We start from the raw sequence: 112,173 nt of genomic DNA on the forward strand, positions 1-112,173 counted from the left end.
GACGCCTTCGCCGACTCCTGCGCCGCCGTGCTGGGTGCCTCGGTGATCCGCGACGCGGGTGCGCTCACGGTCACGTACAAGGGTCGTACGACCCGGATCGGGGTCCACGGCCTCGGCGCCGACGCGGACTTCCTGCGGGAGCGGTCCCGGCAGCCCGATGTCGAGGAGCGGCTGGCCGACCTGCGCAACGCGGTCGGCGGGCCGGACGTGAAGGTCATCGTCCGCGTGGACCGGACCGAGCTGTCCAAGAACATCGTGCGGGGCCTGCTGGCGTACGGGCAGCTGCTGCGGGACCACCCGGAGTGGCACGGCCGCGTCGTCCACGTCGCCTTCGCCTACCCCTCGCGGCAGGACCTGTCCGTGTACGTCGAGTACACCGACGAGGTGCAACAGGTCGCCGAGGAGCTCAACGAGGAGTTCGGCACCCCCGGTTGGAAGCCGGTCCTCCTGCACGTCAAGGACGACTTCGCCCGCTCCCTCGCCGCCTACCGCCTGGCCGACGTCGCCCTGGTCAACCCCATCCGCGACGGCATGAACCTGGTCGCCAAGGAAGTCCCCGTCGTCTCCGACGAGGGCGTCGCGCTCGTCCTGTCGCGGGAGGCGGGCGCGTACGAGGAGCTGGGCGACGACTCCTTCGTCGTGAACCCGTACGACCTCCGCGCCACCGCCCGCGCCCTGTACGAGGCGCTGACCCTGCCCCTGCACGAGCGGGCGGAGCGCAGCAAGCGGCTGGCTGCGGCAGCGACCGCGCTCCCGCCGCAGCAGTGGTTCCTGGACCAGCTGGCGGCCCTGGGCTGACCTCACGGCCTGACGGCCTGCCGTCGGCTCACGCCGAGCCGGAGCCGGGCCGCCAACGTGGTGGCGGCGACGTACGCCTCGACCGCGTCCCGGTCCGCGCTCCGGGCGAGCGGCTCCAGGCCGACCAGGATCGCCACCGGGCCGCCCGCGTCCACGAACGCCGACCACCCCTCCCCCACGGCCAGTTCCATGACGTGCGACCCGCCGTCGAGCCGGACCCCGATCCTGCCCGGGGCCAGAACGGTGATCCGGCCCCCGATGTCCGGCAGCCGCGCCCCCGGATCCGCCAGACCCAGCGCCGCCGCCATCGCCTCGCCGTCCGGCGGCACGAGCAGCAGGAACGCCACCGGCCCGAACCCCGTCTCGTCCAGCCACGACCATGCCGCCGTGCCCACGATCAGCCGACTCACCGCAGCACCGCCCACACCTGCTTGCCGGTGGGCGTCAGATCGGTGCCCCAGCGCTCCGCCGTGGCGGCCAGCAGCAGGAGCCCCCGGCCCGACTCGGCCCACGGCTGGGGGGCAGCCGGCGCCGGAAGACCACTGCACTGGTCACTGACGGCGAGGCGTACGCCTTCCCCGGCCCCGGGAAGGCGGTCGAGGGTCAACTCGCATTCCGGGGAGCCCGCATGGCGGTGCACGTTCGCCAGCATCTCGGTCGCGCAGAGCGTCGCCGCGTCGTACAGGTCCTCGCGGCCCCATGCGCTGAGCTGGTCCCGTACGGCCCTGCGCACGGCGGCGAAACGGGCGGGCTCGGCGGTGAGCCGCATTGCCGCTGCCGTTGTCGGTGCCGTAGTCGCTGTTGTGGGTGGAGTTTCCGGCGTCATGACCTCAACGGTCCAGGGTCGTGGCTAGCCTGACCAGGTACGACCTGAATACGCGTCAGGTGGGCTATTCCACTCAGCTCCCGTGTACGCGCTGTGCAACGGGGAGGTGAGCCCGTGTCGGCCAAGGGCACCGGCGAAGGCTCGGCAAGCATGCGGGTGTTCGGCACGGTCGCGCGTGCCATGCGCGAGCATGCGGGCGTCACGACGGACGAACTGGCCGCACACGTCGGCTATTCCAGATCCCTCGTCATCAAGATCGAGCGCGGCGAACGCATGCCCCCGCCCGACTTCATCGAGAAGGCGGAGGCCGTACTCGGGACCGGCAAGGTGCTGAGCCGGGCGGCCCGGCATTTGGAGCGCGGCGACTTCCCGTCGTGGTTCGAGGAGTACGCGGAGCTGGAGGCGACGGCGGTCAGCCTGTACACGTACAGCACGCTCGTCCTCCACGGGCTCTTGCAGACCGAGGAGTACGCGGGCGTGGTGCTCAGCATCCGCTGCCCAGTGCTGGAAACGGAAGAGATCGAGCGCCGGGTACAGGCTCGCCTAGCCCGGCAGCCGGTGTTGACCAAGAGCCCGGCCACGCAGGCCGCGTTCGTCATCGAGGAGTGGGTGCTACGCCGCCCGGTCGGCGGGCCAGCAGTGCACAAGCGGCAGTTGGATCACCTGCTGGAAGTCGGTCGGCAGCGCAACATCACGATCCAAGTCATGCCGATGTCGTACGAGGCGCATGCCGGTTTTGACGGCCCCATGACCCTGATGGAGACACCGGAGCGGCGCCTGTTCGCCTACCTCGAAGTCCAGGGGCGGAACATGCTGATCGACGATCGCGACGAAGTCAGCGAACTGCACATGCGCTATAGCATGATCCGGTCGCAGGCCCTCACCCCGGGGGACTCCGCGAAGTTGATCGAGAAGATTGCAGGGGAGCTATGACCTCCGAACTCGCATGGTTCAAGAGCAGCTACAGCGGCAGCGCGGGCGGCGAGTGCCTCGAAGTCGCCCTGGAATGGCACAAGTCCACGCACAGCGGCAGCGAGGGCGGCGAGTGCGTCGAGGTCGCCTCCTGCCCCGGCACCGTCCACGTCCGCGACTCCAAGGACCCGCAGGGCCCGACCCTGGCCTTCGGCCCCGCCCCATGGTCCGCGTTCACCGCCTACGCGGCAAACCGGTAACCAGCCCGTTCAATATCGCCTGCTCCACCGGTGTCGGCGACCCTCCGGCCAGGTCGAGCAGGCCCGTCGGCTCCAGCGGTGGTTGAGCCATGAACCGGGGAACTCGCCCACGGTGCCGTTGGGCGGCGTGGATGAGGAACGGGTGGCACAGGTACACGTCGCCCGCCTCGCCGGTGGCGGCGATCTCGTGCCGGCCCGCGCCGACGGGGACGGCGTCTTGGCACAGCGCCAACCACTCGCGGCCTCCGTCCCCCGACTCGGCCAGCAGCGCTGGAACGTCCAGGTGCGAGCCGACTCGGACCCGGGTGGGGGCATCGTCCGGGCCGACGTCGGAGAACAGGAACAGCATCAGGAGCGCCCGGCCACGAGAACGCAGGTTCACGCGGTACTCCCCGCTGTCCCCGGTGAACCCGGCATCCAGGTGCCATCCGTCGTCTCCGGGAGCCTCGTCGCTGGGGAGACGCAGCGGAAAGGTCCCCAGGCCCAGCGGGGAGTTCCACCGCCCCGGCCCCACGAGCTGGTCGTACGCCTCGTGCAGTGCCTGGGTGTTGGCCGCTGCCCGGAACGGTGGAGTGGCGAAACCGCCCAGGCGGATGACGGGCTTCGTCCAGGTTGACGGGTCGTCCGGAGCGCAGCCGCTCTCTTCCCACAGTCCGGCCCGGCACTGGTCAACTGTCGCCCGAGGGACCGCGCCGCGGAGCCGGACGAAGCCCTGCTCGATGAACGTCTCAACTTCCGCGTCAGTCAGCACATCGGCAACCTCACCAGCTCGACAACCAGCGCGGCAACGCGATTTGGCGGGCGCCTCTGTGGCGGTAGAGTAATCACGCCATCACGCTTCGTGTGCATCCCCGCGCGCGAAGCGGCCCCCAGCGGTGCGACAACACCGGACTGAGGGCCTAACACCACGAGGCCTGCTAGGAGCCCCGCAAATGCTGCGTCATGTTACCGCGCCCACGCGCTTCTTCTCCCAGACGCCGAACGACATCATTCGCCACCCACGCCTGAACGGCACCGCCGTACGGCTGTTGCAGTGGGCGCTGTCCCTTCCGGACGGGGCACGGGAGACCATCCAGTCGCTCGGCCAGAAGATGCCGGAAGGCCGGGCCGCCCTGCGTACGGCACGTCAGCAGCTGGAAGCCGAAGGCTTTGTGCACACGCGGCGCAGCCAGGATCCGGTGACGGGGAAGTGGTCAACGCAAGTGCTGGTCTCCAACGTGTCGTTGACGACACCCGCCGAAGTTGACGCGGCCTTCGCGGCACCGGGGGGCGGGAATCCGACCGTCGGTCAACCGGCGGTACGGGCACTCGGCGCATCTCCCAAGGGAGATAACACCAAAGAGAACAACACCTCCCACCCGGGCACCTCCTCCGCCCTCCGACCTGAGGAGCCCGCAGAGCCCGCCAGGCCGGACTGGGCCGTCCGGGGCGCGTACGTGGTGGCCCGGATCCGGCGCAAGCCCCCGGAGCCGCTGCTGGCCCGCGCGGCGTCGCTCCTGCACAGCCTGGGCCGACGCGAGGCCAAGCTCGCCCTGGGCGTCGCCGAGGCCGCCCGGCTCGCCCCTCTGGCCGCGCAATGGTTCGCGAACGGCGCCAGCGAGCTCGAGTTGCGTACCGCCCTGGCCTCGGGTCTCCCGCCCGCCGTCCACTCGCCGGCGGGCTTCCTCACCCGCCGCCTCCGCGACAAGCTCCCCGCCCCACGCCCGGCCCGCGACCCCGCCGCCCCCGCCCTCCCCGAATGCACCGCCTGCGGCGACCCCCTGCCCCCCGACCAGGCCACGGGCCTCTGCACGCCGTGCACAGGCGCCGCCCCCGCCCCGCCCCCGCCGCCGGGCCTGCCCGGCCCGGCGCTGGCCCGCGCAGCTATCGTCCGCCGCCGACTCCCGCGGATCCCGTTGGGTCTGGCGGTGTAGCGGGGCCGTCTCGGCGAGGTATTTTCAGTTTCTGACGAAAGGCTGCCCCCGACCGTGCTCAATCTCCTGGAGGCGCAGATGGGCGCACAGCCCGCACATCACGACGGCCCGACCATTCCCCGGCCGGACCGCACGCCCGACGCGCTGAGGGAAGCCATCGCCCGCGTCGCGCCCCACCGCCTGTCGGAGATGGAGAAGGAAAAGAACGAGACGCTGGCCCTTGCGGTCCAGGAAAACTCCATCGGTCCCATCCACATGTTTCTGCTGCGGTGGGCTGTCGCCGTGGAGATCGAGCGTTTCCCGGAGACGTCCAAGCGCCTGCACAGGGCTGAACAAGTGGCAGCGGATTCCGCTGATGCGGATCTGGCCCGTCGGGCCGTTCGGGAGGCGGGGGAGATCATCCGCGCGGCGCACCGGGAACTCGGCGCGTGACCTGGGCCTGGGAGTACGAACCGGACGAGACGCACGTCGTCGGCGAGGCCGACCCAGGATTCATCGCGCAAGTCGAGAAGAAGGCCGACGAGTTGGTCCGCGCAGCCTCAGCGCTGTATCTCGACGGCACCTCCTACCAGGGGATCGGCCCCGGCGTGGCCACGGCTTACCTCCCGGGAGGCATGTTCGAGTACCTCACTGCGGTCCGACAAGAACGCCTCTACGTGCTCCAGGTCACGCAGTACTGAGCGCTGAGCGCCCCCGTCAGGATCTCTCGGCCTTCGTCATGTACGTCACGTACGTCGTGAAGTGAGCCACCCGAACGCCCCCAGCCCGGCCGGGTCCGTCAGTTCGGCGGCGTCCGAGGCGCCCGCCAGGGCGCGTACGTAGGCGGTGGGGTCGGTGGAGGCCAGGGCGAGTGGGGGGCGGCGGCCGGTGAGGCCGAGGGCGTGGAGGGCTTCGCGCTGGGTGGTGAGGGTGCCGCCGCCCGCCGCTGAGGCGCACGCATCGAGGGCGACGTGGGCGGTGATGTCGCAGGAGCCGTCCGGGACGGGCGGGACCTCGCGGCCGTCGCGGAAGCCGGTGAGGGTGCCGTAGGGCGGACGGGCTTCGCGTACGTGGGCGTAGTCGACGGCAACGGCGAGCCCGGATGTGAGGCAACTCACGGCGGCAGCCCACGCGGTGTCGCGGGGGCGGCCGATCTCGGCGCGGGTGCCGGGCGCGGAGCCGGCCAGGGGCCACCAGCGGGCGAGCCATTCCGCGTCGTCGCCGTCCACCGGATCGCCGAGGCGTTCGGCGCCGTCGCGGGGGCGTACGAGGACGTGGCGGGGGATGCCGTCGGGGTCGGCCTCGGCGAGGTCGAGGGGGACGTTGTCGAGCCATTCGTTGGCGAAGAGCAGTCCGCGTACGCCCTGGGGAGGCGCATCGGCCCAGGTGACGCGAGGGTCGAGCCCGTCGGGACGGGCCGCCTTCTCGACGGCGTACGGCCGCAGCCGCGCCGCCAGCTCCTCCGGCACCGCCGCGAGCACGCCGGAGGTCAGCTCACCGCGTCCGGCGCCGATGTCGACGAAGGCGAGCTCTGCCGGGTGCCCGAGATCGGCGTCGGTCCGGGCGAGAAGGGCGGCCACGGCCCGCGCGAAAAGGGGTGAGGCGTGCACGGAGGTCCGGAAATGCCCGGCGGGGCCCTCGGGCCGCCGGTAGAAGCCTTCAGGGCCGTAAAGGGCCTGCTCAGTGGCGTGCCGCCAGCCGGTCCACGCGTCGATGTCGGTCACGGCCCCACCGTAGGGGTACGGATTCCGGGTAGGCTGCTGGGGGCCGCAGTGGATTAATCGATCATGAACGTTGACCATCGGAGCGGCCGCTTCCCTATACGGGGAGCCCAGGCACTGATAGGTGCTGTACAGGCGCGCACGCGTCGCGAACGCCATATGCAGTGGAAGGTGAACAGCCGATGACGGCCGGCAACAACGGCACGCCCGAGCCCGGGACCGACGACCCCTTCGCGTACCTGTACCGCCAGGAGGGCGCCGAAGCGGGTCAGACGGCAGCCGCCCCCGCAGGGCAGCCGGGCGTGCCGCGCACCTCGTACAACCAGGTCCGCGCGGTCGGCGAGCGCCGCCCCGCGCCCCCGCAGCAACAGCAGCAGCCCGCGTACGGCTACCCGCCCCAGCAGCCCCCGCAGTACGGCACCCAGCCGCTCCCCGAGCAGCCCGGCCGCACCGGCGGGCACGGCGGGCACGGCAGCGGCCACAGCGGCGGTCCCGGCCGCGGCCCCAACAACAAGGGCCTCCTCATAGGCGCCGTCGCCGTCGTCGCGGCCGTCGCCATCGGCATCGGCGTCGCCATGGCCAACGGCTCCGACAACACCAACACCGGCGCCAACTCCTCCCCCTCCGCCAGCACGGGCACCACCAGCGGCACCAACGGCTCCTCCTCCCAGCCGTCCGACTCCGCGTCGGCCAGCGCCTCGACCGGCCTCGGCACCGTGGACGCGGCCGTCCAGAGCCTCACGGGCGGCGCCCAGAAGAGCACCGAGCACTCCGGCGCACGGGCGGCAGGCGGCGCGTACGTCGACCACATGACCACCGTCGGCGCCACCGTGACCTGGACCGTGGACATGACCAAGGCCGGCACGTACAGGCTGTACGCGCGCTACGCCAACGCCGAGAAGGACCCGGCGAGTGCCACGACCGTCGTCAACGGCACGCCCATGAGCTACAAGATGAGCCTCCAGAACTACGGCAAGGAAGGCGACTGGACCGCCTGGTACAAGTCCTACCAAACGGTGAACTTGAAGCAGGGCTCCAACACCATCGCCATGACCTGCGGCAACGGCGACGCCTGCCACTTCAACCTCGACCAGCTGGCCTTGACGGACGGGTCCGAGCCCGCCGGCTGGTAGACCTACAAGGACAACGGAAGAAGGTCGGCGCCCCTGACGGGGGCACCGGCCTTCTTGGCTTCGTCAGGCGACCAGTTCGGGCTGGTCCGCCGGCGGCGCCAGCGGCCGGCTCGGCCTTGGCGTCGCGCATGACCAGCGTGGCCAGAAGAGCCGCCGCGAGAATGCCGATCGCGCTGACGGTGAAGGTGGTCGACATCGAGGCGGTGAAGGCCTCCCGGGCGGCGTGACCGAGACCGGTGTCGCCCTGGGCGGCAGCCAGCGCGCCGGCGATGGAGTGCTTCGCCTGATCGGGCGTACCGGCGGGCATCCGGCGGGCGAAGCCGCTCCACAGGAGCGAGCCGAGGATCGCGATGCCGAGCGCGGTACCGGCCTGCTGGATGGTGTCGTTGAGGGCCGAGCCGACGCCCACGACGGAGGCGGCCTGGCTCACCACGGTTGCCCGTTCCGGTGAGACCGAGGCCGCCTTCATCGCCCGTCTCATGCCCGCCGCCCAGCGTGCCGCGGCCGACCACGACGATCTCGCCGACGCGTACGCCGCGGGCGCGGTCCCCGACCCCGCCTCGAAGTCGTCCTCGACGGCTTGGCGTTGAGGCTGCCGGGCTTAGAGGTCACACCCCCGGCGGCGTCACCAGCCAATGGCCCTTGCGCATCACGCCCACGAGGTCGTACGCCTCGTCCAGGACCACCAGGTCGGCGTCCTTGCCGGGCTCCAGGGAGCCGATGCGGTCGTAAGCGCCCAGCAGGCGGGCCGGGTTGGCGGAGAGGGCGCGTACGACATCGTCGACCGGGAGGCGGTCGATGGTGACGGCCCGCTTGAAGGCGGTGTCGAGGGTGAGGGTCGAGCCCGCGATGGAGCCGCCCTCCACCAGCCGGGCGACGCCGTCCGTGACGTCGACCTCCATCGGGCCGAGGAGATAGCGGCCGTCGCCGAAGCCGGCGGCGTCCATGGCATCGGTGATGAGGGCGACCCGGTCTGCGCCGGCGCTGCGGAAGGCCAACTCCAGGATGGCGGGGTGGAGATGGACACCGTCGTTGACCAGCTCCACGGTGACCCGCTCGTCCTCCAGCAGCGCGGCGATCGGGCCCGGCTCGCGATGCAGCAGGGCCGGCATGGCGTTGAAGAGGTGGGTCGCCACGGTGGCGCCCGCGTCGATGGCCTTGAGCGTCGCCTCGTACGCCGCGTCGGTGTGGCCGACGGCCGCGATGACCCCCTGCTCGGCCAGCAGCCGTACGGACTCGAGCCCGCCCGGGAGTTCGGGGGCCAGCGTCATCATGCGGGCGGCGCCGCGTGAGGCGTCGAGCAGCTTGCGCACGTCGGCCGGGTCCGGGTCGCGCAGCAGCGAGGGCTTGTGGGCGCCGCAGCGGTGCGGGGAGATGAACGGGCCCTCGAAGTGGATACCCGCCAGCTCGCCCTGCTCGACCAGCTCGGACAGCAGGGCCGCCTGCCGGGCGAGGTCGTCCAGGTCACCGGTGACGGTGGAGGCGAGCATGGTGGTCGTGCCGTGCCTGCGGTGCGTGTCGACGACCGTCAGGATCTCCTCCGTACGGTCGGAGGAGAAGGACGCGCCACCGCCGCCGTGGACGTGAATGTCGACAAAGCCGGGGACAATCCAGTGCCCGGTCAGATCGAGCGTCTCGAGGGTGGAGGCCTGCCCGGACTCACGGTTCGGGGCGATGGTGCCGCCCTCGACCGTGACCCGGCCGTCCTCGACGATGCCGTCCGGCAGAACAACCCTGGCGCCGGCCAGCACGCTTGCTTCCGCCATCAGGCGGTCACCTCCACGTCAGCAGAAAGAAGATCCCAGGCGAGCAGCCCTGCGCCCAGGCAACCGGCGGCATCCCCAAGGGTCGCCGGAACAATCAGGGGGAGCCTCTGAAAGGTCACCCGGCTCGCCACCGCTTCGCGCAGCGGCGTGAAAAGCGTGTCCCCGGCCTCGGCCAGCCCGCCGCCGATGATCAGCACGTCGGGGTCCAGAAGGGTGAGCCCGGTCAGCAGCCCGTCCGCGAGCGCGGCGAGCATGTCCTCCCAGACCGCGACGGCACGCGGGTCGCCCGCCTCGACGGCTTTCGCGCAGCCGGCGGCGTCGCCGCCCCATGCCCGGCCCACCGCCGCGGCGGAGGCCAGCACCTCGACGCAGCCGCGCTGGCCGCAACCGCACTCCGGGCCCTTGCGGCGGACCACGATGTGGCCCAGCTCGGTCGCCTCGACGCGGCCGCCGATGCCGATGGCGCCCGCGATACCGGTGCCCAGGGCGACGAACAGAAAGCGGTCAGCCTCCTTGCCCGCGCCGAGCCGGCCCTCGGCCAGGCCACCGGTCCGTACGTCGTGACCCAGGGCGACAGGCGCACCCTCCAGCCGCTCCGACAGCAGAGCCCGCAGCGGTACGTCCCGCCACCCGATGTTCGCGGAGTAGACCGCGACACCGTCCGCCTCCCGCACGACCCCCGGCACCGCGACCCCGGCCGCCGCCGCCGGCTCGCCGTACGCCCGGAGCCCGTACGCGCGTAGCTCCTCGGCGAAGCCGAGCACGGCCGCGATCACCGCCTCGGGGCCGCGCTCACGGTCCGTCGGGCGGCGCGCCTCGTGCAGAAGCGTGCCGTCCGCCCCGACCAGTGCGGCCTTCATCCCGGTGCCGCCCACATCGAGGGCGATGACATGTCTCACGGGGACAGTCTGGCGCCTTACCCCGCGAAAGGTCTAGTCCACTTGCGCCTCGCGGTTCCCCGCCTTGACCCGAATGGCTAGGGTGACCGCGTGACCGACCCGACCGAGCCCGAATCCGAGCCCGAGTCCGAGCCTGCGCCTGCGTCCGCGTCTGCGTCTCCGCTGAGCGACCAGGACCTCGCCGTCCTCGACGTCGCCCGCCGCCAATGGGCCGGCCCCGGCGCCCGCGAACGGGCCATAAGGGAACGCCTCGGCATGTCCCCCACCCGCTACTTCCAGCTCCTCAACGCCCTCCTCGACGACCCCCGCGCCCTCGCCCACGACCCCATCACCATCAACCGCCTCCGCCGCGCCCGCGACTCCCGCCGCAACCACCGCTGACGCCTCCAGGCCTGCGCGCGACAGCCCCACGGGTGCTGTCCCTGCGCCCCTGACCTCCGGGGTCGGGGCGAACGTTCCGCAAGGCGCCCGGGCGCTTCGCGCCGGGTGCCTCTCCCACCGGGTTGTGGGAGAACGTTCCGCAAGGCGGAACGGGCTGGCACAGCCCGGCCACACACCGGCAGGCGCCGACGCGACCCAAGCCACCCACAGGGCAGATGCGCAGGCGGCCCCCCGGCCCGGCGGACGCAGTCCGACGCAGCGACTCGAAGCCCGCGAAGCGGCGCGAGAGACGCAGAAAAAGAGGGGCGCCAGGCCACCCGCCGGCAGGCGCCGACGGGACCCAAGCCACCCACGGGGCAGACGCGCGGGCGGCACCCCGGCCCGGCGGACGGAGTCCGACGCAGCCGGGCGAAGCCCGAGAGGCCCCCTGGGGCCGAGCGGTGCGAGCACGGCGTGAAGGATCGGGCCCGACGCAGCGACTCGAAGCCCGCGAAGCGGCGCGAGAGACGCAGAAAAATGAGGGGCGCCCGGCCACCCGCCGGCAGGCGCCAACGCAACCCCAACCACCCACAGGGCAGATGCGCGGGCGGCGCCCCGAAGCTGCCGTACGCCCGGCAAGCCCCCTGCAAGGGCCGGTAGGGTCGGAGCCATGGGAAGCAACCCCGGCAAGCCGCGCGACCTCCCCACGCCCGCCACCACCGAGGGCAAGGAGGGGCTCGCCGCCCTGCTCGCGGAGCCCGGGCGGGCCGTGATCGCCCTCGACTTCGACGGCACGCTCGCGCCGATCGTCCCGGACCCGGACAGCGCCCGCGCCCACCCCGGCACCGTGCCCGCGCTGGCCCGGCTCGGACCCCGCGTGGGGTCGATCGCGGTGGTCACCGGCCGCCCGGCGGGCGTCGCCGTCCGGTACGGCGGCTTCGCCGGGGTGCCGGGCCTGGAGCGGCTCGTGGTCCTCGGGCATTACGGCGCCGAGCGCTGGGACGCCGCCAGCGGCGAAGTGCACGCCCCGGCACCACACGCCGGCGTCGACGCCGTACGGGCCGAACTCCCCGGCTTCCTCGACCGGATCGGGGCCTGGCGCGGCACGTGGATCGAGGACAAGGGGCGGGCGGTGGCCGTCCACACCCGCCGTACGGAGGACCCACAGGCCGCCTTCGAGGCGCTGCGCGAGCCGGTGGCCGAACTGGCCGCCCGGCACGGGCTGATCGTCGAGCCCGGGCGGGCCGTCCTGGAACTGCGCCCTCCCGGCATGGACAAGGGCGTGGCCCTCAACGACTACCTCCGCGAGGTCCACGCCGGGCCCGTCCTCTACGCCGGCGACGACCTCGGGGACCTGGCCGCCTTCGCCGCCGTCGAGAAGCGGCGGGCCGACGGCCTGCCGGGGCTGCTGGTGTGCAGCGGCAACGAGGAGGTCGCCGAGCTGGCCGCCCGAGCCGACCTGGTCGTCGACGGCCCGGCGGGCGTCGTGGCCCTGCTCGACGCACTGGCGGACGCGCTGCCGGACGGAGCGGCGGACGGAGCGGCGGACGGACCGGCGGACGGACCCGGGTAGGCCCGACCGGGGCGAGAGCGGCCAGTGGGAGACTGTTCCCATGACGGAGACCACGATCGGCATCGGCGGCGCGGCCGAGAGCACCGACATGGTGCTGAACATCGGCCCGCAGCATCCCTCCACGCACGGCGTGCTGCGCCTTCGCCTGCGACTGGACGGCGAGCGGATCAGCCATGCCGAGCCGATCATCGGCTATATGCACCGGGGCGCCGAGAAGCTGTTCGAGGCCCGCGACTACCGGCAGATCATCATGCTGGCCAACCGCCACGACTGGCTCTCCGCGTTCTCCAACGAACTCGGGGTCGTCCTCGCCGTCGAGCGGATGCTGGGCATGGAGGTCCCGGAGCGCGCCGTGTGGACCCGCACCCTCCTCGCCGAGCTGAACCGGGTGCTGAACCACCTGATGTTCCTCGGCTCGTACCCCCTCGAACTCGGCGCGATCACCCCGGTGTTCTACGCCTTCGACGAGCGCGAGAACCTCCAGCACGTCATGGAGGAGGTCTCCGGCGGCCGGATGCACTACATGTTCAACCGCGTCGGCGGCCTCAAGGAGGACGTGCCGAACGGCTGGTACGGCCGCGCCCGGCAGGCGGTCGCCGGCGTCCGGAAGCGCATGCAGACCTTCGACGACCTCGTCCTGGGCAACGAGATCTTCCGGGGCCGCACCCGCGGCGTGGGCGTCCTCTCGCAGGAGGCCGTGCACGCATACGGGGTGAGCGGCCCGGTCGCCCGCGCGTCCGGCGTGGACTTCGATCTGCGGCGCGACGAGCCGTATCTGGCGTACGGAGACCTCCAGGACACGCTGAAGGTGGTGACTCGGAGCGAGGGCGACTGTCTGGCGCGTTTCGAGGTGCTGCTGGAGCAGACGTACAACGCGCTGGCCCTGGCGGACGCCTGCCTGGACCGGCTGGCGGAGCTGCCGCCGGGCCCGATCAACCAGCGGCTGCCCAAGGTGCTGAAGGCCCCGGAGGGGCACACGTACGCGTGGACGGAGAATCCGCTCGGCCTGAACGGCTACTACCTGGTGTCGAAGGGCGAGAAGACGCCGTACCGGCTGAAGCTGCGCTCGGCTTCGTACAACAACATCCAGGCGCTGACGGTGCTGCTGCCGGGGACGCTGGTCGCCGACATGGTGGCGATTCTGGGCTCGATGTTCTTCGTCGTGGGCGACGTCGACAAGTAAGGCAATTACCTTACGAAGGCCGATAGTTAGGCAGCTGCCTTACGAAGTCGAAGTCACGAGGACTGGACGCGCAGCTCCCGCACATCCAGCTGCTCGGTCTCGTCGTGCACCGTGAGGTCGATGACCTCGAGCTGCCCGGCCTCGTGCTCGGCCACCGCCTCGTCCCCGACGACATCCGCCAGGTCCTCCTTGGCCGGCGCCGGGTCCGAAGCCGGGGCCGGGCCCTTCTCCGGCGCGGGCGCCGGGCCGAGCGCCTTCGGCGTCTGCGTACCGAAGAAGTCGAAGCCGCCCTGCGCGCGGCTGGCGGTGCGCTGCGGCTTCGCGTACGGCAGTACGGCGGCCGCGACCGCCGGCACCAGCTGGTGCTGGCGCACCGGAAGGGCCGGGGGCTGAGGGGCGGCGCTGCCGTGCTCCTCGGAACCGCCGGAACCCGCGGAGTCGGCCGCGTGCCGGCCCTGCGGCTCCTGCTCCTCGCGCGAGTGCTCGGCGTCGCGGCGGCGAGCCTCCTCGACGGTGCGCAGGGCCTGCTGGCGGGCGGCGTTGCGGCCGAGGTTGCGCAGGGCCTCGTCGGCCCGGGCGTACGCGGCCGAGTCAGCCGGAGCGCCGGCCACCGGGACGGCGGCGGGCGCGGCGGCGGTCTCGATGGCGAGCTGGCGCCGCCTCTCCAGGGCGCTGGCGCGCTCGGACTCGGCGGTGGCGTAGCGCCGCAGCAGGTCGGCGTGCTCGCTGCGGAGCCGGGCGAGTTCGGCGCGCTTGGTGCGGAGCTTGTTCTCCAGACGGCCGCGCAGCTCGCGGGAGTCGTCGAGGTCGACCTCCAGCTCGGCGATCCGCTCGTCCGTACGCCATTCGTCGCGCACCCGGGCCGCTTCGAGATCGGCGACACGCTTTCCGGCCGAGCGGTCCCAGCTGCGCAGCATCACCGCGCCCACGCACGCGGCGGCGGCAGCGGCAGCCGCGATCGCACGGAGTATCACCGGATCAGCCACGGCCCACGCGCCGGCGGCGAACAGAGCGGCAGACCCTGCAACCATCAGTGGCGGCAGGAGCCGGTGCAAGGGCTGGGAATGGCGGTGGCGTCCACGTGGCATGGCCTGAAACTTAGCGTGCCAAAGAGGCCTGTGGGGGCAGGCCATCCGATTTCTCACTCAACATACAACGACTAATACGGAGGGCATCCGTACGGATACGAAGCGTTGCCGCCGCTTCGAACGGACGCCCTCCATCAGGCATTCTTTGATCTTGCTACGAACCGTCAGCCTGAGGCGGCCGGCGACGTTGCCACGGAGGCGTGAAGAATCGCGTGTGACGTGGAACTTCGGCTTGCCTATCCGAATACTGGAACCCGAAGACCCGAAATCCCCTCCTAGAGGGCGCACCATATTCGTATCGATTGGTAGTGCAAGTGTCCGCTGATCGCGCTGACGCCGTCTCCGTACAGTCACGGGAGACGTGCCGGCCGCCGCGCCGACTGATCCGCCCCTCCGCCGTACCGAAGGTCATCGGCACCGCATGTGCCCTGGTGGGCCTGATCGATGTCGCGGCAGGTGTCTTCCCCGGTTTCCGGCACAGCCGTATGCACGTCATGGCGGGCGTCTTCCCGGGCGCCGTCACCTCGTTGGCGGCGGCCACGTCGGTGGTCACCGGCATCCTGATGCTGCTGCTGGCGCACGCCCTCAAGCGCGGCAAGCGGCGCGCCTGGCGGGCGACCGTCGTGCTGCTTCCGATCAGCGCGGGCGCGGCGATCGTGCACCGGCACTCCTTCGGCGGATCGGCCGTCGCCCTGGGCCTGTTGGCGCTGCTGATCGTCTACCGCGAGCAGTTCACCGCCAAGGCCGATCCCCGGACCCGGTGGCGGGGCCTCGCCGCCTTCCTCGGGCTCAGCGCGCTCAGCCTGACGCTGGGTCTGGTCGTCGTCAGCGCCCACCCCGAGTCCGTCATGGGCGACCCCGGCTGGGGCGCGCGCCTCCAGGAGGTGCTGTACGGCGTCTTCGGCTTCCAGGGCCCCGTCTCGTACGCCACCGACCAGGCGACGGACGTCGTCGGCTACACCCTGGCCGGCCTCGGTTTCCTGACCGCCTTCACCACCGCCTACCTGGCGTTGCGGCCCGCCAAGCCGGTCGCCGAGCTCACCCCGGACGACGAGGCCCGACTGCGGGCCCTCCTCGCCACGCACGGCGCCCGTGACTCCCTCGGGCACTTCGCGCTGCGCCGCGACAAGAGCGTCGTCTTCTCCGCCAGCGGCAAAGCGGCCGTCTGCTACCGCGTCGTCAGCGGCGTCATGCTCGCCAGCGGCGACCCCATCGGCGACGTCGAGGCCTGGCCCGGCGCCATCGAACGCTTCATGGCCGAGGCCCGCGCCCACGCCTGGATCCCCGCCGTCATGGGCTGCAGCGAGACCGGCGGCGAGGTCTGGACGCGCGAGACCGGCCTCGACGCGCTCGAGCTCGGCGACGAGGCGATCGTGGAGACCGCCGCCTTCACCCTCTCCGGCCGCGCCATGCGCAACGTACGGCAGATGGTCAAGCGCATCGAGCGCGCCGGCTACGAGTGCCGCGTGCGGCGGGTCGCCGAGCTCGGCGACGAGGAGCGCGCCCTCATCCGCCGCGCCTCCGACGCCTGGCGCGGCACCGAGACCGAGCGCGGCTTCTCCATGGCCCTCGGCCGCTTCGGCGACCGCGCCGACGACGACTGCGTCGTGGCCACCGCTCACGACGCGGACGGCGCGCTGCGCGCCATCCAGCACTACGTGCCCTGGGGCACGGACGGCATGTCCCTCGAACTCATGCGCCGCGACCGCGCCGCCGACCCCGGGCTCAACGAACTCCTCATCGTCGCCGCGCTCCAGTCCGGCCCCGACATGGGCATCAAGCGGGTCTCCCTCAACTTCGCCATGTTCCGCGCCGCCCTCGCCCGCGGCGAACGCCTCGGCGCCGGGCCGGTGCTGCGCGGCTGGCGCGGTGTCCTCGTCTTCCTGTCCCGCTGGTTCCAGATCGAGTCGCTCTACAAGTTCAACGCCAAGTTCCAGCCCGTCTGGGTCCCCCGCTTCGTCGTCTTCCGCAGCACCGGCGACCTCCCCCGCATCGGCTTCGCCGCCATGCAGGCCGAAGGCTTCGTCACCCTCGCCCTCCCCACCTGGCGCCCCCGCCGCCGCGGCTGAGCCCCCACCCCGCCCCTGCCCGAAACCACGGGGCCGGCCCCTGGACCCCCAAACGCCCTTCTGGGGGTGCCCCCTCTGGGGGAGTGTCCTCAAACGCCGGACGGGCTGAATCGCCGGCCCGGCGCCGGGCACAGGCCGGTCCGGGCGCAGGGGGCGGAGCCCCTACGCTGGACGCATGGGTACGTTGCGAGGTCGGGTGGACGGGCTGCCGGAGTGGGACCGGTGCGCGGTGATGGGCGTGGTGAATGTGACGCCGGACTCGTTCTCGGACGGCGGGCGGTGGTTCGACACCGGCGCAGCCGTGAAGCGCGGCCTGGACCTGGTGGCCGCGGGCGCGGACCTGGTGGACGTGGGGGGCGAGTCGACCCGGCCCGGGGCGCAGCGCGTCGACGAGGCGGAAGAGCTGCGCCGGGTGGTTCCGGTCGTACGGGAGCTGGCGGCGGCCGGCGCGGTGGTGAGCGTGGACACGATGCGCGCGCGGGTCGCCGAGCAGGCGGTGAGCGCGGGCGCGGTGCTGGTGAACGACGTGAGCGGCGGCGGGGCGGACCCGGCGATGATCGCGGTCGTGGCGGCCGCGGGGGCGCCGTTCGTCGTGATGCACTGGCGCGGCCAGAGCATCGACATGAACAACCGCGCCGTCTACACGGACGTGGTCCCGGAAGTGGTCACCGAGCTGCGCCAGAGCCTCGACCGCGCGGTCGCCGGCGGCATCGACCCGGCCCGGATCGTACTGGACCCAGGACTGGGCTTCGCCAAGAACGCGGAGCACGACCTCACCCTGATCGCCCACCTCGCGGAGCTCCGCGCGCTGAGCCGCCCGGTGCTCGTCGCGGCTTCCCGGAAGCGTTTCCTGGGCCGTGTGCTGGCCGGCGAGGGCGGCGATCCGCCGCCGGCCCGGGAGCGGGACGCGGCGACGGCGGCGGTGACGGCGATCGCGGCCCGCGAGGGCGCCTGGGCGGTGCGCGTGCACGAGGTCCACGACAGTGCGGACGCGGTCCGGGTGGCCCGCGCGATCGAGGGGGCCGTATGACGCCACGCACCGCGGAGGCAGCGCAGGTCGAGGAGGCCAATCAGGCGTTCTACGACGCCGTGGAGCGCTCGGACCTGGACGCCCTGGAGGAGCTGGTGCTGACCGGCCCACTCGCGGAGACCGTGTCCGTGGTGCACCCCGGGTGGCCGGTGCTGCGCGGGCGCCGCGAGGTGATGCGCTCGTACGCCCTGATCATGGCGAACACCGAGTACATCCAGTTCTTCCTCACCGACGTGGAGGTGGCGGTCGACGGCGACACCGCCCTGGTGACCTGCACCGAGAACATCCTCACCGGCGGTCCCGCCGACGAGGACGGCGAGAGTGGGATGGGATCGCTCGTGGGCGGTCTCGTCGTGGCCACGAATGTGTTTCGTCGCACACCGGCCGGCTGGCGGCTGTGGGTCCACCACGGCTCCCCGGTGATGGCCGAGGGGATCGACGAGGACGAGGACGAACTCGGAGAAGGGTCAGCCTGAAAGGCTTTTGACCACTCGTTCGAGCCAAGTTGTGGGTAAGCCAGGAGTAGCTCCGGGCGCCCTGGGGTAAGGGCGGGGCGGCTGCCTCCGGCCACCTCGACGGCAAGCGCTGTCGGCGGTCGCAGGTAGATTCGAGTAAGGGCGGTGCGGCCACGTGGGTGGTCGGTGCCCTTTTGTCCGACGACCTGACGACTGCTGGAGTGATTTCGTGGATCGTGTCGCGCTGCGTGGCCTCAAGGCGCGCGGGCACCACGGCGTGTTCCCCAAGGAGCGCGAGGAGGGCCAGACCTTCGTCGTGGACCTCGTGCTCGGCCTGGACACCGCTCCCGCCGCCGCCTCTGACGACCTCACCAAGACGGTGCACTACGGCGTCGTGGCCGAGGAGGTCGTCGACGTCGTGCGCGGCGAGCCGGTCGACCTCATCGAGACCCTCGCCCAGCGCATCGCCGACCAGGTCCTCAAGCACGACCTGGTCGAGGAGGTCGAGGTGACCGTGCACAAGCCGGACGCCCCGATCACCGTTCCTTTCGACGACGTGACCATCAGCATCACCCGGAGGCGCCCGTGAGCTACGACCCCACCGTGCAGCCGGTACCGGCCTCCGTCGTCGCACAGGTCGACGCCGCCGACACCACCCTGCAGAACCCCAAAGTCGCCGTGCTCTCGCTCGGCTCCAACCTCGGCAACCGCGCGGAGACCCTCCAGGGCGCCATCGACGCCCTGGAGGACACCCCGGGCGTCCGGGTCAAGAAGATCTCCCCGGTCTACGAGACCGAGCCGTGGGGCGTCGAGCCCGGCAGCCAGCCGAACTACTTCAACGCGGTGGTCGTGGTGAAGACCACCCTGCCGCCGTCCTCGCTCCTGGAGCGCGGCCGCGCCATCGAGGACGCGTACGCCCGTACGCGCACCGAGCGCTGGGGCGCCCGCACGATCGACGTCGACATCGTCGCGTACCAGGACGTGGTCTCCGACGACCCGGAGCTCACCCTCCCGCACCCCAGGGCCCATCAGCGCGCCTTCGTGCTCGCGCCCTGGCACGACGTCGATCCGGCCGCCGAACTGCCGGGGCTGGGAGCGGTCGGGCAGCTGCTCGCCACCGTCGGCCGCGACTCGGTTCAGGCCCGCGCGGACGTGGAACTCCGACTGCCTGAATAATCGTTACGACCATCGTCACGACCACGGGACAATCGGGGTCGGACCACACGGGAGGGCGAGTACTCGGTGAAGCAGCTGCGCATCAGGACACTGGTCGGGCTGTTCGCCGTGGCCGGGGTGCTCTCATGGGCCGGAGCCAAGCTCTGGAACTCCTTCGGCACCCTGCCCAGCGTGCCGGTGGCCGCACCCATCGTGCTGGGGCTGATCGCCGCCGTACTGGCCGCCACCGCCCTGTCCATCCGCTCCCGGCTGCGCGCCCAGCGCGAGCGCCGGCCCGGCGCCAAGGGCGTCGACCCGCTGCTCGCCGCAAGGGCGGTCGTCTTCGGCCAGGCCAGCGCGCTGGTCGCCGCGCTCGTCGCCGGGATGTACGGCGGCACGGGCGTCTTCCTGCTCATGTACGAGCTGGACAACCCGCCCCGCCGCGACCAGGCGATCTACTCCGGCGCAGCCGTCCTGGCGGGCATCGCCGTGGTCGCCGCCGCGATCCTGCTGGAACGCATCTGCAAGCTCCCCGAGGACAAGGACGAGGACCGCAGCGCGGCGGGCTCGACTCAGTAAATCAGCGGGCCATGATCAGGCTCATGGCCTCGGCCCGCGTCGCCGGGTCACGCAGCTGACCGCGCACCGCCGAGGTGATGGTCTTGGCACCCGCCTTGCGCACCCCGCGCATGGTCATGCACATGTGCTCGCACTCGACGACGACGATCACTCCGCGCGGCTCCAGGATCCGCATCAGCGAGTCGGCGATCTGCGTGGTGAGCCGCTCCTGGACCTGCGGGCGGCGGGCGTAGACGTCCACGAGGCGGGCGAGCTTCGACAGGCCGGTGATCTTGCCCTCGGCCGACGGGATGTACCCGACGTGCGCGGACCCGACGAACGGCACCAGGTGATGCTCGCAGGAGCTCATCACCTCGATGTCCTTGACCAGCACCATCTCGTCATGACCCAGGTCGAAGGTCGTCGTGAGGACGTCCTCCGGCTCCTGCCACAGCCCGGCGAATATCTCCCTGTACGCCCGTGCCACGCGCGCCGGGGTGTCCCTGAGCCCCTCACGGTCGGGGTCCTCGCCAACCGCGAAGAGAAGCTCGCGCACGGCGTCCTCGGCCCGCTTCTCGTCGAAGTCGCCGACGCGGCCGAAGCCGTCCACCGTCGTGATGGGGTCGGTCATGGGTGCCTCGTTCCTCGTACGTCACGGCGACAGCAGTAAGCCGCGCCCTCAAGGCTACAAAACCTTGGGGGCGCGGCTTACATTCCGCTATGACCTGACTATGACCTAGTGGTCGTCCTCAGGCAGCTCCACCGGGTCGGCGGCGGGCGGCTTGCTCAGCGACGTGGCCCCGTTCGCGGACTGGGCGCCGTTGGTGAGGGTGAGCTCCTTGGGAGAGAGCACCGGGGGGCGGGTGGAGGGCGTACGGCGCGAGGAGCCGGTCCAGGCCGGACGCGGCGGGCGCTTGACGATCGGCTTGAAGATCTCGGCGATCTGCTCCTTGTTCAGGGTCTCCTTCTCGAGGAGGGCCATGACAAGGCTGTCGAGGACGTCGCGGTTCTCGACCAGGATCTCCCACGCCTCGTTGTGCGCGGTCTCGATGAGCTTCTTGACCTCTTCGTCCACCAGCCCGGCGACCTCTTCCGAGTAGTCGCGCTGGTGAGCCATCTCACGTCCGAGGAACGGCTCGGAGTCGCTCGTCCCGAACTTGATCGCACCGAGCCGCTCGGTCATGCCGTACTGGGTGACCATGGCACGAGCGGTGGCGGTCGCCTTCTCGATGTCGTTCGCGGCGCCCGTGGTCGGGTCGTGGAAGACCAGTTCCTCGGCCGCGCGCCCGCCCAGCATGTACGCGAGCTGGTCGAGCATCTCGTTGCGCGTGGTCGAGTACTTGTCCTCGTCCGGCAGGACCATGGTGTAGCCCAGAGCCCGTCCACGGGACAGGATCGTGACCTTGTGCACCGGGTCGCTGTTCGGAGAAGCCGCCGCGACCAGGGCGTGTCCGCCCTCGTGGTACGCGGTGATCTTCTTCTCCTTCTCGGACATGATCCGGGTCCGCTTCTGCGGGCCCGCCACGACGCGGTCGATCGCCTCGTCCAGCGTGTGGTTGTCGAGCAGCTTCTTGTCGCTGCGGGCGGTGAGCAGCGCGGCCTCGTTGAGGACGTTGGCCAGGTCGGCGCCGGTGAAGCCGGGGGTGCGGCGGGCGACGGCACGGAGGTCGACGTCCGGGGCGACCGGCTTGCCCTTCTGGTGGACCTGGAGGATCTCCAGGCGACCCTGGAGGTCCGGGCGGTCCACGGCGATCTGGCGGTCGAAGCGGCCCGGGCGCAGCAGCGCCGGGTCCAGGATGTCCGGCCGGTTGGTGGCGGCGATCAGGATGACGCCGCCCTTCACGTCGAAGCCGTCCATCTCGACGAGCAGCTGGTTCAGCGTCTGCTCGCGCTCGTCGTGGCCACCGCCGAGGCCCGCACCGCGGTGCCGGCCGACGGCGTCGATCTCGTCGACGAAGACGATGGCCGGGGCGTTGGCCTTGGCCTGCTCGAACAGGTCACGGACACGCGAGGCGCCGACACCCACGAACATCTCGACGAAGTCGGAGCCGGAGATCGAGTAGAACGGCACGCCCGCCTCACCCGCGACAGCGCGGGCGAGCAGCGTCTTACCCGTTCCAGGCGGGCCGTAGAGCAGCACACCCTTGGGGATCTTGGCGCCGACGGCCTGGAACTTGGCGGGCTCCTGGAGGAACTCCTTGATCTCCTGGAGCTCCTCGACGGCCTCGTCCGAGCCCGCGACATCCGCGAAGGTGGTCTTCGGGGTGTCCTTGGTGATCAGTTTGGCCTTGGACTTCCCGAAGTTCATGACCCGGGAGCCGCCGCCCTGCATCTGATTCATCAGGAACAGGAAGACGACCACGATGAGCACGAAGGGCAGCAGCGAGAGCAGGATGCTGACGAACGCATTCTGCGACTGCGGCGACACGGTGTACCCGTTGGGCAGCGTGCTCGCGTTCTGGTCATCGACCTTGGACTGCAGAATCTTGGCCACATCGACACCCTGGGTGCCGATGTAGCTCGCCTTGATCTTGGTGCCGAGGTCCTTGCCACCGACCTTGGCACCGGACTTGAGCTCGACCTTGATCGTGTTCTCGTCGCCGGTCGTCAGCTCGGCCGACTTCGCCTGGTTGCTGTTGATCGCCTCAATGGCCTGGCCGGTGTCTACCGTCTTGTAGCCGCCGGACGACCCGACGACCTGCATCAATACGACCACGGCGAGGACAGCCAGCACGATCCACATCACTGGCCCACGGAAATAGCGCTTGACGTCCATCCATGCGGGGCGGCTTAAGCCCCGTCCCTCCTGCCACAGTGAGGCACCCCGGCCGGCTGGCCGCTGTGCATCCGGTGTTTGACCCGACCTTCGGACGGTACCCCAGCATTGTCACCCGAAGCCGCCGGAGACCGTTAACAAACCTTCGTTCCCAGACTCCAACGCCGGAAAACGGGGAGAGGTTCCCCAGGGTCTCTCAGCCGCCGTAGACGTGCGGCGCGAGGGTTCCGACGAAGGGAAGATTGCGGTACTTCTCGGCGAAGTCCAGGCCGTAGCCGACCACGAACTCGTTGGGGATGTCGAAGCCGGTGTACTTCACATCGATCTCGACCTTGGCCGCCTCCGGCTTGCGCAGCAGCGTGCAGACCTCCAGCGAGGCCGGGCGGCGTGAGCCGAGGTTGCTGATCAGCCAGGACAGCGTCAGACCCGAGTCGATGATGTCCTCGACGATCAGCACGTCGCGGCCCGCGATGTCGGTGTCCAGGTCCTTGAGGATCCGTACGACGCCGGAGGACTTGGTGCCGGCCCCGTACGAGGACACCGCCATCCAGTCCATCGTGACGTTGCTGGACAGGGCCCGCGCCAGGTCCGCCATGACCATCACCGCGCCCTTGAGCACGCCGACGATCAGCAGGTCCCGACCCTCGTAGTCCTTGTCGATCTGGGCTGCCAGTTCGGCCAGCTTGGCGTCGATCTCGGGTTTGGTGATGAGCACCTTCTCGAGGTCGGAGCCCATGTCCTTCTCGTTCACCTGTGGTACTTCCTCAAGGTCTACGACGGCGAGAAGAACAGTCTGCCATTGCGGCGACCGGCGACGATCCCGCCGGGGAGGTTGAGGGGCTTCTGGCCCCGCCAGTCGGTGACCAGGCGGTCGGTCTCCTCGATGTGGCGGGCGAAGAGCGAGCCGGCCGGGGAACCGGCGGCGATGGCCGCCCGGCGCAGGACGCGGCGGCGTACGGCGGGCGGCAGATCGAGCAGCCGGACGGCCGCGAGACCGCCGTCGCTGTCTGATGCGTCACGCTCGGCGGACGCGGCCCACTGGTCGAGGGCGTCGGCGTCGTCACGGGAGAGCTGGGCGGTACGGGCCAGGGCCTCGATCACACCTTTGCCGAGGGACTTCTCCAGCACCGGCAGGGCCTCGTGGCGGACCCGGGAGCGGGTGTAGGCCGGGTCGTGGTTGTGCGGGTCCTCCCACACGTCGATGCCCTGGACGAGGCAGGCCTTGCGGACCGTGTCACGGTCGAGGAGGAGGAACGGGCGGCGGTAGCGGCCGTTCACCGCGGGCATCCCGGACAGCGAGCGCGTACCGGAACCCCTGGCCAGACCCAGCAGGACGGTTTCCGCTTGGTCGTCCCGGGTGTGCCCGAGCAGCACAGCGGCCGCCCCGCGGTCCCGGGCCGCCCCGTCCAGCGCGGCGTACCGCGCGTCCCTGGCGGCCGCCTCAGGCCCTCCCTGGCGGCCGACGGTGACACCGATGGCGTCCACCGGGTCGAGGCCGAGGTCGCGCAGGCGCGCGGCGACGTCCCGCGCCCGGGTGTCGGAACCGGACTGCAGGCCGTGGTCGACGGTGACGGCTCCGGCACGGATGCCGAGCTTGGGGGCTTCGAAGGCGAGGGCGGTGGCGAGGGCCATCGAGTCGGCTCCGCCACTGCAGGCGGCGAGCACGACCGGGCTGCCGCCCGGGTTGTCGTTCAGCACGTCGTGGAGTACGCGGCGGACCGCCAGGCGTATCGCTGCGACCGCGGGGTGGGGACCCATGTCCGGTTCCCTCCTAGGGAGGATGTGGGGCTGATGACGCAGGGTAGCTAGATGGTGACAGAAGTCGGGCAATACCCGAGCATCGCACGCCATGGCCTGCGGTCACGGTCCCTCGGACGGGTGAACCGGGGGGCGTCCCATGCCCCCTTCGTCACGTTTCGCTACGCCGGTGCACCCGCGCCACCCAGTCCGCGGGTTTGGCGATCTCCGTTTTGGTCGGCAGCGTGTTCGGCGAGGTCCAGATCCGGTTGAAGCCGTCCATGCCGGTCTGCTCCACCACGGCCCGTACGAACCGCTCCCCGTCCCGGTACTGGCGCAGCTTCGCGTCCAGCCCGAGCAGCTTGCGCAGCGCCAGGTCCAGCCGGCCGGCCCCGGTCTGCCTGCGCTGCTGGAACTTCTCCCTGATCTCGGCGACCGAGGGGACGACGTCGGGGCCGACGCCGTCCATCACGTAGTCGGCGTGGCCTTCGAGCAGCGACATCACGGCGGTGAGCCGCCCCAGGATCTCCCGCTGGTTCGGGGTCTGGACGAGGTCGATGAGGCTGCGGTCGCTTGGCTCCTCGGCGTCGACGGCCGCCTCGTCGTTGTCCGAGCGGCCGCCGGTGGCGAAGGACTGGAACGCCTCGCGGACCCGCTCGATGAGGGTGGAGGGGTCGATCTCGGTCTCGGCCAGGAAGTCCTGGATCTCCGACTCGATGTGGTCCCGCAGCCAGGGCACGGCCGTGAACTGCGTCCGGTGCGTCTCCTCGTGGAGGCACACCCAGAGGCGGAAGTCGTGCGGGTTGACCTCGAGTTCGCGCTCGACGTGGACGATGTTCGGCGCCACGAGCAGCAGGCGGCCGGCCTTCCGCTCCCCTGGGGTGGGGGCGGCCGGGCCCGCGGGCATGTCGCGGGTCGCGGGGGCGAAGGTCTCGTACTGGCCGAGCACCCGCGAGGACAGGAAGCTCAGCAGCATCCCGACCTCCACGCCGGTCACCTTGCCGCCGACCGTGCCCAGCACCGCTCCGCCGGGGCCGCCCGGGCGGCGGGCCTCCATCTTGCCGAGCAGGGGCTTGAGGATCTCCCGGAAGCCCGCCACGTTCGCCTTGATCCAGCCGGGGCGGTCCACGATCAGCACGGGGGTGCCGTTCTGATCGGGCTCCTCCCGCTCGTCGAACATGCGCGTGAACGAACGGACGTGCGCCTCCGAGGACTTGGCGTGCCGCCGCAGCTCCGCGACGACTTCCCTGGCCTCGTCCCTGGACACCTCTGGTCCGGGCCGCACGAATCGGGTCGCGGTCGCCACCGCGAGGTTCCAGTCGACCATCTCCGCACCACCGATGCTCATTCCTTCACCGTACGTGCTGCGTCCCCCGCACGGGAGTTCCCCCACCCCGCCCCTTCCCGAAACCAGGGTTCAGCGGCAGCCGCAGTTCGCCACGGCGGCGGCGAGGCGGTCCAGGGAGGAGACGGCAGCGGTCGGATCGGTGGTGCCGGAGGTGAGAAAGGCGAAGGTCAGGAGGCGGCCGTCGGCGTCGACGACGGTGCCGGCAAGGGCGTTGACGCCGGTGAGGGTGCCGGTCTTGGCGCGTACGAAGCCTGCGCCGACGCGGGGGACGCCGGCGGAGAAACGGTTGCGCAGGGAGCCGGAGAAGGCGGCGACGGGGAGGCCGGTGAGGACGGAACGGAGCTCGGGGTGATGGGAGGAGCCGGCGAGGACGAGCAGGCCGGCGAGCTGCTGGGCGGAGAGGGCGTCGCGGTGGTTGAGGCCGCTGCCGTCGGTGAACCGGGCGCCGGTGAGGTCGAGGCCGAGGTGCTTGAGGGCCGCGGCGATCGCCTCGGCGCCGCCGGAGAAGGAGGCGGGGCGGCCGGAGGCGATGGCGGCCTGGCGGGCGAGGGCCTCGGCGATGTCGTTGTCGCTGTTGGTGAGCATGCGCTCGACCAGGTCGGACAGCGGTACGGACTGCACCTCCGCCAGCTCGCCACCGGAGGCCTTCGTGGCGGAGGGGGTGCCGGTGACCTTGATGCCCCGGTCCTCCAGCAGGGCCGCGAAGGAGTTCGCCGCCGACTGCGCCGGGTCCCAGGAGCGGGCCGCCGGGCCCTGGTAGGTGGAGCCGTCGGCACGTCCCTCGTCGGCCATCAGCGCGGTGACGGGCGCGAGGTTGTCGTTGTGGCCGATCGGGTGGACGGAGGGGCCGCTGTAGAGCGAGGCGTCGTACGTGAGCCGGACCTTCGTCTCGCCCTTCGCGAGCAGCGCCCGGGCCGTGTCGTCCGCCAGCGTCCGCAGGGACGCCGCGTCGTAGCCGCCACCGGCCTCGGCGCGGGCGGTGAGCGTGGGGTCGCCGCCGCCGACCAGGGTGATGCGGTCGGCGTTGCCGGCGGCGACGACGCTGGTGGTGAAGGTGTGGTCGGGGCCGAGCAGCGACAGGGCGGCGACAGCGGTCGCGATCTTCGTCGTGGAGGCGGGGGTGCCGGCCTTGGCGGCGCCGTAGCCGTAGACCGTGCGGCCCGTGGCGGCGTCGAGGACCACGGCCGTACGGACCGGGCCGAGGCCGTCGGCGTCGAGCAGCGGGGCGAGGGTGGCGGCCAGTCCCGCCCGGGTGGGGAGGGGGATGCCGGAGGAGCCGGTCGCGGCGGCGAGGACGTCGGCGGCGAGGGGCGCCGTGACGGCCTCCGGCACCTTGGCGGCCCGGTGCGGGCCCGAGGCCTGCGACGAAGCGTCCCGGGAGGCGGCAATCGCCCGTTCGGCCGTACGCTGGCCTGACTCCCACGGGCCGGACGCGGCTACCGCCACGAGCGCCACAGCGAGGCCGACCCCGGCGGACACCGCCGTCACCTGCCAGTTCTTGGTGAGCGGCACCCCGGACCAGCCCCTTTCGCGATCACACAGTTGCGTGGGAGACACTTAATCACCAGAAGTATGTGCTGATCATGGAGGAGTGGAGTCTTGGAGTTCGACGTCACGATCGAGATCCCGAAGGGTTCCCGGAACAAGTACGAGGTGGACCACGAGACCGGTCGTATCCGCCTGGACCGCCGGCTCTTCACCTCGACCAGCTACCCGGCCGACTACGGGTTCGTGGAGAACACCCTCGGCGAGGACGGCGACCCGCTCGACGCCCTGGTCATCCTGGACGAGCCGACCTTCCCCGGCTGCCTCATCAAGTGCCGCGCCATCGGCATGTTCCGGATGACGGACGAGGCCGGCGGCGACGACAAGCTGCTCTGCGTCCCGGCGTCCGACCCGCGCGTGGAGCACCTGCGTGACATTCACCACGTGAGCGAGTTCGACCGGCTGGAGATCCAGCACTTCTTCGAGGTCTACAAGGACCTGGAGCCCGGCAAGTCCGTCGAGGGCGCCAACTGGGTCGGCCGGATCGAGGCGGAGGCCGAGATCGACGCCTCCTACAAGCGCCTCAAGGAGTCCGGGGCGCACTGACCGCCTGGTCTGCACACGTGTGCGGGCGGCACCCCTGCGCGGGGTGCCGCCCGCACACGTGTGTCAGAAGCCGCGCGTGCGCTTCGCCGCGCGGCGTCGCGCCGGGTCGGACGTGGCCGGCACCGGGCCCGGCACCTTGAGGAACATCCGGGCGATCTCGCCACCGAGGTTGACCCCGATCGCCACCGCGAGCGCCAGCGCCGCCGCCTTCGTCAGCGAGGCCGCGCCCTGGCTCAGGTGACCCTGTGTGAGACCGAGGAGACCGAAGTACGTCGCCGAGCCGGGCAGCAGCGGGCCGATGGCGGCGGTGACGTACGGCAGCGCGGAGGCGTGCCGGTGCCGCGAGAGCAACTGCCCGAACAGGCCGACGAGGCCCGCCGCGACGGCGGTCGCGGCGACCGGGGACATGCCGACGTCCTGGTGCAGCACGCCGTAGACGGTCCAGGCCACGCCGCCGTTGAGGGTGGCGAGCAGCAGCACCTCGCGCTCGCACTGCAGCAGCACCGCGAAGGCCAGGCTGAGCGCCATGGCCGCGACCAGCTGCACGGGGGCGTTCTCGTACGTGCTCAGCGACTGCTGCGGGTCGAGTACGGCGCCCAGGCTCACGCCCGCGTACAGGACGAGGGTGACGCCGACGACGATGCCGGTGAAGAGGTACATGACCTCCAACAGCCGGGCGGAGGCGGTGATGTAGAAGCCGGTCAGCCCGTCCTGGACGGCGGCGACCAGCGCGCGGCCGGGGATGAGGGCGAACAGGCCACCGGTGATCACCGCGGAGGCCTGGATGGTGGACGTGCCGGGGAGGTAGTGGCCGAAGCGGTCCACCAGGACCCCGAAGACGGCGGCCGGCATCGCGGCGGCGGTGAACTGGTAGAACTCCGGCAGCCCGCGCCCCGCGCACAGCCAGGCCAGCCGGTCGCCCAGCATCGCGCCGACCGCCGCGATCAGGAAGACCAGCGGGCCGCCACCGCCCACCAGCATGCTCGCCGCGCCGGCCAGCAGCCCGGCGGACGCGGTGAGCAGCCAGCCCGGGTACGGGTGGCGGTTGCGGCGGATCTCGGCGAGGCGGCGGTAGGCGTCCTCGAGGGTCAGCTCGGAGGTCGTGATGTCGTCCACGAGCCGGAACACGGCGGCGAGGCGGGTGTAGTCGGTGCCCCGGCGGCGTACGGTCCGGTTCGCGGTGACCGGCGGGTCGATGAGGGACGGCTGGTACGAGATCCCCAGCAGCGTGAAGGTCACCGTCGGCTCGACCCGGGCCAGCCCGTAGGCGTGCGCCACGCCCAGCATCGCGGCCTCCACGTCCTCCGCGCCCTCGCCGCCCGCCAGCAGCAGCTCCCCGATCCTCAGGGTCAGGTCCAGCACGCGCGGAACCGGCGGCCCCGCCTCGGTGCGCTCGGCGGCCTGCTCCGGCGCGGGCCGCTCGGTGACCGACATCCGGAGCATCGCCCGCATCCGGTCCGGCCAGGGCGTCTCCTTGGACAGGCTGACGACCGGTATGCCGGTGGGCGGGGTGAAGGCGGGAAACGACGCCTGCACCTGGGTGCCGACAGGCGTCGGAGGCGTGCCCGCCGTGCTGGGCGGCGCGAAGGCGGAGCCCTCCGGTTCGGGCTCGGCCGGAAGGTCCACACCCAGCGGTGGCGTGAACTCGGAGCGGACCTCGTCCGAATCCGGCTTGCCCTCGTCCACCACGTCTGTGCCCTTCGCTGCGCTTTGCCGTACTGCGCTCACCTTGCCGGATCAGGGTGCGGCATGCGCGACGGGGGGTGCGAAGTTCGGGGTCTCAGCGGCGGTTCGCCCGGTGGCGGCCACCACTGCGCTGGACGGGGCCCTGTGCGGGGCCCTGTGCGGGGCCCTGGCTGTGGGGGCCGGCCGCCGGGCCTGCGGCGGGCGCCTTCTTGGCCTTGCCGCGAGCCCGCAGGTACTCGATGACGATCGGCACGACCGAGACGGCGACGACCCCGATGAGGATCAGCTCGATGTGCTTGTTGACGAACTCGAACTTGCCGAGCCAGAAACCGAGGAAGGTGACGCCGCCGCCCCACAGCGTGCCGCCGATGATGTTGTAGGTGACGAAGGTGCGGTAGTTCATGCGGCTGACGCCGGCGATGATCGGCGTGAAGGTGCGGATGACCGGGACGAAGCGCGCCAGGACGATCGACTTGCCGCCGTACCTCTCGAAGAACTCGTGCGCCTTCTCGATGTTCTCCTGCTTGAAGAGCTTGGAGTCCGGCCGCCGGAAGAGCGAGGGCCCTACCTTCCGGCCGAAGAGGTAGCCGACCTGGTCACCCGCGATCGCCGCGACGATCACCAGCAGGGCCACCGCCCAGATCGGCCAGTCCAGCTTGCCGCCGGCGACGAGGAGGCCGCCGGTGAAGAGGAGGGAGTCACCCGGCAGGAAGAAGCCGATGAGCAGACCCGACTCGGCGAAGACGACCACCAGCAGGCCGACGAGGCCGGCCGACGAGATGAGGTAGTCGGGGTCGAGCCATTGCGGGCCCAGGGCGAGGTTCGTCACTCGCACAAACTATCAACGGTGTCTTGGCCAAACCGTTCCCAGCCCGGGAACGGTGCACTACCGTCAGCGCAAGCGATTCCCCCGTGCACCACCGCAAGTCACCTGTAACAGCTGATTCCGGCGGACCCCATGACACGCGCCATCGCACTTCACGACGTATCCAAGGTCTACGGCCGCAACGTCCGCGCCGTGGACCGCTTCTCACTGGCCATCGACCCCGGTGAGTTCCTGGTGCTGCTCGGCCCGTCCGGCTGCGGCAAGTCGACCGTCCTGCGCATGATCGCCGGGCTGGAGGAGATCACCAGCGGCGAACTGCTGCTCGACGGCGAGTACGCCAACGAGCTGGCGCCCGGCGACCGCCGCATGGCGATGGTCTTCCAGAACTTCGCCCTCTACCCGAGCATGACGAGCCGCCAGAACATCGGCTTTCCGCTCCGCTTCGAGATGCCGGGCGAGGATTCCGGGCCCAGGGTCGACGAGACGGCCCGCACCCTCGGCATCGAGGACATCCTCGACCGTTATCCGGCGCAGCTGTCGGGCGGTGAGCGGCAGCGGGTCGCGATGGGGCGGGCGATATCCCGGCACCCGTCCGTCTTCCTGATGGACGAGCCGCTGTCGAACCTCGACGCGAAGCTGCGTTCGCATCTGCGGGCCGAGATCTCCCGGCTGACCCGCGGCATGGGCGTGACCACGGTCTACGTCACCCATGACCAGGCCGAGGCGATGTCGCTGGGCGACCGCGTGGCGATCATGCGCAGCGGCGTGCTCCAGCAGGTCGGCAGCCCCCGGGAGGCGTATCACCTCCCCGAGAACGTCTTCGTGGCCGCCTTCATCGGCACGCCCCGCATCAACCTCCTCCAGGCCACCGTGCTGGCCCCGCTCGGCGGCGGGATCTGGATCGACTTCGGGCGGCAGCGGCTCGGGCTGCAGGAACCGCTGAGCCAGGACCACCAGTTGCTGCGGATCCAGCAGGGCCGGCAGATCATCGTCGGCCTGCGCTCGGAGGCCGTACGGATCGCACAGCCGAGCTCGGCGCACGCGGGCGAGGTGGTGCTGAGCGGCATCGTCGAGCATGTGGAGTACCAGGGGCACGAGTCGCTGGTGCACCTCAACACCGGGGCGCGGCCCGCCGTCGTACCGGAGCTGGAGGCCCCCAGGCCGGCGCCCTCGCGGGCGGCGCGCACGGCGGCCAGGCGCGCGGGCGGCGGTGGCGGCTTCGGACGGCTGGTGCAGCGGGCCGCGGCCCGGGCCGGCGCGCAGGACAACCTCACCGCCGTCCTGGACCGGGACCGAGACCGGGACCGGGACCGCGAAAGACCTCCCGCCGACCAGCCCCGGCTCGTCCCCGGCGACCTGGTCGTCCGCACCGGCCCCGACCTTCAGCTCCGCCACGGCGACCGGGTGCCGCTGCTGGTCGACCTGGCCCACCTCTACGTCTTCGACCAGGAGGGCCACCGCATCTGCCCGGCCCCTGCGGAGGCGCCGCGGCTGGAGTAGGCGCACGATGCCCGTATGGGTATCGACGACTACGGCGGCGGCCAGGGAACCCAGGCCGCCGTCCTTGTGGTGACCACCAACGACGTCCCCGGCTACCGGGTCGAAACCGTGATCGGCGAGGTCTTCGGCCTCACCGTCCGCTCCCGTCACCTGGGCAGCCAGATCGGCGCCGGGCTGAAGTCCATGATCGGCGGCGAGCTGAAGGGCCTGACCAAGACCCTCGTACAGACCCGCAACCAGGCCATGGAACGGCTGGTGGAACAGGCCCAGGCGCGGGGCGGGAACGCGGTGCTGATGATGCGGTTCGACGTCTCGGAGGCGGCGGACGTCGGTACCGAGGTGTGTGCGTACGGGACAGCGGTGGTCATCACCCGCGAGGGCGCTTAGCGCGTTCCGCGTTGGCGACGATCGCGTCGTGGACGTACTGCGCGGTGCCCGGCGCGATCGCCTCGTAGAAGGCGCGGAACCGCTCGTCGGCGAGATACATGCAGGCCAGGCCGGTGTGGATCTCGTAGCCGCAGTCGTAGTAGAAGCGGCTGATGAAGGTGCGGTGCTCCTCGGCGAGGTCCATCGCGGCCTCGCCGTCCGCCGGGGCGCCGGTGCCGCGCAGGGCGGTCAGGCGGGCGGCCCAGTCGTCCTGCTGGGCCTTGATCCGCAGCCAGTCGTCCTTGGTGTACGAGGCGGCGCGGCGCTGCGACTGCGCGTACGCCTCGGTGTTGCCCCAGCGCTCCCGGACCTCCTCCGCGTGCTGGTCGGGGTCGTACTCCCCGAAGACCTCGAAGCGCTCCTCCGGCGTGAGGTTGATGCCCATCTTCCGTGCCTCCATGGCGTGTTCCACGGCGGCGGCCATCTGCCGCAGCCTGTCGATCCGCTCGGTGAGCAGAGCGTGCTGGCGGCGCAGATGCTCCTGCGGGTCGGCCTTCGGGTCGTCCAGCAGCACCGCCACCTCGTCGAGGGGAAAGCCGAGCTCGCGGTAGAACAGGATCCGCTGCAGCCGGTCGAGATCGGCGTCGTCGTAACGCCGGTGGCCGGCGTGGCTACGGGCGCTGGGCGACAGCAGCCCGATCTCGTCGTAGTGGTGCAGTGTCCGTACGGTCACCCCGGCGAAGCCGGCGACCTGCCCGACCGAATAGCTCGTGTCCCTCGTGTCCCTCGTGCTCATGGACACCACTGTCCTGCCTCACGTCGCGTGAGGAGCAAGTGCGATATTGGTCCACATGCTGGGGATAACCGACCTTCCGACCTATGTCCTGGGCACCGCGCTGATTGTCCTGCTGCCGGGCCCGAACTCGCTCTACACGCTGTCCGTCGCCGCCCGCCGGGGCGTCCGTACGGCCTACGGCGCCGCGCTCGGCGTCTTCCTCGGCGACACGGTCCTCATGACCACGTCGGCGGCGGGCGTGGCGGGGCTGCTCAAGGCCAACGCGGTGCTCTTCGGCATCGTGAAGTACGCCGGGGCGGCCTACCTGGTCTGGATCGCGGTCGGGATGGCACGGGCGGCGTGGGCGATGTGGCGTACGAGGCGGGAGCCGGCGGCCGTCGAGGCCGAGGCGGCCCCGGCCGTGGCCGAGCAGCCGTTCCGGCGGGCGCTGGTGATCAGCCTGCTCAACCCGAAGGCCATCCTGTTCTTCATCTCCTTCTTCGTGCAGTTCGTGGACCCCGGTTACGCCCATCCGGCCCTGTCCTTCCTGGCCCTGGGGGCGATCGCCCAGCTCTTCAGCTTCGTCTACCTCACGACGCTGATCCTCGGAGGCACCTACCTCGCCGCCCAGTTCCACCGCCGCAAGCGGCTGTCGGCAGGGCTCACCTCGGGGGCCGCGGCGCTGTTCCTGGGCTTCGCGGCGAAGTTGTCCATCGCGAGTGCGGGCTGAGCGCGGCGCCCGTATCGTCCGGTGCATGGCCCTCCACAAAGGTGAAGGCGACCTGCGAGAGCTGGCCGTCAACCCGTTCATCGGCGAGACCGACCCGACCGGCGGCATGCGAACCGCGCCGCCGAAACACCGGCTGGCGGACGGGCCGATGTCGCCCCACGCCGCGTATCAGCTGGTGCACGACGAGCTGATGCTGGACGGGAACGCGCGGCTGAACCTGGCGACCTTCGTCACGACCTGGATGGAGCCGCAGGCCGATGTCCTGATGGCGGAGTGCCGCGACAAGAACATGATCGACAAGGACGAGTACCCGCGCACGGCCGAGCTGGAGCGGCGCTGCGTGGCGATGCTCGCCGACCTGTGGCACGCGCCCGACCCGGACGCCGTGGTGGGCTGCTCGACGACGGGGTCGAGCGAGGCCTGCATGCTCGCCGGGATGGCGCTCAAGCGGCGCTGGATGAAGCGGATGGGCGACCGGTATCCGGCGAGCGCGCGGCCGAATCTGGTGATGGGCGCGAATGTGCAGGTGTGCTGGGAGAAGTTCTGCGCCTTCTGGGAGGTGGAGGCGCGGCTCGCGCCGGTGGAGGGCGACCGGCTGCACCTGGACGCCGAGTCGGCGCTCGCGCTGTGCGACGAGAACACCATCGGGGTCGTGGCGATCCTCGGGTCGACCTTCGACGGATCGTACGAGCCGGTGGCGGAGATCTGTGCGGCCCTGGACGACTTCCAGGCCCGTACGGGGCACGACATCCCGGTGCACGTCGACGGCGCGTCCGGGGCGATGATCGCGCCCTTCCTGGACCCGGAGCTGGTGTGGGACTTCCAACTGCCGAGGGTGGCCTCGATCAACACCTCCGGGCACAAGTACGGGCTGGTGTACCCCGGCGTGGGCTGGGCGCTGTGGCGGAACCCCGACGCCCTGCCGGAGGAGCTGGTCTTCCGGGTCAACTACCTCGGCGGTGACATGCCGACCTTCGCGCTGAACTTCTCCCGCCCGGGCGCGCAGGTGGTCGCCCAGTACTACACCTTCCTGCGGCTGGGGCAGGAGGGCTACCGGGCCGTTCAGCAGACCAGCCGCGACGTGGCGATGTCACTGGCCCGGCGGATCGAGGCGCTGGAGGACTTCCGGCTGATCACGCGCGGTGACCAGCTGCCGGTCTTCTCCTTCACCACCGCCGACGGGATCGCCGCGTTCAACGTGTACGACGTCTCGCGGCGGCTGCGCGAGCGGGGCTGGCTGGTACCCGCCTACACCTACCCCGCCAACCGGCAGGACCTTGCGGTGCTGCGGGTGGTGTGCCGCAACGGCTTCTCCCAGGACCTGGCGGACCTGCTGATGGACGACCTCGGCCGGCTGCTCCCGGAGCTGCGCGCCCAGTCCGGGCCGCTGCCGGTGCCCGTCGCGGCCGCGACCGCCTTCCATCATTGAGGCGCGGCTGACGGGGCACCCGCACCGTATGGCCAAGGCGAAGGATCAGGAGACCAGGGGAACCGTCTTCATCGCGCTCACCGCGAATCTGGTGATCGCGGCGGTGAAGGCGGTCGGCGGGCTGGTGACCGGCTCCCCGGCGCTGCTGTCGGAAGGCGCGCACTCGGTCGCGGACAGCATGAACGAGGTGTTCCTGCTGGCCTCGCTGAAGCGCAGCAGCCGGGAGCCGGACGCACAGCATCCGTTCGGCTACGGCAAGGAACGGTTCTTCTGGTCGTTGCTCGCCGCCGTCGGCATCTTCGTGATGGGCGGCTGCTTCTCCTTCTACCAGGGCGTCATGGCCTTCCACGAGCACGAGCCGGAGAGCACCCGCTCCTTCCTCGTCGCGATCGCCGTCCTGGTGGTGGCCCTCCTGGCGGAAGGCGCCTCCCTGGTCCGGGCCCTCCTTCAGGTGCGCGGCGCGGCACGGGCCGGCGGCCGCGACTTCCGCGCCGAACTGCGCGCCGCCCAGGACCCGACACTGCGTACGGTGCTCGCCGAGGACAGCACCGCGGTACTGGGTGTGCTGCTGGCGCTGGCCGGCGTCGGACTGCACTGGGCGACCGGAAACCGGTCCTACGAGGCGTACGCGTCGTTGGGCATCGCGGTGCTGCTGATGTACGTCGCGTACCGGCTCGGCAAGGACTGCCGGGACAGCCTCATCGGCGAGGCCACCGATCCCGCGGTGCGCCAGAAGGTGTACGAACTGCTCATGCGCCAGCCCGAGATCGACACCGTGACGTCGCTGCTGACGATGCGGCTCGGGCTGGACTCCACGCTGCTCGCCGCCCGCGTCGACCTCTCGGAGGGCATCGACAGCGAGACGCTGGAGGAGGCCCTGGTCCGGATCAAGCAGACCATCGCCGACGAGTTCCCGGAGTTCGACCAGATCTTCCTGGACATCGTCGACGCCTCGCCCCGCGACCGCCGGCACGCCAGGCGGATGCGTCACGCGCTGCGCCAGGCGGCGGACGGCGAGGCGTCTGCGTAGCAAGCCAGGACGGCGAGCGCGAGCACTTCGCCGCTTCTGGCTGGTTTCCCGCTTCACGTCATGCGGCGTCATGAGTCGTGCAGGGGCACACCGTGCTCGGCCATCCAGGGCACCGGGTCCACGCCGGAGCCGAGGAGGGGGGTGACGCGGACCTCGAAGTGCAGGTGGGGGCCGGTGGAGTTGCCGCTGTTGCCGGAGAGGCCGATCCGGTCGCCGGTGCGGACGCGGTCGCCGGGTTCGACGTCGAGGCGGGAGAGGTGGGCGTAGTGGGTGTAGTAGCCGCACGCGTGCTGGATGACGATCTGGTTGCCGAAGCCGTCACCGCACCCGGCGACGATGACCAGCCCGTCGCCCACCGCATGTACGGGGGTGCCGACCGGCACCGCGAAATCCTGGCCGGTGTGGCGGTGGGCCCAGTGGGCGCCGGTGCTGGCGAAGCCTGCGGTGAGGCGGTAGTGCTCGACCGGGCTCACCCAGGTGGTGGAGGCGAGGCCGGCGCGGGGTGCGGGGCGGGCGCGGTCGGTGTGCCGGGCCCGGGGGCAGTCCTGGCCCTCGTCGGTGGCGCGCACGGTCCGCAGGGTCCGCAGGACGACCCGGGCGCGGGCCAGCCGGGCCTGGATGCGGCGCTTGATGGCGGCCTGCCGTCGGGCGTCCGCCGACAGCTGGTCGAGCACGTGGTCGGCGGCCGACGTGGCTTCCTCCAGGCGCTGTTCGGCCCGGCTCCTGGCCCTCAGCAGTGCGGCGGTGGCGTGGTTGCCGGCGTGCAGCAGCGTCACCCCCTCCAGCAGCTCGTCCGGCTTCGCCGACAGGAACAGCTGGGCGGACGGCGTCAGCGCGCCCTCCCGGTACTGCGTCCGGGCCATCTCGCCGATCCGCTCCCGCAGCGCCCCCAGCCTCCCCTGCTCGTAACGCGCGGCCTCCCGCAGCCCGTTCAGCTCCCGCCTCTTGAGGTCCACCGCTTTGCGTACGGTCTCGTACGACCGCACCGCGCGGGCGGCCTCGCCGTACAGCCGGTCCACGGTGGCGGCCGCCTGCTTCCTCGATCGGTCGTCATCGGCCCCGGCCGGTGCCGGTGAGGCGGCCAGGGCGAGGACCAGACACAGCGCGGTGACAACGGACGCGTGGACGGCTCGAGGCATCGGACGATCCTCGCCAGACGGGTGGCCGGCGGGCTGCCGACACGCCCCCGCGTCACCCGACCGGGTGGCCCGGGCCGTCGGGCTCGGGGGACCGGCTCGGCGGTCAGGCTCGGCGGTCAGCGCAGGATGCGGGCGGCGAGGACCGCGATGTCGTCCTCCGCGTCCTGGGTGGCCAGCAGCGACAGCACTCTGTCGACGAGCGGGCCGATGCCACCGTCCGTGTCCAGGCGCAGCGACGCGAGGCGGGCGAGGGAGGTGTCGATGTCCTCGCCACGCCGCTCGATGAGGCCGTCGGTGTAGAGCAGCAGGACGTGGTTGGCGGCGCAGTCGCGGGACAGCAGTTCGTAGCCGCCGTGGCCGGTGCCCAGGGGCGGGCCGACGGGGAGCTGGATGATCTCGGTGGTGCCGTCGGCGTGCAGGACGGCGGGCGGCAGGTGCCCGGCGCTGGCGAAGGAGCAGCGGCCCCGGGCCGGGTCGACGAGGGCCAACAGGCAGGTGGCGGGACGGCCCGACTCGGTCTCGGCGATGAGGGTGTCCAGGCGGCGCAGGATGCGGTGCGGCGGCAGGTCGGCGGAGGCCACGAAGCGCAGCATCGAGCGGTACTGGCTCATGTCGACCGAGGCCTCGACGCCGTGCCCCATGACGTCGCCCATCGCCAGCAGCGTCCGGCCCAACGGGAGCCGTACGGTGTCGTACCAGTCGCCGCCGACCAGTGCACTGCTCCCGGCGGGCTGGTAGCGGAACGCCACCTCGACGGTCGGGTGCGGGCTGCCCGGCTCGGAGAGCAGCGCGCGCTGCAACTCCAGCGCGATGCCGTGCTCGCGGGTGTAGCGGCGGGCGTTGTCCAGGCTGATCGCGGCGCGGGTGGCGAGGTCCTGGGCGACGACCATGTCCTCGTCGGTGAACCCCGGTGAGTCCCCGGCCCGGACCAGGGTGACCGTCCCGACCGGGTGGCCGCGGGCCGCCAGGGGGACGACGAGCGCGGAGTGGATGCCGACCGCGCGATAGGCGGCGACGCGCTCCCTGTTGGGGGCGATGCGGCTGAGCTCGTCGTCGCTGGGGAGGTTCTCCAGGATCGGCTTCCCCGACTCCAGGCAGCGGGTGATGGTGGAGTCCGGCTGGTAGTCCACGTACGTCCCCGGGACCCCGAAGACCCGTACCTGCTCACGGAGGTTGGGCAGCGCGGCCAGCGCGGCGCGACGCAGCCGGAGCACCCCGTGGGGCGGTGGACGGAGCGCGGCCCCGTGCGGGTGCTCCGGGGGGAGCACCTCGACGGTCGCGATGTCCGCGAGCAGCGGGACCACGAAGTCGGCCAGCTCACCGCAGGTCGCGTCCATTTCGAGGGTCGTACCGATCGCGGTGGCGGCCCGGTCGAGCAGCGTGAGGCGTTCCCGGGCGCGTTCGAGGTCCCGCTGCTCGGCGCGGGAGGCGCTCACTTCCAGGACGATCGCCACGATTCCGGTCGGCGTGCCGTCCGCGGCTTCGAGGCGGTGGTACGCGCCGTGCCAGTAGCGGCGCTCCAGCCCGGAGGCCGCCCTCGTGTGCCCGCTCGACGTCAGCTCCCGGGGGTGGCCGTCGGCGAGGACCTGGCGGATGAGCGCATCGCCGGGGTCGTCCAGGTCGGGCAGCAGCTCGGCGATCGTCCGGCCGATGTGGGCGGCCGCGGGCAGGCCGTTCATGATCGCCAGGGCCGGATTCACGTAGACGTAGCGGAGCTCGGTGTCCATGACCCCCACCCCTGCCGCCGTACCGTCCAGAACCTGCCGCAGGACCTCCTCGTCCAGCGGCGACCACGCGCCGCCGCCACCGCTGCCGCTCACCGCTCCATGGTCGCCCGCCGCCGCTTCCTCGGCATCCCGTGGCCGGACTCCCCGAGCGGAGCAGCAGCAGGTGCGCGGTGGCGGGGACGCGCTGACGATGGCAGAGAGGGCCGCTGCCGGAGCGGCCCGCATGCCCGCTTGGGGAGGACCCGCTGTGACCGTCAGCCTCGCGCAGTTGCGCCGTTGTTCCGTGGCCGTGGATCTCGGTGCCGCAAGGACCCGGGTGTATGTGAAGGGGGCGGGACTCGTGGTGGACGAGCCGAGCGTGGCCGCGGTCGACGCACGCTCGGGCGCGCTGATCGCGGTGGGTGCGCTGGCGGAGCAGATGACGGGCCGTACGCCGGATCACATCCGGGTGGTGCGACCGGTGCAGGGCGGCATGGTGGTGGACATCGACATGGCGCAGCGGATGCTGCGGCACCTGCTGGGCGGCCAGCTGCGCAAGGCGTGGCGGCGCAAGCCGATGCTGCGGGCGGCGGTGTGCACGCCGCACGCGAGTGAGCCGCTGGCGCAGCGGGCAGCGGTGGAGACGCTGTACGGGCTGGGGGCCCGGAGGGTGGAGCTGGTGGACTCGCTGATCGCGGCGGCGGTGGGCTGCGGGCTGCCGGTGGAGCAGCCAGAGGCGACGATGATCATCGTGAGCGGGGCGTCGACGACACAGATCGCCGTGCTGTCGCTGGGCGCGATCGTGGCGGCCGAGACGGTCCCGGTGGGCGGCGACGCCATCGACCACGCCGTCGTGCAGCATCTGCGCAACCAGCACGAGCTGATGCTGCCGAGCCAGTCCGTGCGGCCGCTGCATCTCATGCTGTCGGTGTCGGGCCCGATGGCACCCCGCGCCGAGGTCCAGGGGCGGGATGTCGCCAGCGGCCTGGCCCGTACGGTCAGTGTCGACACGGAGGGCGTGCGGCACGCCATCCGTACACCGCTGGCGTCGGTGGTCGACGGCATCGGGTCGGTGCTGCGCAGGTGCCCGCCGGACCTGGTCGCCGACCTGACGGACCGCGGGATCATGCTGGCGGGCGGCAGCGCGCTGATGCCGGGGCTCGACGCGATGCTGCGTCAGGCGACGGGCATGCCGGTGAGTATCGCGGAGCGGCCGGACGTCTGCGCGGTGCGCGGGCTGGGCGCGATGATGGAGGGCAGGGTCGTGCCGATGGTCATCGACCCCCTTTCGGCGTAGCCATCAGGGTGAATATCGCGAGGCCCCGGTCGTCGAGGGCAGCGCGGACGCCGACCTGGGCCTGGCCTGGCCGACGCCGGCCGACCTGGAGGGCAACGAGTTCTGCGTCGAGCGCAGCGCGGCGGAACGGGCGGCCACGGCCTAGACGTCGAGGGTGAGCCGGCCCCCCGGCTCCGCCGCGCGGGATACGCAGATGAGCATGGCGTCGTCCGTACGGCGGGCCGCCTCGCTTCCGTGGTGGCGGACCTCGCCGTCGAGGACCCGGAGCCGGCAGGTGCCGCAGAAGCCCTGGCGGCAGGAGTAGGCGGTGCCGGGGCGGGCCTCGGCGATGACCGAGAGGGCCGAGCGGTCGGCGGGCACGGACAGCACCTCGCCGCCCGGGCCGAGCCGGACCTCGAAGGGGGCGCCGTCGATGACGGCCGGGGTGGAGAAGCGCTCGAAGTGCAGGCCGGTGGCGCCGGTCGCCGCGAAGGCCTCGCGTACGCCGCTGATCATGGCGGGCGGCCCGCAGAGGTAGACCGAGCCGGCCTCCGTACCGGCCAGGAGGTCCTGTACCGCTGGTATTCCGTCCGTGTCGTCGGTGCGTACGGTGACCCGGGTCCCGGCCCCGTCGACGGCCGCCAGCTCACCGAGGAACGGCAGGGTGGCGCGGCTGCGGCCCGTGTAGACCAGCCGCCAGTCGGCGCCGGCCGCGGCGGCGGCCCTGACCATGGGCAGGACGGGAGTGATGCCGATGCCGCCCGCGATGAAGAGGCAGGGCACGCCGGTCAGGGCGAGCGGGAAGGCATTGCGCGGGCCCTGCGTGCGCAGCGTCGTGCCGGGGCGCAGGGCGTGCATCTCGCGGGAGCCGCCCTCGCCGTCGGCGATCCGGCGGACGGCTATCCGGTAGGACGTACGGTCGGCCGGGTCACCGCACAGCGAGTACTGCCTGCGCCGCCCGGACGGCAGGTCCAGGTCGAGGTGGGCGCCGGGCCGCCACGGGGGCAGCGGCCCGGCGTCGGGGGCCTCCAGGCGCAGACTCACCACATCCTGCGCCTCGGGCCGCACCTCGCGTACGACCAGGGTCAGCGAACGGTCGACGGCACGCGGCTCCCGTACGCGGGCACGGGCGCTGCGGCGCACCAGCAGCGGGGTGACCCGGTCCATGAGCCGGAGGAAGGGGGTCAGGGGTGCCGTGGTCACAGTGCCGCCGCCCGGGCCGCCGGGGACGAGGCGAGGTAGGCGACGGCCTGGCTGGTCGACCCGTAGCGGGACGGGTGGTAGCCCGGCCGCAGGTAGGCGAAGAACAGCCGCGCCACGTCCCACGGCTTGGGCAGCAGCCCGCGCCGGGCGCCCCGGTACCAGTCGCGCCAGCGCGGTGTGCCGCTGCGGACCGGATCCGCGGCCATCAGGCGGCGCAGCCCGCGGATCCACCAGTAGACGAGCACCGGGAAGGCGACGACGTGCGCACGCACGCGGGTGCGGTAGCGGCCGTCGAGGTGGGTGAAGAGGTCGAAGGCGACCGCCCGGTGCTCGACCTCCTCGGCGCCGTGCCAGCGGTAGAGGTCGAGGACGGCCGGAGAGTGCGGTACTTGGTCGATGGCGTCGGCGTTGAGCATCCAGTCACCGAGGAAGGACGTGACGTGCTCGATAGCGGCGATGATCGCCACCCGCTCGACCAGCCAGCCGTGCGCGGCCCTGCCGGTGAGACCCCGGTCGCCGAGCAACTCCTGGAAGAACCACCGCAGTTGGGCGATGAAGGTGTCCGTGTCCAGTCCCTCGGAGGCCAGATGCGCCAGGAGTGTCTGGTGGGCGCCGGCGTGCATGGCCTCCTGGCCGATGAACCCGATGACGTCCTCGCGCAGCAGATCGTCCTTGATCAGCGGCACCGCCTGCTGGAAGACGGTCAGGAACCAGTCCTCGCCCTCCGGCAGCAGGATGTTGAGGACGTTCGCGAAGTGGGTGAGGAACGGGTCGTCGTCCAGGTAGTGCATCGGCAGACCGGTCCAGTCCCACCGCACGTCGCGCGGCTTGAGGACGATGTGCTCCGGGTCGCGTTCGGTCATGCCGCGCTCCTCGCCTTCTTCTTCTCCTTCTCCGTACGGTCGACGAGCGCCGCCGTGAAGTCCGCGACCAGGTCCGGGCGGTGGCTCGGCAGCCAGTGCCCGCCGTCGACGTGGTGGACCTCGGTGTTCGGCGCCCAGTCCGTGATCTCCGTCTGCCAGGGCGCGAGTACGAAGACGTCCCTGCCCGGCGCCAACACCTGCGCCGGCAACGTCGCCTCCCGCCGGCGGGGGCGCAGCATCCGCGGCAGCACGTTCGCCCGGTACAGCTTCAGCCCCGCCCTGTTGCGGGCGGCCAGCCCCGGACCGTAGTCCGCCGGGCCCTCCCCGGTCTCCAACCTCCGGCGCAGCGTCCCGGCCACCGCGTCCAGGAAGCCGCTCCGGCAGGCCAGTTCGGCGATCCCGGTGAGGTGGAAGAGGCCCACATACTGCGACGCCAGGCTCTGCTTGGCCAGCCGCGCGAGCCGCGCGGGGGTGGGCCGGCGCCACTGGGCCCGGTACCAGTGGCCCGTATGGTCCAGGTCCGGTCCCGAGATGGACGTGATCGACGCATACCGATGCGCCATGTGCGGCGTCGACACCGTGTGCCAGCTCTGCACCGAGCCCCAGTCGTGCGTCAGCAGATGCACCGGCCCGTCCGGACTCACCGCGTCCGCCACCGCCGTCATGTCCGCCGCCAGCTGCTCCAGGCGGTACGCCCGCGTCCTCCGCGGCACCTCAGAACTCCCCGAGCCCCGTACGTCGTACGTCACCACCCGGAACCGGCCGCCTGCGCTCAGCCTCTCCGCGACCCCGTCCCAGACGCGGTGATCGTCCGGGAACCCGTGCACGCACAGGATCACCGGCGCCCCCGGCGCACCGCCCCCCTGCTCGTACACCGCCAGGCGCACCCCGTCCGACGCCGTGACCCAACGCTGCGCCATGGCTCGCCCTCGCCCTTCGCTCCGCGGAAGATTCCGGTCCCCATGGCACCACCTTGTTGACGCCGTGTCTAGCAGTGCGGCGGAATTCCGCGGCGAGGAGGATTCGTCCCATGGACATCGACTGGAACAAGCAGCTCGTCGACCAGCTCGACTTCTACTGGGGCCACCAATTCCGCCCCCGCCTCGCCGGCCTCACCGACGACGAGTACTTCTGGGAGCCCGTGGCCGCCTGCTGGAGCATCCGCCCGCGCGGCACCAGCACCGCCCCCACCGCCGCCGGCTCCGGCGACTTCACCTTCGACTTCGCCTGGCCCCCGCCGGACCCTGCCCCCGTCACCACGATCGCCTGGCGGCTGGCCCACATCATCGTCGGCGTCCTCGGCCTCCGCGTCGCCCACCACTTCGGGGGCCCGCAAGTGGACTTCATGGGCCGCGACTTCGCATACGCGGGCTCGGCTTCGGGCGCGCTGGCCCAGCTGGACGAGGCCTACGACGCCTGGCGCACGGGCGTACGGGGACTCGGCGAGGACGGGCTGCGCCGCGATTGCGGGCCGGCCGAAGGCCCGTTCGCGGCGGACCCGCTCGGCGCCCTCGTCCTCCACGACCTGTACGCCCACCGCTGAGCCCACCGGGTTGTGGGAGAACGTTCCGCAAGGCGGAACGGGCTGGCACAACCCGGCCACGGACCGTCAGCCGCCGACGCACCCCCGGCCACCCACCATCGGACTGCGCGCCGTCGCCGGGTGCAGGCCGGTTGGGCCAGCCCGTCCCGCCTCAGGCGGACGGCCTACCCCCAACCCGGAGGGCCGGGGTCCAGGGGCAACGCCCCTGGTTTCGGGAAGGGGCGGGGTGGGGGACGCAACCCCGAGGGGCTCACGGGCCGAGCGTGGCGCGGTCGGCGGCGGCGGTGCCGTGGTGCCAGCCTTCGGCGGAGCGGACTTTGAGGCGGTGGGTGGTGGTGGCGGGGAACATGCGCTCGGTGGTGGAGGCGACGGCGAGGTCGCGGGTGGCGAGGACGGGGAGGACTTCGGGGGTGGCGGCGGCTTCCTCGGTGGCGGCCGTGGTGAGGCGGTCGCGGATGCGCCCGGCGTAGGCGAGGAGGAAGGAGTGGCGGAAGTTCTTGGACTTGGAGGAGCCGCGGTGCATGGCGGAGTCGGCCTGGAGGAGGAGGGAGGTGTAGAGCAGCTCGACGCCGTCGAGGTCGGCGGGGTAGCCGATGACCGTGGAGAAGCCGAAGTCGCCGGACCAGACGGACTGGCAGCGGTTGGCGGCGGCGACGGAGTCGAGGAGGAGGGCCTTGGCGTCCTCGTAGGGGCGGTCGACGCCGATGCGGCGGGCGGCGGGGCCGTCGGTGTCGTGCTCGGGGAGGAGGGCCTCGTCGATGCTGTGGCGGGCCATGAGGTGCTGGGCCTTGGCGCTGAGGGCCTCGGCCTCCTCGGGGAAGGCGGTGGATTCGGCCTTGGCGAGCAGTGCGCGGATGCGGGCGAGCATGCGGTGCGGCTTTCCCGGCCGGGCCGAGGGCGGGGGTGCGGCGAGCGGGGTGATCGCGGGGAGCCGCCCGTACAGCCGGAGCAGTTCGAGGACGGCGGTGGCCGTGCTGAAGCGGTCGAGCCGCTCGCGACGGCCGTAGGCGGCCAGAAGCTCGCCGGGCGGCTCGGTGGAGGGGTCGGCGAGCAGAGCCTCGGCCAGGGACACGTGCTCGGGGCGCAGCTCGCGGCGGGCCATCCGTAGGAGGTCCGGGGCCTCCCAGCCGCGCCGGCGGCAGTCCGCGACCAGCCGCCCGGCGAGGGCGACGACCTCGGGGCCGGCCTGCTGCCAGTCCGTGGCGGCCAGCGTCGACGCGCCGGCGTCAAGATCCGGTTCGCGGTACGCCGCCTCCACCACCGCTGTCGTATCTCCCACGACAGCAATGGTCACATGGCCGGCCGTTCGCCCGGGCGTCGCCCACGGGCCACCGGGCGATGGCAACGTGCGGGCGGTGACCGCCCTCCGCCGCGCCATGGCACTCGGATTCGCCGGTACGGCCGCGCTGACCGCCGGCGGGCGCGTGGCCGGCGCGCTGCCCGTACGGGACCGGATCGGGCTGCCGCAGGGCGAGGCGGCGGCGGGGCTGCTGGTGGCCTACTTCGGGATCGGGCTGCTGGTCGCGGCCTGGTGGGGCCTGGGCCGGCAGCTGCGCGGGGCCGAACCGCCCACGGTGCGGCAGCTGTTGGCGACGTTCGGGGTGTGGGCGGCGCCGCTGCTGCTGGCGCCGCCGCTGTTCAGCCGGGACGTCTACAGCTATCTGGCGCAGGGCACGATGGTCGGCTCCGGGATCGACGCCTACGCGTACGGCCCGGACCGGCTCGGCGGTCCGCCGGCGGCCGAGGTGCCGGTGATGTGGCGCAGCACCCCGGCGCCGTACGGGCCGCTGTTCCTGGCGCTGGCCCGGGTGACGGCGCACGGCGGCATCACGGGGATGCGGCTGATGGCGCTGCTCGGGGTGGGGCTGGTCGTGGTCTTCCTGCCGCTGATCGCGCGGCGCTGCGGCGCCGACCCGGCGGCCGCGCTCTGGCTGGGGGCGCTGAATCCGCTGGTGCTGCTGCACCTGGTGGGCGGCGCCCACAACGACGCCGTCATGCTCGGCCTGCTCGGCGCGGGGCTGGTGGCCGGGCTGCGGGCCGGCCGGTGGCCGGTGGTGGGCGCGGCGGTGCTGGTGACCTTGGCCGCGCTGGTGAAGGCACCGGCGGCCCTGGGACTGCTGGCGGTGGCCGCGCTGTGGGCGGACCGGCTGACCGGCCGGGCCCGGTGGGCGCGGGCCGCGGCGGGCACGGCGGGGGCCGCGCTGGCCACGACGGTCGCGGTGACGGCGGCGACCGGCACCGGCTATGGCTGGATCGACGCCCTCTCGACCCCCGCCTCGGCCTCCAACTGGTCGCTGACCAACATCCTCGGCCGGCTGACCGGCCCGCTGCTCACCGCCGCCGCCTGGCACCGCGTCGGGCTCGTGGCGGCGGCCGCCGTGATAGTCGCCGTATGGCTGCTGCGCCGCAGGCTGGGGCCGGTGTACGCGCTCGGGCTGAGCCTCGTCGCGCTGGCCCTGCTCGGGCCGGCGATCCGGCCCTGGTACCTGCTGTGGGGCCTGGTGCCGATCGCCGCCGCCGCGCCCAACGGCCGGGCCCGGCGCTGGGCGGCGGCCGGGAGCGGGCTGTTCGCCCTGGCCGTGCTGCCCGACGGATTCCCGGCCACCGGCGAGCAGTTGGCGCTCGCGGCGGCGGGCGGCGCGCTGGCCGCGCTGACGGTTGGCGGGCTGCGCGCGCTGCGCCTGGTGCGTACCGCATGACTCCCGGCGCGCGCCTGCCGGTCGCCGCTACGGCGGTCGTCGGCACCGCGCTCTTCCTCGCCACGGTGCCGCTGCACCGGCACTGGTTCGACGTCGGCGTGTACTACGGCGCGATCGGCGACTGGGTGCACGGCGGGCGGCTCTACGCCTACGTACGCCCGGGCACCCCCTACGGCTTCACCTATCCGCCCTTCGCGGCCCTGTGCATGCTGCCGATGGCCGGCCTGGACTGGCCGGGCGCGGTCGCGGTCAGCATCGCCCTCAATGCCGCCGCCGGGGCCGTGGTGCTGGCCCTCACCGCCTGGCCGGTGATCCGGCGGGAGGGCTGGGCCCCGGCGTACGCGGGCACGCTCGCCACCTGCCTGATGGCGCTGCTGGAGCCGGTGCGGGACACGGTCAGCCTCGGCCAGGTCAACCTGGTGCTGCTGGCGCTGGTCCTGACGGACGCGTACGCCCTGCGCACCGGCCGACGGACGGCAGGCCTCGGCATCGGGCTGGCGGCGGCCGTGAAGCTCACCCCGGCGCTGTTCATCGGCTACCTGCTGCTCACCGGGCGCCGACGGGCCGCCGCGACCGCCACCGGCACGGCGCTCGGCGCCACACTGCTCGCCGCCGCCGTGGCCCCGCAGGCCTCGCGGACCTTCTGGACGGCCGCCGTGTGGGACACGAACCGCGTCGGCTCGCTCGCCTACGTCGGCAACCAGTCGCTGCGCGGACTGCTGGCCCGGCTGGACGCCCCGGGGGCGGTCTGGGCGTGCGCCGTGGCCGCCGTGCTGGCCGTGTGGGCGCTGCGGGCCCGCCGGGCGCATGCGGCGGGCGACGACCGGGCGGGGTTCGCCCTCACCGGCATCGCGGCGTGCCTGGTCAGCCCGGTCACCTGGGTCCACCACCTGGTCTGGCTGATCCCGGCGCTCACCGTGACGGCGGACGCGGCGCTGCGCTCCCGGCCGCGCCGGTGGCCCGCGGCGGCCACGGCCTCGTACGTCCTGCTCTGCAGCAGCCTGGTCTGGCTCTGGCTGGACGACACCGGAGGCATCGGCGGCTTCCTCGGCGGCAACGCCTACGTCTGGCTCAGCCTCGCGTTGCTGGTCAGGCTGCCCGTGCGGCACCAGGAGGGCTCGGCCGCCACGGGGGCGCCGCGTCACCCTGCCGGCGCATCACCGCGCGCCCGGAGGTGATCTTCGCTGATAGGCAGGGATACGACGGGGTCAGGAGACCAAAGCGGACCGAAGCCGAGGAGCCCACCGTATGCGCGTGTCCCTGCGTCGGACGATTGCCGCCGCCCTGATAGCTGCTGTCCCGGTGCTGACCGCTGCCGCGGCGCCCTCCTCGCACTCCGGAGGCGTGCGGAGCAGCCGGCTCGCACCGCTCCAAACGGAGCGCAACGCCATCCCGGGCGACTACATCGTGAGCCTCACCCGCGGCACGGACCCGGACAGCGTGCTCACCCGTATCGGCGCGAAGGCCAAGCACGTCTACCGCGACGCCCTGACCGGCTTCGCCGCCCCGCTGACCGAGCCGCAGCTGACCCAGGTACGGGCGCTGCCGTCGGTGGTCACCGTGGAGCAGGACTCCACGGTGACCCTCTCTCCGGAGGAGAGGCGGGCGGTGCCGATACCGGCCAAGCGGGCGGCCGGCACGGGGATCCCGTGGGGGCTGGAACGGATCAACGAGCGGGCCCCGGGCGGCCACGGCTTCGTGGTGAAGTCGACGGGCGCCAAGGTGACGGCGTACATCATCGACAGCGGGCTCGACTTCACGCACCCGGAGTTCAACGGCCGGGCCAGCCTGGGCGTCGACGAGATGGACGACGGCCGGAACGGCGTTGACTGCGCGGGCCACGGCACGCATGTGGCCGGCACGGTCGGCGGGGAGCACACCGGAGTGGCCAAGAAGGTCAACATCGTCGCCGTACGGGTCCTCAACTGCGAGGCCCGCGGCCCGAACTCCGGCATCATCGCGGGCATCAACTGGGTCGCGGCGAACGCCAAGAAGCCGGCCGTCGCCAATCTCTCGCTCGGCGGCAACTACTCCCAGACCATGAACGCCAGCCTGGACGGCCTCGCCCAGGCCGGAGTCTTCCCGGTCGTCGCGGCGGGCAACGGCAACACCAACTCCTGCGTCGTCTCCCCCGCCAGCGCCTCGCAGGCCTTCACCGTCGCCGCCATCGACGAGTACGACCGCAAGGCCGACTTCAGCGACTACGGCTCCTGCGTCAACATCAACGCCCCCGGCACCGGCATCACCTCGGCCTCCCTCAACGGCAGTTACGCCGACATGAGCGGCACCTCCATGGCGGCCCCCCATGTCACCGGCATCGCCGCGCTCTACAAGGACACGTTCGGCGATGTGCCCTTCGCCACCCTCTCCAAGTGGCTCACGGACAACGCGACGCCGAACGTGCCGATCGGCGCCCCCTGGGGGACGCCGAGGCTGTTGGCCTACACGAACGGACTCTAGGAGGAACGGGCCTCGACCCTCATCGACAGGCCCACGGGGTGCGGCATCGCCGACACCGCCTCCCGTGGGGCCTTGCCCGGCACTGGGCGCAGCCGCCGGGTCCGCAGGACTGTGGCCAGCGTGATGACCAGCTCGGTAAGCGCGACCGTGTCACCGATGCACTTGCGCGAGCCGGACCCGAAGGGGATGAACGCCTCCCGGGGCAGGTCACGGCGCCGCTCGGGCAGCCAGCGGTCCGGGTCGAAGCGGCCGGGGTCGGTGTAGATCGCGGGGTCGCGGTGTACGCCGTAGAGGCTGATGCCGATCTCGGTGCCCGCCGGGAGGTCGACGCCGCCGATCTCGACGGGCTCGACGGAGCGGCGCATGATCATCGTCACCGCGTGCAGGCGCATCGTCTCGTCGACCACTCGGCGGGTGTACTCCAGCTTGGGGTAGTCCTCGAAGGCGATCGGCCGTTCCCCGGCGCCCGCGATGGTGTCGATCTCGGCGAGCAGCTGCTCCTCCACCTCCGGGTGCGTGGCTATCTCATGGAACGCCCAGGCCAGGATGGTGGCGACGGTCTCAGCACCCGCCGTGAATATGGTGACCAGCTCGTCGCGCACCTCCGCGTCGGTGAGCGATTCCCCGGTGTCCGCGTCCCGGGCAGCGAGCAGCATGGACAGCAGGTTCGGTTCGTCGTACTCCCCCTGTGCCCGCGCATTTTGGATCACCTCGTCGATGACCCCGCTCATTTCGGAGGTCGCCGCGTCGAAGGCCCGGTTGGGTGGGATGACCGGCACCCGATCGAATACCTTGGGCGAAACCGCCCGCAGCAACATGTACTTGAGAATGACCGGCATGCTGCGCAGTACGACATCCGCTGCGCGCCGGCCGGTGTCGTTGTCGGTCGAGAACATGGTCGCCATGATCGTGCCGGTCGCGTATCCCGACGCCACCTCGAGCACCGGGATGGTCCGGCCCGGCTCCAGCGACTCAGCGAGTTCACGGGCGTGCTCGGTGATGATCTCGCCGTATCGGGCGACCTTGGCCTGATGGAACATCGGCTGCATCAGCCTGCGGTGCCTGCGGTTCACGTCGGTGGGGGCTGTGGCCAGGCCGCTGCCCAGCGCGGGGCGCAGCCGGTCGTACAGCCTGCCCTTCTCGAAGCTGCGGCCCTTGCGAACCAGGACGTCATGGGCGAGTGAGGCGCTGGTGGCGAAGTAGACCGGCATGGTGCCGACATCCACCCGTACGAGTTCGCCTCTCGCCCGCAGGCCCGTCACGAAGGCGAGCGGGTCACGCCAGAGCGGCCAGAGGTGGCCGAGGAGCGGAAGTGCGCCGGAGGCGCGTGGCACCGACTGCGACACTGTTTTCATCCCGATAACCCCAATTCTTTCGCGGAACCTATGCCGTGCGCTGTGCCATCGGGTGTAGGAAAGAGGGGACGGATACGGATGAGGCGTAGGCGGCCCCCTGTGACGCGGTGTCGTCCTGGAGGTTCGGGACGAGGTCCCACCACCAGGAGATCGCCGGGATGTCCAAGGGCTCCGGGCTGTTGTCGGTAGGGGTGTCACGGAAGGTCGACGGGAGGTCAGCCGGATCATCGGGTGTCGTGTAGCGGATCGACGTGATCTCCCATTCCTGGGCGCCGCGTATGAAGTCCCCGAGGCTGTCGATGTACTGACGCAGTTGTGGGCTGCCGGTGACCTTCAGGAACTCGGCCATGCGGAGGAAGAGGTCCATCACGCGATCGCGGTAGGCGATGGCAGTGACGAGCGCCTGTCCGTGGCCGATTCCGTACTCCTGCGCGAGCACGCGGACGGCGTTGAGGTAGTAGCCGCCGGTGCGGTGCTCCTTGTGGTGGGACAGGATGTCGTTGTCCCAGCCGATGATGAAGTGCGCCATCTCCGCTATGGCTCGTACGGAGGTGTGGTCCCGCTCGTTGGGCTGGAGTTCGTATCCGTACGCCATCTCCAGCATGGGCAGGATGATGGGCGTCGCGCCGTCGTACATGCGCATCATGGTGTAGTCGTTGAGACCGGGGACCGTGCCCTGGCTACGGTGGAAGGACTCCCAGACCACCGCCTGGAAGTAGTCGCCGATGGCCTCCACCCAGCGGGTGACCTGAACCGGGGTGCCGTACCGGTCCATGCGGTAGCGGAGGTCACGAAGGCCCAGGGCCAGCGGATCGTCGGCCAGCATGGGGACTTCGGGGTTCTGGGCTATGCGTATGAGCCGCGAGAGCGCACCGAGGAGCTCGCCGGGCCGGGTGCCGATCTCCCCTTCCTCGCAGTATCCGTCGTCGACGCCGAAGATCCAGAGCATGAAGTCGGCTGCGATGGTGATGACTTCTTCACGGCCTTCGGGGAAGATCCGCGCGGCGAAGGTGCCGATGTCCGATTTGACCAGTTGGCTGCGGAGTTCTGGGGATCCGATGCTGAACTCTTCGGCCCATGCGCCGGTGTGGGCTTCGATGGCCACATGCCGGGGATGGATGGCTGACCGGAGTGGAGAGTAGATCGGGGGAACTGTCAGCTCGGGCCCCACGGACGACCACCTCTCAGTTGTGCATGCGCTGACCGATCACATGTTCGTCGGGCATATGGCCAGAAACGAAACGTGAGCGATCATTTACAGCGACCATTACCCCGGCATATGGCAGCTTCCGTCAAGCCATCAAATCTCGCCATACGAACGACAGTTGGCGTGCGCCCCACTTGCTCCGGACGTGCGCCCCGCATGCGCCCGGCGCGCGACCCCGCGCTGACCAGGGCGTCGTCGGGAACCCGTCGGCCACCGGCGCAAGTCGGGCGCACGGGCGCATTCGCCCGTGCGCCCGTGTGGCGCTGGTCACAGAATGAGACAGACAGTTATGCAGAGGCGGCTACCTCCCGCGAAGCCACGCCTTCAGCGCACTCCACCGGGAGCGCCGCTGCTGGGGTACCGGCACCGAAGCAGGTGCGGCGACGGCAGCAGGCTCTGGCTGGGCGGGCGGCATCTCGGCCGGTGAGGGCTGCGGGGTACGCGGGGTGGGCAGCTGCTCCCCCAACGGCTTGCGCGGGGTGAACTGCACGGGGAGTTCCACCAGGTGGCGGGCCATGAACGAGGGCTTGGACCGCAAGTCGTGCTCCTCCACCGCCAGGTGCAGGTCAGGCAGCCGCGCCAGCAGGGTGTCGATACCCGTGTCGGCGATGGCACGGCCGATGTCCTGCCCGGGGCACTCGTGCGGGCCACTGCTGAACGCCAGGTGGGAGCGGTTGCCGTACAGCGAGGCGGTCGGGTCGGGGCGGATCTTGGGGTCGAGATTGCCGGCCGCCAGACCGAACATGATCATGTCGCCGGCCCTGATGTGCTGCCCGGCCAGCTCGGTGTCGCCGGTCGCCCACCGCGCCAGCATCGCCGCCAGGGGCGGCTCGTCCCAGAGCACCTGCTCCAGGGCATCGGGCAGGGTCATCTGACCGCCGTTCAGATGCGCGCGAAAGCGCGGATCGGTCAGCACCATCTTCAGACCGCTGGCGATCAGATTGGCCGTGGTCTCGTTGGCGGCGACGAGGATGAGCCGCAGATGGGCGGTGATCTCCTCGTCGGTCAGTTGGGCGTCGTCGCGGCCCAGCCAGGAGGTGAGATCCGCCCCCGGATCTGCGCGCTTGCGCACCACGAGCTGTTCACACAGCTGCATGACGTACTCATTGCTGGCGATGGCCGTCTCGGTGCCCATCAGCATGTCGCGGAGGGCAGCGACCAGCTTGGGACCCTGCTCCTCCGGCATGCCGAGCAGCTGCGCCATGACGAGCATCGGCAGCTGCTCGGCGAACTGCGACACCAGCTCACCACGCCCGGAGTGACAGAACTCGTCGACCAGTTGGTTGGCGAACCGGGTGATGTACTGGCGGATGCCCCGACGGTTGAGACGGCCGAGGCTGGTGGTGACCGCTCCGCGCAGCCTGTCGTGCTCGGCACCGTCGGCGTAGACACACACCGGCTGCCAGACGACCAGCGGCATCAGCGGCCAGTCCGCCGCGATATTGCCGTCCGTGAACTGATTCCAGATCCGCGAATCCCGGGAAAACCGTGACGGATTGCGGAGCACTTCCAGATTTTCCTGGTGGCCTACGACGAGCCAGGCGGGGATGTCGCCCTGCAACAGGACCGGGGCCACCGGCCCGTGCTCGACGCGCAACTTCTCGTACAGGCCGTGTGGGTCGGCGTCGGCCTCAGGACCGTAGAGCCGGGTCAGGCCGCCGGGGCCGGTGGAGGAAGAGCCACCGGCGGTGGAGTCGGCGGCATGGGCGTGGACATGGGCAGGGCACTCGGGGGGCGGGGTGGTCATGATGCCTCCGTTTTCACGGCGAGGGAGTACAGGTAGCGCATCAGGGCCATCAGGACGTCCCGGCTCGAATCGCGCTTGCGGGCATCGCAGTTGACGATCGGCACGTTGTCGGGCAGGTCCAGGGCGGCCCGGAGCTCCTCCACGGGAAAGCCGGGGGCCTCCGGGAAGGTGTTTATGGCGACGACGAAGGGCACTCCGCGCTCCTCCAGCCGGCCGATCACATCGAAGCTGACCTCGAGGCGGCGGGTGTCGATCAGCACCACCGCGCCGAGAGCACCCTCGAAGAGGCCGTTCCACAGAAACCAGAAACGCTGCTGGCCCGGGGTCCCGAACAGGTACAGCACCAGTTCGTCGTTGATGCTGATCCGGCCGAAGTCCATGGCGACCGTGGTCTCGGACTTGCGCTCGACCCCGGTGTTGTCGTCGACGCCGACCCCGGCCTGGGTCATCGTCTCTTCGGTGGTCAGCGGCCGGATCTCACTCACCGATCCGACCAGGGTCGTCTTGCCGACCCCGAAGCCGCCCACGATCACTACCTTGACGGCGGTGGAGACCGATGACGGCAGTATGTCCTCGCTCCGCGGCCCCACGACCGCGTCAGAGCTTTTGTAGTCCATGCATCACCGCCTCGATTAGTGCGCGTTCGGGAAGAAGTGCCTTGGGAACCGGCGCACGTGCCTCCACGTGCTTGTCACCCAGCAGGTCCGCCAGGATGACCATGACCAGGCTGATCGGCAGATCCGCGTACGCGGAGATCTCCGCGACGGAGAGGGGGGACTCGCACAGCCGGAGAATCCCCGCCGCCTCCGGCTGGGTCGTCGGCTGCGGCTCCGACCTGGTCACGATCAGTGTGACCAGGTCGAGAGCCGCCCTGGTGCCGGTCCCGGTCCGCCCCCCTGTGACGACGTACATACGCCCGGGATCGATCTCGTCCGTTTCGGACCCCGGCTCCTGGTCCGGTTCGCTCATGCGGTCGGGCCGTCGCTGCGGGGCGGGCTGGTCAAATGCGCACCGATGCGCGCGACAAGGTCACGCATCTGCTGCCCCATCAGGCCGGCATCCACCTCCTCATCGGCGAGAACCGCGAGGTAGGCACCCGGGCCGGCCGCCATCATGTAGAAGAAGCCGCCCGACATCTCGATCACGACCAGCCGCATCCGCCCGTCGCCGCGCGGAAATTCGGTACCCACCGCCTGGGCGAGGCTCTGCAGCCCCGCGCAGGCGGCCGCCAGGCGGTCGGCGGCGTCCGGGTCACCACCGTACTGGGCCATGCGCAAACCGTCGGAGGACAGCACAACCACGTTCCTGGTTCCCGGAACGCTCTCCGCGAGATCCTTGAGCATCCAGTCCATGTTGGCCCGCTGCTGAATCACGGCTTCTCACTCTCATCTAACGAGTCGTCACTGTTCTTGCTCGCAGGAGGGGCCGTCGGCGACTCGCCGTTGACTCCGCTCGTGAAAGCGGCCAACCACAAACCTGGCTGCACCGGTTCGGTCTGCGCCGGGTTGTCGGAGGAGGCAGTAACAGTGGCGGCCGACGGCTGCGCCGCGGGCGCAGCACCGGTGTCCACGAACGCGGCGCGGCGACGCCGTTGCGGGAGCCCGCTCGGCGTCCGCTCGGTCACCACGGGGATGTCGTCGTCATCCCTCATGGATACCGCGGGAGGCGAGGGCTGCGGACCAGGAATGAGCGGTCCCACCGGTTTGATGTCCACCGGCATCCGGCTGGGGTCGGCCTTCACGGCCGACTGGGAGTTGGACGCGGCACCGATACCGTGCGCGATGCCGGTCGCGGGAGCGGTGGTGATCAGTTCCGACGGAACGATCAGCACCGCGCGGACACCGCCGTACGCGGAGGACCGCAGCGAGATCTGGAAGCCGTACGCGCGGCACAGCCGACCGACCACCGCGAAGCCGAGCCGCGGCGTCTCGCCCAGGTCCTTGAGGTCGATACCCGCCTGCGCCTCGGCGATGGCCTGCTCGGCCCGGTCCCGGGCATCCGGGCTCAGGCCGACGCCGCCGTCCTCGATCTCGATGGCGATGCCGGTCTGCACCTCGACGGCAGACACATGGACCCGGGTCTGGGGCGGGGAGTAGCGGGTGGCGTTGTCCAGGACCTCGGCCAGCGCGTGGATCAGCGGCTCCACACCGGGGCCGACGATGCCCACCTGGGCGATCTTGTGCAGATCGACCCGCTGGTAGTCGGTGATCCGGGACATGGCGCCGCGCATGACGCTGAAGAGCGCGACGACCTTGCTCCACTGGCGGCCCGGCCGGGCACCGCCCAGCACCGAGATGCTGTCCGCGAGCCGGCCGATGAGCGCGGTGCCGTGGTCGAGCTTCAGCAGGTCGCCGAAGACGGCCGGCGAACCGCCGTGGCGGTCCTCCATCTTCCGCAGGTCGGAGGCCTGCTGGTTGGCGATGGCCTGAACACGGCGGGCGACGTTCACGAACGCGCGCTGCGAGGACTCGCGGATGTCCTCCTCGGCGGAGACGGCTTCCAGCACCGAGCGCAGCACCGCCATCCGGGCGGCCTGGAACTCGGGCGTGAGGCCTTCGTCGAAGTGCTCGATGCCCTTGAGTACGTCGTCGACGAACTCACCCTGCTGGAGCCGGCTCACCGCGTGCGGCAACTGCTGCCGCGCGAGCCGTATGGTCTCCTCCTCCTGGCGGGCCAGGCTGTGGCGGAGCTCCGCCACCTGCCGGACGGCCTGTTCGCGCAGCGCCCGCAGGGCACGACCGCGGCGGGCCGCCTCGGCCGCGACGAGGGCGACCGCCAGCGAGGCCACCGCGCCGCACCAGGCGACCGGCGTACGCGCGTCCGCGGGGGCTACCGCGACCGCGACGGCAGCGGCTCCCACGGTCACGACGGTGGGAAGTAACCACGCAAGAACAGGGGTGGGTCGCCGGTCTCCGGGTGGCGAGCCTGCACGAACCATCAGCATCCTCAAACGATCGCGGGATTACGGAACGACAAACGGGGTCGGCCCCAGCGGAACTGAGCACGCCGGGTTGACCTGGCGTAATTGCGACAACACGCTGAGCCGCAAGTAGCATAGCCCGTTCCGGGAGCCCGGGAAGCCGCACCAAGCATATGCCTCTGTCCCCAAAATGCTTTCTAGGAACGGCAGTTCGGAACTTCATCCGCGCCACCCCCGCGCCACCCCTACCCGCGGTAAGGCCGGGCGGGGAAAGGGGAATGGCGGCCCCTCCCGGAATGGCGAAACCGGACGAAACCGCGTGCTTCAGGGGCATAGCATGGAAATATGCCGTTCGACACGGGCGATGTCTCGACGGCGGTCCTGGACGCCACCGGCACCGTGATCGGCTGGACCCGGACCGCCGAGCGGCTGCTCGGTTACCGGGCGGCGGATGTGCTGCACCGGTCCGCCGCCGACCTGCTCGCTGCCCCCGAGGACGCCTCGCGGGCGGCTGCCGTCGTGGAGCACTGCCGTACGGAGGAGAGCTGGGCCGGATTCGCGGGGCTGCGCCACCGCGACGGTCGGCGGGTCCAGGTGGGCCTGCGGGTCTCACGGGTGCAGACCGCCCAGGGCGGGGGTGAGGGTCCGGGCCAGTGGCTGGTCTCCGCCGTCGACATGTCCGAGGCCCCGTCCCTGGCGGTCAGCGGTCCGATCATGGAGAGCATGCTGGCCGGCGCCCCCATCGGCATGGCCATCGTCGACCCCGAGCTGCGCTACGTATGGATCAACGACGCCCTGGTGAACCGAGGCGGCCTCCCGCGCGAGCAGCGCATCGGCCGCGACATGAAGGAAAGCCTGCCCGGGCTGAACACCGACGCCATCGAGGAACGGATGCGCGAGGTCCTGCGGACCGGCAGCCCTGTCATCGACTACGAGTACCGGGGCTGGACCCTCGCCGAGCCCTACCGCGAGCACGCGTACTCGACGTCCTACTTCCGGCTCGCCGACACCGCCGGCACCGTGCTCGGTGTCTGCTACATGGTCATGGACGTCACCGACCGCCGGCGGGCCCGCGAACGCCTGGCCCTGCTCAACGAGGCCGGCGCGGTCGTCGGCAGCACCCTGGACATCGTCCGCACCGCCCAGGAGCTGGCGGACTTCGCCGTGCCCCGGCTCTGCGACTTCATCACCGTCGACCTCCTCGACCCGGTGCTGCACGGCGACGAACCCGGCTCAGGACCCGGGATCGCCGCCGCCACCGGCGCGTCACTGCGCCGCACCGCCATGCGGTCGCTCCGCGAGGGCACCCCCGAGTCGGCCGTCGCGCTGGGCGATCCGATCGGCGCGCCCGAGTCGTCCCCGTACGCGCGCTGCGTGGTGGACGGCAAGGCCAGGCTGGACACCGTCCTGGACGTCGAGAACACGCCCTGGATCACCGAGGACCCGCCGCGGGCGGCCCGGATCCGCGAATACGGGATGCGGTCCCTGCTGTGGGTGCCGCTGCTCGCGCGCGACACAGTGCTGGGAGTGGCCACCTTCGTACGGACCCGGCACCCGGACACACGGTCCCGGCACCCCGAGCCCTTCGAGGAGGACGATCTGCTGCTGGCCCAGGAGATCTGCGCCCGCGCCGCGCTCTGCGTCGACAACGCCCGCCGCTTCACCCGCGAGCACCACTCTGCCCTCGCCCTCCAGCGCGCCCTCCTCCCGCCCGGCGTCACCGGCGGCGGCGCCCTCGACGTCGCCTCCCGCTACCTCCCGGCCAACATGCAGGACGGCGTCGGCGGCGACTGGTTCGACGTCATCCCGCTCTCCGGCGCCCGGGTCGCCCTCGTGGTCGGCGATGTCGTCGGCCACGGCATCCACGCCGCCGCGACCATGGGCCGGCTGCGTACGGCCGTGCACACCCTCGCCGACATGGACCTGCCGCCCGATGAGCTCGTGGCCCATCTGGACGACCTCGTCATCCGGCTGGCGGAGGAGGAGAACCTCGCGGACGGCGGTGACAGTGATGGTGGCGGCAACGGGGACGACGAGGCCGCGCCGGCCACCGCCCTGGGCGCGAGCTGCCTCTACGCCGTCTACGACCCGGTCACCCGGAGCCTCACCATGGCCCGCGCCGGCCATCCACCGCCCGCCGTCGTCACCCCGGACGGCCAGGTCGTCCTCCCCGACGTGCCCGCCGGCCCCCCGCTCGGCCTCGGCGGCCTGCCCTTCGAATCCGTCGAGCTCGACCTCCCCGAGGGCAGCCTCGTCGCCCTCTACACGGACGGCCTCATCGAGAACTCCGGCGACGACCTCGACACCGGCCTCGACCGCCTGAGCCGGATACTCGCCCAGCCCGGGCTCTCCCTGGAGGGCCTTTGCACGAAGGTCGTCACCAGCCTCCTCACCGGCCCGCCCTCCGACGACGTCGCCCTCCTCATCGCCCGAACCCGCGCCCTCCCCGCCACCCACGTCGCCGCCTGGGACCTGGCCTCCGACCCCGCCGTCGTGGCCGGCGCACGCGCCCTGGCGGTCCGTCAACTCGCCGAATGGGGCCTCGACGACCTCGCCATGACCACCGAACTCGTCGTCAGCGAACTCGTCACCAACGCCATCCGCCACGGCACCGGGCCCATCCGCCTCCGCCTCATCCGCCAGGCCGTCCTCATCTGCGAGGTCTCCGACACCAGCAACACCTCCCCCCGCCTCCGCCACGCCCGCACCACCGACGAAGGCGGCCGCGGCCTCTTCCTCGTAGCGCAACTGACCCGCCGCTGGGGCACCCGCCACACCCCCACCGGCAAACTCATCTGGGCCGAACAGGACCTCCCGCCGGCGCAGGTTCAACCCGCTCAGGCCCCCGGCACCGTCTGATGCAACTGCCGTACGAACGCCGCGTTGCTCGGCGTCTGTTTGGCTGAACCTCCTCGTGCCGCCCTCGCAGCGCTCGGCGCCGGCGCGCCTCCCGCGCTTCGGGACGGCTGCGCCGGACTCCGTCCGGCTCAGGCCCCCGGCACCGTCTGATGCAACTGCCGTACGAACGCCGCATTGCTCGGCGTCTGTTTGATCCGCTCCAGCAGGACCTCGAGGGTCGCCCGCGAATCCCGCTCCTGCAGAAGGCGCCGCAGGCCCCGGACCGCGGTCAGTTCGGCGGGCGGGAGGAGGAGTTCCTCGCGGCGGGTGCCGGAGGGGGTGACGTCGACGGCGGGGAAGATGCGCTGGTCGGCGAGGTGGCGGTCGAGGCGGAGCTCCATGTTGCCGGTGCTCTTGAGCTCTTCGAAGTAGTAGTCGTCGGCGCGGGAGCCGGTGTCGACGAGGGCGGTGGCGAGGATGGTGAGGGAGCCGCCTTCCTCGGCGAGGCGGGCGGTGCCGAAGAGCTTTTTGGGGCCGAGGAGGGCCGCGGCGTCGACGCCGCCGGTGAGGGTGCGGCTGTTCTTCGCGGCGGCGTTGTTGTAGGCGCGGCAGAGGCGGGTGATGGAGTCGAGAAGGATGACGACGTCCTGGCCCAGCTCAACAAGCCGCTTGGCGCGCTCGATGGCGAGTTCGGCCAGGGCGATGTGTTCCTTGGCGGGGCGGTCGAAGGTGGAGGCCAGCACCTCGCCGCGTACGGAGCGGCGCATGTCGGTGACTTCCTCGGGGCGTTCGTCGAGGAGCACCATCATGAGGTGGCAGTCGGGGTGGTTGTCGGCGACCGCCTGCGCGAGGGCCTTGAGGAGGACCGTCTTGCCGGTCTTCGGCGGCGCGACGATCAGGCCGCGCTGGCCCTTGCCGACGGGGGCGACGAGGTCCACGAGCCGGGTGGCCAGGCCGGCGGACGACGTTTCGAGGCGGAGCCGCTCCCGGGGGTGCAGCGGCGTGAGTTCCGCGAAGTGCGGCCGGGCGCGCAGCGCCGCCGCCTCCGGGGGGCGGCCGTTGACCCGGTCCAGGTGGGTGAGGCCGGGCGCGCCTTCGACGAAGTCGCCCTTGCGCAGGCCGTACTGGCGGATGCGGTTGGCCGGCACGGTCACGTCGTGCGGCCCGGGCAGATAGCCCGCCTTCCGGAGGTAGCCGTTGCCGCCGTTCACGATGTCAAGGACACCGGATGTTTGTTCGATTGGTTCGGTAGTGCTGAGCATGGGGGTCCTTTCACGGACACGGCGTAATCGGAAAACGAGACGCAACGCACCGAGGGAAGAAGAGCGATAGCCGCACCGTCGGCTCGCCGGTCCCAAGGAAAGGGACGGCCCATCAGCGGTACGAGAGGGAACTGGCACCGGCGCCACTTGTCAGGGCGTACTCGGGTGCTGTTCGTACTGTACCACAACCCCGGGACGGCTCAGCCCCGGACGCTCACCCTGACGGCCACCTCGACAGCCAGGGCCCCTGCCCCGGCCGGGCTCTCCGAGGACTGGTAGACGACCACGGGTGCCGATACCGCGCCGTACGGGCCGGTTGACCTGCCCCTATAGGATGATTCGGAAAAATTACCACAAAACACCCATCCGAAGGCCGGTTTGGTTCGTACCTTTCATAGCGGCTTCTGAGGAGCCGTTCCTGAGGAAGGAAAGAATCATGGCGATCTTCAGCCACATGAATCCCGCCCATAACAAGCATGACGACCACCGCCACAATCACGGCCACCGCCACGACGACACCACGCGGGGCACCACCCACAGCCGGAGCCGGCGGCAGCACCGTCGTGGCAACAACAACCGCCACGACCACTGACCTGACCGTATTCGAACGGGCCGGGGGTACACCCCCGGCCCCAGTCGTGGGATGACCGGATGACCCGGACCGTGGGGATGGTGCACCGCCTGGCGGCCGCTCTGCGGCGGCTGCTGTCCGTGGCGGAGGATCCCGAGGCCGTTGTCGCCGCCGCGCCGCCCATCCCCTTGCGGGAGGTGTTCCGGCGCTTCTGGCCGTACACGCGGGGTGGTCGGCGCTGGCTGTGGCTGATCCTGGCCTTCAGCGTGGTGGGGCCGCTGATCGACGCGGCGGAGATCTGGCTGTTCAAACTCGTGGTGGACGATGTGCTCGTGCCACGCGACCTGGGCGCCTTCGTGCCGATCGCGCTCGCGTACGTCGGGCTGTTCATGGGCTCCGGCATCCTCGGCTTCGCCGATGACGTGACGTCGACGTGGGTCAGCGAGCGGTTCCTGCTGTCGCTGCGGTCGGACGTCTTCCGGCATGTCCAGGGGCTCTCGCTCGGCTTCTTCGAGCGGCGGCGGCTGGGCGACGTACTGTCCCGCGTGACCGGCGACGTCGACGCCGTCGAGACCTTTCTGCTCTCCGGGGTGGCCAACGCGGTCTGGTACGGGATGCGGCTGGCCGTGTTCCTGGGGCTGCTGTTCTATCTGAGCTGGGATCTGACCCTGCTGGCGATCATCATCGCGCCGATGTTCTGGTTCGCGGCCCGGCGCTTCTCGCGGCTGATCAAGGCGGCCTCGCGGGAGCGGCGCCGGCGCAGCGGCTCGCTGAGCGCGATCACCGAGGAGTCGCTGGGCAACATCGCCCTCGTACAGGCCTACAACCGGCAGGACTGGGAGCACGGCCGGTTCCAGCGGGAGAGCGTCGGGAGGTTCCGGGCGGCGATGACGTCGACCCGGATCCAGGCGCTGTTCGGGCCGCTGGTGGACCTCATCGAGCTGCTCGGCGCGCTGACGGTCATGGGGCTGGGCACCTGGGAGCTGGCGCGCGGCCGGCTCACCCTCGGCGGACTGCTGGTCTTCCTGGGGCTGCTGAGCCAGCTCTACAGCCCGATCCAGGGCATGTCGCGGCTCAGCAACACCTTCTACTCCGCGTCCGCGTCCGCCGAGCGGATCATCGAACTGCTCGACCAGCGCCCCCAGGTCTCGGAGATCGCCGACCCCTGGCCACTGCGGCCCGCGCACGGCGACGTCGAGTTCCACCGCGTCTTCTTCAGCTACCCGCAGACCCCGCGGCCCGCCCTGGCGGACGTCTCCTTCCAGGTGGCGCCCGGCGAGACCCTGGCCCTGGTCGGAGCCAGCGGCGCGGGCAAGTCGACCGCCGCCAAGCTGCTGCTGCGCTTCTACGATCCGGACCCGGGCCCCGGAGCCGTACGCCTCGACGGCATCGACCTACGCGACCTGAGCCTCGGCGACCTGCGGAACAGCATCGCGGTGGTCCTCCAGGAGACGCTGGTCCTGCACGGCACGGTGCGGGAGAACATCGCCTACGGCCGGCCGGGAGCGAGTGACGCGGAGATCGTCGCGGCGGCCCGGGCGGCGGACGCGCACGAGTTCATCGGCCAACTCCCGGAGGGTTACGACACCTTGGTGGGCCAGCGCGGCCGGCTGCTGTCCGGCGGGCAGCGCCAGCGCCTGGCGATCGCGCGCGCGATGATCCGCGACGCACCCGTGCTCATCCTGGACGAGCCGACCACCGGCCTCGACGCCGAGTCGGGACGGCGGATCCTGGACCCCCTGCGGCGGCTGATGGCCGGGCGCACCACGATCATCATTTCGCACAACCTCCTCACCGTCCGCGACGCCACCCAGATCGTGGTCCTCGACCACGGTCGGGTCGTCGAACACGGCACGCACGAAGACCTGTTGGCGCACGGCAAGACGTACGCCCGGCTGCACAAGCTGAACGGGCCCACACTCCGGGTGGTCTCATGATCCTCCGCACCGAGGCGCCCCCACCCCTCGCCCCCGGAGCCACCCCGGCCCCCGGGTACGAAATCCTCGCCCACCTGTCCCGGACCGGCTGGCTGGACGTCTACGACGCCTGGAGCGCGCAGCGGGAGTGCCGCTGCGTGGTCAAGCTGGTGCGCCCGGACCGGCGGCACGAGGAGCGGCTGCGCGACCGGCTGCTGCGGGAGGGCCGCTGGCTCCAGGAGTTCACCCACCCGCACCTGGTCCGCGGGTACGAGACGATCACGGAACCGGATCCGCTGGTCGTACTGGAGACCCTGACCGGCGAGACGCTGGCCCACCTCATCCACCGCCTCCGGCACCGGCCCGCCGCCACCGACCTGGCCTTTCTCGGCCTGCATCTGTGCTCCGCGCTGCACTACATGCACGGCCGAGGCCTGCTGCACCTGGACATCAAGCCGTCCAACGTGGTGGTCGAATGCCGCCGTGCCAAGGTGCTCGACCTCAGCGTCGCCCGCGCCCCGGGCCCCGCCCCCTCCGGCATGGGCACCTTCGGCTATCTCAGCCCCGAGCAGGCGCGCGGCGGGACGCTCTCGGCGGCGGCCGACGTCTGGGGGATCGGCATCACCCTGTACGAGGCCGCCACCGGCGAGGTCCCCTTCGACTGCGGGGAGACCGTGACGGGTTCGTCGTACGCGGCGACCGGCGAGGACGAATGGTATCCGCAGCTCGAAGGACGCGCCCCCCTGGTCCGAACCCGCCGCCACCTGCCGCCCGTGCTCGCCGGCGCGATAGACCGCTGCCTGGCGCCGGACCCGGCCGACCGCCCGACGATCACCGAACTCGCCGAGACGCTGGACGGGCTGCTACCCCAGGGCAGAAAAGCCGCAGGTCCACACGAACAGGCGCAATCCTTCCGGGAAGGTGATACGTAATAGAGATATGCACCAGATGGGTCTTCCCCTGGAGCGCATGCCCGACGACGCACTGCTGGCGGGCCTCACCACAGGGGATCCCGAGCTCGCCGTGGCGTTCGTACGGAGATTCCAGAGCAGGATCTTCGGCGTGGCCATCACGGTGACCCGCGATGCCCAGCTCGCGGAGGACGTCGCCCAGCAGACCTTCGAGCGGGCCTGGCGGCACGCCCAGGTCTACGACTCGCGCCGCGGATCGGTACGCAGCTGGCTGACCGCCATCGCCCACAACCTGGCGATCGACGCCATCCGCACTCGTCAAGCCGTCCCCGTCGACCCCTCTGACCTGGCACTGCTGCTCGACACCGCCACCCGCACCCCCGAGCGGCAGGCCCTCGCCGACGAGACGTCGGCCGAGGTGCGCAGCGCCGTCGCCTGCCTGCCGCGTGAGCAGGCCCGGGCCCTGGTGATGGCCGGCATCTACGGCATGACCGCCCAGCAGATCGCGGACGTGGAACACGTGCCGCTCGGCACCGCCAAGACCCGGATCAGGGCGGCCATGGGCAAGCTCCGCGTCTCCCTGGCGACGACATCCAGGACATCCAGGCAGGAGGACGAGCCATGAGCGACCTCGGCTGCATCACCTGCGCCCAACTCCAGGACGACGGTCCTGAGCTGGCGCTCGGCATCCTCCCCGGACGCGAACGCGCTGCCGCGGTGGCACACCTCCAGCAGTGCCCCGACTGCCGTGCGTACGTACGCGAGCTGATCCCCATGGCCGACAGCCTGGTGGACCTCATCCCCACCGCCGAGCCGCCCCTGGGCTTCGAAACCCGCACCCTGCGGCGTCTGGGGCTCACGCCCCGGCCGCTCCGGCGCTCCCGCGGCCGGCTCGTCCGGTTCGCGGCTGCCGCCGCCGCTGCCCTGGGCCTGGGGCTCGGCCTGTCCGTCGGCGGCTGGGCCCTCACCAACGCGTCCGCCCCCGCCGTCCACTCCGCCCTGCACACGGCAGGCCTCACCGTGCAGGGCCGGCACATCGGCCAGGCCTTCGCCTACACCGGGAACTCCCCGTGGCTCTACATGTCGGTCGACGCCGACCGGGCGGTCGCCGACGACCCCACCATCCGCTGCCAGATCCTCCGCGCCGACGGCTCCACCGCCACCATCGGCACCTTCCGCCTCGACGACGGCTACGCCAGCTGGGGCGGCCCCTTCCCGGCCCGCTCCTCCCCCGTCACCGGCGTCCGCCTCCTCGCCGCCGACGGCTCCGTGCTGGCCACCTCCACCTTCGGGCCGGCCGGGCGCTGATCACGTGCCCGCCCGGCCGCCCGCGACCCGTCGTACGACGTGCAGCAGGTACTCCCTGCGGTCGAGGGGATTGTGGTCCGCCCGCGACCGTTCCGGGACCGTGCCCCGCACCGGTTCGTAGCGCTCGAAGGTGCATTCCAGCACCCCTTCGCCGTGCGTCAGCCCGGGTAGCTGCTGCTCCAGCTCGTGCACCCGGGCCGCCGGGATCTCCCCCTCCAGCAGGTACGACGACCCCCGCTGCTCGGGGGTCCCCGGTACGGCGCCGAGCCGGGCCAGCACCGGCAGGATCGGCCCGAAGGCGTCGGCCGGCAGCTCCAGGCGGAAGCGGTGCACCGGCTCGTACACCCGGGTGCCGGCCTGCTTCAGGGCGCTCATCAGGACCAGCGGCGTCAGGTTGCGGAAGTCCCCGGCCGTGCTCGACATGCTCTTGTCGAAGACGCCGTGCGAGTGGCTCTGCCGGGGCCAGTAGCCGGAATGCGTCATGGTGACCGTGCAGTCGGTGACCTGCCATCCGTGGATTCCCTGCATCAGCGTTTCCCGTACCGTCTCCTCCACCGCTTTACGGAACGCCAGCGGAAGCGCGCCGGGCTCGATCTCCAGCCGGTACCGCACCCCGGAACCGAGGGGGGCCGGATCAATCCGCAGCCCCACCGTCGCGAGGAACGGATTGGGCTCCTTGGCGATGAACTCGACGGCCGAACCGGTCCCGACGGGCCTTTCGATGCAGATCGTCGTCGTCTCACTGAATTCCACATCGAGGCCGAATTCGTTCGCCAGCGTCGCCTGGACGACCTCCTTCTGCACCTCCCCGTAGAGCGATACCAGGAGTTCCTGACGGACCTCGTCCTGCCGCAGATTGATCAGCGGATCCTGCTCGGCGAGCTGTACGAGCGCGACGCGCAGCGCACCTCTGTCGGCCGCCCGGCACGGCACCACCACCGTCTCCAGCGTCGGCGGGGCGAAGTGGCGGGCCGCCGGCGCCGTCCGCGGTACGCCGAGTGTGTCGCCGATCCGGATGTCCCCCAGCCCCCAGAGCTTGCCGATCCGCCCCGCGCCCACCTCCCCGCGCTGCGCGGCGGCACCCCGGTCGAACACGCCGATCGCGGTGACCTTCCCCTCGCGGGCCCCGCCGTCCTCGGTGCCCTCGCCGCCCTCGCCGCCCTCGCCGAACGGCAGCCGGTCCCGCACTCGTACCGTCCCCGAGAACACCCGCGCGTACGCGATCTTCTCCCCCGCCGGCCCGCGCTCGACCTTGAACACCGTGCCCGAGACCGGCCCGTCCTCGTCCCCCTCGGCAGCCGGCAGCAACTCCCTGATCCCGGCACTCAGCGCCGCCACACCCGCCCCGCCGACCGCTGACCCGAAGAACACCGGGTGCACCAGCCCCCGCCGGACCTGCTCCGCGAGCTCCCGCCGCAGCCGCCCGTACGACAGCGCCGTCCCGTCGTCCACATACGCGGCCAGGACCGCGTCGTCCTGGTCGGCGAGCACCTCGGCCAGCCCGGCTGTGAACTCCGCGTCCTCGGCGCCGTACGGCCGGAAGTCGGGCGTGCGCGTGCCGAGGCCTCGCACCGACCCCATGGGGACGATCGCCGGCGCCAGCCTGTCGGCGATGCCGCGCAGCACGCGCTCGTACTGCGCGCCAAGGCAGTCGATCTTGTTCACGAAGATGAGCGTGGGGATGCGCAACCGCCGCAGCGTCCGCATCAGCACGCGGGTCTGCGCCTGCACGCCCTCGACGGCCGAGACCACCAGCACGGCGCCGTCGAGCACGCTCAAGACCCGCTCCACCTCCGCGATGAAATCCGGGTGGCCGGGTGTGTCGATCAGATTGACCGTGATGTCATCCATGGCGAACGACACGACAGCGGACTTGATCGTGATACCGCGCTGCCGTTCCAATGCCAGGGAATCGGTCTGCGTACTGCCGTCATCGACACTGCCGATCTCGTCGATGACACCGGCGGCGTAGAGCAGCCGCTCGGTCAGGCTCGTCTTACCGGCGTCTACATGCGCCAGAATTCCCAAGTTCAACGTACTCACGCCGCGTCATGTCCTCTGGGTAGGTGGAAATTCCCTTCTGGTTGGACATGAACGCCTCGCGCATTTCCGTCTCCCTGCTCGACTCTGCCGGTGCCGGGAGTACAGCAGGCGGCCGCCCCGCGGGGCAACCGAATTATGTGACGCCGGAAAACCGGCCGGCGCTCAGGCCGGACGGTGGGCGACGACGCCGAACATGGTCACCGACATGTGCAGGGCGCCCTGCTCGGCGGCCGCCGTGAGGTCGGCGTACAGCCGGTCCCGCTGCCCCACGGTGATCAGGTCGCGGCGTACGGCACCTTCGCCGAGCATCCGGATGATCGGCCAACTGACCTTGCGGTGGTCCTGGATGAGCGCCTGCGAGCCGAGGTCGTCGATCTCCAGCCCCACCGCGGCCAACTGGCCGGCCAGCTTCCGTCCGGCGTACGGATTGGCGGCCGCCGTGAGGGCGCCGCCGGTCAGGACCGCGACCACGTCGGCCTCGCCGGGGTGCAGGATCGTGGTCGCCCAGTCGGTGTCCAGCAACGCGACCCGGCCACCCGGCCGCAGTACCCGCGCGATCTCGGTGGCGGCCTTCTCCGGCTCGGCCAGATGCTGGAACACCCGCTCGCACCACACCACGTCGACGTCGGCGTCCCCGACGGGCAGCGCCAGCGCGTCGCCGTCCGCGAACCGGGCCCGGCTGCCGGCCTCGGCCGCCCGCCGCTCGGCGACCGACCGCACCCCGGGGTTCGGCTCCACCCCGAGCGCGTCACCGGCCGGCCCGACCGCCGCCGCCAGCACCTGCGTCTCCGACCCGGTACCGGCGCCGATGTCCAGCGCCCGCTCGCCGGGCCGCGCGGCCACTCCCCGGTGCGCCCACTCCCGCAGCCGCCGCACCCCCGCGCTCGCCGCCTGCACGTCCAGCGCGCCGACCAACAGGTCGGTGTTCGAGCCCTTGATGTTGTCCGAGTGGAACGCCGAGTTCGGCCGCGAATCCCCCATGCGCAGCACTCTAGTGCCGTGGCCGCGAGCGTTCGCCGGGTTGCGCAGCGGCCGGCTGCGCTTTGTCCTCAATCGCCGGACGGGCTGACTTTCAGCCCGTCCGGCGATTGAGGACGGACCCGGTGAACCATTCCGGTCACGGCACTAGAGCTGCTCGGGAGTGCGTGAAGCTGGCGGCCGGTTCACCGCGGGAGCGGAAGCGGCTGGTTTCTCTCAGCAGCTCAGGTTGTTGCCCGGAGTCGTCCCCAGGATCTGGACGAAGGCGTTGTACCGGTCGATCCGGCTCTGGACCTGCGCCGGGTTGCCGCCGTTGCACTCGATCGAGCCGTTGATGCTGCGGATGGTCTCGCCGAAGCCCGCGCTGTTGACCATGGCGTTGTGGGGGGTCATCGTGCCGGGGCCGGTCTGGGTCATCCAGTACCAGAGGCCGGTCTTCCAGGCGACGGCGGCGTCGTTCTGCACCAGGTTGGGGTTGTTGAGCAGGTCGATGCCGAGCGCGTCACCGGCCGCCTTGTAGTTGAAGTTCCAGCTGAGCTGGATCGGGCCGCGACCGTAGTACGCCGACTGACCGGCCGGGCAGCCGTAGGACTGGCTCCAGTCGCAGTAGTGCGAGTAGTTGGCCGTGTTCTGCTCCACGATGTAGACCAGACCGCCGGTCTCGTGGCTGACGTTGGCCAGGAAGGCGGCGGCCTCCTGCTTCTTGACCGTGTCGCTGCCGGTGGTGGCGAAGGCCGGGTAGGCACTCAGGGCGGCGGTCAGACCGCTGTACGTATAGAAGGAGTTCCGGCTCGGGAACATCTGGTTGAACTGGGCCTCGCTGACAACGAATCCCGAGGGGGCCGGTGTCGAGCCGCCGCCGCTGCCGGTGCCGCAGGCGCCCTGGTCGGACCAGACGTCGGCGTTGCCGGGCGTCTCGTTCTGGGTCCACCACTTCGCCAGCCAGTTGTGGCTGTTGTACGAGGCGGTCATCCCGCCGGTGTAGACGGCCGACGAACTCCAGGCGGACGCGCAGTCGGCCGCCGATGCGGAGGACGCGGGCAGGAAGAGAAGGATGCCGAGAATCGTGGCGACGGTGGTGAGCAGTGCCGCGATACGTCGTGGCATGTGATCACTCCTTTGCGCGGCCGCGCTGAAGGACTGGCGGCCGCTGTGGGGGGTGACAGCACTGAACCCCACTGGTCTGTACCTGTCAAGGTCTAGACCATCAACGCCACTGGAAAGCGGACACCGCCGCTCCGGCCGATGCTGGAGGAGACAACGGCAGCGGAACCGAGTGAGGCGGACCCCCATGGACGAGTCCCGACCCGGCTACACGGCAGAACTTCTGAGGCACTTCGCCGACCTCCGCGACGGCATGCACGGAAACGCCGTCGCCCGTAAGGACAAGGAGCAACTCTTCGCCGACACCGTCCCCCTCCTCGACCTCCACGCACGACAGGCGCTCACCGAGATCAACGACGACCTGCTCCTGCGCACCGGAGAGATCCTGTCCACCGGCGTGCGCTCGACCGACGCCGGCGTCGACGCGGTCTGGGCCCTCACCTGGCCCGAGCAGCGGGACGCGGGCATCAGCCCGGTCACCCTCCACGCCTTCTACGGTGCCGGGTTCCACCACCCGCATCTGCGCGGCGGCACCGTCGGCGACTGGCCGCTCAACGTCTTCACCCCGGAGCAGGCCACGGCGAAGCTGGCGACCCTCCGCGAAATCGCGGCCGCCGACGTGCACAACCTCGTCTTCCAGCGGGACTACCGGATCATCCCGGCCACCGTGCGCCCGGGGCGGTGACGGCAGCCCACGGGAGAAGCGGAGCAGATGTCAGGAGCCGAGGATCCTGCGCTTCTGGTCCTCGAATTCGGCCTCGGTGAGCACGCCCTGGGCCTTGAGCTCCCCGAGTTGCTTCAGCTGATCGATCCTGCTGCTCATGTCGTCGGCCGGCTGGGCGGGAGGCGGCTCGGCGGACTGCCCGGCCTGCGGCGCGGCCTCCTGGTAGTCCTGCTGGGCCCATCGCCCCTGCTGGCGGCGTGACACACGGTTCGACACGGCGGTGGCCGTACCGGCCACGACGGCTGTGCGCGCGACCCCGCGGAGGAGACCTGGCATGGCGATTTCCTTTCGCTGAATGCACGACCCGGCCCGGCAGAAATAAACAACACCTATCCGACCGACGTGCAATTCTCGGCGCACCGGACACTTCCATTGGAGCACCGTATGAATTCCGTCGCACATCGGCCCTGCCGCGACCTGGCACAATGCCGCCGTTCTGCCGGTCGGCGATTCTCGTGGCAAGCTGAAATGTGGGCCACCGACCGGTCACCGATCAGTGGCGAGGCCTACGTGGGAGGAGCCCAAAATGGCCACGACTGGAATGCATCGGCACGGAACCGGCGCCGGAGCGGGTACCGGAACCGGCAGCATGTGGGCGACCAGCTGGATCGCCTTCGCCGGGGTCATGATGATCTTCGGCGGGGCGATGGCAATCATCGAGGGAATCGCCGCCATCGCCAAGGACGACGTCTTCGTCGTCACCCGCAACTACGCCTACACCTTCAACCTCACCAGTTGGGGCTGGATCCACCTCGTACTCGGCGTTCTGGTCGTACTCGCGGGCATCGCCCTGTTCACCGGGGCCATGTGGGCACGCGTGACCGGAGTCGTCCTGGCAGGTCTGTCGATGGTCGCCAACTTCATGTGGCTGCCGTACTACCCCGTCTGGGCCATCGTGCTGATCGCCGTGGATGCCTTCGTCATCTGGGCGCTGTGCGTAGGAAGCGGACGGGAGGCCCGCACCGACTAGCCGTTGCGCCGTTCAGCCCGGGACAGCACCCCGACCGGCTGACGGGAGACGCGCCACCGAGTCGTGCTCACCCACCAGTGCTTTCGTTGTGGGGGCGGATTCCTCCGGTCTCCGCCTCCACACCCACAGGGAGACACGAGTGGAAACCAGCGGCAGCGACGGTCACCAGCCCCTTCCCTACCCGCTCCTCGGGGGACAGAAGGCGCTGGTGACAGGCGCGTCTCCGTGACCGGGGCCGGGGAGGAGCCGCCGGTCGTGCTGGTCCTGGGCGTGTCGGGGTCCGGGAAGAGCACCGTCGGCAAGGCGATCGCCGAGCAACTCGGACTGCCGTTCCTTGAGGGCGACGCCTTCCATCCGGCCGCGAACGTCGCCAAGATGGCCGCCGGCCACGCACTGGACGACGCGGACCGCGAGCCCTGGTTGCGTATCCTCGCCGACCGCATCCATGACACCGTCGAGGCCGGCGAGGGGCTGGTCGTCACCTGCTCGGCCCTCAAGCGCGCATACCGCGACGAGCTCCGTACGGCCGACTCAGGGCTGTGGTGCCTGTATCTCGGCCTGGACCAGGACACCGCCTGGGACCGCGTGAGCGGGCGCACCGGCCACTTCATGCCCGCCCGGCTGGTCGACTCGCAGTTCGGGACGCTGGAGCCTCTTGAGCCGGACGAGCCGGGCGTGACCATTGACGCCACGGCCGACCTGCCGGCCATTCTCACCCGGGCGCGGGCCGCCGCCCTCGCGCGCTTCGGCGAGCGCCCGGCCCACTGACGGGTCAGGCACTCAGGAGTACGGCGATGTCGCCCGTTCCGACCGGGAGCAGGACGACTCCGGTACTCCCCGGGACCCGGCCGCGTACGCCGACTGGCCGTCCTTCAGATGACGCGGAGGCGCGATCGCGGGACGGTTGCCTGGAGAGGAAGGCTCGAAGCCCTCCAGCACAGACGAGGACACCTCCCCATGCCCAACCGTCACCTGGCCGATATCCGCGCCGGAGCCCTGCTTCTGATGCTCGCCGTCACGGCATGCTCCGGTCCCGCCCGCAACATGGTGGGCACGCTCGTCTACACCACCCCGACCGACAGGGTGGTGGTCCTCGAGAGCCCGGTCGACCGGGGATGCCACAACCTGGGACTCGCCGGTGCCAAGGCCATGTCCAACAACACGCTCGATGACATCGTGCTCTACGAGGGCGTCGGCTGCCGGCAGCCGGCGGGCACCCAGACCGTCTACCTCGCGACGACGCTGTCGAACCACGTCACGCCGGGTTACCCCCCGTGGCGGAGCTTCTCCGTCGTCGGCGGCTGACCGGCGTCCGTCTCGTCGAGCGCGGCCAGGACGGCCGGCACGGGGATCCGCCCGGAGGCGACCAACTGGGCACCACCGCGTCGCAGGGCGGCGGCGAAGGGCGCAGCCCACAGGTTCTCGTAGACGAGGATGCCTGCAGAGCTGCCGGGCTCAAGGGCGGAGGCCGCCTCCTCGATGTCGTCCTGGCCCAGCAGACCGGAGGACGCGCCCTCGAAGACAGCCAGGTCGAGATCGCCGTCGCCGGTGAGATCGGCGATTTGGAGGCCGACCACGGATCCGTCGTCCTCCTTTCTGATGAACATCAGGTCGAGGATCCGGATGAGGCCCCGGTCCACCAGATCGACCAGCAGCGGGAAGCCCTCGCCCGTCATTCGGCTGCCGGGAAACTCGACGACCACGTAGTCGATCGGTCCCATCTCATCGAATTCATCGCTCACGGCGTCACCCCTGCTGCTCGCGGCTCTCCCCCGAATGCCATTGCATCACCGGACCGAAGCCCCCGCACCTCGGTGCGGTATTCACCCGCCCGGCCCCGCCCGGGTCGCGTGATCGACGCCGTACGGGTCTCCTGTGACCATGACCAACAGCGCACCCCCGCCGGATCCGGAGAAGCGCGCCGGCGGTCCGTCCGGAGATGAGCTCTCGACGCGGGAACGCAGCGAGCTGGACGAGCTGCGGCACCGGGTGAGCGCACTGGAGAGCACCGCCCCGTCGCGGACGGGGCGGCACTGGCTCCGGTCGACCGGCTCGGTGCTGCTGATTCTCCTCGCCTCGATTCTGTCGCTGCTGGCCGTCGTATCCGTCTGGGCGAACAGCATCGTGCGGGACACGAACCGCTACGTCGCCACCGTGGCGCCGCTGGCGAGCAACCCGGATGTGCAGAAGGCGATCACCAACCGGGTCACCACCGCGGTCCTGGCGCAGATCGACGTGGATGCGCTGGTGAAGCAGCTGACCCAGGCGGCGACGCAGAAGGGTGCCTCGCCGCAGGCGGCCAATCTGCTCGGCAACCTGAGCGGCCCGATCGACAGCGGCCTGAAGAGCCTGGTCAGCAGCGTCGTGGAGCGAGTGGTCTCCAGCAGTGCCTTCAACACCGTCTGGGTGAACGCGAACCGGTCGATCCACAGCGCTGTGGACAAGGCCCTCACGGGTGAGGGCGGCGGTGCCGTGTCCCTGAAGAACAATCAGGTGGCCATCGACCTGGGTCCGATCGTGGCCAAGGTCAAGGACCAGCTGGTCAAAGCCGGATTCGGGCCGGCCGCGAGGATCCCGGCCGTCCACACCGAATTCGTGGTGTTCGCCTCGAAGGACATCGGCAAGATCAAGACGTACATGAGAGTGCTGGAGATCGTCGGCAGCTGGCTTCCCATCGTCGCCGTGCTGATCGCCGCCGCAGGCGTGTACCTGGCCGCCAACCGCCGCCGGGCCCTGATCTGGGCCGCGCTCGGATGGTTCGCCGCCATGCTGCTGCTCGGCATCACCCTCACCGTGTCCCGGGCGATCTACCTCGACCATCTGCCCGTCGGGACGTCCTCCGCCGCCGCCGGTGCGGTGTACGACGCACTGATCAGGTTCCTGCGCGCCAGCGTGCGGGCGGTCGGTGCGGCCGCTCTCGTGACCGCCATCGGCGCCTTCCTCGTCGGACCGTCCCGGGTCGCCGTCCTCACCCGTACCGGCTGCCGCAGAAGCATCGGCGCCCTGCGCGACGTGGCCATGTCGGCGGGGCTCCCGCTGGGAGCGGTCGGCCGGTTCGTACACCGCTTCAAGCGGTGGATCGGCGGTGTGATCCTGGCGGTCGCCGCGGTCGTCCTGTTCACCTGGAACTACCCGACCACGGCGGTCGTGGTGTGGACCGTGGTGATCGTGCTGGTGGCCTTCGCGATCCGCGAGTTCCTGGACGCCGCGCCTACGCAGCCCGCCTGACCGCGCCCTCGTGCCGGCGTTCGCTCACCCGCCGCCAGATCGCCCGCTGGCACTTGAGCGTGCCGGTCCCGACCAGGATCAGTACGACGATGTTGAGGAGGAGCTGGAGCAGGGAGCCCCAGGCCTCGTGCCAGCTGCCGAACGCCGTCGAGACCCCGATGTCGGCTCCCGCCGGAATGGTGGTCACCGAGATGAAGACGCCGAGCAGTGCGCTGGTCCGGGCCTCGGTCAGCGACACGATGCCGACCACCCCGGCCAGCACCGCCACCACGGCCGAGAAGAAGTTGGGGGTGTTGATCAGATTCGAGACGGGCCTGATCCCCAGGTCGAAGGCCTCCGGCTGAAGCCCGAGGCCCCGGACGAGGAGCGCGAAGAGGAAGGTCGCGGCAACGGCCAGCAGAAAACCCACGAGCAGCGCCAACAGGCCCTGCTGGATTCTCGGCCGGGAGCGGCGGTCGATCCCGAGTGCGACGCTGGTGATGGCCCCGTACTCCGGTCCGACCACCATGGCCGCGACGATGAGGATCTGGGAGTTGGTGATGATGCCCACCGCGCCGATGAGCCCGGCGATGACCAGGAAGAGGTAGAAACTCGGAGGGTATCTGCCCTCGGCCCGGATCCGGGCCTCCACCTGCTCCCACACCGGCGCACGCAGCCGGGCCCCGAGTTCGTCGGCACCGGCCCTTGCCGCGCGCTCCGAGAACACCGTCTCCACCGGATCGAGGACGATGGAGCCCCGGTGTTCCAGCCCCAGTTCACGCAGTCCGCGCAACACCTCGTTCGCGGCGCCGGTCAGGACGTCGCACTCGATGGCGTCGCCGTCGGGATTTCGTACGCGGCCGGGCTGCAGGAACAGGTTCAGGACGCACGGCTCGGCACTCAGCAGGGCCATCGTGCGTTCCGTGAGGTCCGGCGGGCACACCGCTCGGACATGGATCATGTCCATCCGGACCATTAAGGCGGCGGTCCCCGGGCCCGGCAACTCGCCACGCGGGGACATGTGACGCCCGACTCGCCGGGAACACCCCCCGGGGATACGTTGGAAATCGGGACAGACGTCCACTTCACCCGGCAGCGATCGGAGCACGCTCCGAGGACGGTGGCACACTGGCCGGCATCGACCGGACAACGGATTCTGCTGCTCGAACGCGGCGGCTTCTGCCCCCGCGAATGTGACACGACGTCAACTGCGAGGCCCACGACCTCGGCAACCTTCACGTCGTCGACACGAGCTTCTTCCCGAGCATCGGGGCGGTCGATCCCTCGCTGACCGCCATCGCCAACGCCCTGCGCGTCGGCGACCACCTCGCGGGACGACTGCCATGACCGCCGAGGCGGCCTGAAAGGGGCGACCACCGTGGACCGCTACCCGCCCATCGCCGATCACGGACTCATCGGGGACCTTCAGACCGCGGCACTGGTGTCGTCCCAGGGAGTGATCGACTGGTTCGCGGCGCCGCGCTTCGACTCGCCCAGCATTTTCGCGGCCCTGCTCCACCACGACGGCGGCGGCCATTTCCTCCTCGCGCCCGATGGGCCCGAGGGGAGCTGGAAGCAGCTCTACTACCCGGACACCGCCATGGTGGTGACCCGGTTCATGTCGCCCGAGGGGGTCGGCGAGGTCCTTGACTTCATGCCGGTCCAGCTGGGCCTGGCCGCCACCGACCGGCACCGCCTGGTGCGTGCCGTACGCGCGGTGCGCGGCACCGTACGCTTCGTCCTCGAATGCCGGCCGCGGTTCGACTACGCGCGGGCCACGCACGAACTCGACATGACGCCCGAGGCGGCGGTGTTCCGGGCACCGGGGACGACCGCCTACCTTCAGGGCACGATCCCGCTCGAACGGGACGGGCAGGACGTCCGGGGCGCGATCACGCTCAACGCCGGTGAGACGGCGGCGGTGGTGTTCACCGTGTGCGCGCCGGACGGGGAGGCGCCGTCGCCGCCCACGACCGAGCATCTCACCGAAGAGCTGTGGGGGAACGTCGACTTCTGGCAGAGGTGGGTACGTACCTCGAACTACCACGGCCGCTGGCCGGACATGGTGCACCGATCCGCGATCACCCTCAAGCTCCTCACCTACGCCCCCACCGGCGCGCCGGTCGCCGCGGCCACCATGGGACTGCCCGAGCAGGTCGGCGGTGAGCGCAACTGGGACTACCGGTACACGTGGGTGCGGGACGGCTCCCTGTCGGTGCGGGCGCTGCTCGACCTCGGCTTCGTCGAGGAGGCGACCCACTTCACCCACTGGCTCGGCGACCGCATGCGCGCCCACGAGGGAAGGGACGGCGAACCCCTCCAGATCATGTACCGGGTCGACGGCGACCCTCGTCTGACGGAGGAGATCCTGGAGCACTTCGAGGGCTACCGGGGCTCCTACCCGGTCCGGGCCGGCAACGCCGCCTCCGACCAGTTGCAGCTCGACATCTACGGCGAGGCCCTCTACGCCCTGGCCGAGGGCCGCGCGATCGGCGAACAGGCGGGCTACCACGGGTGGAAGGGCCTCGCGGGCATCCTGGACTGGCTCGCCGACTCCTGGGACCGGCCCGACGAGGGCATCTGGGAGACCCGGGGCGGACGCAAGGACTTCACCTACAGCCGGGTGATGTGCTGGACCGCCTTCGACCGCGGTCTGAAGCTGGCCGCCGAGTTCAGCAGGCCGGCCGACACCGCGCGCTGGACCCAGGCCCGCGACGCCATCCTCGAACAGGTCATGGAGCGCGGCTGGAACGAGAAGGAGCAGGCCTTCGTCCAGCACTACGGCGGCGATGTCCTGGACGCCTCGCTGCTGCTCGCGCCCCGGGTCGGGTTCCTGTCCCCCCGGGGCCCTGGCTGGCTGAACACGCTCGACGCCATGGACCGTGTCCTCGTCTCCGACAGCCTCGTCTACCGCTACGACCCCGACGCGTCCCCCGACGGACTGCGCGGCTCCGAAGGAACGTTCAGCCTCTGTACCTTCCTGTACGTCGACGCCCTGGCCCGGGCGGGACGACTTCGCCAAGCCCGCTACACCTTCGAGAAGATGCAGACGTACGCGAACCACATCGGTCTGTTCGCCGAGGAGATCGGCCCCAGTGGGGAGCAACTCGGCAACTTCCCCCAGGCGTTCACCCACCTCTCGCTCATCATGGCTGCGACGACGCTGGACGAGGCCCTCGACCGGCAGCGGCTCCTCCAGCATTGAACGCGGGGATCCTCGGTCCCTGTGGCAGCAGCTCGGTGGTCACGAAGGACACCACTGCGGCGAGCACGATCACGGGCACCGTTTCCGAGTTGCCCACGATGAGGACGACCAGCACCACCGTGCTGACGGGCAGCCGCAGTGCGGCGGCACATGCGGCCGCCATCCCCGCCGCCATACCGGGTACGACACCGAGTCCCGGCAGGGACGACAACAGGACGCCCACCGCTCCGCCCAGGAACAAGGAGGGGAAGGTCGGACCGCCGCGAAGGCTTCCCAGGCAGAGCGCGTACGCGACGCCCTTGAACGCCAGGACCGCCACCAGACTGCCGACCGACCACGCGTGAGGGTGCTCGGCGAGCTGCGTCAGGGTGGCCTGGCCGGACAGGGAGACCTCGGACGGCGAACGGCCGGTGATGACCGCGTAAAGCGCCGCGCAGCCGGCCGCGCCGAGTGCGCAGAGCACCGTGTTCCGCAGCGGATGCGCGGACACGAAGCGCGCCGCGATCCGCCCGCCCACGATGACCCAGTGGACGGCCGCCCCGATCACGAGCCCCATCAGCACCGACCACAGCACGTCCCCGGCATCGAGGAGGGGCGGAGCGGGCAGTCCGATGCTGAGGCTCCCGGTCTGCAGTCCGGTCCAGCGACCGAAGCCGGTGAACACAATGGCGCCGACTCCGCTGGACAGCAGGGCGGGAAGCATGACCGCGAACAGCTGCGGCCCACCCACCCCGGCCACTTCCATGAGGATCACCGCCGCTACCAGCGGACTGTCGAAGATCGCGGAGATGGCCGCCGCGGCGCCCGCCGCACCGAGCAGCGCCGTGCTCGCCTCGGTCGCGGGAGCGCGTACGAGGTCCCGGAAGAGCAGGGCCAGACCAGCACCGAGAGCGATCAGTGGCGCCTCGGGCCCGAGCACGGCTCCCAGCGGCAGGCTGGCCACTGCGGCGACGACCACACCGGGAATCACGGCTTTCGACGCGCCTCCCGAATGCAGGCCGGCCGCCGGGATGTGTCCTCCTCTGCCAGGGAACCGCAGGACGACTACGGCGACGACCACGCCCGACACCAGCGCCAGGGGAAGCGGCCACCACCAGGGCGGATCCGTCCAGCCGAGATGGTGCGGCCAGTCCACCCAGATCAGATGTTCCAGCTCATTCAGCGCGACGAGAAACCAGAAGGCGATCAACGACACCGGGATGCCGATCAGGCCGCAGAACACCAGCGCCCGCCGATACGCAGGCCGGCGCAGCATGTTCCGCAGCTGATCGGCCTCTTGAGGCTGGTTTCCCGGTGCGGGCCCGGCCGCTTCGGGCTTCGGCTCGGTGATGGGTCATCTCCTGTGTCGGCTCGCAAGCGATGGGGTCCGTAGCAGCGCGAGATTACCGAGCAGGTCCCGCGGTGCCGCGCCGAGCCACGCGGCATCGTCCGGAAACCCTCTGGGTGGACGAGCCGCTCACTCGGTGCGCAACGCCGTGGCGGTGCCGGTCCTGGCGGCCCAGCCGGCCGGGAGCAGTGCGCCGGCCACGGCGATGACCAACCCGCCCAGAGCCAGCAGGGCGAGGGCCGGCGCGTGGTAGACGGCGATGACCGAGGTGGGCAGAGTCATGCCGATGGCGTCGCCCATGAGCGGCGTGACCTGGGCGTGCAGGGCCACTCCTGCGGGGACCGCGGCCAGTCCGGCGAGCAGGCCGATTCCGGCGACGGAGGTGATGACCATGGCGACGGTCTGGCGTGGGGTCATGCCCAGGGCCTTGAAGACGCCGAGGTCGTGGACGCGGTCGCGGGTGTCGAGGACGACCGTGTTGAGCACGCCCAGGCCCGCTACCACGACCAGCATCAAGGTGAGCGTCCCGATCAGCGCGTCCATGGCCGCGATCACGCTGGACGTGTTGGAGGTGTTGGCGAGGGCGACGCCTCCGATGGAGTCCAGCTTGGCGTTGAGCGAGGTCAGGTAGGCCGCGAGGTCCGTGCCGGGTTTCGTCTCCACGTCGAACCGGCCCGGCTTCGCGTCGAGTCCCAGGTCGGCGAGGGTGGAGGTCCGGGTGAGGAGTTCCATGCCGTCGCCCTCGGTGAAGAACGCCTCGCCGACGATCCGTACGGAGGTGTGCCGCCCGCCCTCGGTCAGGGTCACGGTGTCCCCGACGTGGATTCCGGCGGCCCGCAGGAACCGGGTGGTGACCACCGCCTGGCCGGGACCGGTGAGCCACGTACCCGAGATCATCTCGGGGGCGCCCCACGACGCATCGCCCTGATACGCCACGACCGTTGTCGGGCCGGTGATCCCGGACGCGCTCATCTGGGCCTGGGTGATGTCGTAGAAGCGGCCGGTCCCCTTCTGCGTACGGAGTGCGGCGGCGACCTTGGCCGGGTCGGCCGGCCCCGTGTCCGCTTCGCCGGCCGCGTGGACGACGTTGGCACCGGGCGGCCCCCCGCCGCCGGTTTCCACCAGCACCGAGCCGACCGAAGCGAGCATGCGGTCCGACTGGACGGCCCCGAGCGTCAGGGCCAGCCCGACCCCGAAGGTGACGGTGACGGCGCCGAAGGCAACCGCGGCGGCCATCGTCGCCGAACGCCCCGGGCGGGCCAGGGGATACGCCAGCCCGAGGCTGACCCCACGCGGCAACGGCAGCCGTGCCGTCAGCCGCGCCACCCGGCGTCCGCGCACGGCGCCGGCCGTACGCCCGACGGTGATCGCCTCGACGGTGCGCAGCCGCCCGGCGCGCAGCGCGGGCGCCAGGGCGGCAGCGGCGACCAGCGCGAGAGCGGCGGCGGGCACGGCGATGTCGATCCACCCGGGAATCGACGACGACCCTGCGCCGTACGCGGTCCCGACATCGTTGAGCACCGGAACGGCCAGCAGATTGCCGAGGACCACCCCCAGGGCGCAGCCGAACGCCGCCGGGATCAGCGCCTGCCCGACGTAGGCCCGTACGACCTGGGCCGGGGTGAAGCCGAGGGACTTGAGGATGCCGATGCGCCGGGTCGCGGCGCCGACCGCGCCGCTGACCACGATGCCGATGACCAGGACCGACATCAGCAGCCCGAGGACACCGAAGGCGGCCACGAAGGGCACGAACGCCATCGTGTTGGAGATCGCCTGGAGCTTGACGGTGAGATAGGACTGCGATCCGGTCATCGCCCCCTTCGGCACGGCCGCCGTGATCACGGCACGGTCGGCGGCCACCTGGGCGTCCGTACCCGCGTGGCGGAAGCGGTAGAGCATCTCGTACGCGGGCGTGCTGCCCTGCGCGGTCAGTGCCTCGGCCTGCGCGGGGGTCACCCAGGCCTCGGCGGTGCCGGTCACCGACCGGGCCAGCCCGACCACGGTCAGCGTCGGACTGCCCGGCAGGCCGGGGAACTTCAGCCGCGCGCCCGGCTCCATGGGGAGCCCGCCGTAGGCCAGCACTATCTGGCCGGGGCGGGTGGCCCAGGTGCCCGCGACCAGGCTGACCTCGTCGACCGGCCCGCCGGCATCCGCCCGGCCGACGACGGTCATCGGCGGCAGATCGACCCCGGCCGGGAGTACGCCGGAGCCCGTGACCGTACGCGGGCTCAGCGACAGGGTCCGGAAGGGTCCGGCCGTGGCGGTCACGCCGGACGCGTGCGCGGTGGCCGCGACGGCCGAGGCCGTGACCTTCGACCCGTCGAACTGCCCGGTCAGATGGGCGCCTTGCTGCCGAGCGAAGGCGCGGTCGAAGGGCGCCTGCGATGCCAGGAGCAGTCCAGCGGCCAGGACCGAGGCGGTGACGGCCATGAGGGTGGTCAGGATCATCACCGCGGTCTGCACGCGCCGCCGCCCGACCCCGGCGCGTACGACGCGGCCCGGGGCGGTCATCGGGCCACCGTCCGGGGTGCCACTCGGGGCGCCGTCGCCACGTCCCGGACGATCCGGCCGTCGACCAGCTCGATGGTGCGCGTCGCGCAGGACTCGGCAAGGCCCAGATCATGGGTGACCAGCACGATCGTCTGCCCGTCCCCGTTGAGTTCGGCCAGCAGGTGCTGCACGTCCTCGCCGGAGGCGGTGTCCAGCGCGCCCGTGGGCTCGTCGGCCAGCAGCAGCGCCGGACGGTTCATCAGCGCCCGGGCGACCGCGACCCGCTGGCGCTCCCCGCCGGACAGCCGGCCGGGGTAGGCGCGGGCGTGCCGGTCGATGCCGAGGTACTCCAGCAGCCCGGCGGCGCGCGTACGGGCCTCGGCCCGGGGCGCTCCGGCCAGCTGGGCCGGCAGCAGCACGTTGTCGGTGACGGTCAGGTCGTCCAGGAGGTTGAAGAACTGGAAGACCATGCCGATCCTGGCCCGCCGGTACTTCGCCGAGGCGGCCTCGCCCAACTCGTCCACGCGCAGCCCGTCGACCGTGACACTGCCCGCGCTCGGCCGGTCAAGACCGGCGATCAGATTGAGCAGCGTCGACTTGCCGCTGCCCGACGGCCCGAGCACCGCCAGCGCCTCCCCAGCGCGCACGCTCAGCGTCACGTCGGCGAGGGCCGGCGGCCCTTCCCCGTACGTCCTGCTCACCTCGCGGATGTCGATCAGTGGCGCGGTCGTTGTCGCGTTCATGGTGCCTCCACAGGCCGGTTGCCGGACGATGCGGCCCGACGCTAGGCGCCGGTCCGTGCCCGGGTCGTCGCCCGCTGTGGCGAGGTTGGCTACCGTTCCGGAACGACCTCCGGTCGCGTCATCCCTGCGGTGTACGCGGACGATGTACGACCCCTCCTCACCGGGAGGGATGTGGCCGGGGCCGAGGGCTTGCCACACTGACCCCATGGGCGGGGCAGAGATCGTTCAGCGGTGGCGGGAGAGCGTGGTGGCGCTGCTGCGCGAGACGAGCCCGCCGCCGCGCCCTTCCCCCTGGGCCTGGGCGGCCGACGCGATCCTCGCCTTCGTGCTGGCCGTCTGTACGGCGGTCGCCGCCCTGCGGCCGGGTGACCGCGCGTTCAAGGTGACGCTGTTCCCGGAGGGCTCGTCGACGGGCGTGCCGACGCCACCGACCGCGCCCGTGCCCGTGCCCGTGCCGCCGGAAGGCCTCGCCCAGCACCTCGCGACCGTCCAGTCCTGGCAGGTGGTGCTGGCCGCGCTGACCGCCGTTCCCCTGGTCGTACGCCGCCGGTATCCCCTGACGGCGTTCTGGGGGGTGACCGGCGCGACACTGCTGTTCCATCAGCGCACGGGCGCCGGCAACACGGCCGTGTACACGTTCGTATCGTGCGTGATCGCCGCGTACAGCGCCGCCGTCTACAGCCCGTACCGGGTGCGCACGCTCACGAGCCTGGTGGTGGGCGCCGGCCTGATCGCGGGCTTCCACGAAACGAACGTGCCTTTCACCACGTCCGGCTTCGTCCCCTTCGTCATCCTGATCGGGGGCGGGCTCGCGGCCAATACGATCCACACCTGGAAGCAGCGCGTACGCACCCTGGAAGAGCAGCACAAGGCCGAGACCGAGATCGCGGTCGACCGCGAACGCGCCCGGATCGCCCGCGAACTGCACGACGTCGTCACCCACAATGTCAGCGTGATGGTGATCCAGGCGGGCGCGGCCCGCAAGGTGATGGACGCCGCGCCCGACCGGGCCCGCGAGGCACTGCTGGCCGTCGAGGCCGGCGGGCGCACCGCGATGGCCGAACTGCGCCACGTCATGGGTCTGCTCACCATGACCGGTGACGGCCCCGATCCGGCCGCGGCCGCCGACCTGGCCCCACAACCCGGCCTCGCCCAACTGGCGGCCCTCACCGACCGCGTACGCGACACCGGCACCCCCGTCGAACTGACCGTCACCGGCACCCCGGCACCCCTTCCGGCCGGCGTCGACCTGGCCGCGTACCGCGTGGTGCAGGAGGCACTGACCAACACCGTCAAGCACGCCGCCGGCGCCCTCGTGCAGGTCAACCTCGACTACACGCCCGGCGCGGTGCACGTCGAGGTGGCCGACACCGGCGGCACCCCGGGAGCGCCGGCCGGCTCCGGCGACGGCCGCGGGCTGATCGGCCTGCGCGAACGCCTCGCCGTCTACGGAGGCACCCTCCAGGCCGGTACGCGGCCCACCGGCGGCTACCGGGTTCGCGCCGTCATACCGGTGGAGGAGCAGTCGTGACCGAGGCGCCGCGCGTGGTGATCGCCGACGACCAGGCGCTGGTCCGTACCGGCTTCGGCATGATCCTGGCCGCCGACGGGATCGAGGTCGTCGCCGAGGCCGCCGACGGTGATCAGGCTCTCGACGCGGTCCGCCGTACCCGCCCCGACCTGGTGCTCATGGACATCCGGATGCCCGGCATCGACGGCCTGGAAGCCACCCGCCGTATCCTCTCCGGCGCGGTGGCAGATCCGCCGCGCGTCATCATCCTGACGACCTTCGACCTCGACCGTTACGTCTACGCCGCCCTGACCGCCGGCGCCAGCGGCTTCCTGCTCAAGGACGTCACGCCGGAACACCTGGTCGCCGCGGTCCGGCTCGTCCGCTCCGGTGACGCGCTGCTCGCCCCGGCCATCACCCGGCGCCTGGTCGAACGCTTCGCGTCCCGCGGCACCCAGGCCGCCACCCTGCACCGGGACCTGGCGGCCCTGACCCCTCGCGAACTCGAAGTCCTCCAGTCCCTCGCCAAGGGCCTGAGCAACGCCGAACTCGCCGTGCGATTCCGTTTGAGCGAGGCGACGGTGAAAACCCACGTGGCCCGGATCCTGGCCAAACTGCGGCTGCGCGACCGCGCCCAAGCCGTCGTCGTGGCCTACGAGACCGGACTGATCACCCCCGGAGCGGGCACCGCGGCCACCGGGCCGTAAGAGTTCGCGGGTGAAGTCCCCAGTCGGCAGACGGGGTTGACGCAGAGCAAAAGTCTAGACCATTCTCCTTGCTGGAGGTGCGGCGCCCCCTCCCGTTTCCCTGCCCGTGCGAGACGAGGAGGAGTCCATGGCCCGCAGATCATGGGTCGCGTTCGTCGCGGCCGTCCTCATGGTGTTCGGTTCCGTTTCACTGGCCACCGCTGCCGCTGCCGACAGCGCGAATCTGGCCGTCAACCCAGGCTTCGAGACAGGGGATCTGTCCGGCTGGGCCTGCGGTACCGCCACCGCGAGCGTGGTCACCACACCCGTGCACACGGGTACGCACTCCCTGGCCGCGACCACCACCGCTTCCGACACCGCCCAGTGCACGCAGACCATCACCGTGCAGCCCGGCTCGGCGTACACCTTGTCGGCGTACGTCGAGGGCTCGTACGTATACCTGGGTGCCGACGGCTACAACTCCACCTGGACGCCGTCCGCGACGAGTTGGCAGCAACTGTCCACCACCTTCACCACCGGGGCCACCACCACCTCGGTCAAGATCTACCTGCACGGCTGGTACGCACAGGGCACCTACCGCGCCGACGACATATCGCTGACCGGCCCCTCCGGCACGGTGGCGATACCGGCAGCCCCGACCGGCCTGACGGTCTCCGGGACGACCAGCAGTTCCGCGTCGCTGTCGTGGAACGCGTCGACCGGAGCGACCGGCTACAACGTCTACCAGGGCTCGACCAAGGTGGCGTCGGTGGCGACGACCACCGCCACGGTCACCGGCCTCGCGGCGAGCACCTCCTACGCGTACGCGGTCACCGCCACCAACAGCGCCGGTGAATCCGCCAAGTCGGCCGCCGTCACCGCGACCACCCAGTCCGCGGGCACCGGCGGCGGATCCACCTCCGCGTGGCACCCCTCGTACCTGTCGATCGGGACGGTCTACACCCCGGGCAGTACCGTCGACGCCTTCTTCAGCACCCTCAAGTCGCACGGCCCGGTGCCGAACTACGGGTACCAGTACCTGATCGGCGGCGACTTCTCCAACTGGGCGGCCACGACCACCACGCTGGTCAGCCACGCCCAGCAGTTCGGGATGACACCCGTACTCGTCGACTACGGCATGAACGGCAACGTCGACGGCACGGACGTCGACTTCACCAACATGCAGAGCGCCACCTGGCTGACCACGTACTTCCAGTCCCTGAAGAACGCCGCCGCAGCCGCCAACACCGCAGCGCCCGGAAAGCCGGTCGGCTGGGTGATCGAACCCGACATGCTCGGCTACCTGCAGCAGAACTACGCGGCGACCTACGGCAACGACGCGAGCAGGATGCCGGCCGCCACCAGCGCCGCCTACTCCGCCGGCGTACTGTCCAGCGGCAGCGATCCGGCCTTCGGCAACAACCTCCGGGGACTGACCGAGGCGATCAACTACACGATCAAGAAGTACGACCCGGCGGCCTTCGTCGGCTGGCAGGTCAACACCTGGGCCGTGCGCGACGCGCTCAAGGACACCGACACCATGGGCTGGAGCGCCGGACGCCAGTCGGTCACCACCGTGGCCACGCAGGTCGCCGACTTCGTGAAGACGGCCGACATCGGCTACCACGCCGACTTCACGGCGTTCGACCAGTGGGGCCAGGACTTCGGCATCCTGCGCGACCCGAACCCCGCGAGCGACATCCGCTACCTCAACGCGGCGCACTGGAGCAACTACCTGCTCTACGTCCAGACGATCCGCCAGTCCCTCGCCCTGCCCGCGGTCCTGTGGCAGATCCCCGTCGGGCATCTCAACTCGACCCGCACGCCCAGCCCGACGTACTGGAACTCCTCCGGAGTCTTCCCGGACCTCGACAACACCTCCGAGCGGAGCGAGGACTCCGCGTCCACCTTCTTCTACGGCGACTCCTTCACCTCGAGCGGCAACAACCTGTCCTTCTACGGAAGCAATCCGGGGGCCGACCCGAAGATCTCCGTGAACGGCTCGACCGTCACCTGGGGATCGCACATCCCGGACGCCGCGGCGGCCGGTGTCGTGGCGATCCTCTTCGGTGCCGGCACCGGGACCGGCACCTACGGCGTGCCCGAGATGGTCGGCAGCTACCAGACCGGGCCGGGCGACTTCGGCTACTGGGCCACCCGCACGCAGTCCTACCTCAACAGCCCGACGCCACTTCCGTGACGCCCCACCGTCAGGAGACAGCCATGCCCACCACCGCAAGACCGCTCCTCGCCGTACTCTCCGCAGCAGCCGTCATAGCCGCCGCAGGCCTGGCGGCCACCGCGACTGCCGCCTCCGCCGACTCCGTACAGCTGCTGCAGAATCCCGGCTTCGAGACCGGCAGCCTGACCGGCTGGACCTGCTCGTCGGGCGACAAGGCGGTGACCAGCCCGGTCTCCGCCGGCTCGTACGCCCTCGCGGGGACCACCACCGGCAGCGACTACGCCCAGTGCGCCCAGACCGTGAGCGTCCAGCCCAACGCGACCTACACCCTCACCGGCAAGGTCCAGGGCTCGTACGTCTACCTGGGCGATTCCGGGACCGGGACCTCGGACACCAGCACCTGGACCTCCTCGACCGGATGGACCGGGCTGTCCACCACCTTCACCACCGGCGCCTCGACGACGTCCGTCACGGTGTGGGTGCACGGCTGGTACGCCCAGGGCACCTTCGGAGCCGACGACCTGTCGCTCACCGGCCCCTCGGGGTCCTCCACCCCCACGGCCACCCCGACGCCGACCCCCACCCCGACCCCCACCCCGACGCCCACCCCCACACCCACCGCCACCGTGCCGGCCGACACCGGCTTCCGGCACCCCGCGTACTTCATGCCGCTGGACAACACCCCGCAGTCCGTCTCCGACATCGTCAGCAACTCCGGGGAGAACGAGCTCCTGCTCGCCTTCGTGCTCGACTCCGGCAACTGCACCCCCGCCTGGGACGGCTCCAGCGCGCACACCGTCGCCTCCGACACCACCGTCCAGGCCGACGTCACGGCCCTCCGCGCGGCAGGCGGCGACGTCAGCGTCTCCTTCGGCGGCTACAACGGCACCGAGCTGGGCGCCACCTGCGGCAGCTCCTCGGCGCTCGCCGCCGCCTACCAAAAGGTGATCGACACGTACAAGCTCACCCGGATCGACCTCGACTGGGAGGGCGACGACCTCGACGCCAACATGGCGGTGCGCTGGGGCGCCATCAAGACCCTCGAGCAGAACAACCCGAGCCTGAAGGTCACCCTCACCATCCCGATGACCACCGTCGGGCTCCCCGACACCGGCAAGGACGAGATACGGCAGGCCATCAGCGCGGGTGCCCGGATCGACGTCGTCAACATCATGGACTTCGACTTCGGCCTCACCAGCGGCACCATGACCCAGGCCACCGAGACCGTCGCCAACGCCGTCAACACCCAGCTGCAGTCGCTCTACGGCTGGGACGCCGCCACCGCCTGGGCGCACACCTCGATCCAGCTGATGAACGGCCACACCGACCAGCCCAGCGAGCTGTTCACCCTGAGCACCTTCAGTGACCTGCTCGCCTTCGCCCAGAGCAAGCACGTCGCCCAGCTCTCGTACTGGGACATCAACCGCGACCGCGCCTGCGACCCCAACACGGTCCACAACTGGGCCGACGGCGCTTGCAGCAGCGTCGACCAGAACCCCTACGACTTCACCAAGATCATCACCCAGTACGCCGGCTGACCTGCCCCCACCCCAGGCGCGTAAGGACCCCCCCCACATGAAACGTCACCCCAGACTCCTCGCGGCAGCCACCGCCACGGCCGTCGCCGGCACCATCGGCCTGCTCGGCAACACCACCGCCCACGCCGCCACCGGCGGTCCGATCACCGGCCTCGGCGGCAAGTGCATCGACATCGCGAGCGCGTCGTCGGCCAACGGCGCGCACGTGCAGCTGTACGACTGCAACGGCACCGCCGCGCAGACCTGGACGGTCGGCAACTCCGACAACTCCATCCAGGCGCTCGGCAAGTGCATGGACGTGACCTCGGCGTCGACCGCCAACGGCGCCAAGGTCCAGCTCTACGACTGCAACGGCAGCGCAGCCCAGAAGTGGGCCGTCAGCAACGGCGAGCTGGTCAACACCGGCTCGGGCAAGTGCCTCGACGCCACCGGCAACTCCTCCGCCAACGGCAACCAGCTGCAGATCTGGACCTGCACCGGCGCCGCCAACCAGCTCTGGACGCTGCCCACCGGCAGCAGCAGCGGCCTCAACACCTCGGTCGCGCCCGGCGGCAACTTCAACCTGTCGGTGTGGGAACTCCAGGAGCCGGTCGGCTCACCCGGCTCGCCCACCACGATCCCGCCGTCCGCGCTCGTGGGCGCCAACGGGTTCCAGGACTCGTACTTCTACACCGACTCCTCCGACGGCGCGATGACCTTCTGGGCCCCGGAGAAGGGCGTCACCACACCCAACTCCAGCTACGCGCGCTCGGAACTACGCGAAATGAACAGCGACGGCAGCGCCGCCGACTGGGCGCTCAGCGGCACCCACCGGCTGAACGCGACCCTCCGCGTGGTCTCGGTCACCGACCACGTCGCCGTGGGCCAGATCCACCTCGGCTCCGGCGGCACGTCCACCAAGCCCCTGCTGGAGCTCTACTACTACGCGAACGGCGACATCATCGTCGGCACGGAGAACTCCCCCGACGGCGGCCAGACCCAGCACACGGTGGGCCACGTCGCCGTCGGCACGAAGTGGAGCTACACGATCGGTGTCTCCGGCGGCAACACCCTCGACCTCACCATCAACGGCACCACCACCCACTACAGCATCCCGTCGTCCTTCAACCCCTACAAGCAGTACTTCAAGGCCGGCTCGTACAACCAGTCCTCCTCCGACAGCACCACCAAGGGCGCCCGCGTCGCCTTCTACTCCCTGACCGTCGCCCACAGCTAGCTTCGGCCTCCCCGAAGCAGACCGGCCCTGCGCATGAGCGCCGGGCCGGTCTGCTTCACACGGGTGGATCAGGTCCTGACGGTGAGGTACTGCCACCCGCTCCACGTGCTGAGGTTGGTGTTGTCCGCGGTGCTGTGGACGTACTCGGAGCGGACGCGGAACTTCTGGCCGACCGCGTTGGTCAGGGTCAGCTTCACTGCCGCCGTGCTGCCGGTGGTGAGGTGGAAGCAGGCCGAGGTGGTCAGGGTGTGCCAGGCGCCGCTGTAGTACTGCTGCGCCTGGAAGAGCTGGCACTGGCCGGACTTGTTGGGCGCCACGGTGGCGCTCACCTGCGGCTTCACCGTGTGGTGGTAGACCCGGTAGTGGGTGCTGCCGTAGGTGACGGTGGTGTAGTAGCCGGCGAGCGACTCGGTGACCTTGGCGTGGTCGTGGGCCGCGTGGGTGGCCGTGGCGGGGGCATAGCGGTAGTCACCCGCGAAGGCCGCCGTGAAGGTGGTGTTGTGGGTGATCTTGTAGCCGGCCTGCAGGTTGCCGTGGCTGTCGACCGTGCCGGTCTTGACCAGCGTCTTCTTGCCACCGTAGGGCTGGGCGTAGACGCTGACCGTACGGCTGTTGTACGTCGCGCCGAGGTGCGCGGTGACGGTGGCCGTCGCGCCGTACGTGTACGACGAGGCGTTGGTGGTGACGGACAGCGAGCTCGTGGCGCGGGACACCTGGACGATCGCCGACGCGGTGGCGGCCTGGTGGGAGGCGTCACCCGGGTAGCTGACGGTGTAGGTGTTGGCGCCGCCGATGGGCGGGGTGTCCTGGATGGCGAGGGTGCCGTCGGTGCCCAGCGGCACGGTCCACTGGACGGGCGTCGTCGTGTGGGCGGCGTCCGTACGGGACACGGTGACCGTCTCACCGCTGCCGTACGGCGCGTCGCTCAGCCCGCCGGTGAACTTCAGCGTGGCGCCTCGGGTGGCCTTCGCCGGGGCGGTCAGCGTCAGGGCCGGGGCGTACGGCGAGACCTGGACGGACGCGTCCGACAACGTGGCCTCGTGCGTGGCGTCACCCGCGTACGACAGGTGGTAGGTGAACCTGCCCGCGCTGCCCGGCGCGTCGGTGACCGAGAACTCGGTGGTGGCCGGGTCGACGGTGACGGACGGCAGCGTCGTGGTCTCCTGGGTGTCCTCGTTCGTACGCGACACCTGCACCGTGGTGCCCTCGGGGAGCGTGCCCAGGTTGAACTGGGTCAGCAGGGTGCTGGTGAAAGCCACCGAACCCGGAGTCGTCGAGCTGAGGTCCGGGAACGGGATGGTGGTCGACAGCTTCGCCACATGGACCGTCAGCGAGGTGGTCGCGGCCTTGTGCGTGGCGTCACCGGCGAAGGACACCTGGTAGGTGTACGCGCCGGCGTCCTGCATGGTGTCACTGAAGCCGAACGTTCCGTCCGAGCCGATGGTCGCGTCGGGCAGCGCCACGCCGTCCCGGGTGACCTGGAGCGACGCGCCGGCCGGAACGAAGCCCTTGGTGCTCAACGACCCGGTGACCGTGTACTGCTCGGTGGGCACCGCGTAGCTCGGGGTCTTCAGGTCCAGCTGCGTGTCCGTGAGCTTCGGGCTGCTCAGTACGTTGAGGGTGTACGCCCCGGAGGCGTCCTCGGTGACCGCGTACAGCGCCGAACCGTCGGCTCCCCACACCAGGCCGTCCGGCGCGACGGTGTTGCCCGACGCGAACGTGACATGGTTCTCGGCGAGGTTCGAGCCGGCGTAGAGATACACGCCGGCGGCCGAACCCGACGTGCTGCCCACCGCGATCGTGCCGTCGGCCCCGACCGCCAGGGAGTTCGGGCCGGAGTTGACCCCGCCGGTGTAGTACACGGACGGGCTGGCGCTCCCGAGGTCCGAGGTCCGGTAGGCCTGCAGCGCGGCTGCCTGGGGAGCGGCGAGCAGCACCGTGGCGCCGTCCGGGGTGACCTCCAGTCCCGTCGCCGTACCGCCGCCGACGTACGTGTTGGCCAGGAGCGAGGCGTTGCCGGAGGAGACGTCGAAGGTGGCCACATGACTCTGGTTCTGCTGCGGCTCCTCGGCCACGAGTACGTCGGCCGCGTCGGCGCCCGTGGCGAGCAGCGGGGCGACCGACCAGTGCCCCATGCCGGGCTGCGGCGTGGCGGTCGGCTCGGCGGCGGCCGGGTCGAGAGAGCCGATACCGCCCGCGCCGTCGGCCGTGTAGCCGTACCAGACCCTGCCGTCGGCAACGGAGACAGAGACCGGGGCGCTGCCGGTGCCGGTCGGGTAGCGGGTGGACTCGGTCAGCGTGCCGGTGTCGATGGCGGAGATCGCGTCGCCGTTGGCGAGCGCGGCGTAGACCGTGCCCCCGTCGGCGGACAGCGCGAGACCGGTCGCGCCCGGCTCGTCGGCGATGGTGGTGACCGGGGCCCCGGACAGGTCCGTCACCAGGATGCCGGTCGAGCCGTCACCCTGGCTGAAGAAGATGTGCTGGTGCTGGGCATCGACCAGCATGTGCGAATAGTGGGACAACGGCAGCACTGCCGTGCTGTCGGCCCAGGCGGTGATGCCCGTGAGGCCGACGGTGGCGGTGGTCAGCCCGGCGACGACGGATATCGCCGCTGTGAGCGAGACCTGCTTGAGACGCATGGAGCTCCCTGTGAAAAGGCTGGGAACAAGCAGGTCGGACACTAACGCCTGTCACTGACAGGCACCTTGCCGGGGGTCAGGTGCTGGGGGACTCGTTCAGAGCGTCCAGGCAGGCGAATCGGCGGGCGGGGCCGGGTGGGGCTGCCAGGCCGAGAGGTCGGCGTCGGGGTCCCAGTGCGGCGCGTCGCGGCCGTAGTAGATGAGTCCGGCCCAGAACTCGGGCAGCTCGTGGAAGATCAGGTCGTCCTCCTCGTCGAAGGTCTCCCTCTCCCAGTGTTCGTTGATCCGGGCCACGGCCTCGGCGAGCGGGATGCCGTAGCGGCTCGCCATCTCGTCGGCGATGTCGTCGAGGTACTTCTCGACCTCGGCCGGTACGGGGTGCATGAGATATCTGGGTCCTGGCATGTCAGATGGTCCCTTGCAGTCCGCTGTTGAAGACACTTGCCGCCTTGGGAGTGTAGATGGCGATCTGGTGGCCGCCGAGCACGGAGGGCTTCCAGTTCATGAAGTCCTTGAGGTTCAGCAGCATGGGGCCCTCGACGCTGTCGTAGCCGTGGTTCTTGTTCTCGCCCTTACGGCTCTTGTACAGCCAGTCGTCCAGGGACTCGCCACTGTTCGCGTCGAACTTCTTGTTGTTCAGCTTGTCCAGTTCCGCCTGGTCGACGCGGTAGTGCAGGACGGCCGGCTCGCCGTCCTTTCCGGCGATGCGCTTCGCCCACTTCTCCGCCTGGGTGCGGTTGTTGGTGGTGTAGAACCCGCCGGTTCCGAAGTCCATGTTCCGCTTGCTGTACGTCGGGTCGATGCCGTTCTTGATGATCGCGTCGGCGCCGGCCTTGTTCGTCCCGTGGTAGAGGTTGACGTACGGGGCCAGACCCAGCGGGTCGGTCATCCGGTGCGGGTTGTCGACGTACGTGACCGGGTTCGGCGCCGGGCTGAGGCCCAGTGGGTCCGGGCTCAGGTAGCGGCCGGTGCCGGGGTCGTAGTAGCGGTGGAAGTTGTAGTGGAGGCCGCTCTCCGCGTCGAAGTACTGGCCGGGGAAGCGCAGCGGGGTGTACGCGGTGGAGTCGAGGTTCCAGGTGGTGGTGCCCCAGAGGGTGGTGCGGGCGCGCCAGGAGATCTCACCGGATTCGTCCACGAGTTCGGTGGGGGCGCCGACGAGATCGGTGACGATGGCGAAGAAGCGCCGGTCGATCTCCTCCTGGTCCTGGTCGGCCTTGTACTCGGTCTGGGCGATCGGGCGCAGGCCGTTGTAGTCCCAGGCGATCGAGACGGCCGGGGCGCCGTCGGCGCGGGTGGTGGTCTGTTCGGCGAGGGTGGCGCCGTCCCAGGTGAAGGTGGTCTCCTCGGCGATCCCCCCGTCGGCGGTGAGACGGCGTTTGGCGATCCGGCGCCCGAGGGGGTCGTAGAGGTACGTCCAGGTCTCGCCGTCGGGGGTGGTGACCCGGGTGAGCCGGTCGTCGACGTCCCACTGGAACGTCCAGGTCTCCGGGGCCCTGGAGAGCCGTTTGCGCTGCCGCAGCGTCATCCGGCCGAGTGCGTCGTGTTCGTAGCGCACGTTGCCGGCGGTGGAGATCCGGGTGCCGGTGTAGCGGCGCTCGCCCCGGGACTCGGTCATGGGGAGCCCGTCGGGCCACTGGGCCTCGGACTGGTTGCCTGCGGCGTCGTAGGCGTAACTCTCGCTCCAGTCACGGGCGTTGACGCCTGTGACGCGGCCCATGGCGTCTAGGGTGTGGCGCAGGGACCCCTGGGCGGGGTCGTCGACTCCGGTGAGGTGGCCGTCGGGGCGGTAGGTGTACTCCCGCTGCTGGAGCAGCCGGGCGCCCGGACCGGTCAGCCGCTGGGCGGTCAGCCGGCCGAGGGCGTCCCAGCTCTGCGTGATCTCGCAGCCGCCGCCCAGGGAACGGGCCGTCTCCCGGCCGCCGGCGTCGCGGGTGAAGCGGAAGGCCCGGCCGGCGGTGGTCATCCGCTCGATCTGCCCGGCGGCGTCGTACTCCCAGGTGGTGACCGCGCCGGAGGGGGTGGTGCGGCTGGTCCTGCGGTCCAGGATGTCGTGGGTGAAGCTCAGGGTCCGGCCGTTGTGGGTCTCGGACAGGAGCCGCCCGGTCTCGTCCCGGGCGTACTCCAGGACCGCGTCGGCGTTGGCGGCCCGCACCAGGCGGCACCCCGGATCGTAGGCGTAGGTGGTGACCTGGCCTTCCGCGTCCCGCTCCACCACATTGCCGAGGACGTCGTACGTGAGGCGGATGACCTGGCCCTGGGCGTCGGTACGGGTGGTCAGCTGCCCGGTGGCGTCGTGGGTGTAGCTGAGGGTGCGGCCGTCGAAGTCGGTCTCGGTGGTGAGGCGGCCGAGCGGGTCGTACGCGTAGTCCCAGGTGAGGCCCGCCGGGTCGGTGACACGGGTGAGGCGCAACTGCGCGTCGTGCTCGAACGCGTGGCGTACGCCGTCGGGGGTGGTGCGGGCGCACAGCACGTCGAAGTGGCCGTACTCGAAGGTGGTGACGCCGCCCATGGCGTCGGTGTGCGTGACGCAGTTGCCCTCGCCGTCGTAGGTCCAGAAGCGCCGCGCGCCGTCCGGGTCGATCCGGGCGGTGACCCTGCCTTCGCCGTCCCGGACGACGCGGGTCGTGGCGCCGAGGGGGTCGGTCACGGAGACGACCTCGCCGAAGGCGTCGCGCTCCAGCGTCGTGACGGCGCCGAGGGCGTCGGTGAAGGCGATCGGGAGGCCGGCGGCGTCACAGCGGATCCCGGAGGTCCGGCCGAGCGCGTCGGTGACGGAGACCGGGCGGCCCCGGTCGTCGTAGCCGTAACGGGTGACCACACCGCCGGGGGCGGTCAGCGCGATGCGGTTGCCCCGGGCGTCGTACTCCTGGTGCCAGGTGGTGCCGTCGGGGTCGGTGACGGTGGCCGGCAGCCCGAGGTCGTTGTACGTGGCGGTGGCGCGCAGCCCGTCCGGGCGGGTGACCGCGGTGATGCGGCCCTGCTCGTCGTACGCGAAAGAGGTGGTGCGGCCGAACGGGTCGATGACGGCGGTGAGCCGGTCGTGCTCGTCGTGCGGGGTGCGGGTGGTGTTGCCGAGCGCGTCGGTCTCGGCGACGACCTGGAGCCGGTCGTTGATCAGGTAACGGGTGGTGTGGCCTGCGGCGTTGGTGACCGTGGTGACCCGGTGGCCGGTGGCGGGGTCGATGTCGTCGTAGGCGAAGCGCAGCGTGATGTGGCCGGCCTCGCCGCCCTCCGACACGCAACGGCCGAGGGCGTCGTACGCGTACTCGTACCGCCGGTCGTTGCTGTCGGTCCAGGAGGTGACCCGGGCCTGCTCGTCGTAGGTCAGCCGCAGCGAGCCGCCGGAGGGGTCGGTGACGGCGGTGAGGTTGCCGTCGGTGTAGGCGTAACGCCGGATCTCCTGGCCGCCCAGGTGGAGGGCGGTGACCCGGCCGTCCTCGGTGGTGAGGGTGAGCCGGTGGCCGGCGTGGTGGCGGATCGCGGTGGGGGCACCGGTGTCGGCGTCGTGGTCGAAGGTGATCCAGTTGCCGTTGCGGTCGGATATCTCGTCCAGCAGTGCCAGACCCCGGTCGTGGACCGCTGCCGTGAAGTGCCGGGTGTGGCCGGTGTCGGGGTCGTGGACCGCCCATTCGCCCTCGGCGGTACAGGTCAGCGGCCTACGCGGCCCGCTCACCGGCAGCACCGGCTCGCCGCCCGGTTCCGGATGCGGGTAGGACAGCAGCAGGCCGTCCTCCGTGACCAGCACCACGCCCCGCTCGTCCAGCTCCAGCCGCTGGTCGGCCGTGGACGACCACGACGGCCCGAACCAACGGCCCACCCGATACCCGGACTCCACCCGGCGGCCGAACACCAGCGGTAGCGCGCCGGGCAGCACGAGGTCGGTCTGCGGCAGGAACATCCGGCCGCTGGCCATGTCGACCGGGTCGCTTCCCCCGGAGTTCACGGACTGCGGCGGCCGGGTGCTGTTGTTCGGGTGCAGGTCGTCGGTCTGGTCGCGGGCACCGCCCTTGGGCTGTCCGCCCCCGCCGCCGTGGTTCCCGCCGCGGCCCCCGCCGCCTGTGGCGTGCGGATCGCGGGGCATGTCGTCCTTGCCGCCGCCCTTGAGGATCTTCTCCATCTCCGAGGCGTGCTTGGCGTCGTTCTCGGCGTGGTTCTCGGCGACCTTCTTCAGCCGGTTCCCGGTGCCGTGGTAAAGGTCCTTGACCGCCTTGCCGGCATCGTCGCCCAGCGTCGTGCCCAGCTTCCGGGCGCCGTCCTCCAGCGCCTGGGTGATCCTGTTCTTCACTCGAAGCTCACCCCGGCCACCCTGGTCTTGAACTCCGCGGCGTGCGAGGCCACCGTCTCCGCGTGGTCGTGCAACAACTGCGCCCGCGACGTCAACTGCTCCGGGTGGATCGAGAAACCGGTCCCCACCCCGCCCGCCCCCGCATCCGCCGACACCCCGAGCGCGGACTCCGCGGCCTGGAACACCATCCCGCTCACCGCCCGGCCCACCACCTCGACCAGTGGATTGACGGCCGCCTCGATGACCTCGCCGATGATGTACTGCTCCAACTGCTGTTCCAGGTAGTTCACAGCCTTCTCCGCCGCCGCGATGATCGCCGCCTCCGCCACCTCCGCCAGCCCGAAGGTCAGCACAGCGGCCGCCTGGTCCGCCACGAACGACACGGCCAGAGCCACCAGTTCGGCGATCGCCGCCGCCTTCATCCCCACGATCACATCCGCGGCCACATCCAGCGCCGTCGCCACCGTATGACACGCCGTCACCAGTTCCGACATGTGACTGGAGGACAACTGCTCCCACTTCACCAGCAACGCCTCGTACGAGGCGCCCTGATACACATCGGCCAGTTTCTTCACCGTCGCCGTCGAGTCCTGATGCGTCTGGTCCACATTCGACCCGAAATCCCGCACGTGCGACGCGAACTCCCGGACGCTGTCCTCATTCACGTTCGGCCAGTTGATCCCGATGAACTGCAGTAACGACACGACCTCATCGGGCAGCTCGATCGCCACCACAACCACCCCCGCACAACGACAGCCTCAGGCACACCAGCAGAAGCCTGCCTTCCGCTTGGCAAGGAAACGGCAAACAAACGCCCTGGATCAGGTCAGCCATCCCCTCCCGCAGGCCCGTCCGTGCGCTCAGAGCGGGACGGTGAGTTGCGCCTGGACGTGCGCGTGCAGCACACCCGCCATGTCCGTCACGCAGTCGCTGAGAAGCCACTGCACCTGGAGCCCGTCCATCAGGGCGATCAGCTGCTGGGCCGCCGCGTCGGGAGTGATGCCCGCGCGCAACGCGCCCTCGTCGCAAGCCTGTTGGTAGGCGCGCCGCGCGTCCGCGACCGAGGCCCGGTACCGCCGTACGAAATAGGCGTGGGCGGGGTGGTCGGCGGCGGTCGCCTCCGCCGCGAGGACCGAGAAGAGCTCCACGATCCCGCGTCGCGTCGCGTTCAGCGCGGCCAGATCGACCAGGCGGCGCAGCCGGCCGACGCCGACCGGATCGCCGAGGGAGAGCCACGCGTCGTCGACCTCGTCCCGGTGCTCCAGCACCGCGAGCAGCAGTGATTCCTTGGTCGGAAAGTGATGCAGCAGTCCGGGGTGCGAGATTCCGCAGCGGGTCGCGATCGTACGGAGCGACGCGCCCCGGTAGCCGGCCTCGCCGAACATCGACATGGCCTGGCCGAGGATCTCGCTCCGCTTCGCGCGGCCTTTCGCGTAGCCGCGCCGCACTTCGACGGCCATCGCGTCACTCTCCCGGTTCTGCCGGTCGGGGTCACCAGCACACGCGCACGGAATCACCTGCGTACGGACAACATACCTACCACCTGGTCGGCATTGGGCGTACCGTACGTCATGGAGCGGTTCCTGCCCGCGGAGCCGTGCGTGGGAGCGCTCCGATTCCGACGGCACCACCGCGCCACCGCGCCACCTGATCCGTGTGCCCCGCGAACGCCACCGACGTTGTGAAAGGAACCCCTGTGGGCCCGTTCCCGCCCTACCGCGACCCCTCGCTGCCCGTGGCAGAGCGGGTCACCGACCTTCTCGGCCGTATGACGCTGCCCGAGAAGGTCGGTCAGATGCTCCAGCTGAACGCGAAGGACGGCGTACGGCACCTCGTCGAGGACTTCCACGCCGGTTCGATCCTCCACGCCGCGCCCGAGCGGGTCCTGGAAGCGGCCGAGCTCACCGAGCGGAGCCGCCTGCGCATCCCGCTCCTCGTCGCGGAGGACTGCATCCACGGCCACTCCTTCTGGGAGGGCGCGACGATCTACCCCACGCAGCTCGGCATGGCCGCGACCTGGGACCCGGAACTCGTGGAGCGCATCGCCCGCGCCACGGCCGTCGAGGTCGCGGCGACCGGGGTCCACTGGACGTTCTCCCCGGTGCTCTGCATCACGCGCGACCTACGCTGGGGCCGGGTGAGCGAGACGTTCGGCGAGGACCCCTTCCTCATCGGTGAACTCGCCTCGGCGATGGTGCGCGGCTACCAGGGCGAGGGACTGGACGATCCGACCGCGATCCTGGCCTGCGCCAAGCACTTCGCGGGCTACTCCGAGACACAGGGCGGCCGGGACGCGAGCGAGGCGGACATCTCGCGGCGCAAGCTCCGCTCGTGGTTCCTGCCTCCGTTCGAACGTGTGGCCCGCGAGGGCTGCCGTACGTTCATGCTGGGCTACCAGTCGATGGACGGCGTGCCCATCACGGTGAACAACTGGCTGCTCAACGAGGTGCTGCGCGGCGAATGGCGCTACACCGGCACCCTGATCACCGACTGGGACAACGTCGGCCGCATGGTGTGGGAGCAGCACATCTTCGCCGACCACGCGCAGGCCGCCGCCGCGGCGGTCCGCGCGGGCAACGACATGGTGATGACGACACCTCAGTTCTTCGCGGGCGCCCAGGAGGCGGTCGTCCAGGGCACCCTCGACGAGGCGGAGATCGACGCGGCGGTTCGCCGGATCCTCACCCTCAAGTTCGAGCTGGGCCTGTTCGAGAACCCGCGCCGCCCCGACACCGACCGTCAGGCGCTCGTCATCGGCAGCGCCGAGCACGCCGAGCTGAACCTCGAAGCGGCCCGCCGCTCGCTGGTCCTGCTCACCAACGACGGCACCCTGCCGCTCGCCGGCGGCTTCGAGGCCGGCGACGACGGCCGCGCCCTCGCCGGACCCGCCGGACCCGCCGGCCCGCCCCGTACCGTCGCCGTCGTCGGGCCCAACGCCGACGACGCCCAGACCCAGCTCGGCGACTGGGCCGGTTCCTCGGGCCAGGCCGACTGGCTGCCCGACGGCCACCCGCGCGCCATGATCCGGACCGTACTCGACGGCTTCCGCGAGCACGTTCCCGCGGACTGGACCGTCACCCACGCGCGGGGCGCCGACATTTCGACCGTCGGTCCCGACCCCGAGGGCGCGTTCTTCCCCGACGGCCAGCCCCGCCCCGAGGTCGTCGTCCCGGCCGCCCCCGACGAGGCCCTCATCGCCGAGGCCGTGGCCGCCGCCCGGGTCGCCGACTACGCCGTCGCCGTCGTCGGCGACCGTATCGAGCTGGTCGGGGAGGGACGGTCGACCGCGACCCTGGAACTCGTCGGCGGCCAGGTCGCCCTGCTGGACGCCCTCGCCGCCACCGGCACACCGCTCGTGGTCGTCGTCATCAGCTCCAAACCCCTCGTGCTGCCGCCCTCCGCGCTCGGCGCGGCGGCGATCGTGCACGCCTTCAACCCGGGTATGGCCGGGGGCCGGGCCGTGGCCGAACTGCTGCTGGGCCTGATCGAGCCCTCCGGGCGGCTGCCGATCTCCTTCGCCCGGCACGCGGGCCAGCAGCCGACGTACTACAACCAGGTGCGCGGCCAGCACGGCAGCCGCTACGCCGACCTCACGCAGAGCCCGGCCTTCGCCTTCGGGGAAGGCATGAGCTACACCACGGTCGACTACACCGACCTGGAGGTGCTCGCCCCCGTCGTCGGGACGGGCGGCACCGTGCGCGCGCGGCTCACCCTCCACAACACCGGCACCCGGCCCGCGCTGGAGACCGTTCAGGTGTACATCAGCGACTCCGTCACCTCGGTGACCTGGGCCGAGAAGGAACTGAAGGCCTACCGGCAGGTGAGCCTCGCCCCCGGCATGTCGCGCGAGGTCTCCGTCGAACTGCCGGTCGCGGAGTGCACGATCGTGGACGCCGAGGGGAACCGCCTGGTCGAACCGGGCGACTTCGAACTGCTCGTCGGCCCGTCTTCCCGCGACGAGTCGCTCCTACGCGCGGGCTTCACCGTGAAGAACTGAGGCCACGGACAGCACACCCGTAAAGAGCCCAGGTCACAGAAGTGACCTGGGCTCTTTACGGGTGGAACCGCCTCCGGGATTCGAACTGGGCGCCCCCTCCCAACTTTTGAGGCGGGATGCCGCGATTCGCCTGATCCAGACGGCCCGCGGTGGATCCCGTGCCTCCGCCGCCCGCTATCTCGGCCTCACGCTCGGGGCAGTTAGTAGCCGGGCCGGGTGCTGAACCATGGTCGGGTCTCCATGGGTGACGGGGGTCGGCAGGCGGTCGCGGCTCAGCCCGCGAAGGCGGAGAAGTCGGTGTCCGCGCTGTCCCAGATCGCGTGCTGGACCTGGTCGGGGGTTTCGAGCTGCGGGGAGTGGCCGGTGCCGGTCAGCAGCTGGAACTGGGCCGGCGGGATGGCCGCGGCGTAAGCGCGCCCGTAGTCGACGTCGACGATCCGGTCGCTCTCGCCCCACAGCACCAGGGTCGGGATCTCCAGCGTCCCCAGGCGTCCGGCCAGGGCCGGGTCGCTCATCGCGGTACCGGCATAGGCGGCCAGCGCGGCCCGGTTGCCGGCCGCGACTGTCTGCGCCGCCGGGGGCAGGGTGGCGGGGTCGAAGCGGAACGGATCGGGGTTGTGGAAGCTGAGCTCGAAGACCTGATCCATGGTCAGGGAGAAGAAGTCGGCGACAGGGTGGCCGGGGACCTCGATCCCGACGGCGTCGATCAGGACGATGCCGCTGACCCGCGGCGACTTCAGCAGCGCGATCTCGGCGGTGATCCACCCGCCCATCGAGTTGCCGATGACGGTGACGTCGGCCAGGTCCAGCCGGTCCAGCAGCGCGCCGTAGAGCGCGGCCAGGTCGGGGATCGCCGTCAGGGCCTCGGGCCGGACGGTGCCTCCGAAGCCCGGGTGGGTCGGGACGAGCACGCGCACATCGTGGGCGGCGGCGAACTTCTCGGCGAACCCGGTCACCGACTGCGGGCCGGCCCCGCCATGCAGCAGCAGGAACGGCTGCCCGGACCCGTACTCGGCGACGGACACCTCGACCGGGCCGATTCCGGCGAGGGTGACGGTGTACTGCGTGGTGGTGCTGCTCACGGCCTTCTCCTTGATCGTTGCTGGTCCCGGATGCCGGGCGGCCTGCGGAGGAATCGACGGACCGGGTTGGGGTGCGGGTGCGGGTGCTGGTGCTCAGGCGAAGTCGGTGGCCGGTTCGGTTGCGTACCGGCTCATCGCCTCGACCGTCGTCTCGGGGGTCAGCGGCCGGCCGTCGGCGATCATGTCGCGCAGGTCCCGGAAGTAGTTGACGTACAGATCCGGGGTGAACGTGTTGAGCAGGACCGTCGTGCCGTCGGTCGGGTTGGCGAAGGTGTGCGGGGCACCGGGCGGAATCATGACCAGCGTTCCGGCGGGCGCGTCGTACACGCTCTCACCCACGGTGAACCGGGCCGCGCCGGACACCACGTAGAAGCCCTCGTCGTGCCGGGCGTGCCGGTGCTGCGGCGGACCGTCGGTGTGCGGGGCGAGGGTGATCTCCCCGACCCCCAGGCGATGGCCGGTCGTACTGCCGTCCTCCAGGATCCGCATCCGGGTCGGCCCGAGCTGGATCGACTCGCCGGCGTCCGGGCCCACCACTGAGACGTCTGCCATCTGAACCTCCAACTAAGAGAGAGTGTCATCGTTACTGGGGTTGACTCTCACGAATATATGCGACCCACTCACGTCGTGCAAGTGGACTCTCACGATGAGTATTTACTCGCCTCGATTGCCGGCTCGGTCGCCCACAAGTCCGGCATCGGCGACAGTCCAGGGCAGCTGTTCGCGAACTCGCCGACCCGGTCAGCCTGGCCGAGATCGCCAAGCGCGCCGAGGTGCATACGTTGGCGCCATGGGCCGCTGGAGCCGGTCGCACAGCTGAATCAAACGGCGGGCCGTCGACAGCGAAGGATCGCGCCGTCCGGGGGACATCGTGACACCCACGCCCGTCGCGGACTTCGCGGGGAAGCGCACGGCGGACGGCATCGCCTCGCAGTACCAGGACCTGACGAAGCTCGCCACGGTGCTGGTGATCGTGCCGCTGCTGGTGCTCGGCGCCTCTTCCGCCCGGCTGTCCGTCTCGCGCCGCGACACGCGGCTGGCCATGCTGCGGCTGCTGGGCGCCGGTGCGGACCGCGGGGATGGCGGCTCCCGAGGCGGCGCTGACCGGTGCGGCCGGCGCTGTCGCGGGCGCGCTGGGTTACGCGGCGCTGCGCCGCCGTCTTCGCCGCGTTGTCCGTCATCGGCCCCTGGGTGGTCGGCGGGCTCGGGGGCATCGTGGCCGGTCTGGCGGGGGGCCGGCTGCTCGACGACCCCAAGTCCGTGTTGCGTGCGGTGTCGGGGCTGACACTGGCGGGCTTCGTGGCCGGTTTCTTCGCGCTGTTCAGTATGGCCGGCGGCTCGCCCTGGAGCAGTCCCGGCCAACTCTCGCTGTCCGTACCGAAGGAGCGCGTCGCCGCCGTACGACAGCAGGTCGGTGCCCGCCTGGAGCGCGCAGGCATCGAAGCCACCGTCGGCACGAACACCGGCTGGGTCGCCACCGGTACGGGCGACGGCGGCGAGCGCCAGAGCCAAGGTGCGCCCGGAGCCAAGGCCGACCGGTCATGTCGCCAGGCGCTGACTTCCGATCACCGACAGCAACTGGAGTTTGTCGTGGTCCTCCGTGCCAGGCGTTGCTGTGAACACCAGCAGTGACTGCGATTGGTCGGGGTCGACGAGGGTCTGGCAGTGCAGGGAGATCGTCCCGATCTCGGGGTGGATGATTCGCTTGCGGTTGGTGTAGGTGACGCCGACTTCGTGGTCAGCCCACAATGCCGCGAACTCAGGGCTCTCGGTACGGAGCTGCCGTGCGAGGGCGGCGGCGCGTGAGCCGCTTCCTTCACGTGCGGCGACGGCTCGGAGTTGCGCCACGTAAACACGGCTGTGCGTTGCGTGGTCCGCCGGCAGATAGCTCATGCGCTCGTCCGGGTCGGCGAACCAGCGGTAGATGATGCTTCGTGCGGGCCCGGTGAAGCGTGCCTGGTCACCGAGCAGGGCCACGGCAAGCCGGGTCTGGACGATCGTCTCGCCGATACCGGTGACGACCTGTGCCGGCGTGTCCTCGAGCCGATCGAGGATGCGCATCATGCCCGCGTTGACATGGTCGCCGCGAGTGGCGCGGGCCGGCGCGTTGTGCCCGGCGAGCACGAACAGGTGGTCGCGCTCGTCGAGGGTGAGTCGTAGCCCGCGGGCGATCGCGGCAAGCATCTGTTCGGACGGCTGGGGCCCGCGCCCTCGTTCAAGGCGGCTGTAGTAGTCGGTCGACATCCCGCACAACACGGCCACTTCTTCGCGTCGCAGTCCCGGCGTACGCCGGCGCTGCCCCTCGGGAAAGCCGACGTCAGCAGGTTGGAGCGCCTCTCGGCGCTTGCGAAGGAACGTCGCCAATCCTGTCTGATCCATACCAACACTGTGCCGCGGTCGACGGCCGGTATCCACTGTCCGGTGATCCCAGGCTGAGCAGCACTCCCTCGCAGCCTGGGACCGCCGGACAGTGGACAAGCAGGCACTGGTTGCCTTCTCCGCCGGCGCATCAACTGGTGATGGGAGTCCGGCGCACCAGCCACATGGCATCGCCCCTCCCCATCGAGGACCCATGAAGGAGACACCATGAGCGCCAACCAGAAGATCGCTGTCATCACCGGGGCCAACCGTGGTCTTGGACGTGCGCACGCGTTGCATCTCGCCGCGGCCGGCGTCGACGTCGTCGTGACCTACCGAAGCAACCAGGCCGAGGCAGAGGACGTCGTGGCGGCCATCACCGAACGAGGCCGGTCCGCGGTCGCACTGCGCCTCGACACCAGCGTCGTGAGCTCCTTCGCCGACTTCGCCGAGCGGCTGGGTGCCGAGCTCAAGGCCCGCTGGGACAGGACGGCCTTCGACTTCCTGGTCAACAACGCCGGCACCGATCTGACCGCCCCGTTCGCGGAGACCACCGAGAAGGACTTCGACGACCTGGTGAACGTTCACCTCAAGGGCGTCTTCTTCCTCACTCAGACCCTGCTGCCGCTGCTTGCCGACGGCGGCGCCATCGTGAACGTTTCGAGTGGTCTGACTCGCTTCGCAGTCTCGGGCCACTCCGCCTACGGCGCGGTCAAGGGCGCGGTCGAGGTCCTCACCCGCTACCAGGCCAAGGAGCTCGGCGGACGCGGTATCCGCGTCAACACCATCGCACCCGGAGCGACCGCGACCGACTTCGGTGGCGGCATGATGCACGACGAGCAGGTGCGGGCGTACCTCACCTCGCAGGTCGCGATGGGCCGCGTGGGCGAGTCCGACGACATCGGCGCGGCGCTCGCCGCACTGCTCTCGGACGCGAACCGGTGGGTCACGGCGCAGCGTATCGAGATCTCCGGCGGACAAAGCCTCTGATCCCGGGAGAGAACGATTCCGATGACCGACTTGACTGGAAAGACCGCTGTGATCACAGGCTCCGCACGGGGCATCGGCCGGGCGATCGCACTGCGCTACGCAAGCCTCGGCGCGAACATCGTGGTCAACTACGCCTCCGAAAAGGATCGGGCGGCGGCCACCGCCGCCGAGATCGAGCGTCTCGGCGTGCAAGCGATCACAGTGCAGGCGGACGTGTCCGTCGTCGCTGAGATCGAGCGACTCTTCGCCGAGGCCGCCGCACGGTTCGGGCAGATCGACATCGCCGTCGCCAACGCGGGCGTCGAGCTGATCGGCATCAACGTCGTCGACATCACGGAGGAACAGTTCGACCGGCTGTTCGCGATCAACACCAAGGGCACCTTCTTCGCGCTTCAGGCAGCCGCCCGCCACGTCGTGGACAACGGCAGGATCATCTACGTCGGTTCGAGTACGACGGCCCTGCCGGTTCCCGGCGAGGGTCTGTACGGCTCGAGCAAGACCGCGCCGCGCTACGCCGTACAGGTCCTGGCGCAAGAGCTGGCAGACCGGGGCGTGACCGTCAACACGATCCTTCCGACAGCCATCGAGGGCGCGGGCGTCTTCACCGAGCCCGACCCCGACCACCCGGTACGGCGGTTCGTTGCCCAGCCCGGGCGCATCGGCCGTCGGATGGGCACCGTCGACGACGTCGCGGACGCCGCCGAGTACTTCGCTTCCGACCTGGCAGCATGGGTCAGCGGACAGAGCCTGCTGGTCAGCGGCGGCGCACTCCAGTAGTCACAACGAACGCAGAGGCCGGCATCACGACGTCCACGATCCAGCCGCAACGGGCGACAGCCGCAATCGTCCCTCGCGCGGGCGCGCCTTCCAGCTCGTCGATATCGAGTTCGACGAAGCCGGTGGCGTCCGGTGGGCTCCAGCCGGATGTTCTTGTCAGGGCGATGCACGCTGGAGCTCGCCCACACCGCCGGCCGTCGGAGGGGAAACGACTTCAGTCCCCTCCGACGGGCGGATTGGCGCGAGGGCCATCACTCAGAGTTGGGTCTGACCGCCGTTGACCTCATACACCGATCCGGTGACGAAGGCCGCCTCGTCGGAGAGCAGGAAGTTCACCACGCCCGCGACCTCCTCCATGGTGCCGGGCCGGTTCATCGCAGTCTTGGCCGCGATCTGGGCGCGTATCTCGGGAGGCAGCCCCAGAGCGGAGGGTGCGTCGATGGGGCCGGGTGCGACTGCGTTGATCCGGATCCCGCGCTGGGCGTATTCGACCGCGGCCGACCGGGTCAGACCGACGATGCCGTGCTTGGAGGCCGAGTACGCGGCGCGTCCGGCGTGGGCCATGACGCCGGCGGTGGACGCCATGTTGACGATCGTGCCGCCTCCGTGGTCGACGAAGTGGGCCAGCTCCGCCTTCATACAGAAGAAGATGCCGGTGAGATTGACACGGATGACGTCCAGCCAGTCCTGCGGCATGATCTCGTGGACATCGACGAGCTGCGGAGTGATGCCCGCGTTGTTGAACGCGAAGTCGAGTCCCCCGTAAGTGGAGACTGCGAAATCCACCAACTGCTGAGCCTCCTCGAACACCGAGATGTCGGCGACGAATGGCGCGACTTCGTGGCCGGCGGCCTTGATCTCCTTGGCCACCCGTTCGACAGCGTCCGAGTTGCGGTCGGCCACGATGAGCTGTGCGCCTTCGTCGGCGAGACGCTTGGCTGCAGCCTCACCGAGCCCGGAGCCGGCTCCGGTGACGATGCCTGTCTTTCCGCTGACGGACATGCTGCTTCTCCTTGTCGGATATCGGGGTGTTGCCTGTCGTCGGCCGGAATTCACTTCGTGGGCGCGATGACGGTGAAGACCGCGCCGACGGGGTCGGCGAAGACGGCGATCGTGCCGTGCTTGAGCGGGGTGGCGCCCATCAGGACCGTTCCACCGAGGGCCGTGACTGTGTCGATGGCGGCCTTGACGTCGCTGACGGTGAAGTAGATGTCCCAGTACGGAGGGATCTCGGCGGGCATGGCCGGAGGCCTGGGCAGCAGTTCGGCGACGGTGCGTCCGTTCACCTGCCATGCCCGCCGGCCCAAGGGACCTTCCGGATCGGTGAGCGTCCAGCCGAAGACCGAGTCGTAGAAGGCTGCGGAGGCCTCGACGTCATCGGTGATCAATTCACCCCGGTAGAAGGCGCCGGGCTCGTTGACTGTGCCGGCGCCGCTGTGGCTGCCCGTCTGCCACACCGCGAACGTGGTGCCGCTGTGGTCTGCGAGCACAGCCGCTCGCCCGGCCGTGCCGAGGTCGTACGGCGACGTCAGTACGCGGCCTCCCGCAGCGACGACCTCCTCGGCCGTCTTGTCGGTGTCGGCGACGTTGATGTGCATCGACCACTTGGCGCGCTCGGCGCCCTCTCCAGGCGTGATCGCGGCCGCCGGACGGCCACGCAGCAGAGCCGTCCAGGACGTGCCCAGGTCACCGAAACCTTCCTGGTAGGCCCAGCCGAACAGCGAACCGTAGAAGCGGGTGCTGGCCGCGGCGTCCGCCGTGGTCAGTGTGACCCACGACGGCACGCCCTCCTCATAGCTGTTGATGTCCACCACTTCTCTCCTTACGTGCAGGGCTCTTTCGACGCCGCAGCGGCGCACTTCCCTAACATGTCAACCATAGACATACATGTCACTGACTGACAAGTAGATCAGTAGACGACAGTTTCGTCTTGCTATGCTGCGTAGCGTGACGGAGACTGCGAAGAACCGACGGTCGGGGCTGCGCGAAGCCACGCGTCGAGCCGTGCGCGCCGAGATCGCCAACGCCGCAATGACCCTGTTCATGGAGCGAGGTTTCGAAGAGACCACCGTGGAACAGGTCGCTTCCGCCGTGGGTATGTCAGGGCGCAGCATCTTTCGTTACTTCGACACAAAAGAGGACATGGTCGTCGGGTCCATGGAACAAGTGGGCCACGACCTGGCCGCCGCCCTGAGGGCACGACCGGCAGACGAGTCGGTATGGGAGGCCCTGCGGCGCGCGTTCGACGAACCGCTCCGCGCACTCAAGAACGACGGCGGGATCGCCCTGGCCCGATCCACACTGCTGGCCACCACACCCTCTCTGCGCGCCGCCCAACAGCAGAAACACGCCCAGTGGAACGCCCTCCTCGCCCCCGCCGTCATCGATCGGCTCACCGGCCCGCCGACCACCCGCGAGTACCAAGCGCGTGCCATCGCCGCCGCCGCATTGGCCTGCCTGGATGTCGCCGTCGAAGAATGGACCAACTCCGAGGGCAAGAAACCCCTGGACGCCCTACTCGACACAGCGATCGCGTCGGTTCGGCAGTAGCGCCCCCAGGACGACTGCAGCCTTGCCGCGCAGCGAAGAGGCCTGCGTGCCGTTCCGCCCTTTCAGTTCAGGGCCGGGGTGGGCGCGCCGCCAGCCGCGCGGTGGTCGAGTAGTGAGAACCCAACAATCGCGAGCACGCGAGCCAGCCCCGCAGTCGGGCCAACCGCCGAGTCGAATGCACCACCCCTGCCCGCCCGGCCACCAACTGGCCACCACCCCGCGCCGGATAGCCAGAAGCGGAGCCGCCGTAGGACGCGGGTGGTTGCGTCGCGCAGCTACGAAGGTTCGCGTGCGACTCCCGGCAGAGCGGATCCATCCACGGGGCCGCTTGTCGAGTCGCCACACAAGCACTGCCGACGCACTTCGCCACCGAGGGTTCCCCAGCCAGCAGAACCCCCTGTGGCCGGGCATCGCTGGACAGGGTCAGCCCCCATAACGATATCGATTTAAGCTCGCCAATGGTATCGTTCTCCTTAACAGGGTCACCTAGGAAGGGCTGCCCACATGGCCAGGACCGTCATCGACCTCGACGAGAAGATGGTTGCCGAGGCCATGCGCATCTTCGGCACCAAGACGAAGGCCAAGGCCGTACGCCTCGCCATGGAAGACGCAGTCAAGCGCCACCTGCGCCAGGAGTTCTTCGACGCCATGGACGCCGGCGAACTCGACTTCAGCGAGATCGTCGAGAGCACCGGGCCTCGCAACGCCGACGGATCCCTCAAGCACAACGGCGGCCGGGCCGGCTGATGCAGGACCGATACCTGATCGACAAATCCGCCCTCGCACGCTGGACGAAACCGAACGTCAAGGAGGTACTCAAACCCCTCCACGAGCGCTACCTCCTCGCCGTGTGCCAACCCACCGAGTACGAAATGATCCACTCGGCCCGGGACAGCACGGAAGCAACACGGATCAGCACCTGGCTCCACGCCTTCGACTACCTGCCCAGCGACGAGGACACCTTCACCCACGCGCTGGAGGTCCAGCGCCATGCACTCAACGCGGGCTTCCATCGTGCCCTCTCCCTCCCCGACCTGCTCATCGCCGCCACCGCAGAGCTGAACCAGCTGACCGTCCTCCACTACGACGGCGACTTCGACATGATCGCCACCCTCACAGGCCAGCCCACCGAATGGGTCGCCCCACCCGGCAGTGCCGACCGCTGAGAACCTCGACCTTGACAGGCACCCCCCTTGGCAGCGTCCGGGACTGGCGCGGTGGCTTACAGGCGCCAAGGGTCTTGTACGAAGATCACCGCTGGCCGTGTGGGCACGATGGCGCGGGCCCTGTTGCGGACGGGGCCGGATGAACCAGCGACGCCATGGCAGCGAGTGGAGGTGTGCTCTCGCTCGGCGGGCACAGCTTGGTGGGTCGGCTCAGTTCGGAGAGGGCCCCAATGTGTCCCACGGAGAGGTTTTCGGCAGCCTTCTAGTAGGACTCCGTTAGGTTTGTCTGGATCTTGAGGGGTGGCGTCCGCCGGAGGTTCTCGGTAGGGGGCGGTGGCAGGTGGTGCAGGTGCCGGTCCAGCAGCTCAGCAGGGTCTGGAGGGTGTCGAGAACCTGGTAGAGGGACAGTGCGGTGTGCGGGCTTTTGGGGAGAGCCGGTGTTCGGTGAGGAAGGCGTGGGCGGCGGTGACCAGGGTGACGTGGTGGTGCCAGCCGTTCCAGGAGCGGCCCTCGAAGTGGTCCAGCCCGAGTCCGTGCTTGAGTTCCCGGTAGTCGTGCTCGATCCGCCAGCGGATCTTCGCCAGGCGGACCAGTTCGGCGATCGGGGTGTCTTGGGGCAGGTTGGACAGCCAGTAGTCGGTGGGGGCTTCGGCTTCGGCGGGCCATTCGGCCAGCAGTGTGACTTCGGGCAGAACGCCGTCCCAGCGGTCGTCGTGCGCGGTGGCGGCGACTTGGGCCAGGCGACGGGCCTTGACCCCGGCGGGCCGCACGCGCAGGGCCAGGAAGTGCGAGCGCATCGGTCCCCGTGAGCCTTCAACGCCAGGTGACCGGGGTGAAGGCCCGCCGTGGACTGGCGGTGGCCAGGGCGGCCACCGCCAGCGGTGTCTGCCGGTAGCGGGGCTGGGGCCGGCGGCCGTTGCCGGACCAGGGCGGGGCGGTGGGCACCGCGTCGTGCGGGTGGATGGTCACGTCTGAACGGATGGCGACGACGTATCCGATGCCCCGGCTGTCTATTCCGTCCCGGAAGTCTGCCTTCTGGCCGTAGCCGGCGTCGGCCACCAGGACCGGCGGGACCAGGCCCCATCCGGCCAGCTCATCGATGATGTCCAACGCCAGCCGCCACTTCTCGCGGTGCCCGATCTCCTCGGGCACCGCGGTCTTGCGGCGTCGCTCGGTATCGGCGGCCCAGTCCTCGTTGACGAACAGACGCCACTGCAGTGGGCAGGACGCGGTGTCGGTGACCGCGTGCACGCTCACCGCGACCTGACAGTTGGCCTGCTTGCCCAGCGCTCCGCAGTACTGGTGCGCAACCGCCACCGACATCCGGCCGTCCTTGGGGAACGACACGTCACCGACGGCCCAGGCATCCGGGCCGATCAGCGGAAGCATCCGCTCCGCGATCCGCCGCCGGACCGGGACCGGATCCCAGGTGGACTGGTTCACGAACTGCTGCAGATTCTGCTCGTTGCCGTCCGGAAGCCGCTCCGCCATCGGCTGGATCGACTTGCGCCGCCCGTCCAGCATCAGCCCCCGCAGATAGCAGCCGCCCTTCGCCCGCTGATCCCGCCGCGGAACCGACGCGAACACATCCGCCACGAACGCCGATAACTCCGCCCGCAGTCCCTCGACCTGCCGCACGTCCATCCAACCAATATGCTCCGACCGAACACGATCGGGAAGACCTAACGGAGTCCTACTAGTTGACGGTGACCGCTTGGAACGTGCGGCGCGCCACGGTGACTCGGGCGGACCGGACAAGCTGCTTCACCATCGCCTTGTAGCGGTCGTCGAGGTAGGCCTGCTGCACCTGCTTGCGTACCTGTGTGAAGGGCGGGGTGGTGATCGGCGTGCGGCCGTTGGGGGAGGTCAGGCTTACGGCGCCGGACTTCTTCGCCTGTCGGAAGTCGCTCTTGTGGGCCAGGTAGTAGGAGCGCAGTGCCTTGTCGTCCGTGGTGATGACGTGCGCGTCCGCCAGCTTCTTCTCCAGGCTGAACGTCAGGCTGTTGAGTACGTAGCCGAGGTAGTTCGCCTCGGTGTACTGCACGGGCCCGTAGATGACCTGGTGCGAGGCGACGGCCTGCTGCCGCCGCTGGTTCTCCTTGGTCCAGTTGAAGAGGAAGGCCGCGTAGCCCGGGTCCGCGAGGAGACCGTAGCGGTGGGCCAACCGCTGCTGGACGGTGGTGCGGGTGACGTCGGCGAGGGCCTGCTTCTTGATGTAGTCGGTGGGGGTGCGGCCGCCGTAGGAAGTCGTCCAGAAGTGGGGGCCGTCCTGGGCGCCGAACGTGTTCTGGAAGTGGGTGAAGGTGGCGGAGCGTTCCTGCGCGAGGTAGAGCGAGAACTCGCGTACGGGGATGGTCTGGCCGTCGATCGTGGCGATCACCGCGGCGGGTGACGGGGCGGTCGCCTGCCGTGGAGCTCCGCTGTCGGCGAGGAGGGAGAGGCCGGTGATCGCGGCCGCGACAGCCAGGGCGACGGCCCCGAGCAGCCACCACGGCAGCACACGGCGGGGCGGGCGGGCCGTGGTCCTGGGGCGGGCCGTGGTCTTCGGTCGGGTGGCGGTCTTCGGCCGGGCGGCGGTTGCGGCCTTGCGGACCTGGCGGGTCGACGTGGTCATTCCTGGCTCCTCACGGTCGCCATGGGTGGTGGTGGGGGGTGGGGGCCCCCCGGGGGGGGGGCGGCGCCGCCACCACCACCGAATCACAAACCCCCGGCGGGGGGTGGTTTTTGTTTGGGTTGGTCGTGCGGGGGCGGGTGGGGTGGGGGTGGGGGGCGCGGGGGGGGGGGGGGGGCCGGACTCCGCCACCTGCTCGTACCGTCAGCCGGCGGCGAGCTGGTTGATCTCGGTGGTGTTCAGGGCCCGGTTGTAGAAGTGGACGTCGTCGATCTGGCCGTTTGTCCAGTCAACCTGGTAGTCGTTCCACCATGCGCTGCCGATCTGCGTCGGGCCGACCGCCTTCCACGCGGAGGAGAACGCCGTGCTCGCCTGGAGGGTGCCGTTGACGTAGAGCGAGATCGTCGACGCGCTGCTGTTGTACACGCCGACCACGTGGTACCAGGTGCCGGTGGAGGGCGCGAGGCCGGTGACGGATGTCAGGGTCGAGGTCGTCGAGTCCGACCCGCGCTCGGCGAAAGCGAATTTGCCGCCCGTCAGTTGCAGGTAGAAGGGACTGATGAGGCCGCCGTCGACGCTGACGAAGGTCTGGTTGCCGCTGAGGCTGTTCAGCTTCACCCAGGCCGCGACCGAGTAGCTCGCGCTGGTGTCCACCGGCACCACCGGGATGTTCACCTCGGTGCCCGCTGTGCCGTCCAGGCTCACCGCGTTGCCACCGACCTTGCCGCTGCCGGCCCACGCGGCGGCTGGGTTGAGGCCGCCCCACGCGCTGTTCCCCATGAAGTCCGAGGTATTCGAGCCGGTGCCCTCGTCCAGTTCGTAGTCAGCGGTGGCGGCGGTCGCCAGGGCGACGGCCTCCTGGCGGTTGAGCGCCTTGCTGAACATCCGTACGTCGTCGA

General features: G+C 70.8%; 103 protein-coding genes and 2 pseudogenes (2 of these 105 cut by a window edge). 52 read left to right on the forward strand and 53 right to left on the reverse strand.

Going from position 1 to position 112,173, the window contains the following annotated elements; translation table 11 throughout:
- A protein-coding gene (locus ACFXJ5_RS08070; protein ID WP_384628481.1) for a trehalose-6-phosphate synthase crosses the window boundary here: on the forward strand, window positions 1–798 show its 3' portion. The gene continues 660 nt to the left of window position 1, outside the view; the window shows 798 of its 1,458 coding nt (coding positions 661–1,458); its start codon lies beyond the left edge, outside the window; it ends in the stop codon at window positions 796–798.
- A 2-nt stretch (window positions 799–800) separates the two neighbouring features.
- On the opposite strand, the gene ACFXJ5_RS08075 is transcribed toward ACFXJ5_RS08070, so the two are convergent.
- Together ACFXJ5_RS08075 and ACFXJ5_RS08080 are read right to left on the reverse strand one after the other, a co-directional pair.
- Window positions 801–1,208 (reverse strand): hypothetical protein, encoded by a 408-nt coding sequence (locus ACFXJ5_RS08075; RefSeq protein ID WP_384628483.1) that lies wholly within the window; start codon window positions 1,206–1,208, stop codon window positions 801–803.
- Window positions 1,205–1,567 carry an ATP-binding protein gene (locus ACFXJ5_RS08080; protein ID WP_384628485.1) on the reverse strand — a complete coding sequence of 121 codons (363 nt, stop codon included), beginning with the start codon at window positions 1,565–1,567 and terminating at the stop codon, window positions 1,205–1,207. Before ACFXJ5_RS08080 ends, ACFXJ5_RS08075 begins: the two co-directional genes overlap by 4 nt.
- A 171-nt stretch (window positions 1,568–1,738) precedes the next feature.
- Here ACFXJ5_RS08080 and ACFXJ5_RS08085 point away from each other — a divergent pair, with 171 nt between their 5' ends.
- Both ACFXJ5_RS08085 and ACFXJ5_RS08090 read left to right on the forward strand, forming a co-directional pair.
- Complete coding sequence (locus ACFXJ5_RS08085; protein ID WP_384628488.1) at window positions 1,739–2,557, forward strand: Scr1 family TA system antitoxin-like transcriptional regulator; 819 nt, start codon at window positions 1,739–1,741, stop codon at window positions 2,555–2,557.
- Window positions 2,554–2,796, forward strand: a complete 243-nt coding sequence (locus ACFXJ5_RS08090; RefSeq protein WP_384628490.1) for a DUF397 domain-containing protein — start codon at window positions 2,554–2,556, stop codon at window positions 2,794–2,796. Before ACFXJ5_RS08085 ends, ACFXJ5_RS08090 begins: the two co-directional genes overlap by 4 nt.
- Here ACFXJ5_RS08090 and ACFXJ5_RS08095 read toward each other — a convergent pair.
- Window positions 2,771–3,544, reverse strand: a complete 774-nt coding sequence (locus ACFXJ5_RS08095; RefSeq protein ID WP_384629541.1) for a phytanoyl-CoA dioxygenase family protein — start codon at window positions 3,542–3,544, stop codon at window positions 2,771–2,773. The two genes, ACFXJ5_RS08090 and ACFXJ5_RS08095, sit on opposite strands and share 26 nt — an antisense overlap.
- Window positions 3,545–3,728: 184 nt before the next feature.
- On the opposite strand from ACFXJ5_RS08095, the gene ACFXJ5_RS08100 reads away from it, so the two are divergent.
- Genes ACFXJ5_RS08100 through ACFXJ5_RS08110 form a run of 3 tightly spaced genes read left to right on the forward strand, consistent with a single transcriptional unit; the run spans window position 3,729 to window position 5,389 of the window.
- Window positions 3,729–4,709: a hypothetical protein gene (locus tag ACFXJ5_RS08100; RefSeq protein ID WP_384628493.1), complete on the forward strand. Its 981-nt coding sequence runs from the start codon at window positions 3,729–3,731 to the stop codon at window positions 4,707–4,709.
- Between the two features lie 54 nt (window positions 4,710–4,763).
- Window positions 4,764–5,141, forward strand: a complete 378-nt coding sequence (locus tag ACFXJ5_RS08105; protein WP_384628495.1) for a hypothetical protein — start codon at window positions 4,764–4,766, stop codon at window positions 5,139–5,141.
- Window positions 5,138–5,389: a hypothetical protein gene (locus tag ACFXJ5_RS08110; protein ID WP_384628496.1), complete on the forward strand. Its 252-nt coding sequence runs from the start codon at window positions 5,138–5,140 to the stop codon at window positions 5,387–5,389. The genes ACFXJ5_RS08105 and ACFXJ5_RS08110 overlap by 4 nt, the downstream gene beginning before the upstream one ends.
- Window positions 5,390–5,434: 45 nt before the next feature.
- On the opposite strand, the gene ACFXJ5_RS08115 is transcribed toward ACFXJ5_RS08110, so the two are convergent.
- Complete coding sequence (locus ACFXJ5_RS08115; protein ID WP_384629544.1) at window positions 5,435–6,403, reverse strand: SAM-dependent methyltransferase; 969 nt, start codon at window positions 6,401–6,403, stop codon at window positions 5,435–5,437.
- A gap of 188 nt (window positions 6,404–6,591) precedes the next feature.
- On the opposite strand from ACFXJ5_RS08115, the gene ACFXJ5_RS08120 reads away from it, so the two are divergent.
- Window positions 6,592–7,542, forward strand: coding sequence for a CBM35 domain-containing protein (locus ACFXJ5_RS08120; RefSeq protein WP_384628499.1), 951 nt, complete (start codon window positions 6,592–6,594; stop codon window positions 7,540–7,542).
- On the opposite strand, the gene ACFXJ5_RS08125 is transcribed toward ACFXJ5_RS08120, so the two are convergent.
- From ACFXJ5_RS08125 to ACFXJ5_RS08135, 3 genes are all read right to left on the reverse strand, one after another.
- Window positions 7,490–8,011 carry a hypothetical protein gene (locus tag ACFXJ5_RS08125; RefSeq protein ID WP_384628501.1) on the reverse strand — a complete coding sequence of 174 codons (522 nt, stop codon included), beginning with the start codon at window positions 8,009–8,011 and terminating at the stop codon, window positions 7,490–7,492. The genes ACFXJ5_RS08120 and ACFXJ5_RS08125 overlap by 53 nt on opposite strands.
- Before the next feature lie 139 nt (window positions 8,012–8,150).
- Window positions 8,151–9,308, reverse strand: coding sequence for an N-acetylglucosamine-6-phosphate deacetylase (nagA, locus tag ACFXJ5_RS08130; RefSeq protein WP_384628504.1), 1,158 nt, complete (start codon window positions 9,306–9,308; stop codon window positions 8,151–8,153).
- A complete protein-coding gene (locus ACFXJ5_RS08135; protein ID WP_384628506.1) occupies window positions 9,308–10,207 on the reverse strand; it encodes an ROK family protein in 900 nt (299 codons plus the stop codon). The genes nagA and ACFXJ5_RS08135 overlap by 1 nt, the downstream gene beginning before the upstream one ends.
- Window positions 10,208–10,297: 90 nt before the next feature.
- On the opposite strand from ACFXJ5_RS08135, the gene ACFXJ5_RS08140 reads away from it, so the two are divergent.
- From ACFXJ5_RS08140 to ACFXJ5_RS08150, 3 genes are all read left to right on the forward strand, one after another.
- Window positions 10,298–10,588 (forward strand): DUF3263 domain-containing protein, encoded by a 291-nt coding sequence (locus tag ACFXJ5_RS08140; RefSeq protein WP_384628509.1) that lies wholly within the window; start codon window positions 10,298–10,300, stop codon window positions 10,586–10,588.
- A 649-nt stretch (window positions 10,589–11,237) separates the two neighbouring features.
- Window positions 11,238–12,140, forward strand: a complete 903-nt coding sequence (gene otsB / locus ACFXJ5_RS08145; RefSeq protein ID WP_384628512.1) for a trehalose-phosphatase — start codon at window positions 11,238–11,240, stop codon at window positions 12,138–12,140.
- 40 nt (window positions 12,141–12,180) lie between these two features.
- Window positions 12,181–13,323 (forward strand): NADH-quinone oxidoreductase subunit D, encoded by a 1,143-nt coding sequence (locus ACFXJ5_RS08150; protein WP_384628514.1) that lies wholly within the window; start codon window positions 12,181–12,183, stop codon window positions 13,321–13,323.
- A 53-nt stretch (window positions 13,324–13,376) separates the two neighbouring features.
- Here ACFXJ5_RS08150 and ACFXJ5_RS08155 read toward each other — a convergent pair whose 3' ends face one another.
- Window positions 13,377–14,411: a hypothetical protein gene (locus ACFXJ5_RS08155; protein ID WP_384628515.1), complete on the reverse strand. Its 1,035-nt coding sequence runs from the start codon at window positions 14,409–14,411 to the stop codon at window positions 13,377–13,379.
- Between the two features lie 380 nt (window positions 14,412–14,791).
- Here ACFXJ5_RS08155 and ACFXJ5_RS08160 point away from each other — a divergent pair, with 380 nt between their 5' ends.
- The 6 genes from ACFXJ5_RS08160 to ACFXJ5_RS08185 all read left to right on the forward strand — a co-directional run bounded on the left by ACFXJ5_RS08160 (window position 14,792) and on the right by ACFXJ5_RS08185 (window position 19,699).
- Complete coding sequence (locus ACFXJ5_RS08160) at window positions 14,792–16,480, forward strand: phosphatidylglycerol lysyltransferase domain-containing protein (RefSeq protein ID WP_384629547.1); 1,689 nt, start codon at window positions 14,792–14,794, stop codon at window positions 16,478–16,480.
- Between the two features lie 175 nt (window positions 16,481–16,655).
- Window positions 16,656–17,510, forward strand: coding sequence for a dihydropteroate synthase (gene folP, locus ACFXJ5_RS08165; RefSeq protein ID WP_384628518.1), 855 nt, complete (start codon window positions 16,656–16,658; stop codon window positions 17,508–17,510).
- A complete protein-coding gene (locus tag ACFXJ5_RS08170) occupies window positions 17,507–17,986 on the forward strand; it encodes a nuclear transport factor 2 family protein (RefSeq protein ID WP_384628520.1) in 480 nt (159 codons plus the stop codon). The genes folP and ACFXJ5_RS08170 overlap by 4 nt, the downstream gene beginning before the upstream one ends.
- Window positions 17,987–18,194: 208 nt before the next feature.
- Window positions 18,195–18,554 (forward strand): dihydroneopterin aldolase, encoded by a 360-nt coding sequence (folB, locus tag ACFXJ5_RS08175; protein ID WP_127359723.1) that lies wholly within the window; start codon window positions 18,195–18,197, stop codon window positions 18,552–18,554.
- Window positions 18,551–19,141, forward strand: a complete 591-nt coding sequence (folK, locus tag ACFXJ5_RS08180; RefSeq protein ID WP_384628523.1) for a 2-amino-4-hydroxy-6-hydroxymethyldihydropteridine diphosphokinase — start codon at window positions 18,551–18,553, stop codon at window positions 19,139–19,141. The genes folB and folK overlap by 4 nt, the downstream gene beginning before the upstream one ends.
- 66 nt (window positions 19,142–19,207) lie before the next feature.
- Window positions 19,208–19,699, forward strand: coding sequence for a DUF3180 domain-containing protein (locus ACFXJ5_RS08185; protein ID WP_384628525.1), 492 nt, complete (start codon window positions 19,208–19,210; stop codon window positions 19,697–19,699).
- Window position 19,700: 1 nt separating this feature from the next.
- Here ACFXJ5_RS08185 and folE read toward each other — a convergent pair whose 3' ends face one another.
- The 6 genes from folE to dacB all read right to left on the reverse strand — a co-directional run bounded on the left by folE (window position 19,701) and on the right by dacB (window position 27,051).
- Window positions 19,701–20,309 (reverse strand): GTP cyclohydrolase I FolE, encoded by a 609-nt coding sequence (gene folE, locus ACFXJ5_RS08190; RefSeq protein WP_384628528.1) that lies wholly within the window; start codon window positions 20,307–20,309, stop codon window positions 19,701–19,703.
- Window positions 20,310–20,414: 105 nt separating this feature from the next.
- Window positions 20,415–22,454, reverse strand: coding sequence for an ATP-dependent zinc metalloprotease FtsH (gene ftsH / locus ACFXJ5_RS08195; RefSeq protein ID WP_384628531.1), 2,040 nt, complete (start codon window positions 22,452–22,454; stop codon window positions 20,415–20,417).
- A 196-nt stretch (window positions 22,455–22,650) separates the two neighbouring features.
- Entirely contained in the window at window positions 22,651–23,190 is a 540-nt protein-coding gene (gene hpt, locus ACFXJ5_RS08200) for a hypoxanthine phosphoribosyltransferase (RefSeq protein WP_384629550.1), read from the reverse strand.
- Between the two features lie 35 nt (window positions 23,191–23,225).
- Window positions 23,226–24,212: a tRNA lysidine(34) synthetase TilS gene (tilS, locus tag ACFXJ5_RS08205; protein ID WP_384628534.1), complete on the reverse strand. Its 987-nt coding sequence runs from the start codon at window positions 24,210–24,212 to the stop codon at window positions 23,226–23,228.
- Between the two features lie 151 nt (window positions 24,213–24,363).
- Window positions 24,364–25,539 (reverse strand): zinc-dependent metalloprotease, encoded by a 1,176-nt coding sequence (locus ACFXJ5_RS08210; RefSeq protein ID WP_384628537.1) that lies wholly within the window; start codon window positions 25,537–25,539, stop codon window positions 24,364–24,366.
- A gap of 69 nt (window positions 25,540–25,608) precedes the next feature.
- Window positions 25,609–27,051, reverse strand: a complete 1,443-nt coding sequence (gene dacB, locus ACFXJ5_RS08215) for a D-alanyl-D-alanine carboxypeptidase/D-alanyl-D-alanine endopeptidase (protein WP_384628540.1) — start codon at window positions 27,049–27,051, stop codon at window positions 25,609–25,611.
- A gap of 87 nt (window positions 27,052–27,138) precedes the next feature.
- Between dacB and ACFXJ5_RS08220 the strand changes: the two genes are divergently transcribed.
- On the forward strand, window positions 27,139–27,630 hold the full coding sequence (locus ACFXJ5_RS08220; protein ID WP_384628543.1) for an inorganic diphosphatase: 492 nt from the start codon (window positions 27,139–27,141) through the stop codon (window positions 27,628–27,630).
- A 63-nt stretch (window positions 27,631–27,693) separates the two neighbouring features.
- Here the strand turns inward: ACFXJ5_RS08220 and ACFXJ5_RS08225 are convergent, their stop codons facing one another.
- Both ACFXJ5_RS08225 and ACFXJ5_RS08230 read right to left on the reverse strand, forming a co-directional pair.
- Window positions 27,694–29,319 carry a threonine/serine exporter ThrE family protein gene (locus tag ACFXJ5_RS08225; RefSeq protein WP_384628545.1) on the reverse strand — a complete coding sequence of 542 codons (1,626 nt, stop codon included), beginning with the start codon at window positions 29,317–29,319 and terminating at the stop codon, window positions 27,694–27,696.
- Window positions 29,320–29,410: 91 nt separating this feature from the next.
- Window positions 29,411–30,145, reverse strand: coding sequence for a DedA family protein (locus ACFXJ5_RS08230; RefSeq protein WP_384628548.1), 735 nt, complete (start codon window positions 30,143–30,145; stop codon window positions 29,411–29,413).
- Between the two features lie 129 nt (window positions 30,146–30,274).
- On the opposite strand from ACFXJ5_RS08230, the gene ACFXJ5_RS08235 reads away from it, so the two are divergent.
- Window positions 30,275–31,642 (forward strand): ABC transporter ATP-binding protein, encoded by a 1,368-nt coding sequence (locus ACFXJ5_RS08235; protein ID WP_384628550.1) that lies wholly within the window; start codon window positions 30,275–30,277, stop codon window positions 31,640–31,642.
- Window positions 31,643–31,657: 15 nt separating this feature from the next.
- Entirely contained in the window at window positions 31,658–32,029 is a 372-nt protein-coding gene (locus ACFXJ5_RS08240; RefSeq protein WP_384628553.1) for a YbjQ family protein, read from the forward strand.
- Here ACFXJ5_RS08240 and ACFXJ5_RS08245 read toward each other — a convergent pair.
- Window positions 32,010–32,804, reverse strand: coding sequence for a MerR family transcriptional regulator (locus ACFXJ5_RS08245; RefSeq protein WP_384628556.1), 795 nt, complete (start codon window positions 32,802–32,804; stop codon window positions 32,010–32,012). The genes ACFXJ5_RS08240 and ACFXJ5_RS08245 overlap by 20 nt on opposite strands.
- A gap of 55 nt (window positions 32,805–32,859) precedes the next feature.
- On the opposite strand from ACFXJ5_RS08245, the gene leuE reads away from it, so the two are divergent.
- From leuE to ACFXJ5_RS08260, 3 genes are read left to right on the forward strand one after another with little or no spacing between them, the layout of a single operon-like run.
- Window positions 32,860–33,513, forward strand: a complete 654-nt coding sequence (gene leuE, locus ACFXJ5_RS08250) for a leucine efflux protein LeuE (RefSeq protein ID WP_384628559.1) — start codon at window positions 32,860–32,862, stop codon at window positions 33,511–33,513.
- Window positions 33,514–33,538: 25 nt separating this feature from the next.
- Window positions 33,539–34,942 (forward strand): glutamate decarboxylase, encoded by a 1,404-nt coding sequence (locus tag ACFXJ5_RS08255; protein ID WP_384628561.1) that lies wholly within the window; start codon window positions 33,539–33,541, stop codon window positions 34,940–34,942.
- 28 nt (window positions 34,943–34,970) lie between these two features.
- Window positions 34,971–35,972 carry a cation diffusion facilitator family transporter gene (locus ACFXJ5_RS08260; protein ID WP_384628564.1) on the forward strand — a complete coding sequence of 334 codons (1,002 nt, stop codon included), beginning with the start codon at window positions 34,971–34,973 and terminating at the stop codon, window positions 35,970–35,972.
- Window positions 35,973–36,040: 68 nt separating this feature from the next.
- Here ACFXJ5_RS08260 and ACFXJ5_RS08265 read toward each other — a convergent pair whose 3' ends face one another.
- Together ACFXJ5_RS08265 and ACFXJ5_RS08270 are read right to left on the reverse strand one after the other, a co-directional pair.
- Window positions 36,041–37,111, reverse strand: coding sequence for a peptidoglycan DD-metalloendopeptidase family protein (locus ACFXJ5_RS08265; RefSeq protein ID WP_384628567.1), 1,071 nt, complete (start codon window positions 37,109–37,111; stop codon window positions 36,041–36,043).
- 116 nt (window positions 37,112–37,227) lie between these two features.
- Window positions 37,228–38,931, reverse strand: coding sequence for a SpoIIE family protein phosphatase (locus ACFXJ5_RS08270; RefSeq protein ID WP_384628570.1), 1,704 nt, complete (start codon window positions 38,929–38,931; stop codon window positions 37,228–37,230).
- Window positions 38,932–39,085: 154 nt separating this feature from the next.
- On the opposite strand from ACFXJ5_RS08270, the gene ACFXJ5_RS08275 reads away from it, so the two are divergent.
- Window positions 39,086–40,114: a rod shape-determining protein gene (locus ACFXJ5_RS08275; protein WP_384628573.1), complete on the forward strand. Its 1,029-nt coding sequence runs from the start codon at window positions 39,086–39,088 to the stop codon at window positions 40,112–40,114.
- A 141-nt stretch (window positions 40,115–40,255) separates the two neighbouring features.
- Here ACFXJ5_RS08275 and ACFXJ5_RS08280 read toward each other — a convergent pair whose 3' ends face one another.
- The 3 genes from ACFXJ5_RS08280 to ACFXJ5_RS08290 are packed head-to-tail and all read right to left on the reverse strand — an operon-like array spanning window position 40,256 to window position 43,079.
- Window positions 40,256–41,296, reverse strand: a complete 1,041-nt coding sequence (locus ACFXJ5_RS08280) for a PDR/VanB family oxidoreductase (RefSeq protein ID WP_384628574.1) — start codon at window positions 41,294–41,296, stop codon at window positions 40,256–40,258.
- Window positions 41,293–42,159 (reverse strand): metal-dependent hydrolase, encoded by an 867-nt coding sequence (locus ACFXJ5_RS08285; protein ID WP_384628577.1) that lies wholly within the window; start codon window positions 42,157–42,159, stop codon window positions 41,293–41,295. Before ACFXJ5_RS08285 ends, ACFXJ5_RS08280 begins: the two co-directional genes overlap by 4 nt.
- Window positions 42,156–43,079, reverse strand: coding sequence for an alpha/beta fold hydrolase (locus tag ACFXJ5_RS08290; protein WP_384628579.1), 924 nt, complete (start codon window positions 43,077–43,079; stop codon window positions 42,156–42,158). The genes ACFXJ5_RS08285 and ACFXJ5_RS08290 overlap by 4 nt, the downstream gene beginning before the upstream one ends.
- 110 nt (window positions 43,080–43,189) lie before the next feature.
- Here ACFXJ5_RS08290 and ACFXJ5_RS08295 point away from each other — a divergent pair, with 110 nt between their 5' ends.
- On the forward strand, window positions 43,190–43,702 hold the full coding sequence (locus ACFXJ5_RS08295) for a DinB family protein (RefSeq protein ID WP_384628581.1): 513 nt from the start codon (window positions 43,190–43,192) through the stop codon (window positions 43,700–43,702).
- A gap of 250 nt (window positions 43,703–43,952) precedes the next feature.
- Here ACFXJ5_RS08295 and ACFXJ5_RS08300 read toward each other — a convergent pair whose 3' ends face one another.
- Window positions 43,953–44,981: a DUF2786 domain-containing protein gene (locus tag ACFXJ5_RS08300; RefSeq protein WP_384628584.1), complete on the reverse strand. Its 1,029-nt coding sequence runs from the start codon at window positions 44,979–44,981 to the stop codon at window positions 43,953–43,955.
- A gap of 76 nt (window positions 44,982–45,057) precedes the next feature.
- Here ACFXJ5_RS08300 and mptB point away from each other — a divergent pair, with 76 nt between their 5' ends.
- The 3 genes from mptB to ACFXJ5_RS08315 all read left to right on the forward strand — a co-directional run bounded on the left by mptB (window position 45,058) and on the right by ACFXJ5_RS08315 (window position 48,861).
- Window positions 45,058–46,401 carry a polyprenol phosphomannose-dependent alpha 1,6 mannosyltransferase MptB gene (mptB, locus tag ACFXJ5_RS08305; protein WP_384628587.1) on the forward strand — a complete coding sequence of 448 codons (1,344 nt, stop codon included), beginning with the start codon at window positions 45,058–45,060 and terminating at the stop codon, window positions 46,399–46,401.
- Window positions 46,398–47,579, forward strand: coding sequence for a glycosyltransferase 87 family protein (locus ACFXJ5_RS08310; protein ID WP_384628590.1), 1,182 nt, complete (start codon window positions 46,398–46,400; stop codon window positions 47,577–47,579). The genes mptB and ACFXJ5_RS08310 overlap by 4 nt, the downstream gene beginning before the upstream one ends.
- Before the next feature lie 70 nt (window positions 47,580–47,649).
- Window positions 47,650–48,861, forward strand: coding sequence for a S8 family peptidase (locus tag ACFXJ5_RS08315; RefSeq protein ID WP_384628593.1), 1,212 nt, complete (start codon window positions 47,650–47,652; stop codon window positions 48,859–48,861).
- Here the strand turns inward: ACFXJ5_RS08315 and ACFXJ5_RS08320 are convergent.
- The 7 genes from ACFXJ5_RS08320 to ACFXJ5_RS08350 all read right to left on the reverse strand — a co-directional run bounded on the left by ACFXJ5_RS08320 (window position 48,858) and on the right by ACFXJ5_RS08350 (window position 56,108).
- The gene (locus tag ACFXJ5_RS08320; protein WP_384628596.1) at window positions 48,858–50,216 is read right to left on the reverse strand and encodes a cytochrome P450; all 1,359 of its coding nucleotides are present in this window, start codon (window positions 50,214–50,216) and stop codon (window positions 48,858–48,860) included. The genes ACFXJ5_RS08315 and ACFXJ5_RS08320 overlap by 4 nt on opposite strands.
- Window positions 50,217–50,244: 28 nt before the next feature.
- Entirely contained in the window at window positions 50,245–51,387 is a 1,143-nt protein-coding gene (locus ACFXJ5_RS08325) for a selina-4(15),7(11)-diene synthase (RefSeq protein ID WP_384628598.1), read from the reverse strand.
- A 337-nt stretch (window positions 51,388–51,724) separates the two neighbouring features.
- A complete protein-coding gene (locus ACFXJ5_RS08330; protein ID WP_384628600.1) occupies window positions 51,725–53,170 on the reverse strand; it encodes a cytochrome P450 in 1,446 nt (481 codons plus the stop codon).
- Entirely contained in the window at window positions 53,167–53,787 is a 621-nt protein-coding gene (locus tag ACFXJ5_RS08335; protein WP_384628603.1) for an ATP/GTP-binding protein, read from the reverse strand. The genes ACFXJ5_RS08330 and ACFXJ5_RS08335 overlap by 4 nt, the downstream gene beginning before the upstream one ends.
- Window positions 53,768–54,139 (reverse strand): DUF742 domain-containing protein, encoded by a 372-nt coding sequence (locus ACFXJ5_RS08340; RefSeq protein ID WP_384628606.1) that lies wholly within the window; start codon window positions 54,137–54,139, stop codon window positions 53,768–53,770. Before ACFXJ5_RS08340 ends, ACFXJ5_RS08335 begins: the two co-directional genes overlap by 20 nt.
- Window positions 54,136–54,522 (reverse strand): roadblock/LC7 domain-containing protein, encoded by a 387-nt coding sequence (locus ACFXJ5_RS08345; protein ID WP_384629552.1) that lies wholly within the window; start codon window positions 54,520–54,522, stop codon window positions 54,136–54,138. The genes ACFXJ5_RS08340 and ACFXJ5_RS08345 overlap by 4 nt, the downstream gene beginning before the upstream one ends.
- A 17-nt stretch (window positions 54,523–54,539) precedes the next feature.
- Window positions 54,540–56,108 (reverse strand): ATP-binding protein, encoded by a 1,569-nt coding sequence (locus tag ACFXJ5_RS08350; RefSeq protein WP_384629555.1) that lies wholly within the window; start codon window positions 56,106–56,108, stop codon window positions 54,540–54,542.
- A 327-nt stretch (window positions 56,109–56,435) separates the two neighbouring features.
- On the opposite strand from ACFXJ5_RS08350, the gene ACFXJ5_RS08355 reads away from it, so the two are divergent.
- Window positions 56,436–58,949: a SpoIIE family protein phosphatase gene (locus ACFXJ5_RS08355; protein ID WP_384628608.1), complete on the forward strand. Its 2,514-nt coding sequence runs from the start codon at window positions 56,436–56,438 to the stop codon at window positions 58,947–58,949.
- A gap of 128 nt (window positions 58,950–59,077) precedes the next feature.
- Here ACFXJ5_RS08355 and rho read toward each other — a convergent pair whose 3' ends face one another.
- On the reverse strand, window positions 59,078–60,190 hold the full coding sequence (rho, locus tag ACFXJ5_RS08360; protein ID WP_384628610.1) for a transcription termination factor Rho: 1,113 nt from the start codon (window positions 60,188–60,190) through the stop codon (window positions 59,078–59,080).
- A gap of 436 nt (window positions 60,191–60,626) precedes the next feature.
- On the opposite strand from rho, the gene ACFXJ5_RS08365 reads away from it, so the two are divergent.
- The 5 genes from ACFXJ5_RS08365 to ACFXJ5_RS08385 are packed head-to-tail and all read left to right on the forward strand — an operon-like array spanning window position 60,627 to window position 64,896.
- A complete protein-coding gene (locus tag ACFXJ5_RS08365; protein WP_384628613.1) occupies window positions 60,627–60,782 on the forward strand; it encodes a hypothetical protein in 156 nt (51 codons plus the stop codon).
- A 59-nt stretch (window positions 60,783–60,841) separates the two neighbouring features.
- A complete protein-coding gene (locus ACFXJ5_RS08370; protein WP_384628615.1) occupies window positions 60,842–62,698 on the forward strand; it encodes an ABC transporter ATP-binding protein in 1,857 nt (618 codons plus the stop codon).
- Entirely contained in the window at window positions 62,695–63,609 is a 915-nt protein-coding gene (locus ACFXJ5_RS08375; protein ID WP_384628618.1) for a serine/threonine-protein kinase, read from the forward strand. The genes ACFXJ5_RS08370 and ACFXJ5_RS08375 overlap by 4 nt, the downstream gene beginning before the upstream one ends.
- Window positions 63,610–63,646: 37 nt before the next feature.
- Window positions 63,647–64,213 (forward strand): RNA polymerase sigma factor, encoded by a 567-nt coding sequence (locus tag ACFXJ5_RS08380; RefSeq protein WP_384628621.1) that lies wholly within the window; start codon window positions 63,647–63,649, stop codon window positions 64,211–64,213.
- On the forward strand, window positions 64,210–64,896 hold the full coding sequence (locus ACFXJ5_RS08385) for a zf-HC2 domain-containing protein (protein WP_384628624.1): 687 nt from the start codon (window positions 64,210–64,212) through the stop codon (window positions 64,894–64,896). Before ACFXJ5_RS08380 ends, ACFXJ5_RS08385 begins: the two co-directional genes overlap by 4 nt.
- On the opposite strand, the gene ACFXJ5_RS08390 is transcribed toward ACFXJ5_RS08385, so the two are convergent.
- From ACFXJ5_RS08390 to ACFXJ5_RS08400, 3 genes are all read right to left on the reverse strand, one after another.
- Window positions 64,897–66,939: a GTP-binding protein gene (locus tag ACFXJ5_RS08390; protein WP_384628627.1), complete on the reverse strand. Its 2,043-nt coding sequence runs from the start codon at window positions 66,937–66,939 to the stop codon at window positions 64,897–64,899.
- Window positions 66,940–67,101: 162 nt separating this feature from the next.
- Window positions 67,102–67,920 (reverse strand): methyltransferase domain-containing protein, encoded by an 819-nt coding sequence (locus ACFXJ5_RS08395; protein ID WP_384628630.1) that lies wholly within the window; start codon window positions 67,918–67,920, stop codon window positions 67,102–67,104.
- Window positions 67,921–68,133: 213 nt separating this feature from the next.
- Window positions 68,134–69,024 (reverse strand): glycoside hydrolase family 19 protein, encoded by an 891-nt coding sequence (locus ACFXJ5_RS08400; protein WP_384628632.1) that lies wholly within the window; start codon window positions 69,022–69,024, stop codon window positions 68,134–68,136.
- A 184-nt stretch (window positions 69,025–69,208) separates the two neighbouring features.
- On the opposite strand from ACFXJ5_RS08400, the gene ACFXJ5_RS08405 reads away from it, so the two are divergent.
- Entirely contained in the window at window positions 69,209–69,706 is a 498-nt protein-coding gene (locus ACFXJ5_RS08405; protein ID WP_384628635.1) for a hypothetical protein, read from the forward strand.
- A gap of 30 nt (window positions 69,707–69,736) precedes the next feature.
- On the opposite strand, the gene ACFXJ5_RS08410 is transcribed toward ACFXJ5_RS08405, so the two are convergent.
- Window positions 69,737–70,021, reverse strand: coding sequence for an SHOCT domain-containing protein (locus tag ACFXJ5_RS08410; protein WP_384628638.1), 285 nt, complete (start codon window positions 70,019–70,021; stop codon window positions 69,737–69,739).
- A 250-nt stretch (window positions 70,022–70,271) separates the two neighbouring features.
- Here ACFXJ5_RS08410 and ACFXJ5_RS08415 point away from each other — a divergent pair, with 250 nt between their 5' ends.
- The 3 genes from ACFXJ5_RS08415 to ACFXJ5_RS08425 all read left to right on the forward strand — a co-directional run bounded on the left by ACFXJ5_RS08415 (window position 70,272) and on the right by ACFXJ5_RS08425 (window position 72,020).
- Entirely contained in the window at window positions 70,272–70,715 is a 444-nt protein-coding gene (locus ACFXJ5_RS08415; RefSeq protein ID WP_384628641.1) for a DUF7144 family membrane protein, read from the forward strand.
- Window positions 70,716–70,940: 225 nt separating this feature from the next.
- Window positions 70,941–71,483 (forward strand): gluconokinase, encoded by a 543-nt coding sequence (locus tag ACFXJ5_RS08420; RefSeq protein WP_384628644.1) that lies wholly within the window; start codon window positions 70,941–70,943, stop codon window positions 71,481–71,483.
- A gap of 189 nt (window positions 71,484–71,672) precedes the next feature.
- A complete protein-coding gene (locus ACFXJ5_RS08425; RefSeq protein WP_384628646.1) occupies window positions 71,673–72,020 on the forward strand; it encodes a hypothetical protein in 348 nt (115 codons plus the stop codon).
- Here ACFXJ5_RS08425 and ACFXJ5_RS08430 read toward each other — a convergent pair.
- Entirely contained in the window at window positions 71,981–72,457 is a 477-nt protein-coding gene (locus ACFXJ5_RS08430; RefSeq protein ID WP_384628649.1) for a DUF6325 family protein, read from the reverse strand. The two genes, ACFXJ5_RS08425 and ACFXJ5_RS08430, sit on opposite strands and share 40 nt — an antisense overlap.
- Window positions 72,458–72,596: 139 nt before the next feature.
- On the opposite strand from ACFXJ5_RS08430, the gene ACFXJ5_RS08435 reads away from it, so the two are divergent.
- Window positions 72,597–73,943 (forward strand): hypothetical protein, encoded by a 1,347-nt coding sequence (locus ACFXJ5_RS08435; RefSeq protein WP_384628651.1) that lies wholly within the window; start codon window positions 72,597–72,599, stop codon window positions 73,941–73,943.
- On the opposite strand, the gene ACFXJ5_RS08440 is transcribed toward ACFXJ5_RS08435, so the two are convergent.
- Window positions 73,927–74,889, reverse strand: a complete 963-nt coding sequence (locus tag ACFXJ5_RS08440) for a DUF389 domain-containing protein (RefSeq protein ID WP_384628654.1) — start codon at window positions 74,887–74,889, stop codon at window positions 73,927–73,929. The two genes, ACFXJ5_RS08435 and ACFXJ5_RS08440, sit on opposite strands and share 17 nt — an antisense overlap.
- 233 nt (window positions 74,890–75,122) lie before the next feature.
- Here ACFXJ5_RS08440 and ACFXJ5_RS08445 point away from each other — a divergent pair.
- A pseudogene (locus ACFXJ5_RS08445) lies at window positions 75,123–75,269 on the forward strand (GMC oxidoreductase); the annotation flags it as partial.
- Between the two features lie 31 nt (window positions 75,270–75,300).
- Window positions 75,301–77,127 carry a glycoside hydrolase family 15 protein gene (locus ACFXJ5_RS08450; RefSeq protein WP_384628657.1) on the forward strand — a complete coding sequence of 609 codons (1,827 nt, stop codon included), beginning with the start codon at window positions 75,301–75,303 and terminating at the stop codon, window positions 77,125–77,127.
- Here ACFXJ5_RS08450 and ACFXJ5_RS08455 read toward each other — a convergent pair.
- The 3 genes from ACFXJ5_RS08455 to ACFXJ5_RS08465 all read right to left on the reverse strand — a co-directional run bounded on the left by ACFXJ5_RS08455 (window position 77,069) and on the right by ACFXJ5_RS08465 (window position 81,687).
- A complete protein-coding gene (locus ACFXJ5_RS08455; protein ID WP_384628660.1) occupies window positions 77,069–78,382 on the reverse strand; it encodes a chloride channel protein in 1,314 nt (437 codons plus the stop codon). The two genes, ACFXJ5_RS08450 and ACFXJ5_RS08455, sit on opposite strands and share 59 nt — an antisense overlap.
- A 201-nt stretch (window positions 78,383–78,583) precedes the next feature.
- Window positions 78,584–80,965: an FtsX-like permease family protein gene (locus ACFXJ5_RS08460; protein ID WP_384628663.1), complete on the reverse strand. Its 2,382-nt coding sequence runs from the start codon at window positions 80,963–80,965 to the stop codon at window positions 78,584–78,586.
- Entirely contained in the window at window positions 80,962–81,687 is a 726-nt protein-coding gene (locus tag ACFXJ5_RS08465) for an ABC transporter ATP-binding protein (RefSeq protein ID WP_384628666.1), read from the reverse strand. Before ACFXJ5_RS08465 ends, ACFXJ5_RS08460 begins: the two co-directional genes overlap by 4 nt.
- Before the next feature lie 205 nt (window positions 81,688–81,892).
- On the opposite strand from ACFXJ5_RS08465, the gene ACFXJ5_RS08470 reads away from it, so the two are divergent.
- From ACFXJ5_RS08470 to ACFXJ5_RS08490, 5 genes are all read left to right on the forward strand, one after another.
- Window positions 81,893–83,218 carry a sensor histidine kinase gene (locus ACFXJ5_RS08470; protein WP_384628668.1) on the forward strand — a complete coding sequence of 442 codons (1,326 nt, stop codon included), beginning with the start codon at window positions 81,893–81,895 and terminating at the stop codon, window positions 83,216–83,218.
- Window positions 83,215–83,904: a response regulator gene (locus ACFXJ5_RS08475; protein WP_384628671.1), complete on the forward strand. Its 690-nt coding sequence runs from the start codon at window positions 83,215–83,217 to the stop codon at window positions 83,902–83,904. The genes ACFXJ5_RS08470 and ACFXJ5_RS08475 overlap by 4 nt, the downstream gene beginning before the upstream one ends.
- Before the next feature lie 127 nt (window positions 83,905–84,031).
- Window positions 84,032–86,083: a carbohydrate binding domain-containing protein gene (locus ACFXJ5_RS08480; RefSeq protein ID WP_384628673.1), complete on the forward strand. Its 2,052-nt coding sequence runs from the start codon at window positions 84,032–84,034 to the stop codon at window positions 86,081–86,083.
- A 23-nt stretch (window positions 86,084–86,106) separates the two neighbouring features.
- Window positions 86,107–87,603, forward strand: coding sequence for a carbohydrate binding domain-containing protein (locus tag ACFXJ5_RS08485; RefSeq protein WP_384628676.1), 1,497 nt, complete (start codon window positions 86,107–86,109; stop codon window positions 87,601–87,603).
- A gap of 37 nt (window positions 87,604–87,640) precedes the next feature.
- Window positions 87,641–88,819, forward strand: a complete 1,179-nt coding sequence (locus ACFXJ5_RS08490; RefSeq protein WP_384628679.1) for a polysaccharide lyase family 7 protein — start codon at window positions 87,641–87,643, stop codon at window positions 88,817–88,819.
- 68 nt (window positions 88,820–88,887) lie between these two features.
- Here the strand turns inward: ACFXJ5_RS08490 and ACFXJ5_RS08495 are convergent, their stop codons facing one another.
- The 5 genes from ACFXJ5_RS08495 to ACFXJ5_RS08515 form a co-directional block, all read right to left on the reverse strand.
- Window positions 88,888–91,458: a hypothetical protein gene (locus ACFXJ5_RS08495; RefSeq protein ID WP_384628682.1), complete on the reverse strand. Its 2,571-nt coding sequence runs from the start codon at window positions 91,456–91,458 to the stop codon at window positions 88,888–88,890.
- 96 nt (window positions 91,459–91,554) lie between these two features.
- On the reverse strand, window positions 91,555–91,863 hold the full coding sequence (locus tag ACFXJ5_RS08500) for a hypothetical protein (RefSeq protein WP_384628685.1): 309 nt from the start codon (window positions 91,861–91,863) through the stop codon (window positions 91,555–91,557).
- Between the two features lies 1 nt (window position 91,864).
- Complete coding sequence (locus tag ACFXJ5_RS08505; protein WP_384628688.1) at window positions 91,865–95,743, reverse strand: RHS repeat-associated core domain-containing protein; 3,879 nt, start codon at window positions 95,741–95,743, stop codon at window positions 91,865–91,867.
- On the reverse strand, window positions 95,740–96,474 hold the full coding sequence (locus ACFXJ5_RS08510) for a WXG100-like domain-containing protein (protein ID WP_384628691.1): 735 nt from the start codon (window positions 96,472–96,474) through the stop codon (window positions 95,740–95,742). The genes ACFXJ5_RS08505 and ACFXJ5_RS08510 overlap by 4 nt, the downstream gene beginning before the upstream one ends.
- A 129-nt stretch (window positions 96,475–96,603) precedes the next feature.
- Complete coding sequence (locus tag ACFXJ5_RS08515; protein ID WP_384628694.1) at window positions 96,604–97,203, reverse strand: TetR/AcrR family transcriptional regulator; 600 nt, start codon at window positions 97,201–97,203, stop codon at window positions 96,604–96,606.
- Between the two features lie 236 nt (window positions 97,204–97,439).
- Between ACFXJ5_RS08515 and ACFXJ5_RS08520 the strand changes: the two genes are divergently transcribed.
- The gene (locus tag ACFXJ5_RS08520; RefSeq protein WP_384628697.1) at window positions 97,440–99,740 is read left to right on the forward strand and encodes an exo-beta-d-1,3/1,6-glucosidase; all 2,301 of its coding nucleotides are present in this window, start codon (window positions 97,440–97,442) and stop codon (window positions 99,738–99,740) included.
- Window positions 99,741–100,012: 272 nt separating this feature from the next.
- Here the strand turns inward: ACFXJ5_RS08520 and ACFXJ5_RS08525 are convergent, their stop codons facing one another.
- On the reverse strand, window positions 100,013–100,822 hold the full coding sequence (locus tag ACFXJ5_RS08525) for an alpha/beta fold hydrolase (RefSeq protein WP_384628699.1): 810 nt from the start codon (window positions 100,820–100,822) through the stop codon (window positions 100,013–100,015).
- A 93-nt stretch (window positions 100,823–100,915) separates the two neighbouring features.
- Window positions 100,916–101,374 (reverse strand): cupin domain-containing protein, encoded by a 459-nt coding sequence (locus ACFXJ5_RS08530; RefSeq protein WP_384628702.1) that lies wholly within the window; start codon window positions 101,372–101,374, stop codon window positions 100,916–100,918.
- A gap of 555 nt (window positions 101,375–101,929) precedes the next feature.
- On the opposite strand from ACFXJ5_RS08530, the gene ACFXJ5_RS08535 reads away from it, so the two are divergent.
- Window positions 101,930–102,454, forward strand: a complete 525-nt coding sequence (locus ACFXJ5_RS08535; protein WP_384628705.1) for a hypothetical protein — start codon at window positions 101,930–101,932, stop codon at window positions 102,452–102,454.
- Here the strand turns inward: ACFXJ5_RS08535 and ACFXJ5_RS08540 are convergent.
- Window positions 102,362–103,201, reverse strand: coding sequence for a helix-turn-helix transcriptional regulator (locus ACFXJ5_RS08540; protein WP_384628708.1), 840 nt, complete (start codon window positions 103,199–103,201; stop codon window positions 102,362–102,364). The two genes, ACFXJ5_RS08535 and ACFXJ5_RS08540, sit on opposite strands and share 93 nt — an antisense overlap.
- A gap of 207 nt (window positions 103,202–103,408) precedes the next feature.
- Between ACFXJ5_RS08540 and ACFXJ5_RS08545 the strand changes: the two genes are divergently transcribed.
- Together ACFXJ5_RS08545 and ACFXJ5_RS08550 are read left to right on the forward strand one after the other, a co-directional pair.
- On the forward strand, window positions 103,409–104,170 hold the full coding sequence (locus ACFXJ5_RS08545; RefSeq protein WP_384628711.1) for an SDR family NAD(P)-dependent oxidoreductase: 762 nt from the start codon (window positions 103,409–103,411) through the stop codon (window positions 104,168–104,170).
- 21 nt (window positions 104,171–104,191) lie between these two features.
- Entirely contained in the window at window positions 104,192–104,947 is a 756-nt protein-coding gene (locus ACFXJ5_RS08550) for an SDR family oxidoreductase (protein ID WP_384628714.1), read from the forward strand.
- A 255-nt stretch (window positions 104,948–105,202) separates the two neighbouring features.
- Here the strand turns inward: ACFXJ5_RS08550 and ACFXJ5_RS08555 are convergent, their stop codons facing one another.
- Together ACFXJ5_RS08555 and ACFXJ5_RS08560 are read right to left on the reverse strand one after the other, a co-directional pair.
- Entirely contained in the window at window positions 105,203–105,949 is a 747-nt protein-coding gene (locus tag ACFXJ5_RS08555; RefSeq protein ID WP_384628717.1) for an SDR family NAD(P)-dependent oxidoreductase, read from the reverse strand.
- Window positions 105,950–105,999: 50 nt separating this feature from the next.
- Window positions 106,000–106,758, reverse strand: a complete 759-nt coding sequence (locus ACFXJ5_RS08560) for a VOC family protein (RefSeq protein ID WP_384628720.1) — start codon at window positions 106,756–106,758, stop codon at window positions 106,000–106,002.
- Between the two features lie 136 nt (window positions 106,759–106,894).
- Between ACFXJ5_RS08560 and ACFXJ5_RS08565 the strand changes: the two genes are divergently transcribed.
- The 3 genes from ACFXJ5_RS08565 to ACFXJ5_RS08575 all read left to right on the forward strand — a co-directional run bounded on the left by ACFXJ5_RS08565 (window position 106,895) and on the right by ACFXJ5_RS08575 (window position 108,663).
- Window positions 106,895–107,497, forward strand: coding sequence for an acyl-CoA-like ligand-binding transcription factor (locus ACFXJ5_RS08565; protein WP_384628723.1), 603 nt, complete (start codon window positions 106,895–106,897; stop codon window positions 107,495–107,497).
- A 504-nt stretch (window positions 107,498–108,001) separates the two neighbouring features.
- Window positions 108,002–108,244: a type II toxin-antitoxin system VapB family antitoxin gene (locus ACFXJ5_RS08570; protein ID WP_384628726.1), complete on the forward strand. Its 243-nt coding sequence runs from the start codon at window positions 108,002–108,004 to the stop codon at window positions 108,242–108,244.
- Window positions 108,244–108,663, forward strand: a complete 420-nt coding sequence (locus tag ACFXJ5_RS08575; protein WP_384628729.1) for a PIN domain nuclease — start codon at window positions 108,244–108,246, stop codon at window positions 108,661–108,663. The genes ACFXJ5_RS08570 and ACFXJ5_RS08575 overlap by 1 nt, the downstream gene beginning before the upstream one ends.
- Window positions 108,664–109,028: 365 nt before the next feature.
- Here the strand turns inward: ACFXJ5_RS08575 and ACFXJ5_RS08580 are convergent.
- The 3 genes and pseudogenes from ACFXJ5_RS08580 to ACFXJ5_RS08590 all read right to left on the reverse strand — a co-directional run.
- A pseudogene (locus ACFXJ5_RS08580) lies at window positions 109,029–110,307 on the reverse strand (IS701 family transposase).
- 52 nt (window positions 110,308–110,359) lie between these two features.
- Window positions 110,360–111,277 carry a hypothetical protein gene (locus ACFXJ5_RS08585; protein WP_384628732.1) on the reverse strand — a complete coding sequence of 306 codons (918 nt, stop codon included), beginning with the start codon at window positions 111,275–111,277 and terminating at the stop codon, window positions 110,360–110,362.
- 201 nt (window positions 111,278–111,478) lie between these two features.
- Window positions 111,479–112,173: the final stretch of a LamG domain-containing protein gene (locus ACFXJ5_RS08590; RefSeq protein WP_384628734.1), read on the reverse strand. It continues 2,095 nt past the right edge of the window; the window shows 695 of its 2,790 coding nt (coding positions 2,096–2,790); the start codon falls outside the window, past its right edge; its stop codon occupies window positions 111,479–111,481.

The organism is Streptomyces sp. NPDC059373 (assembly GCF_042751495.1).
GTDB lineage: Bacteria > Actinomycetota > Actinomycetes > Streptomycetales > Streptomycetaceae > Actinacidiphila.

What these genes read in the sequence shown, in the direction of transcription:
- ACFXJ5_RS08400 (WP_384628632.1), bottom strand. Translation starts at nt 69,024, where the DNA reads ATGCCACGACGTATCGCGGCACTGCTCACCACCGTCGCCACGATTCTC.
- ACFXJ5_RS08550 (WP_384628714.1), top strand. Translation starts at nt 104,192, where the DNA reads ATGACCGACTTGACTGGAAAGACCGCTGTGATCACAGGCTCCGCACGG.
- rho (WP_384628610.1), bottom strand. Translation starts at nt 60,190, where the DNA reads ATGCTCAGCACTACCGAACCAATCGAACAAACATCCGGTGTCCTTGAC.
- ACFXJ5_RS08480 (WP_384628673.1), top strand. Translation starts at nt 84,032, where the DNA reads ATGGCCCGCAGATCATGGGTCGCGTTCGTCGCGGCCGTCCTCATGGTG.
- ACFXJ5_RS08380 (WP_384628621.1), top strand. Translation starts at nt 63,647, where the DNA reads ATGCCCGACGACGCACTGCTGGCGGGCCTCACCACAGGGGATCCCGAG.
- ACFXJ5_RS08355 (WP_384628608.1), top strand. Translation starts at nt 56,436, where the DNA reads ATGCCGTTCGACACGGGCGATGTCTCGACGGCGGTCCTGGACGCCACC.
- tilS (WP_384628534.1), bottom strand. Translation starts at nt 24,212, where the DNA reads ATGGGTCCCCACCCCGCGGTCGCAGCGATACGCCTGGCGGTCCGCCGC.
- ACFXJ5_RS08405 (WP_384628635.1), top strand. Translation starts at nt 69,209, where the DNA reads ATGGACGAGTCCCGACCCGGCTACACGGCAGAACTTCTGAGGCACTTC.
- ACFXJ5_RS08515 (WP_384628694.1), bottom strand. Translation starts at nt 97,203, where the DNA reads ATGGCCGTCGAAGTGCGGCGCGGCTACGCGAAAGGCCGCGCGAAGCGG.
- ACFXJ5_RS08320 (WP_384628596.1), bottom strand. Translation starts at nt 50,216, where the DNA reads ATGAAAACAGTGTCGCAGTCGGTGCCACGCGCCTCCGGCGCACTTCCG.
- ACFXJ5_RS08335 (WP_384628603.1), bottom strand. Translation starts at nt 53,787, where the DNA reads ATGGACTACAAAAGCTCTGACGCGGTCGTGGGGCCGCGGAGCGAGGAC.
- ACFXJ5_RS08310 (WP_384628590.1), top strand. Translation starts at nt 46,398, where the DNA reads ATGACTCCCGGCGCGCGCCTGCCGGTCGCCGCTACGGCGGTCGTCGGC.
- ACFXJ5_RS08395 (WP_384628630.1), bottom strand. Translation starts at nt 67,920, where the DNA reads ATGGGGGATTCGCGGCCGAACTCGGCGTTCCACTCGGACAACATCAAG.
- ftsH (WP_384628531.1), bottom strand. Translation starts at nt 22,454, where the DNA reads ATGGACGTCAAGCGCTATTTCCGTGGGCCAGTGATGTGGATCGTGCTG.
- folP (WP_384628518.1), top strand. Translation starts at nt 16,656, where the DNA reads ATGGGTACGTTGCGAGGTCGGGTGGACGGGCTGCCGGAGTGGGACCGG.
- ACFXJ5_RS08485 (WP_384628676.1), top strand. Translation starts at nt 86,107, where the DNA reads ATGCCCACCACCGCAAGACCGCTCCTCGCCGTACTCTCCGCAGCAGCC.
- ACFXJ5_RS08440 (WP_384628654.1), bottom strand. Translation starts at nt 74,889, where the DNA reads ATGGACATGATCCATGTCCGAGCGGTGTGCCCGCCGGACCTCACGGAA.
- ACFXJ5_RS08455 (WP_384628660.1), bottom strand. Translation starts at nt 78,382, where the DNA reads ATGCTGCGCCGGCCTGCGTATCGGCGGGCGCTGGTGTTCTGCGGCCTG.
- ACFXJ5_RS08265 (WP_384628567.1), bottom strand. Translation starts at nt 37,111, where the DNA reads ATGCCTCGAGCCGTCCACGCGTCCGTTGTCACCGCGCTGTGTCTGGTC.
- ACFXJ5_RS08080 (WP_384628485.1), bottom strand. Translation starts at nt 1,567, where the DNA reads ATGCGGCTCACCGCCGAGCCCGCCCGTTTCGCCGCCGTGCGCAGGGCC.
- hpt (WP_384629550.1), bottom strand. Translation starts at nt 23,190, where the DNA reads ATGGGCTCCGACCTCGAGAAGGTGCTCATCACCAAACCCGAGATCGAC.
- ACFXJ5_RS08295 (WP_384628581.1), top strand. Translation starts at nt 43,190, where the DNA reads ATGGACATCGACTGGAACAAGCAGCTCGTCGACCAGCTCGACTTCTAC.
- ACFXJ5_RS08315 (WP_384628593.1), top strand. Translation starts at nt 47,650, where the DNA reads ATGCGCGTGTCCCTGCGTCGGACGATTGCCGCCGCCCTGATAGCTGCT.
- ACFXJ5_RS08530 (WP_384628702.1), bottom strand. Translation starts at nt 101,374, where the DNA reads ATGGCAGACGTCTCAGTGGTGGGCCCGGACGCCGGCGAGTCGATCCAG.
- ACFXJ5_RS08500 (WP_384628685.1), bottom strand. Translation starts at nt 91,863, where the DNA reads ATGCCAGGACCCAGATATCTCATGCACCCCGTACCGGCCGAGGTCGAG.
- folE (WP_384628528.1), bottom strand. Translation starts at nt 20,309, where the DNA reads ATGACCGACCCCATCACGACGGTGGACGGCTTCGGCCGCGTCGGCGAC.
- ACFXJ5_RS08170 (WP_384628520.1), top strand. Translation starts at nt 17,507, where the DNA reads ATGACGCCACGCACCGCGGAGGCAGCGCAGGTCGAGGAGGCCAATCAG.
- ACFXJ5_RS08460 (WP_384628663.1), bottom strand. Translation starts at nt 80,965, where the DNA reads ATGACCGCCCCGGGCCGCGTCGTACGCGCCGGGGTCGGGCGGCGGCGC.
- ACFXJ5_RS08240 (WP_384628553.1), top strand. Translation starts at nt 31,658, where the DNA reads ATGGGTATCGACGACTACGGCGGCGGCCAGGGAACCCAGGCCGCCGTC.
- ACFXJ5_RS08490 (WP_384628679.1), top strand. Translation starts at nt 87,641, where the DNA reads ATGAAACGTCACCCCAGACTCCTCGCGGCAGCCACCGCCACGGCCGTC.
- ACFXJ5_RS08350 (WP_384629555.1), bottom strand. Translation starts at nt 56,108, where the DNA reads ATGGTTCGTGCAGGCTCGCCACCCGGAGACCGGCGACCCACCCCTGTT.
- ACFXJ5_RS08375 (WP_384628618.1), top strand. Translation starts at nt 62,695, where the DNA reads ATGATCCTCCGCACCGAGGCGCCCCCACCCCTCGCCCCCGGAGCCACC.
- ACFXJ5_RS08555 (WP_384628717.1), bottom strand. Translation starts at nt 105,949, where the DNA reads ATGTCCGTCAGCGGAAAGACAGGCATCGTCACCGGAGCCGGCTCCGGG.
- ACFXJ5_RS08100 (WP_384628493.1), top strand. Translation starts at nt 3,729, where the DNA reads ATGCTGCGTCATGTTACCGCGCCCACGCGCTTCTTCTCCCAGACGCCG.
- ACFXJ5_RS08120 (WP_384628499.1), top strand. Translation starts at nt 6,592, where the DNA reads ATGACGGCCGGCAACAACGGCACGCCCGAGCCCGGGACCGACGACCCC.
- ACFXJ5_RS08570 (WP_384628726.1), top strand. Translation starts at nt 108,002, where the DNA reads ATGGCCAGGACCGTCATCGACCTCGACGAGAAGATGGTTGCCGAGGCC.
- leuE (WP_384628559.1), top strand. Translation starts at nt 32,860, where the DNA reads ATGCTGGGGATAACCGACCTTCCGACCTATGTCCTGGGCACCGCGCTG.
- ACFXJ5_RS08260 (WP_384628564.1), top strand. Translation starts at nt 34,971, where the DNA reads ATGGCCAAGGCGAAGGATCAGGAGACCAGGGGAACCGTCTTCATCGCG.
- ACFXJ5_RS08545 (WP_384628711.1), top strand. Translation starts at nt 103,409, where the DNA reads ATGAGCGCCAACCAGAAGATCGCTGTCATCACCGGGGCCAACCGTGGT.
- otsB (WP_384628512.1), top strand. Translation starts at nt 11,238, where the DNA reads ATGGGAAGCAACCCCGGCAAGCCGCGCGACCTCCCCACGCCCGCCACC.
- ACFXJ5_RS08575 (WP_384628729.1), top strand. Translation starts at nt 108,244, where the DNA reads ATGCAGGACCGATACCTGATCGACAAATCCGCCCTCGCACGCTGGACG.
- ACFXJ5_RS08365 (WP_384628613.1), top strand. Translation starts at nt 60,627, where the DNA reads ATGGCGATCTTCAGCCACATGAATCCCGCCCATAACAAGCATGACGAC.
- ACFXJ5_RS08370 (WP_384628615.1), top strand. Translation starts at nt 60,842, where the DNA reads ATGACCCGGACCGTGGGGATGGTGCACCGCCTGGCGGCCGCTCTGCGG.
- ACFXJ5_RS08090 (WP_384628490.1), top strand. Translation starts at nt 2,554, where the DNA reads ATGACCTCCGAACTCGCATGGTTCAAGAGCAGCTACAGCGGCAGCGCG.
- ACFXJ5_RS08410 (WP_384628638.1), bottom strand. Translation starts at nt 70,021, where the DNA reads ATGCCAGGTCTCCTCCGCGGGGTCGCGCGCACAGCCGTCGTGGCCGGT.
- ACFXJ5_RS08435 (WP_384628651.1), top strand. Translation starts at nt 72,597, where the DNA reads ATGACCAACAGCGCACCCCCGCCGGATCCGGAGAAGCGCGCCGGCGGT.
- ACFXJ5_RS08465 (WP_384628666.1), bottom strand. Translation starts at nt 81,687, where the DNA reads ATGAACGCGACAACGACCGCGCCACTGATCGACATCCGCGAGGTGAGC.
- ACFXJ5_RS08540 (WP_384628708.1), bottom strand. Translation starts at nt 103,201, where the DNA reads ATGGATCAGACAGGATTGGCGACGTTCCTTCGCAAGCGCCGAGAGGCG.
- ACFXJ5_RS08340 (WP_384628606.1), bottom strand. Translation starts at nt 54,139, where the DNA reads ATGAGCGAACCGGACCAGGAGCCGGGGTCCGAAACGGACGAGATCGAT.
- ACFXJ5_RS08235 (WP_384628550.1), top strand. Translation starts at nt 30,275, where the DNA reads ATGACACGCGCCATCGCACTTCACGACGTATCCAAGGTCTACGGCCGC.
- ACFXJ5_RS08330 (WP_384628600.1), bottom strand. Translation starts at nt 53,170, where the DNA reads ATGACCACCCCGCCCCCCGAGTGCCCTGCCCATGTCCACGCCCATGCC.
- ACFXJ5_RS08285 (WP_384628577.1), bottom strand. Translation starts at nt 42,159, where the DNA reads ATGACCGAACGCGACCCGGAGCACATCGTCCTCAAGCCGCGCGACGTG.
- ACFXJ5_RS08470 (WP_384628668.1), top strand. Translation starts at nt 81,893, where the DNA reads ATGGGCGGGGCAGAGATCGTTCAGCGGTGGCGGGAGAGCGTGGTGGCG.
- ACFXJ5_RS08345 (WP_384629552.1), bottom strand. Translation starts at nt 54,522, where the DNA reads ATGGACTGGATGCTCAAGGATCTCGCGGAGAGCGTTCCGGGAACCAGG.
- ACFXJ5_RS08585 (WP_384628732.1), bottom strand. Translation starts at nt 111,277, where the DNA reads ATGACCACGTCGACCCGCCAGGTCCGCAAGGCCGCAACCGCCGCCCGG.
- ACFXJ5_RS08425 (WP_384628646.1), top strand. Translation starts at nt 71,673, where the DNA reads ATGCCCAACCGTCACCTGGCCGATATCCGCGCCGGAGCCCTGCTTCTG.
- ACFXJ5_RS08150 (WP_384628514.1), top strand. Translation starts at nt 12,181, where the DNA reads ATGACGGAGACCACGATCGGCATCGGCGGCGCGGCCGAGAGCACCGAC.
- ACFXJ5_RS08245 (WP_384628556.1), bottom strand. Translation starts at nt 32,804, where the DNA reads ATGAGCACGAGGGACACGAGGGACACGAGCTATTCGGTCGGGCAGGTC.
- ACFXJ5_RS08210 (WP_384628537.1), bottom strand. Translation starts at nt 25,539, where the DNA reads ATGAGCATCGGTGGTGCGGAGATGGTCGACTGGAACCTCGCGGTGGCG.
- ACFXJ5_RS08495 (WP_384628682.1), bottom strand. Translation starts at nt 91,458, where the DNA reads ATGCGTCTCAAGCAGGTCTCGCTCACAGCGGCGATATCCGTCGTCGCC.
- ACFXJ5_RS08415 (WP_384628641.1), top strand. Translation starts at nt 70,272, where the DNA reads ATGGCCACGACTGGAATGCATCGGCACGGAACCGGCGCCGGAGCGGGT.
- ACFXJ5_RS08385 (WP_384628624.1), top strand. Translation starts at nt 64,210, where the DNA reads ATGAGCGACCTCGGCTGCATCACCTGCGCCCAACTCCAGGACGACGGT.
- ACFXJ5_RS08155 (WP_384628515.1), bottom strand. Translation starts at nt 14,411, where the DNA reads ATGCCACGTGGACGCCACCGCCATTCCCAGCCCTTGCACCGGCTCCTG.
- nagA (WP_384628504.1), bottom strand. Translation starts at nt 9,308, where the DNA reads ATGGCGGAAGCAAGCGTGCTGGCCGGCGCCAGGGTTGTTCTGCCGGAC.
- ACFXJ5_RS08255 (WP_384628561.1), top strand. Translation starts at nt 33,539, where the DNA reads ATGGCCCTCCACAAAGGTGAAGGCGACCTGCGAGAGCTGGCCGTCAAC.
- ACFXJ5_RS08290 (WP_384628579.1), bottom strand. Translation starts at nt 43,079, where the DNA reads ATGGCGCAGCGTTGGGTCACGGCGTCGGACGGGGTGCGCCTGGCGGTG.
- ACFXJ5_RS08125 (WP_384628501.1), bottom strand. Translation starts at nt 8,011, where the DNA reads ATGAAGGCGGCCTCGGTCTCACCGGAACGGGCAACCGTGGTGAGCCAG.